Genomic DNA, 115,343 nt, shown 5'->3' with positions numbered 1-115,343 from the left:
CCGCCGAGCTCGAGCGTCACGGGGATGAGGCTCTGCGAGGCGTACTGCATGATCAGCCGCCCGGTGGTGGTCTCCCCCGTGAAGGCGATCTTCCGGATGTCCGGGTGCTGCGCGAGCGGTGCGCCGACCTCGATGCCGAAGCCGTTGACGACGTTGAGCACCCCGGCGGGCAGCAGGTCGCGGATGAGCTCGACGAGCACGTGGATGGACGCCGGGGTCTGCTCGGCGGGCTTCAGCACGACGCAGTTGCCGGCGGCGAGGGCCGGCGCGAGCTTCCACACCGCCATCAGGATCGGGAAGTTCCACGGGATGATCTGCCCGACGACACCGAGCGGTTCGTGGAAGTGGTAGGCCACCGTGTCGTGGTCGATCTCGCCGGCGGAGCCCTCCTGCGCACGGATCGCGCCGGCGAAGTACCGGAAGTGGTCGATCGCGAGCGGGATGTCCGCCCCGAGGGTCTCGCGGATCGGCTTGCCGTTCTCCCACGTCTCGGCCACGGCGAGCATCTCGAGGTGCTCCTCCATGCGGTCGGCGATCGTGTTGAGGATGACCGCTCGTTCGGCCGTGCTCGTCCGACCCCAGGTCGGGAACGCCTTCCAGGCGGCGGCGACGGCCCGATCGACGTCGGTGGAGTCACCGCGCGCGACCTCGGTGAACACCTTGCCCGTGACGGGGGTGGGGTTCTCGAAGTACTGGCCGCTCGCAGACGGCACGTACTCGCCGCCGATGAAGTGGTCGTACCGCGATCGGTACTCGACCAGGGAGCCGGGCTCGCCGGGTGCGGCGTAGCTGGTGGGCGAGGGTGCGATGGTCATGGTGGTGCCCTTTCGACGACGCTGTCGGGGCGCGCGGGTCGCGCGCCTGCTCCGCACGGTACGACCGCGGGGGTTGCAGGTGGTTGCACGGCCCGGGGCTCCGACGGGTAGCGTGCTGGGCACCAGCGCTGACGATCAGGGAGGAGCGCTCGTGGATTCTCGTGCCGTCAGGACGTTCCGGGTGTTCGTCGTCGTCACTGCCGTCGTCGCGATCGCACTGGGCATCGTGGCGATCGTCTGGCCCCGTCCGTCGCTCGTGCTCGTGGCGCTGCTGTTCGGCGTGTACCTCGTCGTGGCCGGCGCGCTGCGCGTCTTCGCCGCGGTGCGGGGGCACGGCACCCGCCCGGTGTGGCGGTGGACGTCCGGCATCGTCGGCGGCCTGGTCGCGGTCGCGGGGCTCGTGACCCTGCTCGACCCGGCGATCCCGCTCGTCGTCTACGCCGTGCTCGCCGGGGTCGGGTTCCTGATCGAGGGGGTCGCCGCGATCGTCGGCGGGTTCGTCGGCCACCCAGGGTCGTCACGCGTCCCGACGGTCGTCAGCGGTGTGCTATCGATCATCGGTGGCGTCGTCGTGCTCGTCGCGCCGGGGCTCGCGCTGACCGTCTTCATGGTCTTCGCCGGGATCGCGCTCATCGTCGTCGGGGCCGCGGCCCTGCTGCTCCTGCCGCCGCGCGCCGCCGTCCGCCGATAGTCGCCGCGTGCCGCCGTCAGCCGCTAGGCCGAACCGGTGCCGAAGAGCAGCCCGAGTGCGTAGGTGACGATCGCCGCGCCGAACCCGATGGCGAGCTGCCGGAAGGCCCGCTTGCCCGGCGAGGCCCCGCTGAGCACGCCGACGACGGCACCGGTGCCGAGCAGCGCGATGCCCACCAGCCCGCCGGCCACCGCGATCGCCGGCCACCCCTGCATGCCGAACAGGAACGGCAGCACCGGGATGATCGCGCCCGAGGCGAAGAAGCAGAAGCTCGACACCGCGGCGCTCAGCCCGGTGCCGACCGCCTCGTGGTCGTCCGCGACCGCGGTCGAACCGGTCGCCGGCCGCCGCTCACCGATGCCGGACAGCACCTGCGCGGCGTGCTCGGTCGCCTCGGCCTCGGACATCCCGCGCGCCCGGTAGACCAGGGCGAGCTCGTTCACGTCGACGTCGAGGTCCGACACCGCCCTGCCGGCCTCGGGGTGGGGCGCGGACGCCTCGAGCAGTTCGCGCTGCGACCGGACGGAGACGTACTCCCCCGCCCCCATCGACAACGCGCCGGCGAGCAGGCCGGCGATGCCGCTCAGCAGCACGAAGTGCCGGTCGGCCCCCGAGGCACTGATCCCGATGATGAGCGCCAGGTTGGACACCAGGCCGTCGTTCGCGCCGAACACCGCCGCCCGGAACGTTCCGGACAGCCGCATCCGCCCCCGGTTCGCGAGCCCGCGCACGACCTCGCCGTGGATCCGCTCGTCGGCGGCCATCCGCGCGGTCGCGTCCGAGTCGTCGGCGTACGGCGAGCGGTCCTCGGCGCGCTGCATGAGCGCGAGGACGAAGACCGACCCGAACCGCTTGGCGAGCACGGCGAGCACCCGGGTGCGCAGGCTCCCCCGCTGCGGCCGTCCGACGTCGTCGCCGAGCAGGTCGAGCCAGTGGTCGGCGTGGCGCCCCTCGGCCTCGGCCAGCGCGGCGAGGATCTCGCGCTCCTCGCCGGAACGGCGGGCAGCGAGGTTGCGGTACACGGCCGCCTCGGCACGTTCGTCGGCCAGGTAGCGACGCCAGCGGCGAACGTCGGCGCGCGGCGCCGGGGTGTCGGATCGGAGGCTCACAGCGACCATCCTGCCGCCTGCGGCCGACGTCCGGTCACCACCAGGGCCGTGGAGACGCGGCAGGGCGCGGACCGGAAGCGGTCGGCGCTGCTCGCACCGGGCCTCCAGTCCGCGCCCTGGTGGCGACGGAGCCTCGGGATCAGTCGCGGACGTACGCCGGCGCGGCCTCGGCGTGGGCGTCGCCCACCCGGTGCACGCGCAGGTCGTTCGTCGAGCCCTCGATGCCGGGAGGGGACCCGGCCGTCACGATGACGCGGTCGCCGGGGGCCGCAAGTCCGTTCTCGAGGAGGACGTCGTCCACCTGCGAGAAGAGCTCGTCGGTGTGGGTCTTCCGCTCCACCAGGAACGAACGGACACCCCACGTCAGGGCCATCCGGCGGCGCGTGGCCTCGTTCGGGGTGAAGGCGATGATCGGCAGACCGTGGCGCAGGCGCGACATGCGGCGGGCCGAGTCGCCGGACTCCGTGAAGACGCAGAGGTACGACGCCTCGGTGAACTCGGCGATCTCGACGGCGGCGAGGGTGATCGCACCGCCGAGCGTGCGCGGCTTGGTGCCGAGCGGCGCGATGCGCTCGAGACCGTGGTCCTCGGTGGACTCGACGATGCGGGCCATGGTGCGGACGGTCTGGACCGGGTACTCACCGACGCTCGTCTCACCGGACAGCATGACCGCGTCCGCACCGTCGAGGACGGCGTTCGCGACGTCGGAGGTCTCGGCGCGGGTGGGGATCGGCGACGAGATCATCGACTCGAGCATCTGCGTCGCGACGATGACCGGCTTCGCCATGCGGCGGGACAGCTCGACGGCGCGCTTCTGCACGATCGGGACCGCCTCGAGCGGGAGCTCGACGCCGAGGTCACCGCGGGCGACCATGATGCTGTCGAAGGCGTCGATGATCTCCTCGAGCGCGTCCACCGCCTGGGGCTTCTCGACCTTGGCGATGACCGGCAGACGCTTGCCCTCTTCGTCCATGATCTCGTGGGCACGCACGACGTCGCTCGCGTTGCGCACGAACGACAGCGCGATCAGGTCGGCGCCCTGGCGGATCGCCCAGCGCAGGTCGGCCTCGTCCTTCTCGCTCAGCGCGGGGACGTTGACGGCGACACCGGGCAGGTTGATGCCCTTGTTGTTGGACACCGTGCCGGGGACGACGACCTCGGTGCGGACCCGCACGCCGTCGGTGTCGAGGACACGGAGGCGGACACGGCCGTCGTCGATGAGCAGTGGGTCACCGGGCTTGACGTCCTGCGGCAGGCCCTTGAACGTCGTGCCGCAGATCTCCTTCGAGCCGGGGACGTCCTCGGTCGTGATGGTGAAGACGTCGCCGACGGCCAGGTCGTGCGGGCCGTCGGCGAACCGAGCCAGGCGGATCTTCGGACCCTGCAGGTCGACGAGGATCGCGACGGGCTTGCCGAGTTCTTCGGCGGCACGACGGACGTTGACGTAGTTGGCCTCGTGGACGCTGTAGTCACCGTGGCTGAGGTTGAGGCGGGCGACGTCGACGCCCGCTTCGATGATCTCCTTGACGGTCTCGTAGTCCGACGTTGCCGGTCCGAGCGTCGAAACGATCTTTGCGCGTCTCAATGGATTCCTTCGTGGTGGTGGATGGAGCTTGGGTTTCCGCGCTGTGGGGCCGCGCGGAACGAAGCGAGGCCACCAGCACCCTACCGAGTGCTGGTGGCCTCACGCTCACGGGAGCGTGAGCATCTGGTGGAGACGGTCCGCCGTCTGGCGGCGGTCCGACATCTGGTGCGCGTCCGACATCAGACGGAGATCGCCCGGTCGGTCGCCTTGACCGGTGCCGGCAGGATCGTGGAGCCCTCGAGGTACTCGTCGACCTGTGCGGCCGCGGCGCGGCCCTCGGCGATCGCCCACACGATGAGCGACTGCCCGCGACCCGCGTCGCCGGCGACGAACACGCCGGCCTCGTTGGTCGCGTAGTCGGCACGGCGGTCGAGCGCCCCGGAACCCGTGGTCGGCAGACCGAGCTGCGGCTCGATCGTGTCCGCCTCGGGGCCGGTGAAGCCCATCGCGATGAGGACGAGGTCGGCCGGGATCTCCCGCTCGCTGCCCGCCTTCGGGACCCGCCGGCCGTCGAGGTACTCGGTCTCGGCGACCCGCAGTGCGCGGACCTCGCCTGCGTCGTTCGACAGGAACTCGACGGTGGAGGCGAGGAAGTGCCGCTCGCCGCCCTCTTCGTGCGCGCTCGTGATCTCGAACACGGTCGGGAACATCGGCCACGGCTGGTTGGACGGACGCTCGAGCGGCGGCTGCTTGCCGATCGCCAGGTTCGTCACGCTCAGCGCACCCTGGCGGTGGGCGGTGCCGATGCAGTCCGCACCGGTGTCGCCGCCGCCGATGACGACGACGTGCTTGCCCTCGGCCGTGATCTGGTTGTCGACCGTCGTGCCCGCGTTCGCCTTGTTCTGCTGGACCAGGTAGTCCATGGCGAAGTGCACGCCCTCGAGGTCGCGCCCCGGGATCGGCAGGTCGCGCGGCACCGTTGCACCGGTGGCGACCACGACTGCGTCGTAGCGCGACTTCAGGTCGTCCCAGGTGATGTCCTTGCCGATCTCGACCCCGGCACGGAACCGGGTGCCCTCGGCCTGCATCTGGGCGAGGCGCGCGTCGATCTGGCGCTTCTCCATCTTGAAGTCCGGGATGCCGTAGCGGAGCAGCCCGCCAATGCGGTCGTCCCGCTCGTAGACGGCGACCGTGTGGCCGGCACGCGTGAGCTGCTGCGCGGCGGCGAGCCCGGCGGGGCCGGAGCCCACGACGGCGACGGTCTTGCCCGTCAGGCGCTCCGGCGGGTGCGGGGTGACCCAGCCGTTCTGGAACGCCTGGTCGATGATCGAGACCTCGACCTGCTTGATCGTCACCGGGGGCTGGTTGATGCCGAGCACGCACGACGACTCGCACGGGGCGGGGCAGAGCCGACCCGTGAACTCCGGGAAGTTGTTCGTCTCGTGCAGGCGCTCGATCGCCTGTCGGCCCTCACCGCGCCAGGTCAGGTCGTTCCACTCCGGGATCAGGTTGCCGAGCGGGCAGCCCTGGTGGCAGAACGGCACGCCGCAGTCCATGCAGCGGCCGGCCTGGCGCTTCAGGACACCGGACTCCTGCTGCTCGTAGACCTCTTTCCAGTCCATGAGCCGCACGGGCACGGGTCGCCGGGGCGGGAGTTCGCGTTCCTGGACCTTCAGGAATCCCTTGGGGTCAGCCACCGGTCACCTCCATGATCCTGTTCCAAACGATGTCACCGTCGGGGTCGAGCCCCTCGTCGACGGCCTGTCTGCGCGTCTCGAGCACCGCCGCGTAGTCGCGCGGCAGCACCTTGACGAAGTCGCTCAGGTCTCCGGACGCCAGCAGGTCGGACGCGAGCGTCGACCCCGTCTCGTCGGCGTGCCGGGTGAGCAGGTCGGTGACGATCTCGACGTCGGCGCTGTCGAGCGCCTCGAGCCGGAGTTCGCCGGACGCCAATGCGTCGGTGTTCACGTGTTCCTGGCGCAGGCCTCGGACGTACGCCGTCCCACCGGACATGCCGGCGCCGAGGTTCCGGCCGGTCTCGCCGAGGATGAGCGCGAGCCCGCCCGTCATGTACTCGAGCGCGTGGTCGCCCACGCCCTCGACGACGGCCGTGGCACCGGAGTTCCGCACCAGGAACCGCTCGCCCACGATCCCGCGGATGAACATGCTGCCCTGGGTGGCGCCGTACCCGATGACGTTGCCGGCGATGACGTTCTCGGCCGGGTCGAAGCCCGAGCCGGCGTCGGGGCGGACGACGATCTGGCCGCCGGAGAGTCCCTTGCCGACGTAGTCGTTGCTGTCGCCGATGAGCCGCAGTGTGATGCCCGCCGGCAGGAACGCGCCGAGCGACTGCCCGGCGGAACCGCGCAGCGTCACGTCGATCGAACCGTTCGGCAGGCCGTGCTCGCCGTGGCGCAGGGTCACCTGGTGGCCGAGCATGGTGCCGACGGCGCGCTCGGTGTTGCGGATGGGCAGGTCGAGCGCGATCGAACCGCCGTGGTCGAGCACGTCCGCGGTCTGCTGGATGAGCTGCACGTCGAAGTGCTGGTCCAGCTCGTGGTCCTGCTCGCGGTGGTGGCGGCGCGGTTCGGCGTCGTCGAAGTGCGGTCCCTTGAGCACCGGCGCGAGGTCGAGCCCGGAGGCCTTCCAGTGCTCGACGGCACGGTCGACGTCGAGCGCTTCGGTCTGCCCGATGGCCTCGTCGAGGCTGCGGAAGCCGAGCTCGGCGAGGAGCTCGCGGACCTCTTGCGCGATGAACTCGAAGAAGTTCACGACGAACTCGGGCTTGCCGGAGAACCGCTTGCGGAGCTCGGGGTTCTGCGTGGCGACGCCGACCGGGCAGGTGTCCAGGTGGCAGACCCGCATCAGGATGCAGCCCTCGACCACGAGCGGCGCAGTCGCGAAGCCGTACTCCTCGGCACCGAGCAACGCGGCCACGACGACGTCGCGCCCGGTCTTCATCTGCCCGTCCACCTGCACGACGACGCGGTCGCGCATGCCGTTCAGCATGAGCGTCTGCTGGGTCTCGGCCAGGCCGATCTCCCACGGGGTACCGGCGTGCTTGAGCGAGTTCAGTGGGCTCGCGCCGGTGCCGCCGTCGTGGCCGGACACGAGCACGACGTCGGCCAGGGCCTTCGTCACGCCGGCCGCGACCGCACCGATGCCGGACTGGCTCACGAGCTTCACGTGGACGCGGGCGGCCGGGTTGGCGCGCTTGACGTCGAAGATCAGCTGCTTGAGGTCCTCGATGGAGTAGATGTCGTGGTGCGGCGGCGGCGAGATGAGGCCGACGCCCGCGGTGGCGTGCCGGGTGCGGGCCACCCACGGGTAGACCTTCGCCGGCGGCAGCTGCCCGCCCTCGCCGGGCTTCGCGCCCTGCGCCATCTTGAGCTGGATGTCGGTGGCGTGTGTCAGGTACATGCTCGTCACGCCGAACCGGCCGGAGGCGACCTGCTTGATCGCGCTGCGACGCTCGGGATCGAGCAGGCGGTCGACGTCCTCGCCGCCCTCGCCCGTGTTCGATCGGCCGCCGAGTCGGTTCATCGCGATGGCGAGCGTCTCGTGGGCTTCCTTGGAGATGGACCCGTAGGACATCGCGCCCGTGTTGAAACGCTTGACGATCGACTCGATCGACTCGACCTCGTCGAGCGCGATGGGCTTGCGCGCGCCCTGCTTGAACCGGAACAGCCCGCGGAGCGTCATCAGCTGCTCGGACTGGTCGTCCACAGCGCTCGAGTACTCGCGGAAGATGTCGTACCGACGGGCACGGGTGGCGTGCTGCAGGCGGAACACCGTGTCCGGGTTGAACAGGTGCGGCGGACCCTGGCGGCGCCACTGGTACTCGCCACCGATCTGCAGACGCTCGTGCGAGAGCACCGCGCCGTCCTGCGGGTACGCCTGGGCGTGCCGCTCGGCGTTCTCCTTGGCGATGACGTCGATGTCGACGCCGCCCAGGATCGACGAGGTGCCCGTGAAGTACTTGTCGACGAACTCCTGGCTGAGCCCGACGGCCTCGAACGCCTGCGCGCCGGCGTAGCTGGACACCGTGGAGATGCCCATCTTCGACATGATCTTCAGCACGCCCTTGCCGAGCGCCTTGATGACGTTCTTGACGGCCTGCTCCGGGGTGATCCCGGGGATCATGCCGGCGCGCACCAGGTTCTCGCAGGTCTCCATCGCCAGGTACGGGTTGATCGCCGAGGCGCCGTACCCGATGAGGGTCGCCACGTGGTGGACCTCACGCACGTCGCCGGCCTCGACGATGAGCCCGACCTTCATGCGCTGTTCGGTGCGGATCAGGTGGTGGTGGACCGCGGCGAGGAGCAGGAGGCTCGGCACCGGTGCCTGCTCGGAGTTGCCGTCGCGGTCGGACAGCACGATGAACTGCTTGCCGGACTCGATCGCGGCGTCGACCTCGTCGCACACGGCAGCGATGCGCTTCTGCATCGCCTTCTTGCCGGCGTCGACGCGGTACAGGCCCTTGATCGTGACGGTCAGGTGGCGACCCGACTCGGTCTCGAAGTGCTGCACCTTGGCGAGCTGGTCGTTGTCGATCACCGGAAAGTCGAGCGTGATCTGCTTCGCGTGCTCGGGACCGGCGGAGAGCAGGTTGCGCTCCGGGCCGAGCCCCATCCCCATCGAGGTGATGACCTGCTCGCGGATCGAGTCGAGCGGCGGGTTGGTCACCTGCGCGAACTGCTGCGTGAAGTAGTCGAAGAGCAGGCGCGGACGCTCCGACAGCACGGCGATCGGGGTGTCCGAGCCCATCGCACCGAGGGGCTCGGCTCCCGCTGCCGCCATCGGGCGCAGCAGGATCCTGACCTCTTCTTCGGTGTACCCGAACGCGCGCTGACGACGGGTGACCGAGGCCGGGGTGTGCACGATGTGCTCGCGCTCCGGCAGGTCGTTGAGGTTGATCCGGCCCGCTTCGAGCCAGTCGCCCCACGGACCCGAGGCGGCGAGCTCGCGCTTGACCTCGTCGTCCTCGATGATGCGGCCGGCCTCGGTGTCCACCAGGAACATCCGGCCCGGACGCAGGCGCCCCTTGCGCACGACCTTGGCGGCCGGCACGTCGATGACGCCGGTCTCGGAGCCCATCACGATGAGGCCGTCGTCCGTGACCAGGAATCGCCCGGGGCGCAGCCCGTTGCGGTCGAGCGTGGCACCGACCAGCGAGCCGTCGGTGAAGGTGATGGCTGCGGGCCCGTCCCACGGCTCCATGAGCATCGAGTGGTACTCGTAGAACGCGCGGAGGTCCGGGTCCATCCCGACCTGGTTCTCCCACGCCTCGGGAACCATCATCGACACCGCGTGCGGCAGGGTCCGGCCGGTCAGGGTCAACAGCTCGAGGACCTCGTCGAACGAGGCCGAGTCGCTCGCCCCCGGGCTCACGATGGGCAGCAGCGGGGCCATGTCGCCGAGCAGTTCGCTCTCGAGCTGCGACTGCCGGGCCCGCATCCAGTTGCGGTTGCCGCGCACCGTGTTGATCTCCCCGTTGTGGGCGATCGTCCGGAACGGCTGGGCGAGCGGCCACGACGGGAACGTGTTGGTGGAGTAGCGCGAGTGCACGATCGCGAGCTTCGACGCGAAGCGCTCGTCGCTGAGGTCCGGGTAGAACGGCTCGAGCTGGAGCGTCGTGACCATGCCCTTGTAGACCATGGTGCGGCTCGACAGCGACATGAAGTACAGGTCGTTGTCGTGCTCGGCGCGCTTGCGGAGTCGGAAGGCCTGGCGGTCGAGGGCGATCCCGCTCCACGATGCCCCGTGCACGTCGTGCCGGATGGAGGCGACGAAGAGCTGCTCGAACGCCGGCATCGCGGCGCGGGCCAGCGTGCCGAGGACCTCCGGACGCACCGGGACCTCACGCCACCCGAGGACCTTCAGGCCCTCTTCGCGGGCGAGCCGCTCGACGGCGCCCTTCACCGCGTGGCGGGCGTCGTCGTCCAGGGGCAGGTAGGCGGTGCCGACGGCGTACTCCCCCGCTGCCGGCAGCTCGAAGGGCACGACGGCCCGCAGGAACTCGTCGGGCACCTGGCACAGGATGCCCGCGCCGTCACCGGTGCCCGCGTCGGAGCCCACGGCACCGCGGTGCTCGAGGTTCCGGAGCGCACCGAGCGCCGCGTCGACGATGTCGTGTCCGGGCGTGCCGCGCAGGGTCGCGACCATCGCGAGCCCGCATGCGTCCTTCTCGTTCGCCGGGTCGTACATGCCGGTGGCGTCCGGGATCGCGGAGAAGCGGCGGTGCGGCGGCACGAGGCTCGTCGGTGCCGAGGGCTGAGTTGGCTGGAGCGCCATGGGGAACCGTCCTCACGAGGAAGTGGAACAGGGACAGCGGTGGCCCGGTGGTGCGTTCCGCCCGAGCGGGCGGGACTGGTGCCCGTGCCCGCCGGCGGTGCGTTGTCCTGCCGGCCGGCGAGGTTGCTCGGCCCCGCTTGTGGCGGGGACCGTCTGGTGCTGCTGCTGCTGGTGGTGCTGCACGTGACCTGTGGTCGTCGGGAGCGGGTGCTCCCACCACTGGGGTCAGCGAGCGGTCGTGACCGGATCGTCGCTCGTGACGCCGTCTGCCGCGTCGTCGTCGTGCTCCGAGAAGGTGTCGTCCGAGTCTACAACGGAGCTCGGACGGGGCCCGCGACCCGGCAGGTACGGGCTCGGCTCCTTGCCCGTGTGCCGTCGGCTCTGCACCACGAAGATCAGGATGCCGATGATGACCGCCGCGAGAGCCACCCACACGTTGGTGCGCACGCCGAAGAAGGTCTCGCTCGTGTCGACGCGGATGGACTCGAGCACCGAACGTCCGGCGCCGTACCAGATCAGGTACAGGCCGAGGACCTTGCCCCACTGCAGCGTGAACCTGCGTGCCAGGAACAGGATGACGATGACGCCGAGCACGTTCCAGATGATCTCGTACAGGAACGTCGGGTGGAACAGCGTGCCCTCGGGCAGGCCCTTCGGGAACGCGGCGTTGCTCGAGTCGATCTCGAGGCCCCAGGGCAGGCTCGTCGGCATGCCGAAGAGCTCCTGGTTGAAGTAGTTGCCCAGGCGACCGAATGCCTGCGCGAGCAGGACGCCCGGCACGACGGCGTCGATGAACGACGAGAACCGGAGGCCGACCTGGCGGCACCCGATCCACGCACCGACGGAGCCCAGGATCAACGCGCCGAAGATGGCGAGCCCGCCCTCCCAGATGTAGAGGAAGGACAGCGGGTCGATGCCGGGGCCGAAGTAGTCGGACACGTGGGTGAACACGTGGAAGAGGCGACCGCCGATGATGCCGGCGGGCACGGCCCAGATCGCGATGTCGATGATGATCCAGCGCTCGACGCCGCGGGCGTTGAGTCGGCGGTTCGCCAGGACGACCGCGGCCACGATCCCGATCAGGATGCAGATCGCGTACGCGTGGATGCGGAAGTCGAGGGGCAGCGACCAGCCGAACGCGTCGCGCAGCCAGGCGGTCAGGTCGAAGTACTGCCAGGCGGTGCTCGGGCTCGGGATGCTCAGGAGGGGCATGGAGGTGCTGTCGCCTTTCGGAACTGACGGGGCGCGGTCGACGTGGCGTCGGCCTCGCTCACTGTAGCGCGGGTCGCGGGCCCGACAGGAACTGGACTAGCGGCGGCGGGCGCCGGTGGAGAGGTCGGCGGCACGGTCGGCCACACCCTGCACACCGAGGTCGGCCAGCGCGCGGACGAACGCGGACCCGACGATGGCACCGTCCGCGTACTCGAGCACCTCGCCGACCTGCTCGGCCGTCGAGATCCCGAGGCCGACGCAGGTGCGCTCGACCCCGGCGTCGCGCAGGCGCGACACCACCGTGCGAGCGGCGACGTCGACCCCGGCCCGTGCACCGGTCACACCCATCGTCGACACCGCGTAGACGAACCCACGGCTGGCCTGGACCGCCTGGCGCATGCGCTCGTCGGACGAGGACGGTGCGGCGAGGAAGACCCGGTCAAGCCCGGTCCGCTCGGAGGCCTCGGTCCACGCGGAGGCCTCGTCGGGGATGAGGTCGGGCGTGATCAGGCCGGCGGCACCGGCGGCGACGAGGTCGTCTGCGAAACGGTCCACGCCGTAGCGCAGCACCGGGTTCCAGTAGGTCATGACGAGCACCGGCACGTCGGCCCGCTCGGTGATCTGCTGCACGGCGTCGAAGACCTGTGCGACCCGGAAGCCGTTCGCCAGGCTCTCCTCAGCCGCCCGCTGGATCACGGGGCCGTCCATCACCGGGTCGGAGTACGGCAGGCCGAACTCGATGACGTCCACGCCGTTCTCGGCGAGGGCGACGGCGGCGTCGACGCTCGTCTGCAGGTCCGGGTACCCGGCGGGCAGGTAGCCGACGACGGCTCCGGCGCGCTCGGCGTTGGCGGTGTCGATCGTCGTGGCGACGGTCCGGTTCGTGGTCACAGCTGCACCGCGTTCTCGTCGAGGATGCCGAAGTAGCGACTGGCGGACGCGACGTCCTTGTCACCCCGGCCGGACAGGTTCACGAGCACGACGCCCTCGGGGCCGAGCTCCTTGCCGAGCTTCATGGCACCGGCGAGGGCGTGCGACGACTCGATCGCCGGGATGATGCCCTCGGTCTGGCTCAGCAGACGGAACGCCTCCATCGCCTCGGTGTCGGTGATCGGCTGGTACTTCGCGCGGCCGATCGACGCCAGGTACGCGTGCTCCGGTCCGACGCTCGGGTAGTCGAGTCCGGCGGAGATGCTGTGGCTCTCGATCGTCTGGCCGTCCTCGTCCTGCATCAGGTACGACTTCGCACCCTGCAGCACGCCCTCGCGACCGAGCGTGATGCTCGCCGCGTGCCGACCGGTCTCGACGCCGTCTCCGCCGGCCTCGAAGCCGTGCAGGGCGACGGACTCGTCGTCGAGGAACGCCTCGAAGATGCCCATCGCGTTCGAACCGCCGCCGACGCAGGCCGCGACGGCGTCCGGCAGGCGCCCGACGCGGTCGAGGACCTGCTGGCGCGCTTCTTCGCCGATGACCTTGTGGAACTCGCGCACCATCTCGGGGAACGGGTGCGGACCGGCGACCGTGCCGAGCAGGTAGTGCGTCGACTCGACGTTGGCGACCCAATCGCGCAGGGCGTCGTTGATGGCGTCCTTCAGGGTGCGCGAACCGGTCTCGACGGGGATCACCTCGGCGCCCAGCAGGCGCATCCGGGCGACGTTGAGGGCCTGTCGCTCGGTGTCGACGGCGCCCATGTAGACGACGCACTCCATGCCGAACAGTGCGGCAGCGGTCGCGGTGGCGACGCCGTGCTGGCCGGCTCCGGTCTCGGCGATCAGGCGGGTCTTGCCGAGCCGACGGGCGACGAGGGCCTGGCCGAGGACGTTGTTGATCTTGTGGGACCCGGTGTGGTTCAGGTCCTCGCGCTTCAGGATGACCCGGGCACCACCGGCGTGCTTCGCGAACCGCGGCACCTCGGTGATGATCGAGGGGCGCCCGGTGTATTCGCGCTGCAGCTCGTCGAGCTCCGCACGGAACGCCGGGTCCGCCCAGGCCTGGCGGAAGGCGGCCTCGAGCTCGTCGAGCGCGAGGACGAGGGACTCGGGAACGAAGCGCCCGCCGAAGTCGCCGAAGTAGGGGCCGTGCAGGTCGCGGAGTGAGGTCACGATGTGTCTCCCGGGACGAGTCCGACGCGGCCGGTCGGCCGCGTCGGACGGGTGGAACGTGCGGCCGCGGTCGGCGGCCTCGATGCGTGTGCGGGGTCAGGCCGAGATTCGGCGGCCCCGTGGGCGGATCAGGCCGCGATTCGACGGTCTGATCGCCCGGTCAGGCCTGGTCGGCGGCGTCGACGAACGACGCCAGGGTCGCGGCGGAGTCGTCACCCGTCACGAGCGCTTCACCGACCAGCACGACGTCGGCGCCCGCTGCACGGTAGTGGGCGACGTCGGCCGGACCGGAGACCGCGGACTCGGCGACCCGCACGACCCCGGTGGGGATGCGGTCGGCGAGCGACCCGAACAGGTCGCGGTCGAGCGAGAAGTCGGTGAGGTCACGGGCGTTGACGCCGAGGATGCGGGCACCGGCGTCGAGGCCACGCGTGACCTCGTCGCCGGAGTGCGCCTCGACCAGCACGCGCATCCCGAGTTCTTCGGCCAGGGTGTGCAGTTCGACCAGGCGGGCCTGCTCGAGCGCCGCCACGATGAGCAGCACGACGTCGGCGCCGGACGCCCGGGCCTCGATCACCTGGTACGGGTCGGCGATGAAGTCCTTGCGGAGCACGGGGACCCCGACACGGGCCTTCACGGCTTCGAGGTCGGCCAGGCTGCCGAGGAACTTGCGGCCCTCGGTCAGGACGCTGATCGTCGAGGCCCCGCCACGCTCGTAGTCGGCGGCGAGGGCGGCCGGGTCGGCGATCGCGGCCATCGACCCGCGGGACGGGCTGGCGCGCTTGACCTCGGCGATGATCTTGACCCGGTCGCCCGGGCTGAGGAACTCGAGGGCGTCGAGCGGCGACGCCACCCGGTCGAGGTCGCGTTCGACGTCCGAGTACGGACGGTCGACACGACGGGCGGCGGCGTCCTCGAGCGCGCCCGCGACGAGGGTCTCGAGCACGTTCGGCATCGGGAGACCCCTACTCGCCGTGGTGCTTGGGGACGAACTTCGGACCGTCGACGCCGTAGCCGGCCTTCTTCATCACGCCACCGACGATGAGTCCGATGAGGACGACGCCAGCGGAGGCCCAGACGCCCCACGGCTGGTCGAACCAGAAGAACAGCGTGCCTGCCGCGAATCCGATCAGCATGATCACGACGGCGGTCCAGGCGGCCGGCGAGTGGCCTTCGCCGAGTTCTGCGGGCTCAGTGTTGCTCACGGTGCTCCTCGTTCTGCTCCGGCGTCGTCGGTCGAGCGACGCCCTGTCGATCCTACCGTGTCGTCAGTCGGCGCCCCCGCGCCCGCGCCGTCGGCGGTGGTCGGGTCCACGCCCGCGCTCAGGTCGTCCCAGTCGACGACCGCGTCGCGCTGGACAGGTGCTGCTGCGCGTGCCGCCGCGGCGGCTCCGGCGGTCGCGGCACCGTACTTCCGGCTCGGGCCGGGCCAGGCGCGCTGGACCACGATGACGACCACGCCGAGCAGCACGGCCAGCACGCCGCCCGCGATCCCGACGGCGGGCCACGGGCTCACGGAGACGCTCGACACGACACCGCGGACGGCGCCGAGGTCGCTGACCCCGGCGACCTCGCCGACGGCACCGCGTGCAGCGGCGATCGGGTCACCGAGTGCGGTGATCCCGCTGACGACCACGCCGAGGCCGAGCAGGATCTCGACGGCGGCGAGCACGATGCGCAACACCCGTCCGGCGATGGTCATCGCCAGGAAGAGTGCGAGGCTGGCGATCGCCAGCGCGGTGTACTGCGGCACGACCGCCGCCCCGTCGGCCGAGACAGTCGAGGTGACGGCGGCACCCGCGTGCAGGCGCACGGTGAACCAGGTCTGGGTCCAGGCGAGCATGATGACGCCGGCGACCAGGAGCCCGGCGACCACGACGATCGGACGCGAGCGCCTCACGAGCGGACCTCGCGCATCCGGTTGGCCGTGGCGACGGCACGTAGCGGCGCGGCGGCCTTGTTGACCGCCTCGACGTGCTCGGTCTCCGGGTCCGAGTCCGCCACGAGTCCGGCGCCGGCCTGCACGCGGGCGACGCCGTCCTTGATCAGGGCGGTCCGGATCGCGATCGCCAGGTCGGCGTCCCCGGCGAAGTCGAAGTACCCGACGACGCCGGCGTACGCACCGCGCTTCGCCGGCTCGAGCTCGTCGATGATCTCGAGCGCACGCGGCTTCGGCGCGCCCGAGAGCGTGCCTGCCGGGAACGTCGCCCGGAACACGTCGATCGCCGAAGCGTCGGGACGCACCCGCCCCTCGACGCTCGACACCAGGTGCATGATGTGGCTGAACCGCTCGACGGTCATGAACTCGGTGACGCTGACGGTGCCCGGCTCGCACACCTTCTGCAGGTCGTTGCGGGCGAGGTCGACGAGCATCAGGTGCTCGGCGCGCTCCTTCGGGTCGCCGAGCAGGTCCTCGCCGAGGCGGACGTCCTCTTCCGGGGTCGCACCGCGCGGGCGGGACCCGGCGATCGGGTGTGTGATCGCGCGGTCGCCCTGCACCTTGACCAGGGCCTCCGGTGAGGCGCCGACGATCCAGAACCGCTCGTCGGCGGTGTCCGCGAGGGCGAGGAAGTACATGTACGGACTCGGGTTCAGCGTCCGGAGGACCCGGTAGACGTCGAGCGGGTCGGCCGTGACCTCGTGGTCGAACCGCTGCGAGATGACGACCTGGAACACGTCGCCGTCGCGGATGAAGCCCTTCGAGCGCTCGACGGCCGCCATGTAGTCGGCCGGGCTCGTGCGGTGGGTCGGGGTCGGCTCGGCGATCTCGAACGCTTCGGCGACGGTCGCGACGCTCGGTTGCACCAGGTCGCCCTGCATGCGGTCGAGGCGCTGCTGCGCGTCCGCCCAGAGGGTGTCCGCGTCGTCGGTGCCGTCGTTCAGCACGCTCGCGACGAGCAGCACGAGACCGGTGCGGTGGTCGAGCGCGGCGAGTTCGGACACGAAGGACAGGGCCTGTCCGGGGACGTCGAAGTCGGCCGGGGGCACGTTCGGCAGGTACTCGAGCTGCCGCACGGCCTCCCACCCGATGAAGCCGACGGTGCCGCCGACGAGCGGCGGCGAGCCGGGCACCCGCGGCGTGGCCCAGCGCGCGTGCAACCGTGCGAGGACCTCGAGGGGGGCGCCCTTGAGCGACCCGACGGCGCGCTCGGCGTCGATGCCGGTGTCGATCCAGGCCGCGCGGTCGCCGTCCTGCGTCAGGACGCCGAAGCTCCGCACGCCGACGAACGACCAGCGGGACCACAGGCCGCCCTGGCCGGCGGACTCGAGCAGGAAGGACCCGGGGCGGCCGTCGGCGAGCTTGCGGTAGACGCCGACCGGCGTCTCGCTGTCGCCGTACAGCGCGCGGACGACCGGCAGGACCCGGTGGTCGCCGAGCAGGCCGTCGAACTCCGGTCGGGAGGTCGTGTGCGGGGTGTCGGAGATCGTCGCGGTGGTCATCGCGTCGGCTCCCCGGCCGTGTCCGCCGGGGCGGACGCGGTCACGGGCGCGAGCGGGTCGACGTCGAAGCACCGGTGCGCCCCGGTGTGGCACGCCGCCCCGACCTGCTGCACCGTGACGAGGAGCGTGTCGTCGTCGCAGTCCAGCGCAGCGCCCCGGACGTACTGGGCGTGTCCCGACGTGTCGCCCTTCCGCCAGTACTCGTTCCGCGACCGCGACCAGAAGGTCACACGGCCTTCGGTGAGGGTGCGGCGGAGGGCTTCCCGGTCCATGTAGCCGAGCATGAGGACGTCCTTCGACGATTCCTCCTGCACGATGGCGGGGAGCAGGCCGTCCGCACCGAAGCGTGTGCGGTCGAGGACCGCCTCGGTGTCGGTGCTGGTGCTGTCGGTCATGAGACTCCTAGCCTACGGCGGCGGATCAGCGGACGGCGTGGCCGGTCGCGCGGAGCGCGGCCTTGACGTCCCCCACGGTCATCTCGCCACGGTGGAAGACGCTGGCGGCGAGGACTGCATCCGCACCCACGTCGACGGCCGGGGCGAAGTGCTCGACCCGACCCGCGCCTCCCGAGGCGATCACCGGGACGGACGAGACCGCGCGCACCGCGGCCACGAGTTCGAGGTCGAACCCGTTCTTCGTGCCGTCGGCGTCGATGGAGTTGACCAGCAGTTCCCCCGCGCCGCGCTCGACGGCCTCGCGTGCCCACGCGATGGCGTCGAGGTCGGACTCGGTTCGCCCGCCGTGGGTGGTGACCACGAAGCCCGAGGGCATCCGGTCGGAGCGCTTGACGTCGAGCGACAGCACGACGGCCTGGGCACCGAACCGGTCGGCGATCTCGCCGATGAGCGCATGCCGAGCGATGGCGGCGCTGTTCACGCCGATCTTGTCCGCGCCGCACTGCTGCAGCCGCGAGACGTCGTCGACGCCGCGCACCCCGCCGCCGACGGTGAGCGGGATGAAGACCTGCTCAGCCGTCCGGGTCACGGTGTCGTACATCGTCGCGCGATTCTCGACCGTGGCACCGACGTCCAGGAAGGTCAGCTCGTCGGCACCCTGCTCGTAGTACCGCGCCGCCAGCTCGACCGGGTCACCGGCGTCCTGGAGGTCCAGGAAGTTGACGCCCTTGACGACGCGGCCGCCCTTGACGTCGAGGCACGGGATGACCCGCACCGACACGCCGCCGGCGGTCACAGGCGTGCGGCGTGGATCGGGCTGACGAGGATCGCCCGGGCGCCGAGGTCGTAGAGCGCGTCCATGATGAGGTTGGCGTCGTCGCGCGGGATCATCACGCGGACGGCAGCCCAGTCGCGGTCGTGCAGCGGCGACACCGTGGGCGACTCGATGCCGGAGGCCACCGCGGTCGCCTGCTCGAGCAGGGCCGTGGGGACGTCGTAGTCGAGCATCACGTAGCCACGGGCGACGAGCACGCCCTGCAGCCGCCGGCGCAGCACGTCGATGCCGGGGATGGTCTCGTCGGTGGAGACGAGCACCGCGGTCGACTCGAGGATCACCGGACCGAAGATCTCGAGCCCCGCCTGCCGGAGCGTGCTGCCGGTCGACACGACGTCGGCCACGGCGTCGGCGACCCCGAGCCGCACGGCGCTCTCGACCGCGCCGTCGAGCTTCACGAGCGTCGACGTGACCCCGTGCTCGGCGAGGAACGCTCCGACCAGGCCGGGGTAGCTCGTGGCCACGCGGACGCCGTCGAGGTCCTGCAGCGAGGCGAACCGACCGGGCGTCCCGGCGAACCGGAACGTGGAGTCGGCGAAGCCGAGCGCGTCGACCTCGTGCGCCTCGGACCCGGAGTCGAGCAGCAGGTCACGTCCGGTGATGCCTACGTCGAGCGCGCCGGACCCCACGTACGTGGCGATGTCCCGCGGGCGGAGGAAGAAGAACTCGACGCCGTTGCGCTCGTCGAGCAGGTGCAGCGCCTTCGGGTCGCGGCGGCCGGCGTACCCGGCCTCCCGCAGCATGTCGGACGCGGTCTCGGACAGTGAGCCCTTGTTGGGCACGGCGACGCGGAGCATCAGGGGTCTGCTTTCTGGTGGATGGGTCTCGGCGGCTGATCAGCGGATCAGAGATGTCGCCAGACGTCCGCCGGGGTGAGCCCCTTGGCGACCATGAGGACCTGGAGGTGGTAGATCAGCTGCGAGATCTCCTCCGAGGTGCGCTCGTCGCCCTCGTACTCGGCCGCCATCCAGACCTCGGCGGCTTCTTCCACGATCTTCTTGCCGATCTGGTGCACGCCGGCGTCCAGTTCGGCGACGGTGCCGGAGCCCTCGGGGCGCGTACGCGCCTTCTCGGTGAGCTCCTGGAACAGGTCGTCGAACGTCTTCACGGGGTCCAGGCTACCGGTCTCCGCTGACGCTGCCGACGCACCGTCCGGACGGGAGGCAGTGGTCGCCTCGGTGACGCCGGTGCGCTCCGGCGCTCCCCCGGTCACGAGCGCGCCCGAGCGGCGGCCTCGCGCAGGTCCGCGATGCGCGCGGCGGGTTCGCCGCCGTACACCGCGGAGCCCGCCACCAGGGTGTCGGCACCGCTCCGGACGGCCTCGGGCACGGTGTCGACCGCGATCCCGCCGTCCACCTCGAGCCAGACGTCGAGCCCGGACGCGTCGACGGCGGCCCGGGCGTCGGCGAGCTTCGGCATCACGGACGGCATGAAGGACTGGCCGCCGAACCCGGGCTCGACCGTCATCAGCAGGATCATGTCGTAGGCGTCGAGGTGGTGCAGCACCTGCGTGATCGGGGTGCCGGGCTTCACGGCGATCGCCGCGCGGGCACCGTTCGACCGGATCGCCGCGGCGGTCGCCACCGGGTCGTCGGCTGCCTCGAAGTGGAACGTGACGCTCGACGCGCCCGTCTCCGCGTACTTCGGCGCGTTGCAGTCGGCGTCGGTGACCATCAGGTGGACGTCGAGCGGCACCGGCGACACCTGCTGCAGGCGCTGCACGATCGGCAGCCCGAGCGTCAGGTTCGGGACGAAGTGGTTGTCCATCACGTCGACGTGCACCAGGTCGGCGGTCTCGATGCGCTGGAGTTCGCGCTCGAGGTTCGCGAAGTCGGCGGACAGGATGCTCGGCGAGATGCGGATCGTCACCGGGCAAGCCTACCGGCGTGCCGTGGGCCGGGGCCTCAGTCGACGCGACGGAACAGCGCGATGAACATCGCGTCCGTCCCGATGCGGTGCGGCCACAGCTGCACCGTGGCACCGTCCGCGATCTCGGGGTCGCGTGCGGCGACTCCCCGGACGATCGTGGCGGTGTCGAGTTGCTCGAGCCGGTCACCGTGCCGCCCCATCAGGGCGTCGACCTGCCCGAGGGTCTCGGCCAGGTGCGGCGAGCACGTCACGTACGCCAGGGTCCCGCCCGGTGCGAGCACCCGGACGGCGGCGTCGAGCAGTTCGGTCTGCAGGGCAGCGAGTTCCTCGACGTCCTCGGGGAGCTTCCGCCAGCGTGCCTCCGGCCGGCGACGCAGCGCGCCGAGCCCGGTGCACGGGGCGTCGAGCAGGATGCGGTCGAAGGTCATCCCGGTGCCGTCCCGGCCGTACCGACGGGCGTCGCCCTCGACGACCCGCACGTGGTCCCCGAACACGCCGAGGGCGTTCCGCACGAGTCCGGCCCGGGCGGGCACGAGTTCGTTGGCGACCAGGGTCGCCCCGCCCTGCTGCGCCTCGGCGGCGAGGAGCGCGGCCTTGCCGCCGGGTCCGGCGCACATGTCGAGCCACCGCTCCCCCGAACGCACGGCCGACGAGCGGCTCAGCGACAGCGCGGCGAGCTGCGACCCCTCGTCCTGCACGCGCAGGCGTCCGGCGGCGACGCCGGGCACGCGCGCGGGGTCGCCGCTGATGCCGCGGATGCCGACGGGCGACACCGGCGCGGCATCCGCCTGCAGGACGGGCTCGCCGGACCGGACGGGAGGCACGGTGCCGGTCGCGCCGTCGGCCTCCGGTTCGTCGTCGGCCGGCACCAGGGCAGCGGGCACGTCGTCCGCACCGGTCGCGTCGGCGAATGCGGCGTCGGTGTCGTCGTCCGGCGCGGTGCGGGCGGTCGCGGTGGCGATGTCCTCGTCGGTGGCGAGTCCGGGCAGGGCCGCGAGCTGCACCCGGGGCGCAGCGTTGTCGGCGGCGAGCAGGGCAGCGAGCTCGTCGCGCGAGCGTTCGGCGGCCAGGGCGTCGCGGAGCGCCGAGACGACCCAGACCGGGTGCGACCACCGTGTGGCGAGCAGGGCGTCTCCGGCGCGGCCCTCGGTGATCAGGGCGTCCCATTCCGCATCGGTGCGGGCGGCGATCTTGCGCATCACCGCGTTCACGAACCCGGTGGCGCGGCGGGCACCGACCTCACGGGCGAGCTCGACCGTGGCGTCGACGGCGGCGTGCGTCGGCGTACGCATGGCGAGCAGCTGGTGCGCGCCCAGGCGCATCACGTCGAGGACGTCCGCCTCGATGTTCTCAGCCCGGCGACCGGACGCGAGCGCGATGATCACGTCGTACCGGCCCAGCATCCGGATCGACCCGTAGGTGAGCTCGGTCGCGAACCCGGCGTCGCGGGCGGTGAGACCGGCGCGGCGGATGCGCGTCGGCAGCAGCAGGTTCGCGTAGGCGTCGTCGACCTGCACGGCGCGGAGCACGTCGAACGCCACGCGGCGGGCACTGGCCGGACGCGGGCCGCGGCGGGCACCCTGGGGCTTCGTCTGGGGGCTCATGCGAGGACCTTCCCGTCCAGTTCGCCGAGGCCGCGGGCCCAGGCGGCGGCGTCCATCGCCTTCTTGCCCGCCGGCTGCACCTCGAGCAGCACGAGCGGGGTGTCGGCGGTCCCGACCAGCAGCCGACCGCCGTGGAGTGCGAGCGCACCGGGCGCGAGCGACGGGGCGGGGCCCTGCGTGCCTCCTGGCTGGAGCGTGCTGCGGAGCAGCTTCACGCGGGTCTCGCCCAGGTGCGCGTAGGCGCCGGGCTCGGGCGTGACCCCGCGCAGCCGCGCGTGCACGGAGACGGCGGGCGCGGCGAAGTCGGTGCGGCCGTCGTCGATCGTGAGCTTCGGGGCGAGGGTGGGCTCGCCCGACTGCTCGGTCGCGACGGCGGTGCCGGTGGCGATGCCGTCCACGACGTCCACCACCGCGTCGGCGCCGACCTCGGCCATCGCGGCGAGGACCTCGCCCGAGGTCGCCTCGGGGTCGATCTCGAAGGGCCGCGCGGCGTAGACCGGGCCGGCGTCGAGCGCCTCGACCAGCTGGAAGACCGTCGCGGCGGTCCGGGTGTCGCCGGCCATCACCGCACGCTGCACGGGAGCCGCGCCGCGGTACGCCGGCAGGTCGGAGAAGTGCAGGTTGATCCACCCGTGCCGCGGGGCGTCGAGGGCCGGGCGGCGGAGCAGTGCGCCGTAGGCGACGATCACGCCGAGGTCGACGTCGAGGTCGGCGATCTGCGCCGTGACGGCGTCGTCGACGCGCGAGGCCTCGATGACCGGCAGTCCGAGCTCCGCGGCGACGACGGCCACCGGGGTCGGGGTGAGGACACGCTTGCGGCCCTGCGGGGTGGCCGGCCGCGTGAGCACCGCGACGATCTCGTGGTCGGACGCCGCCAGAGCGCGGAGGGTGGGGACGGCCGCAGCGGGGCTGCCGGCGACGACGAGACGCATGGGTTCGATCCTCCCACGCCGACGGCCCACTCGACCCCGACCGCCTGTCCGGAGCACGCGGTGCTCAGCACTGCCTGTGCGCCAGCAGAGCGTGGGCTGCGTACGTTCTTGCTGCATCGACGGAAGGAGCACCATGACCGACCGAGACCTGCCCATCCCGGACTTCGACCACGTCCCGCTCGGCAACCTTGCGGAGCACCTGACGGCCCTCGACCGCGAGCAGCTCCAGGTGCTGCTCGACCACGAGGACGCCCACGGCGCACGCTTGCCGGTGCTGGAACGGATCCGCCACCGGATCGAGGCCCTGGACGGCGGTGCAGAGCCGACCGGTTCCGTGCCGGAACACCTCCCCGAGACGTCTGCGGGGGCCTCCGCGCCCGCGGACGTCACGCCGGCGACCGCCGGTCCGACGATCAACCCGCCCTCCCACGGCGTGCCCACCAACCCCGCGCAACCGCGCTGAGTGCAACGGCGTGCCCACCAACCCGGCGCAACCGCGCTGAGATCAGGAGACACCATGAGCGACGTCACCACCGCCACCAACCGCTACGCCGGTTCGTCCGTCCAGAAGGCCGCCCTCGTTGTCGGCATCGTGTTCCTGCTCGTCGGGATCGCCGGGTTCATCCCCGGCATCACGACCGGTGACCTGGCCGGGGCCGGACACGAGTCGATGGGCATGCTGCTCGGCATCTTCCAGGTGTCGGTGCTGCACAACATCGTGCACCTGCTGTTCGGCGTCGTCGGCCTGCTCGCCGCCAACCGCGCCTCCGGCTCGCGGATGTACCTGGTGATCGGCGGGATCGTCTACTTCGTGCTGTGGATCTACGGCCTGTTCACCGCCGGCCACAGTTCGGGTGCGAACTTCGTCCCGCTGAACAACGCGGACAACTGGCTGCACCTCGTGCTCGCCATCGGCATGGTCGCCCTCGGCGTCGTGCTGCCGCGCGAGCGTCGCCGGCCCGCCAACGCCTGACCGAACCGCACCAGCCTGTCGCCAACGGCGGCAGACGGCGAACGACACCGCCGACGTCCGACGACGTCGACGGTGTCGTTCTGCGTCGGGCCCACACGGTCGGGCCCACGCACCCCGGCCGGGTCAGACCTCGGAGAACGGTTCGGCGTCGTCCAACCGCACCCGCAGCGTCGGGGCGGCCCGTCGGCGGTTGCCGCCCTTGAGCACCCGCCGGGTCGACGAACGCCGGATGACCTCGGCCTTGAGCGTCGCCGCGACCTCGGCCCCGTGCGCGTACGGGAACCGCACGATCGCCCGGACCGTGCCGGGCAGGGCGTCGTCCTCGACGGGAACCGGGCCGAGCACCGGACCGACGACCGCGTCGCCGAGGGCCTCGACCGCCGCGGTGACGGCCTCGTCGGTGCCGGTCATCGTCGCCACCCGCACCGCCGGCGGGAAGTGCAGTTCGCGGCGGTCGGTGAGCTCGTCGTGCGCGGGGCCGTCGAGTCGCCAGAGGGCCATCGCCGAGGCCAGCCGCCCGCCGATCCCGACCAGGTACACCTCGGCGCCGGGGGCCGACTTCGCCGCCGCGTTCGTCCAGAAGCGCAGGACGTCCTCCTGCACGCGGAGCCCCTCGCGGGCGAGCATCTTCTCGCCGTCGAGCAGCAACACGCAGGCGTAGCCCCCGGCCACCGACGGCTCGGCCCCACGGGTGGCGACGACGACCGACGGCTTGGCGGGGACCTCGTCGAGCGGGCGGGACCCGTCGGCGACGACGATCCGGGTGCCGGGGAACGCCCGCCCGAGCTCGTCTGCGGTGCGCTGTGCCCCCTGACCGACCGGCTTGACGGTGCCGTTGCCGCACGTCGGGCAGCGGAACCCCACGGCCAGCGCGCCGCAGAACCGGCACTGGGGCGTGGCGCCACGGTGGGGGCTGCCGAGCGGCCCGCCGCAGACCCGGCAGTGCGCCCGCTCGCCGCACTCGGCACAGACCAGGCCGGTGCCGAAGCCAGGGCTGGCGACCTGCACCAGGACGGCGCCGTGCTGACTGGCCTCGCGCGCTGCACGCCAGGCGGAACTCGGGATGCGCGCCTGTGCGGCGAACCCCTCGGCCCCGGTCTGCTGCACGGTGGGGATGACCTTCGGGGTCTTCACGCGGTGGGGCACGACGTCCTGCAGCCAGTGCAGCTCGACCAGGCGCTGCACGTCGGTGCTGCGCGCGTGCGACACGAACAGCAGCGCGGCGCCGGACTGCGCGGCCCGCACCAGGGCGACGTCGCGGGTGTGCACGTAGGGCGCCCGCTGCTCGATGAACGAGGCGTCGCCGTCGTCCCACATCGCGATCAGCCCGAGCTCCGTCGCCGGTGCGTACATCGCCGTGCGGTTGCCGATCGCCACCACCGCGTGCGTGCGCGCCTGCAGCAGGGCCTTCGCACGCTGCCCGTTCGTCTGCTTGGCGTCGAACCGCACCACCCGTTCCGGCGGCAGCACGGCGAGCAGGGCACGCTCGAGGTCGACGACGTCGCGGAAGTCCGGCACGGCGATCACCGCGGACCGCTCGGCCGCCAGCGTGTGCGCGGCGGCCTGGGCGAGCGTGGCGGCCCACCCGGGGACCCAGACCGGCTCGTCCGCGTCACCCACCACCACGGGCTGGGGCACGGCGGCGACCGCGGCGCGACCGTGCTCCGTCACCACGGCCTCCAGGGCGCCCTCGGCGTAGCCGGTGACGGGCGGGGCGCTCACCGGCGGGGGCGACCAGGTGGTGTCGCGGACGAGCCAGGCCTTCTCGGCCCGCACCTGCCGCGGTGGCACGGCGAGGCGCAGGACGTCGGAGGCGACGCCCGCCGCCCGGTCGGCGACGGCGCGCGCGAGGGTCCAGATCTCCGGGGCCAGCACGGGCACCGGGGACAGGACCGCCTCGATCTGACTGAGCTCACCGGGGTACTCCCCCTCGGTGACGATCTCGACCACGTACCCGTCGGACATCCGGGCACCGGTGCGCAGCGGCACCTTGACGCGCACCCCCGCGACGCAGTCGTCCTCGAGCTCGGGCGGCACCCGGTAGTCGAACAGACGGTCCAACTGCGGGAGCGGCGAGTCGAGGACGACGCGCGCGACGGTGGTCACGCGGTGCTTCAGACGGTCGCGGCGACGAGTCCTGCGGCGGCGCGGAGTTCCTCGACACGGTCGAGCTGCTCCCACGTGAACCCGGGGAGCTCGCGGCCGAAGTGGCCGTAGGTCGCGGTCTGCGCGTAGATCGGTCGGAGCAGGTCGAGGTCGCGGATGATCGCAGCCGGACGCAGGTCGAACACCTGGCGGATGGCCGCCTCGATCGTGGCGTCGTCGACGTGGCCGGTGCCGAAGGTCTCGACGTACAGCCCGACGGGCTTCGCACGGCCGATGGCGTACGCGACCTGCACCTCGAGCCGGTCGGCCAGCCCCGCGGCGACCGCGTTCTTGGCGACCCAGCGCAGCGCGTACGCCGCCGAGCGGTCGACCTTCGACGGGTCCTTGCCGCTGAACGCGCCACCACCGTGACGGGAGGCCCCGCCGTACGTGTCGACGATCACCTTGCGGCCGGTGAGTCCGGCGTCGCCCTGGGGACCACCGATCTCGAAGCGACCGGTCGGGTTCACGATGACGTCGACGTGCGACGAGTCGAGGTCCACCAGGTCGAGGACCGGACGGATCACGTGCTCGGTGATCGCGGCGGTGAGCTCGTCGAGCGTGACGCTCGGCGAGTGCTGCGTGGAGAGCACGACGGTCTCGACGGTCTTCGGCACGACGCCGTCGTACCCGATGGTGACCTGGGTCTTGCCGTCCGGGCGCAGGAACGACAGCTCGCCCGACTTCCGGACCGCGGCCAGGCGCTCGGCCAGGCGGTGCGCCAGCCAGATCGCCACCGGCATGTACTCGGGGGTCTCATTCGTGGCGAAGCCGAACATGATGCCCTGGTCGCCGGCACCCTGACGGTCGAGCGGGTCGACCGCACCGGTGCGGGAGTCGAGCGACTCGTCCACACCCTGCGCGATGTCCGGCGACTGTGCACCGATCGAGACCTCGACACCGCACGTGGCGCCGTCGAACGAGACGTCCGACGAGTTGTAGCCGATGCCGGTGATGACGTCACGGACGAGCTTCGGGATCTCGACGTAGCCGGAGGTCGTGACCTCGCCTGCGACGTGCACGAGCCCGGTGGTGACCATGGTCTCGACGGCGACGCGCGCGTTCGGGTCGACCGTCAGCAGTGCGTCGAGGATGCTGTCCGAGATCTGGTCGCAGATCTTGTCGGGGTGCCCCTCGGTCACCGACTCGGACGTGAAGAGGCGGAGAGCAGCTGCAGTCACCGGGATCAGTCGGTGGGCTGCTGCTGCTTGGTGACGGTGAGCTTGTCCTCGTTGATCTCGTGGAGCGCGACGGACAGCGGCTTGTCGTCGATCGTCGAGTCGACGAGCGGCCCGACGTTGTCGAAGAGCGAGCCCTCGTGCAGGTCGGCGTAGTAGTCGTTGATCTGGCGGGCGCGCTTGGACGCGAAGATGACGAGCGCGTACTTCGACTCGACCTTGCTGAGCAGGTCGTCGATGGGCGGGTCGATGATGCCCTGGGGGTTGGCCATGGTGTCTCCTCGAAGTCAGTGCACCCGTCAGGGCGCAGAGAACAAGTCTACGACCTCACGTGCCGCGGTGCCGACATCGGAGTTCACGATCCGCACGTCGAACTCGTCCTGGGCGGCCAGCTCGACCTTGGCGGTCTCGAGACGACGGGCCTGTTCCTCCGCGGATTCGGTCCCGCGGCCGATGAGCCGGCGCACCAGTTCCTCCCACGTCGGGGGCAGCAGGAACACGAGCACCGCCTCGGGCATGGCGTCGCGGACCTGACGGGCGCCCTGCAGGTCGATCTCGAGCATGACCTTCTCGCCGGCGTCGAGCGCGCGGTCGATCGGCGGGCGCGGGGTGCCGTAGCGGTACGAGTTGTGGACGGTCGCCCACTCGAGCAGCTCGCGGTCGCGGATCATGCGGTCGAACTCGTCGTCGTCCACGAAGTAGTAGTGCACGCCGTCGACCTCGCCGGGGCGCGGCTTCCGGGTGGTGGCGGAGACGCTGAGGTTGACGTCCGGGTACTGCTCGCGGATGTGCGCGCTGACCGTGCCCTTGCCGACCGCGGTGGGTCCGGCGAGCACGACGAGCTTCGAGGCACCACGCTTGCGATCACGTGCGGCGAGCCAGTCGGCCAGGGCTGCGCGCTGCCGGGTCCCCAGGCCACCGAGGCGCTTCGACTGTGCGATCCGCAGGGACCCCATGATCGCTTCCGCACGCGCGGGGCCGATGCCCGGCAGGCTCACCAGCAGGTCACGGACCCGCAGCGAGCGTTCCGCCGAGGTCGTCTCGACCAGCGAGTCGTCCCACGCGGCACGGGCGACGTCGAGCGCGGAGCGCTCCCCCGACGCGATCGCGGCCTTCACCGCGGCCCGGGCGCGTCGCGCGGCGACGGCGGCCTTCGCCGCGGCGACGCGGTCGACCTCCGGCGGGGTCCGGTGGGCGGGCAGGCCCTCGTGGTCGTCGGTCACGCTGCCGCCGCCAGTGCGGTGCGGATGCGGTCCGCGCGGTCGGCGACGAGCGCCGCGACGCCGTCCGGACCGTCGGTCAGCAGGCCGCGCGACTCGCTCACGAGCACCTGCTCGGCACGGGCGCCGTACAGCGCACGGAGGTCCTCGATGCGGGCGCCCTGGGCACCGAAGCCCGGTGCGAGGACCGGTGCCGTATCGATCGCGTCCGCGTCGATGCCGAAGTCGTCGAGGTCAAGGGTCGCGCCGAGCACGAGCCCGACGTCGCCGAGGGCTTGATCGCCCACGGACCGGTTGTCGTCTGCCACGTCCAAGACGATACCGGCCGCGACCGTCCGGCCGGTACGTGGTCCCTCTGCCAGCACCGCGGTCTGCAGCACCCGGGCCTCGGGGTTGCTCGTCGCCGCGAGCACGAAGACCCCGGCACCGTTCCGGCGCGCGACGTCGATCGTGCCCCGGAGCGAGCCGTACCCGAGGTACGGCGACACCGTCATCGCGTCGGCCGCGAACGGCCCGTCGCGGTCGAGCCACGCGAGCGCGTAGTCGTCACCGGTGGTCCCGATGTCGCCCCGCTTCACGTCGGCGACGACCAGGAGGCCCGCATCGCGTGCCCGGCGGATCGTCGCGTCGAGCGCACGGTAGCCCGCGACCCCCGCCGCCTCGAAGAAGGCGACCTGCGGCTTCACGATCGCCGCGCGGCCGGCGGCCGCGTCGACCAGGGTCGCGCCGAACGCCGTCAGGCCCTGCTCGTCGCGGGCGAGCCCCCACGCCGCCAGGGTGGCGGCGTGGGGGTCGATCCCGACGCAGAGCGGTGAACGCTTGCCCATGGCGGACGCGAGGCGGTCGCCGAAGGAGGCCGGGCCTCCCGACCGGGTCGTGCCCACGCTGGCAGCCGTCACCAGGTCGCGCGCTCGAGCGCGTAGTCCTGCAGGCTGCGGACGTTGAGCGGCGAACCGATCGTCTCGATCGCCGCGACGGCCGCCCCGATCTGCGCGATCGTCGTGAACAGCGGCTTGTCCGCCGCGACCGTGGCCGCACGGATCTCGTACCCGTCCGCACGACCGGCGGCACCCGACGGCGTGTTGATGACGATGTCGACCTCGCCCGTGGCGAGCAGGTCGACGACGCTCTCGCCGCCCTGGCTGTACTTGCCGACGATCCCGACCTCGATGCCGTTGCGGCGGAGGATCTCCGCCGTGCCCTCGGTCGCGATGATCGTGAAGCCGAGCTGCTGCAGGCGGTGCACCGGCAGCACGATCGCGCGCTTGTCGGTGTCGGCGACGCTCACGAAGACCGTGCCGCTGGTCTGCAGGCCGCCGTACGCGGCGTCCTGCGACTTCAGGAACGCCCGCGGGAAGTCGCGGTCGATGCCCATGACCTCGCCGGTGGAGCGCATCTCGGGGCTGAGCACCGAGTCGACGACCTGGCCCTCCCGGGTGCGGAAGCGACGGAAGGGCAGCACGGCCTCCTTCACGGCGACCGGCGACTGCGCGGGCACGAACGCGCCGTCACGCTCGGGCAGCATGCCCTCGGCGACGAGCTCGGCGACCGTGGTGCCCGTCATGATGCGGGACGCGGCCTTGGCCAGCGGGATGCCGAGCGCCTTCGAGACGAAGGGCACCGTGCGGCTGGCGCGCGGGTTCGCCTCGAGGACGTAGAGCACGCCGGCACCGATGGCGAACTGGACGTTGAGCAGGCCCTGCACGCCGATGCCACGGGCGATCTTCTCGGTCGCGTCGACGACGCCCTGGATCTCGGCGCGGCCGAGGCCGACCGGAGGCAGGGTGCAGGCCGAGTCGCCGGAGTGGATGCCGGCCTCTTCGAGGTGCTCCATGATGCCGCCGATGTACAGCCGCTCGCCGTCGAAGAGCGCGTCGACGTCGATCTCCACGGCGTCGTCGAGGAACCGGTCGACCAGCAGCGGGAGCTCCGGGCCGATGATCGCCTGGTCGGCCATCCGGTCGAAGTAGTCCGCCAGCGACGGGGAGTCGTAGAGGATCTCCATGCCGCGGCCGCCGAGCACGAACGACGGGCGGACGAGGACGGGGTACCCGATCTCCTCGGCGACCGTGGTCGCGCTCGCCAGGTCGTGGGCCGTGCCGTTCCGCGGTGCGAGCAGGCCGGCGGCGTCGAGGATGGCGGAGAACTGCCCGCGCTCCTCGGCCGAGTCGATCGCGGTGGGGCTGGTGCCGAGGATCGGGATGCCCGCGGCCTCGAGCGGCTTCGCCAGGCCGAGGGCGGTCTGGCCACCGAGCTGCACGACGACGCCGACGAGTTCGCCGGACGCCGCCTCGGCCTCGATGACCTCGAGGACGTCCTCGGCGGTCAGCGGTTCGAAGTACAGGCGGTCCGAGGTGTCGTAGTCGGTCGACACGGTCTCGGGGTTGCAGTTGATCATGATCGTCTCGAACCCGGCGGCGCTCAGCGCGAAGGACGCGTGCACGCAGGAGTAGTCGAACTCGACGCCCTGCCCGATGCGGTTCGGGCCGGAGCCGAGGATGACGACCTTCTTGCGGTCGCTCGGGACGACCTCGGTCTCGGCGTCGTACGACGAGTAGTGGTACGGCGTCAGGGCCGGGAACTCGCCGGCGCAGGTGTCGACCGTCTTGAAGACGGGCCGGATGCCCTGGGCGTGCCGCTCGTCACGGACCTGCTGCTCGGAGACCGGTGCCGCGTCCGTGCTGCGCAGGCTCGCGATCTGGGCGTCGCTGAAGCCGTGCTCCTTCGCCCAGCGCAGGGTGTGGGCGTCGAGGGACTCGGCGTCCCGGACCTCGTCCGCGACCTCGTTGATGAGCACGATCTGGTCGATGAACCAGGGGTCGATCTTCGTGGCCTCGAAGACCTCGTCCGCGGTGGCACCCGCGACCAGGGCCTGCTGCACCGTGACGATGCGGCCGTCGGTCGGGATCGACGACTTCGCCAGCAGGGCGTCCTTGTCGAGCTCGGCCGCCGGGGTGTCCCAGTGGAAGCTCGACCCGCGCTTCTCGAGCGAGCGCAGCGACTTCTGCAGTGCCGTGGCGTAGTTCCGGCCGATGGCCATCGCCTCGCCGACGCTCTTCATCGTCGTGGTGAGGGTGGCGTCGGCGGCCGGGAACTTCTCGAACGCGAACCGCGGGGTCTTCACGACCACGTAGTCGAGCGTCGGTTCGAAGCTCGCCGGGGTGACCTTCGTGATGTCGTTCTCGATCTCGTCGAGCCGGTAGCCGATGGCGAGCTTCGCCGCGATCTTGGCGATCGGGAAGCCCGTGGCCTTCGACGCGAGGGCCGACGAGCGGGACACGCGGGGGTTCATCTCGATGACGATGACGCGGCCGTTGGACGGGTCGACGGCGAACTGGATGTTGCAGCCACCGGTGTCGACACCGACGCGACGGATGATGTCGATGCCGATGTTCCGCATGTTCTGGTACTCGCGGTCGGTCAGGGTCAGCGCGGGGGCGACCGTGATCGAGTCACCGGTGTGGACGCCGACCGGGTCGACGTTCTCGATGGAGCAGATGACGACGGTGTTGTCGTAGTTGTCGCGCATCAGCTCGAGCTCGTACTCCTTCCAGCCGAGGATGGACTCCTCGAGCAGGACCTCGGTCGTCGGGCTGGACTGCAGCCCGTCGCCGACGAAGCGGACGAGTTCCTGCTCGTTGTAGGCGAAGCCCGAGCCGAGGCCGCCCATCGTGAAGGACGGGCGGACGACCAGCGGGTACCCGAGGTCCTTCGCGAACTCCTTCGCTTCTTCGAGCGTGTGCGCGATGTGGCTGCGGGCGACGTCGGCACCGGACTCGAGCACGAGCTCCTTGAAGAGCTGGCGATCCTCGCCGCGCTGGATCGCCTCGACCTTGGCACCGATGAGCTCGACGCCGTGCTTGGTGAGGATGCCGGCCTCGTCGAGCGCGATGGCGGCGTTCAGGGCCGTCTGGCCGCCGAGGGTCGGCAGGACGGCGTCCGGCTTCTCGATGCGGATGATCTCCTCGAGCGAGGCGTTCGTGATCGGCTCGATGTACGTCGCGTCCGCGAAGTCGGGGTCGGTCATGATCGTCGCCGGGTTCGGGTTGACCAGGATGACCCGGACGCCCTCGGCCCGGAGGACGCGGCACGCCTGGGTGCCGGAGTAGTCGAACTCGGCGGCCTGGCCGATGACGATCGGGCCGGAACCGATGACGAGGACGGAGTTGATGTCTGCGCGCTTGGGCATCAGTTCGCTTCCTTGGTGATGTCTGCTGCGGGGGTCGTGGCGTCGGCGGTTGCCGCGTCGAGCGGCTCCCCGTCGCGACGCTCGCGCACCATGTCCGCGAACCGGTCGAAGAGGTACATGCTGTCGTGCGGTCCGGCGGCGGCCTCGGGGTGGTACTGCACGCTGAACGCCGGCACGTCGAGCGCGCGGAGGCCCTCGACCACGTTGTCGTTCAGCGAGTAGTGCGAGACCTCGACCCGACCGAAGCCGGCCGGGGACTCGAGGACCTCGCCGAGGGGCGCGTCGACCGCGAAGCCGTGGTTCTGGCTCGTGATCTCGACCTTGCCCGTGGTCGTGTCGAGCACCGGCTGGTTGATCCCGCGGTGACCGAAGGGCAGCTTGTAGGTGCCGAAGCCGAGAGCACGGCCGAGCAGCTGGTTGCCGAAGCAGATGCCGAAGAACGGCCGGCCGGTGCGCAGGCTGTCCTGCAGCAGTTCCACCTGCGCATCCGACGCGGCGGGGTCGCCGGGGCCGTTCGAGTAGAACAGGGCGTCCGGTGCGAGGGCTTCCAGCTCCGGGGCGGAGATGTCCTGCGGCACCACGTGCACCTCGAACCCGCGCTGCGCGAGGTAGCGCGTGGTCGAGGCCTTCACGCCGAGGTCGAGCACGGCCAGGGTGCCGATCTGCTCGCCGACGGCCGGCACGACGTAGGTCTCCGGGGTGGACACGACCGCCGAGAAGCTCGCGCCGGCCATCGTCGCCTGCGACACGACCGCGTCCAGCTGCGACTCGGCCGGCAGTGCGGCGTCCGCACCGCTGAAGACGCCGCCCTTCATGGCACCGGCGTCGCGGATGCGGCGGGTGAGCGCCCGGGTGTCGATGCCGGCGATGCCGACGATGCCGTCGCGCACCAGGTGGTCGTCGAGCGTGGCGTTCGCGCGGTGGTTCGACACCACGCGGCTGGGGTCGCGCACCACGTACCCGGCGACCCAGATGCGACGGGACTCGGGGTCCTCGTCGTTCACGCCCGTGTTGCCGATGTGCGGCGCGGTCTGCACCACGATCTGTCCGGCGTAGGAGGGGTCGGTCAGCGTCTCCTGGTAGCCGGTCATGCCGGTCGCGAAGACCACCTCACCGAGCGTGCGCCCACGGGCGCCGTAGGCCCAGCCGTCGTACCGGGTGCCGTCTTCGAGGACCAGGACGGCCCGTTCGCGTGTCATGCTTTCTTCCCTTCGCCCGCGGTTCGCGGAGCATCGGCCGCAGTCGCCTGCGGCCCGGTCTCGGTCAGTCCCTGCAGGGCGTGCAGTGCGGCTGCATCGCCCTCCGGGAACCGGAAGTAGGTGTCCAGGTCCGTCGCTCCTGCGGCGCCGGTCGCCGTCCATCGCAGACGGACCAGTCCCCCGGGTTCGACCACACGGTCGATCGCCCACGTGGAGCGGTCGGCGCCGCGGACCGCGTTGCGCGCGATCCAGCGGTCGTCGGTGCCGGCGAGGCGCATCACCACGCCGGTCGCGTGGACCGTCACCCCGCCGCGCCCGCGGAACCCGAGGCCGCCTGCGGTGATGCGTTCCAACGGCTGGTCGGCACGGGTCGTCGCGACGGTGAACCCGTCCCACGACCCGACCGCCGGTGCCAGGTCGGCCGGCACGCGGACCGGAGGCACGGCTTCCGCCTGCTGCTTGGTCCGCGTCCGCCAGGTGCGCGCCATCGCGACGAACAGGGCGGCGACCGCGAGCAGGATCACCGCGCCGAGGAGCCAGCGCTGGGCGTCGCCGCTCATGCACGCGCCCCCGTCCGGAGCGCCGCGGCGTGCGCCGCGATCGTGTCCGCGTCGACGACCCGGCCGTCGAGCACGGTCGGGTACCCCTGGTGGAAGGTGGCGACGACCCGGCCCGGCAGCGTCATGCCGAGGTACGGCGAGTTCTGCGACTGGCCGGCGAGGTCGGTGACCGCGAACTCGCGGCTGGCCGATGGGTCGTAGAGCGTGATCTCGGCGGATGCTCCCTCGGCGATGCGCTGCCCGTGCCCCTCGACCTGGCCGATCCGCGCCGGCGCCTCGGACAGCACCCGGGCGACGTCGGCCCAGTCGAGCCGGCCGTCGTCGACCACGGCGGACTGCACCACGCTCAGCGCCGATTCGAGGCCGACCATGCCGTTCGCCGCGGCGGGCCACTCGCAGCACTTCGCCTCGGCGGTGTGCGGGGCGTGGTCGGTGGCGACGATGTCGATGGTGCCGTCGGCCAGGGCCGCGCGGAGTGCCTCGACGTCCTCGCGGGCGCGGAGCGGCGGGTTCACCTTGTAGCGGGCGTCGTACCCGGGGGCACCGTCGCGGCCGGCGATGAGGTCCTCGGTGAGCACCAGGTGGTGCGGCGTGACCTCGGCCGTGACGTCGATGCCGCGGGACTTCGCCCACCGGATCACCTCGACGCTGCCGGCCGTCGAGACGTGGCAGACGTGCAGGCGTGCTCCGACGTGGTCGGCGAGCAGGACGTCGCGGGCGATGATCGCCTCTTCCGCGACGGCGGGCCAGCCGGCGAGGCCGAGCTCCGAGGACAGTCGGCCCTCGTTCATCTGCGCGCCGATGGTCAGCCGGGGCTCCTGGGCGTGCTGCGCGAGCACCCCTCCGAAGCCCTTGATGTACTCGAGTGCGCGGCGCATGAGCAGCGGGTCGGCCACGCACGAGCCGTCGTCCGAGAACACCCGGACCTTCGCACGGGAGGTCGCCATCGCACCGATCTCGGACAGGTGCGTGCCCTGCAGCCCCTGCGACACGGCGCCGATCGGGCGGACCGTCACGTAGCCGGCGTCGTCACCGAGGGCCTGGACCTGCTCGACGACCCCGGCGGTGTCGGCGACCGGGCTCGAGTTCGCCATGGCGTTCACGGCGGTGAAGCCACCGGCGGCCGCGGCCCGCGAGCCGGTGAGGACGGTCTCGGACTCCTCGTGACCGGGCTCGCGCAGGTGCGTGTGGAGGTCCACGAGACCGGGTAGGGCGATGAGGCCGTCCGCGTCCACGGTGGTGGCGCCGGCCGCGTCGAGACCGAACCCGACCGCGGTGATGCGCCCACCCTCCGTTCGGATGTCGGCACGCGAGCCGTCGACCAGCTGCGCGCCACGGATCAGGTGTGCAGTCATGCGGCGGACTCCTTCGCGTCGGTGCCGGTGCCGGCACTGCCCGTCAGGGCGAGGTAGAGGACGGCCATCCGGACCGAGACGCCGTTCTCGACCTGCTCGACGACGGTCGAACGGGGGTCGTCGGCAGCAACGCCGGCGATCTCGAGCCCACGGTTCATCGGACCGGGGTGCATGATCAGCGTGCGCTCGGACAGCCGACCGAAGCGCGCCGCCGTCAGGCCCCAGTGCCGCGTGTACTCGCGCGGGTTCGGGAAGAAGGCGTCGTTCATGCGTTCCTGCTGGATGCGGAGCGTCATGACGACGTCCGGGTCCTCGGCCAGGGCGGTGTCGAGGTCGTGGTGCACCGCGGCGCCGAACGGCGTCGTCGTGGCGGGCAGCAGCGTCGGCGGCGCGGCGAAGGTCACGCTCGCGCCGAGGGTGCGGAGCAGCCAGGCGTTCGAGCGGGCCACCCGGCTGTGCAGCACGTCGCCGATGATCAGGACGCGCACGCCGTCGAGGCCCTGGCCGCGCGAACCGGCACCGTGCAGGCGGCGGCGCATGGTGAAGGCGTCGAGCAGCGCCTGCGTCGGGTGTTCGTGGGTCCCGTCACCGGCGTTGACCACCGGCACGTCGATCCAGTCGGCGTCGGCGAGCACCCGCGGGGCACCCGATGCACCGTGGCGCATCACGATGCCGTCGATGCCCATCGCGCCGAGGGTCTGCACGGTGTCCTTCAGGGATTCGCCCTTCGAGACGCTCGAGCCCTTCGCGGCGAAGTTCAGGACGTCGGCGGACAGGCGCTTCGCGGCGGCCTCGAACGAGATGCGCGTGCGCGTGGAGTCCTCGAAGAACAGGTTCACCACGGTCTTGCCGCGCAGGGCCGGGAGCTTCCGGACCTCGCGCGTGTTCACCTCGGCCATCTCCTCGGCGACGTCGAGGATGTGGACGGCCTGGTCGCGGGACAGGTCGGCGGTGGAGAGCAGGTGCCGCATCACGCCACCCCCTGCTCGATGAACACGGTGTCGTCGCCGTCGGTCTCGGCCAGGTGCAGCGTGACCCGCTCGTCGGACGCCGTCGGCAGGTTCTTGCCCACGTGGTCCGCGCGGATCGGCAGCTCGCGGTGGCCGCGGTCGACGAGCACGGCGAGCCGGACGGCACGCGGCCGGCCGATGCCCTGCAGCGCGTCGAGCGCGGCGCGGACGGTACGGCCGGAGTAGAGCACGTCGTCGACGAGCACGACGACCTTGCCGTCGATGCCGCCGGCCGGGATGACCGTCCGGTGTGGCGTGCGACCGATGCCGTGGCCGAGGTCGTCCCGGTGCATGGTGACGTCGAGCGTGCCGACACGCTCCGTCCCGATGCCGCCGGCGGCCGAGGACCACTCCGGCTCGATGCCGGCCAGGATCCGGCCGAGGCGTTCCGCCAGGACGGCGCCCCGGGTCGGGATGCCGAGGAGCACGAGGTCCGAGCCCCCGTGGTTGGCTTCGAGTATCTCGTGCGCGATGCGTGTCAGGGCACGCGTGATGTCGGGCTGTTGCAGGACCGTTCTGGTTCCCACGTCGACCCCCTTCCCCGCCTCACTGGACGGCATTAAAGGATGCTGACGTGGTCAACCCTACCGGGACTCCTGGTCTCCTGCGACCGTCCGACCGGACGGTGCGCGACCGCCGGCGACGGCCCCGAGCACGCCGTTGACGAAGCCCGCCGAGTCCTCGGTGGACAGCGACTGCGCGAGCTCGACCGCCTCGGCGATGGCGACGGCATCGGGGACCTCCGGGTTGAACCGGAGCTCCCACACGGCCATCCGCAGGATGCAGCGGTCGAGGACCGGCATCCTGGCGATCGACCAGCCCTGGGCGTGGTCGACGATGACGGAGTCGATCTCGTGACGAGCGTCGTCGACACCGGTGACGATCTGGCGGGCGTAGTCCCAGCTGGAGGCACGCTCCGGCTGGTCCAGGTGCCGGACCGTCTCGGTGGCGAGCACGTCCGCGATCGGCAGCTCGCGCACCTCGGCCACGTACAGCATGTCGAGGGCGCGCTTGCGGGCCTTCGAACGAGCACTCATACGGTCAGCGCCTAGGAGTTGACGCGGCCGAGGAAGCTGCCGTCGCGCGTGTCGATCTTCACCAGGGTGCCGCTCTCCAGGTACAGCGGGACCTGGATGCGGTGGCCGGTCGCGATGATGGTCGCGTCCTTGGTGCCGCCGGAGGAACGGTCGCCCTGCAGGCCGGGCTCGGTCTCGACCTCGGTGACGATCGACGTCGGGAGCTCAACGTACAGCGGGTTGCCCTCGTTCATCGCGATGGTGACCATCGCGGACTCGAGCAGGTAGTTCTTGGCGTCGCCGACCACGGTCGCGGAGACCGGGATCTGGTCGTACGTGTCGGTGTCCATGAACACGTAGGAGTCGCCGTCCTCGTAGAGGAACTGGTAGTCACGACGGTCGACGGTCGCGGTGTCGATCTTCGCGCCGGCGTTGAAGGTGCGGTCGACGACCTTGCCGGAGACGACGTTCTTGAGCTTCGTGCGGACGAACGCGCCGCCCTTGCCCGGCTTGACGTGCTGGAACTCGACGACCGACCACAGCTGGCCGTCGATGATGAGAACGGCGCCGTTCTTGATGTCTGTGGTACTGGCCATGAGTCGTCGGTGTCCCGTTCGTCGTGTTGTGAAGTGTCCTCGGGCCGCGGACGGCCCCGGACGAGTGTAGCGGACGCCCGCCCGGCGGCCGGAGCGGTGCGCGCCGCGGTCAGCGTCGCCGTCGGGCGAGCCAGGCGTCGATCGCCGCCCAGCCGAGCAGCACCACCGCCGCTCCCCCGAGCAACCCGCCCGCGACACCGGTGGACAGGGCCGCCGTCGGTCGCGCCGGCAACGCCAGGTAGACGATCGCCAGGATCCCCGCCCCCGCACCGAGCAGCACGAGCAGGATGCGTCGGATCATGCCGGACACGAGCTGCCGGTCGCGGCTGTCCGCGAAGAGCCGGATGTTCACCGTGAAGCGGCCGGTCTCGATCGCCTCGCCGATGCGGTCCACCCGGCGGGGCAGGCGACGGGCAGCCGACACGACGCCGAGCAGCTCCTTCGCCGCGAGGTCCCGGAGCTTGCCGGGCCGGAGCTGGTCGGTGATCTGCTCCCGGGCGAGTCCGCGGGACTCCTCGAGCAGGTCGAACGACGGTGCGAGCGTGCGGAGCGTGCCCTCGAAGATGGCCAGGGCGCGAGCCGCGGCGACGAAGTCCGGCGGCGGCTTCAACCGGTACCGCCCGAAGACCTCGACCGCGTCGTCCACGGTGTCGACACCGATGCGCGCACCCGGGCCGAGCTCGTCCGCGACGAAGCGGGCGATGTCCCGACGGAAGTCGGGCTCGTCGTGCGCATCGCGCACGGGTGCCATCCGCAGGACCGCATCGGCGATCCGCGACGTGTCGTCCTGCAGGTAGGCGGCCAACAGGTCCTGGACCGTGTCCCGGAGACCCGGGTCGAGCCTCCCGACCGATCCGAAGTCGATCAACGCGGGCCGCCCGTCGGGCAGCACCAGGACGTTCCCCGGGTGGAGGTCCGCGTGGTACAGGCCGTCGAAGACGACCTGGCGCAGGAAGGCGCGGAGGATCGCGCGCATCGGCGCGTCGAGGTCGCGCTCGGAACGCTCGGCGCGGATCGCGCTGAGCGTGTCGCCCTCCAGGAACTCCATCACGAGCACACGCCGTCCGGACAGGTCCGGGTAGGGGTCCGGGAACCGGACCTCGTCCGGACGCGCGCTGCGGGCCTGGGCAGCACGCAGCGCGGTGAGGTTCCGGAGCTCCGAGACGAAGTCGACCTGCCGGATCAGGTCGTCCGCGTACTGGCCCGCGATGTCCTGCACGCCGACCTGTCGCGCCTCGGTCGACCACCGGGCCATGAACCGGACGACCCGCAGCGCGATGTCGACGTCGCGGCGCACCGCGGCGTCGATCCCCGGCCGCTGCACCTTGACGGCGACCGCGGTGCCGTCGGGCAGCCGGGCGCGGTGCACCTGCGCGATGGACGCCGCTGCGACGGGCACCTGGTCGAAGGTCGCGAAGACCTGGTCGACCGGGGCACCGAGCTCCTGCTCGAGGAGCGCACGGACCTCGTCCGCCGGCGCCGCCGTGACGTTCCGCTGCAGGTGGGCGAGTCCCTCGGTCCACTCCTCGGGCAGCAGGTCGTCGCGGGTGGAGAGCAGCTGGCCCATCTTCACGAACCCGCCACCGGCTTCCTCGAGCGCACGGCGCAGGTGCTCGGCCTGGTCGCGACGCAGCTCCGAGGTGGCCGGGTCGTGCGAGAAGTCGAGGCGACGGAACGGCACCAGGTGGTGGCGGCGGGCGATCGAGAGGAGTTCGGTGAATCGTCGACCACGGGAGCGCAGGGTGCCGGTCTCGGCATCGCGCGGGCCGGAGAGGTCGCTCAGTCGGGGTGGGGTGGGCACGCCCGCCAGTCTGCTCCCCGGTGCTGGGTCCGCAGCGTGCGGGTGGTCCGGTCCGTCGCGTCGTCTGTCCTCCTCCACGGCCTGGAGGCCCGGCGCGGCTTCCACAGGTCGGCGCGGGCCCGGCGCGGGGCTCGGTCCACGAGCGGACCCGACGGGTGCTGCGCTGACCGAGGTGGCTAGACGCCGACCTCCTGGTAGGCGGTGAAGAGCAGGTGGTCCTCGGGGCCCTCGAGCACGACGGGCTTACCGACGCCGTCCAGGATGATGAACCGCAGCATGCCGGCACGGGCCTTCTTGTCGCGCCGCATGGTGGCGAGGAGCCCCTGCCACCGCCCGACGCCGTACGAGGTCGGCAGGTCGAGCGACTCGAGGATCGCCCGGTGCCGGTCGACCGTGGCGTCGTCCAGGTGCCCGGTGAGTCGGGCGAGCTCGGCGGCGAACACCATGCCGACCGACACCGCTGCCCCGTGGCGCCACTGGTACCGCTCGGCGTGTTCGATCGCGTGCCCGAGGGTGTGCCCGTAGTTCAGGATCTCGCGTCGGCCCTGCTCGGTGAAGTCGTCCGAGACGACCTCGGCCTTGAGCGCGATGGCGAGCTCGACGACCCGGCGGAACTCCGGCGTCGTCGGATCGGTCACCCGGTCGACATCGGCCTCGACGATGTCCAGGATCTCCGGCACGGCGATGAACCCGGCCTTCACGATCTCGGCGAATCCGGTCAGGATCTCGTTGCGCGGCAGCGTGCGGGCGAGGTCGAGGTCGACGACGACGGCGCGGGGGGCGGAGAACGCGCCGACCAGGTTCTTGCCCTCGTTCGTGTTGATGCCCGTCTTGCCGCCGACGCTGGCGTCCACCATGCCGAGCACGCTCGTCGGGACCGCCACGTACGGCACACCACGCAGCCAGGTCGCGGCGACGAAGCCCGCCAGGTCGGTGACGGCACCGCCACCGAGGCCGATGACCGCGTCGGTGCGGGTGAAGTCGGCCTGCCCCATGATCTGCCAGCAGAACGCCGCGACCTCGACGCGCTTGGCGCCCTCGGCGTCGGGGACCTCGGCGATCAGGGCTTCGAGCCCGGCCTCGACCAGGAGCGCGCGGAGCTCGTTCGCCCGGGCACCGAGCGTCGGCGAGTGCACGATGAGGACCTTGGCGACACGCGGGCCCAGGATCGCGGGCAGGGCGCCGAGCAGGTCCGTGCCGACGGCCACCGTGTAGCCGTCGTCACCGCCGACCCGGATCTCGGTGGTCCCGGCGGGCAGGGTCGACTCGGTCACGGTGCTCCTTCGGTGCTGGTGGTGCTGCTGGTCGTGCTGCCGGGCGCGGCGGTGGTGCTGCTGGTCGTGCTGCCGGGCGCGGCGGTGGTGCCGCTGCGCTCGGTGGTGCCGGCGTTGCCGCGCTCGCTGGTGCCGGCGTCGCTGCGCAGCCACGTGACGACCTCGTCGACCACGCGGGACATCGGGCGGCGGGAGGTGTCGACCACGACGTGCGCGAGCTCGGCGTAGGTGGCGGCCCGCTCGTCCATGATCGTCTGCCAGGCGTCCATCCCGCCGTTCGCCAGCAGGGGGCGGTCGGACCCGGCGATGCGGTCGGCGACGGCCTCGGGCGAGACGGTGAGCAGGACGATGCGCGCCCCGCTCAGGGCCTGCCGGGTGTCCGCGTGGGTGACGGCTCCTCCGCCCACGGCGATCACGCCGCCGGTGGCCAGCGCTGCTCGGACCGCCTGGGCCTCGAGCGCGCGGAACGCCGGCTCGCCGCGATCGGCGAAGATCCCGGGGATCGGCCCGTGCTCGCGCACGATGACCCGGTCGGTGTCCGTGAACGGGACGCCGAGGGTCTTCGCCACCCGCTTGCCGACGCTCGACTTGCCGGCACCCATCGGGCCGATGACGACCACGGGCGCGTCGGCGCGTCGGACGTCGGTGCTCACAGGTCGGTCGAGGTCGCCGACGGTTCGGTCCGGCGCGTCCGCAGGGTCTCCGGGATCGCGGCGAGGTAGGCGTCGAGGTTGCGCTTCGTCTCGACGACGTTGTCGCCGCCGAACTTCTCGAGCACCGCGTCGGCGAGCACCAGGGCCACCATCGCCTCGGCGACGACACCCGCCGCGGGCACGGCGCAGACGTCCGAGCGCTGGTGGTGCGCGGAGGCGTCCTCTCCGGAGACGACGTCCACCGTGTGCAGGGCGTGCGGGATGGTCGCGATCGGCTTCATCCCGGCGCGGACGCGCAGCACCGTGCCCGTGGACATCCCGCCCTCGGTCCCACCGGCACGGTCGCTCGTGCGGTAGATCTCGCCGTCCTCGCGGTACAGCTCGTCGTGGGCGGCGGAGCCCCGGCGCCCGGCGGTCGCGAAGCCGTCACCGACCTCGACCCCCTTGATGGCCTGGATCCCCATGATCGCGGCGGCCAGGCGGGCATCGAGCCGGCGGTCCCAGTGCACGTGCGAGCCGAGGCCCGGCGGAACGCCGTAGAACAGCACCTCGACGACGCCCCCCAGGGTGTCTCCGTCCTTCTTCGCAGCCTCGACCTCGGTGACCATGCGTGCGGAGGTCTCGGCGTCGAAGCACCGCAGCTGGTCCTCGTCGAGGCGGTCCACGTCGTCGGGCAGCGGCAGGTCCGTGCCGTCGGGGACCCGGACGGTGCCGACCTGCAGCGTGTGCGCCACCGAGCGGATGCCGAGTTCGGCCAGGAACGACTTCGCGACGGCACCGAGCGCCACGCGTGCGGCGGTCTCGCGGGCGCTCGCACGCTCCAGGATCGGGCGCGCTTCGTCGAAGCCGTACTTCTGCATGCCGACCAGGTCGGCGTGACCCGGACGCGGCCGGGTGAGCGGCGCGCTCCGCCCGCGGGACATCTCGGTGGACTCGATTGGCTCGGGGCTCATGACCTCGACCCACTTCGGCCACTCGGTGTTGCCGATGCGGATCGCGATGGGGCTGCCGAGCGAGTACCCGTGCCGGACACCGCCGGACACGTGCAGCTCGTCCTGCTCGAACTTCATCCGCGAGCCTCGCCCGTAGCCGAGCTTACGGCGCGCGAGATCGGCACGGATGGACTCGAACGACACCGGGACACCCGCGGGCAGGCCCTCGAGCATGGCGATCAGTTCGGGTCCGTGGGACTCACCAGCAGTCAACCAACGAAGCATGCCGCAATCCTCCCACAGCGTTCATCCGTGCGACGTCGCCGACTACTGGTAGTCGGGATGTGCCCGCAGCCAGGCCTGGAACTGCTCGACCGCCACCAGGTGCTGGTCGTAGGTGTCCGAGAAGACCGTCTCGCCCGACTCGAGGTCGACCGTCACGAAGTACAGCCACTTGCCCGGGGCCTCGTTCGTCACGGCATTGATCGCGATGTCCCCGGGGTTCGAGATCGGTGCCGGCGGCAGTCCCTCGTGCACGTACGTGTTGTACGCGTTCGACTCGTCGGCCCGTTCGGCGTCGGTCGTCGTCACGGTGTGCGTGTTGCCCGTGCCGTACGCGACGGTGGCGTCGGACTGCAGGCGCATGCCCTGATCGAGGCGGTTCTGGAACACCCGCGCGACCTTGGGGTAGTCGGCCGCGAGGCCGGCTTCCTTCTGCACCAGCGACGCGAAGACGATGGTGCGCTCCTGATCGGCCTCCTTGACGCCGGCGGCGGCCAGGTGCTCCTTCATGGTGTCGACCATCGACCCGAAGTACTGCTCGGCGGTCCAGCCCGGGTTGATCGGGTAGGTCGCGGGGAAGAGCCAGCCCTCGAGCGTCGTGACGCCGGACGGCAGGTCGTAGGCCGACAGGTCCTTCGCGGCCGCGTCGACCTGCTTCTCGGTCAGGCCGGCCTTCGAGACCATCCCGGCCTTGATGTCGGCGAGTGCCGTGCCCTCCGGGATGATGATCGAGGCCTGGACGCGGTTGTCCTTGTCCTGCAGGGCCGCCAGCGCCGACTTCGAGCTCATCTGCTTCTTCAGCGCGTACGAACCGGGCTGGAACTGCACGTCCGGCGAGGCCAGCAGGAGCTTGTAGAACACCTTCGAGTCCTTGACGACGCCGCTGCGCTGCAGCGTCGCGGCGACGTTCTCGCCGATGTCGCCCTGCTTGATCGTGATGGTCACCTTCGAGGTGCCGTTGCCCGTGTAGTCGTCGGGCTCCTGCGCGCCGCTGATTGCCGCGATGAGCTGCTGGATCTTGGGTGCGGCGAACGTGTACGCCCCGACGCCGGCGGCGAGCACCACCGCGACGATGACGAGTCCAGCGACGAGCGGTCCGCGTCGGCGCTTCGGCCGTGGCTCCCGGGGCGGCCTGGAGGCGCGTCCTCCGCCGCCTCGTCCCCCGCGGCCGCCGCCTCCCGCGGCGCCACCGCCGCCGGTCACGTCACCGTCGTCCGTCCCGTCGGCCCCGGATCCGCCGCCCGCGGCGGTCCCCGCGGGCTCGGTCGGCAGCTCGCCGGTCAGCAGTGCGGCGACCTCGGGGTGCAGGTCTTCGGGACGGGTGGCGATCGGCGCGTCGGCGGGGGACGCCGGGCGTTCGTCGCGTGCGGCTGCCGGGGCGTCGGTGGCCCGTTCGGGGACCGGCGGCTCGTCGGTCGCTGCGACGCGGGCTCGTTCGGCCTCGAGGGCGCGGGCTGCGCGTCGGGACATCGGAGGCGCCGGCGGTGGGGTCACCTGACCAGCGTCGTCGCGGTCATCGGTACCTGTCGTGCGGTCGGAAGTCGCCTTCCGCCGCTCGGCGTCGTTGCCGGGCGCGATGATCGCGTTCCAGTCCAGATCGTCTGCCAACGTCCTCGGTCTCTCGGTCGGGAACTCCACCTGGGCACCGTCGTCCTCGCAGCTGACGACGAGAGCACCCATGCGCGGTACCGGGCAGCCCTGTCAGGGAAGCGTGGTGCCCGGAGGGGCACCGGCACTGCGCTCGTGGTCGAGCGCGTGTTGCAGAATGATAACAGCGGCTGCTTGGTCGATCACGGCCCGGGACTTCTTCGTGTTCTTGCCGGCCTGGTGCAGCCCCCGCTGGGCGGTCACGGTCGACAGTCGTTCGTCGACCAGGCGCACCGGCCGACGCGCCGCGATCCGGGCCGCGAACACGCGGGCGTCCTCGGTCGAAGCGGTGTCCCCACCGGACATCGACAGGGGCAGCCCGACGACGACCTCGAGCACGTCGTACTCGTCCGCGAGCTCGAGGATGCGCCGGAGGTCCTTCGAGTCGTCGCGACGGACAGTCTCGACCGGCGTCGCCAGCAGGCCGTCGCGGTCGCACACGGCGACCCCGATCCGAGCGCGTCCGACGTCCACGCCGAGGCGACGCCCGGACCGGATGCCCACGGTCAGCCCGCGAGCCGTGCGGTCACGGCACGCAGCGCCGCCGGGAGCGCGGCCGCGTCGGTCCCGCCGCCCTGCGCCAGGTCCGGCTTGCCGCCGCCACCGCCACCGAGCACGCCGGCGGCCTCCTTCGCGAGGGGGCCCGCCTGCACGCCCGCAGCACGAGCGGCGTCGTTGGTCGCGACGATCACGATCGGCTTGCCACCGACGACCGCCCCGAGCACGACGACGGCCGCGCCGTCACCGAGCTGGCCCCGCACGCCGGTGGCGAGCGAGCGCAGGTCGTCGCCGGACTGCAGCCCGTCGACCGTCTCGGCGACCACGGTGGTGGCACCGACGGTCGTGGCGTTCCGGGCGATGGCCGGCACGCGCTGCTGCAGGTTGGCCGACTCGTACTCGGCGAGCTTCTTCTGGGCGGACCGGAGGTCCTCCATCAGGTTCTGGACGCGGGCCGGCAGGTCGGCACGGGGTGCCTTGAGCGCGCTGGAGAGCTGCGAAACGATCGTGCGCTCGACGGCGAGGTCGCGGAACCCCTCGAGCCCGACCAGTGCCTCGACGCGGCGGTTCGTCGAACCGACGCTCGACTCCCCCACCAGGTTGACGAGCCCGATCTGCGCGCTCGACGCGACGTGCGTGCCACCGCAGAGCTCGCGGGACCACGGGCCGCCGATGTCGACCATGCGGACCTCGGCGCCGTACTTCTCACCGAACAGGGCCTGCGCCCCGAGGGCCTTCGCCTCGTCGATGGGCAGGATGCGCGTGGAGACCTCGAGGTCGGTGCGGATCGCGGTGTTCACGACCTCTTCGATCTCGGAACGCGTCTCGAGCGAGACCGGCTGCGACCACGAGAAGTCGAGGCGCATGTAGCCGGACTTGTTGTACGAACCGGCCTGCAGCGCCTCCGGCCCGAGGATGTCGCGGAGCGCCGCGTTCACCAGGTGCGTGGCGGAGTGCGCCTGGGTCGCGCCGCGGCGGTACTCCGCGTCGACGACGGTGCTCGCGGCGTCACCGACGCCGACCTCGCCGGAGCGGACCTGGACGGTGTGGCTCCACAGCCCGGAGACCGGTCGCTGGACGTCGAGGACCTCGAGGTCGAACCCGTTGCCGACGATCGATCCCTGGTCGGCGTCCTGGCCGCCCGACTCGGCGTACAGCGAGGTCTCGCCGAGGATCACCTCCGCGATGTCACCAGCGACCGCGCGGTCGACGCTCACACCGCCGACGATGATGCCGAGCACGCGCGTCTCGGCCTCGAGCGCGTCGTAGCCGAGGAACGTCGTCTCGCCCTTGGCCCGGAACGCGCTGTACACGCTCAGGTCGGCGATCGCGGTCTTCTTGCTCTTCGCGTCGGCCTTCGCCCGGGCACGCTGCTCGGACATGAGGGTCTCGAACGCCGTGCGGTCGACGTGGACGCCGGCTTCCTCGGCCATCTCCATCGTCAGGTCGATGGGGAACCCGAAGGTGTCGTGCAGCAGGAAGGCCGTGTCGCCGCCGATCGACGGGGCGCCGTCCTGCTTCGCACGCTCGACGGCGACGTCGAGGATGGTCGTGCCCTGCGCCAGGGTGCGGAGGAAGGTCTCCTCTTCCGCGTAGGCGATGCGGGAGATCCGGTCGTAGTCGGACGCCACCTCGGGGTAGGCGTCGCGCATGGCGTCGCGGGACGCCGGGAAGAGCTCGGGGAACGTGGGGGCCTCGACACCGAGCAGGCGCATCGCGCGGACGGTGCGACGGAGCAGCCGACGGAGGATGTACCCGCGGCCCTCGTTCGACGGGCTCACGCCGTCGGCGATGAGCATCAGCGAGGAACGGACGTGGTCGGCGATGACGCGCATCCGCACGTCGTCCTCGTGCACGGCGCCGTAGGGCCGGCCGGAGATCTCGGCCGCACGGTCGAGCACCGGGCGCACCTGGTCGATCTCGTACATGTTGTCGACGCCCTGCTTGATGAAGGCGACGCGCTCGAGCCCCATGCCGGTGTCGATGTTCTTGTTCGGCAGCTCGCCCGTGATCTCGAAGTCGTACTTCGACCGCACGTCGGCGATCTGGTACTGCATGAAGACGAGGTTCCAGATCTCGACGTACCGGTCGTCGTCCGTCGCCGGGCCGCCGTCGATGCCGTACTCGGGGCCACGGTCGAAGAAGATCTCCGAGCAGGGACCCGCCGGTCCGGGCTGTCCGGTCGACCAGTAGTTGGTGTCCTTGCCGAGACGCTGGATCCGCTCGTCGGGCAGCGAGGAGTGCTGCTTCCAGAAGCCGATCGCCTCGTCGTCCTCTTCGTAGACGGTGACCCAGAGGTCGTCGGGCGAGAAGCCGAGCCCACCGTCGGTCTCCGGCTTGGTCAGGAACTCCCAGGCGAACTGGATCGCCTGCTCCTTGAAGTAGTCGCCGAACGAGAAGTTCCCGTTCATCTGGAAGAACGTGCCGTGGCGAGGGGTCTTGCCGACCTCTTCGATGTCGTTCGTGCGGATGCACTTCTGCACGCTCGTCGCCCGCGGGAACGGTGCCGGGATGAGACCGGTCAGGTACGGGATGAACGGCACCATGCCGGCGACCGTGAAGAGGAGCGACGGGTCGTCGGAGACGAGGGACGCGGACGGGACGACGGTGTGGCCGCGGTCACCGAAGTACTGGAGCCAACGGCGGCGGATCTCTGCGGTCTGCATGGTGCTTCCTGGGTTCAGGTCGTGGGTGGAGGAGGGTCGTGGCTGCTCGGTCGGAGCGCTCAGACGTCGGTACGGAGCTCGGCCTCGCGCGACCGGTAGCCGTCCGCGACGGCACCCGTGAAGGCCTTCGTCCTGGCGTTCACCTCGGCGAAGAGCCGGGCGCCACCGGAGGTCTGGGCGACCCGGTGGGCGACGGCGAACCCGATGACGATGCCGACGGCGACGAAGAACAGCTGCTTCACGGTGCCTCTCCCTCTGTGCACCCGGGCGGTGCATGCCCGGACAAGCTTAGTCGCCGGGCACTTCCGCGCGTCCCCGTCTGCAACACGCCGTCGTGTCGGCAGGACGCCGCCGAAATCGGCGGCGTTTCGCGCAACCGGAGGCGCCTCGCCGAGACGACGGCGTCTCGCGGACCGAGCAGGGCAGGCCTGGAGGCGCACGAACGGCGCACCCCGCGCCTCCCCTCCGTCCCCGCTCGCGTCCACTGCCCCTCTCGAGACGCCGTCGTGTCGGCAGGACGCCGCCGAAATCGGCGGCGTCTCGCGCAACCGGAGGCGCCTCGCCGAGACGGCGGCGTGTTCCGGTGCCGGAACGCCGAACGGCGGGTCGCCCTCGAGAGGACGACCCGCCGTTCGGGTGTGATCAGTGGATCAGCGAGCTGCGTAGTACTCGACGACGAGCTGCACTTCACAGGTCACGGGGACCTCGGCGCGCTTCGGGCGACGCACGAGGCGGGCCTGGAGCTTCTCGATCTCGACCTCGAGGTAGCCCGGGACCTTCGGGAGGACTTCCAGGTGGCCACCGGCAGCGGCGACCTGGAAGGGCTCCATCGACTCGGACTTCGCCTTGACGTGGATCAGCTGACCCTCCTTGACGCGGAAGGAGGGGCGGTCGACGAGCTTGCCGTCGACCAGGATGTGGCGGTGCACGATCAGCTGACGGGCCTGCGCGGTGGTGCGGGCGAAGCCGGCACGGACCACGAGGGCGTCGAGGCGCTGCTCGAGGAGCTCGACCAGGTTCTCACCGGTCAGGCCCTTCGTCTTGCGGGCCTCTTCGAAGACGATGCGGAGCTGCTTCTCGCGGATGCCGTACTGGGCGCGCAGACGCTGCTTCTCACGGAGGCGGACGGCGTAGTCGCTGTCCGCACGACGGCGCGTACGGCCGTGCTCACCGGGCCCGTAGGGGCGCTTCTCGAGGTAACGGGCAGCCTTCGGCGTCAGCGGGATGCCGAGTGCGCGCGACAGGCGGGTCTTGCTGCGGGTACGTGACTTGGTAGACACAGGGTCCTTTTCTCTGTTCGAACTGAATACTCACCGGAGGCCGGGCACGCGAGTGCCGGTGGCCCCGACGACGGGATCCAGAGGGATGAGCCTGTGGGATCGGACGGCTACAGTCCGAACCTCTGCCCCCGTACCACCGGAGTGGCACTCTGTCCTCGACGCAGCCGTGCTCGAGGACCAGGACGTAGGCCCGGCAATGCTAGCAGCATCGGGGCGAGCGCAGAAGCACCGACACTAGTGCCCGCGTGTGATCTTCCGGAGTCGCTCGAGCCGCGGCCCGACCTCGCGCTCGTACCCGTTGGCGGTCGGCGTGTAGTACTCGGTGCCCTCGAGGGCGTCCGGCAGGTACTGCTGCTCGGCGACCCCGTGCTCGGCGTCGTGCGAGTAGACGTACCCCTTGCCGTGCCCGAGGCGCTTCGCCCCGGCGTAATGCGCGTCGCGCAGGTGCATCGGGACCGTGCCCATGCGCCCGGCCTTGACGTCGGCCATCGCCTGGTTGACCCCGTTGTAGGCGGCGTTCGACTTCGGCGCCGTCGCCAGGTAGACGACGGCCTCGGCCAACGGGATCCGCCCCTCGGGCATCCCGATGAGCTGCACGGCCTGGGCCGCGGCGACCGCGATGGGCAGCGCCTGCGGGTCGGCCATGCCGATGTCCTCGGACGCGGAGATGATGATCCGCCGCGCGATGAACCGGGAGTCCTCGCCGGCCTCGATCATCCGGGCGAGGTAGTGCAGGGCGGCGTCGACGTCGCTCCCCCGCACGGACTTGATGAAGGCGCTGATGACGTCGTAGTGCTCGTCGCCCTGTCGGTCGTAACGCAGCAGGGCGCGGTCGACCGCTGCCGCCACGGTGTCGGCATCGACGACGGGCACGGTCTCGTCGTCCTCGTCCTGCGCGGCGGTGGCCGACGCCGCCGCGGCCTCGAGCGCGGTGAGGGCACGTCGGGCGTCACCGGAGGCGAGCCGGATGATCGCGCTGCGGGCTTCGTCACCGAGGACGACGGCACCGCCGAGCCCGCGGGGGTCCTCCACCGCGCGGTCGACGAGCATGCCGAGGTCGGGATCGGTGAGCGGTTTGAGCGTCAGGAGCAGCGAGCGGGACAGGAGCGGCGAGATGACCGAGAACGACGGGTTCTCGGTGGTGGCGGCGATCAGGATGACCCACCCGTTCTCGACGCCGGGCAGCAGGGCGTCCTGCTGGGCCTTGCTGAACCGGTGGATCTCGTCCAGGAACAGCACCGTGGTCGACCCGTACAGGTCACGGTGGGTCAGCGCCTTCTCCATGACCTCGCGCACGTCCTTCACGCCGGCGGTCACGGCCGAGAGCTCGACGAACTCGCGACCGGACTGCCGTGCGATGGCCTGCGCCAGCGTGGTCTTGCCGGTGCCGGGCGGCCCCCACAGGATCACGGAGACCCCGCCGGGGTTCTCACGCGTGCCGGTGGCGAGCTGCACCAGGGGCGACCCCCGGCCGAGCAGGTGCTGCTGACCGGCGACCTCGTCGAGGCTGGTGGGGCGCATCCGGACGGCGAGCGGGACGGAACCCTGCGCGAGACCGGCGCGACCACCCGTGGTGGGCGCGTGCATTCCCGAACGATCCGCTGCCATCCTGCAATCGTAGGCCGGTCCACCGACGCAGGCCGCGCCTCCCTGCTGGTGACGGCGACCGTTCGGCTACGCTCGTTGCACACTGCGACGAGAGGGCAGACCAGCACCGTGGCACCGAAGAACCCAGCGCGTGACAACCGTGAGGCGCGCGAGCGCCTCCGCCTCTACCAAGCCCGCCAGGGCCTCCACGAGCGGCAGCGACGCCGCCGCGTGCGGGACAACCTGATCGGCGCCGGTGCCCTCGTCCTCGTCGCGGCCCTCGCCACCGGGTCGCAGCTCGCCTTCGCAGGATCGCGGGGGTCGGACACCGCGGCCCCGAGCGCCTCCGCGTCGTCGACGGCCACGCCGTCGGCCAGCGCCACGGCCGGCAACACCGGCGACGTGCCGAGCAAGTCGATCGCGAAGGGCGCGACCTGGACCGGCAGCCTCACGCTCAACAAGAGCATCGACCTCGGCATCGAGCTGGACGGCGCGAAGGCACCGCAGGCCGCAAGTGCCGAGATCTCGTTGATCCGTGAGCAGTTCTACAACGGCACCACCTGCCACCGGCTCGCCGACAGCGACGGGCTGAAGTTCCTGCAGTGCGGCTCCGCGAACGGCGACGGCACCGGCGACGCCGGCTTCGAGTACGGCCCGCTCGAGAACGTCCCGGAGGACGGCGTCTACGAGAAGGGCACCATCGCGATCGCGCGGTCGGACTCCCCGTACTCGCAGTCGACGCAGTTCTTCATCGTCTACGGGGACACCACGCTCGACGGCTCCACGGGCGGCTACACGGTCGTCGGCAAGGTCACGAGCGGGCTGTCCGAGCTCGAGTCGAAGATCGCCGCGAAGGGCATCGCGTCGCCCGGCAGCGACGGCACCGGCGAGCCGAAGGTGGCGACGAAGATCACCGACGCGACCATCGCGGAGCAGAAGTAGTCCACAACCCGTCGCACCGGTCGGGCGGCGGAGCCCGTCCGTGCAATAGGCTGACGACCTGACCGTGCCGACGGTGACGTCGGCGATGCACGACCACGATCGAGGCGAGACCTGTGGGATCTGACGAAGCAACGACCTGGGGGCGGGTCGACGAGAACGGGACCGTGTACGTCCGGTACGAAGAGACCGAACGTGCTGTCGGTGAGTACCCGGACGCCACCCCCGAAGAAGCCCTCGCCTACTTCGCGCGGAAGTACGCCGACCTCGAGGGGCAGGTGAAGATCGCCGAGCAGCGCGTCCAGCGCGGTGCGTCGGCGAACGACGTCGCCCGGACGGTCGAGCACCTGACGGCCCTGGTCGCCGACGCGCGGGTGGTGGGTGACATCAAGTCGCTCGAGACCCGTGTGGGCGTCCTCGCCGAGCATCTCGGCTCGCTCACCAAGGAGCAGGCGGAGCAGGCGCAGCAGGCCCTGCAGGACGCCCTGGCGCACCGCACCGCCCTGGTGGAGGAAGCCGAGGCACTCGCCGCGGTGGACCCCGCACGCGCGCAGTGGAAGCAGATCACGGCGCAGCTCGACGACGTGTTCGCGCGCTGGCAGCAGCACCAGCACGACGGGCCGCGGATCCCCAAGAACGAGGCGAACGACCTGTGGAAGCGGTTCCGCGCAGCGCGGTCCACCGTCGACCAGCACCGTCGTGCCTTCTACTCCGAGCTCGACGCACAGCACCGTGACGCCCGGACCCGCAAGCAGGAGCTCGTGGCGCAGGCCGAGGCCCTCGCGCCCCGCGGTTCCGACGCGATCCCGGACTACCGCCAGCTGCTCGACGACTGGAAGAACGCCGGGCGCGCCGGCAAGCGCCACGACGACGCACTCTGGGCGCGCTTCAAGGCCGCCGGAGACGTGCTGTTCGAGCAGCGCCACGCCGAGAGCGCAGCCGAGAACGAAGAGTTCTCCGCCAACCTCGAGGCGAAGCAGGCCCTGCTGACCGAGGCCGAGCCGCTCCTGCAGGCGACCGACCGGGTCGCAGCGCGCAAGACCCTCACCGGCATCCAGCGCCGGTGGGACGAGATCGGCAAGGTCCCCCGCGGTGACGTCCGTCGGGTCGAGGACCGCCTGCGTGCCGTCGAGGACCACGTCCGTGGGCTCGAGGACGCGCACTGGAAGGAATCGAACCCGGAGCGCAAGGCCCGTCAGAACGGTCTCGCGAGCCAGCTGGAAGACGCGATCGGCAAGCTCCAGTCCGAGCTCGCCGCGGCGCAGGCCACCGGCGACGCCCGGAAGATCAAGGACGCGCAGGAAGCCCTCGACGCCCGCAAGATCTGGCTCGACGCCCTGGGCGGCTGAGCCTCGCACCACGAACGACGCCCCCGTGACCGATCGGTCACGGGGGCGTCGTCGTACGGGGAACCAGCAGGCGAGCCGGACCAGCGTGCTGGCCGAGTCAGCGTGCTCGGCAGGTCAGACCGGCGCGGGCAGTCCGAGCAGCAGCCGGATGTCGAGGTCGTCCTGTCGCATCTGCGTGGCGAGCTCGTCCATCGACGAGAACTTCACCATGCCGCGCACGTACGACACGAAGAGCACCGAGATCCGATCGCCGTACAGGTCGATGTCGACGTCGAGCAGGTGCGCCTCGATCTGCTTCGCCGGCACGCCCTCGAACGTCGGGTTGTTGCCGACCGACACGGCCGCGGGGTAGACGGTGCCCTCGTGCAGCACCCGGGCGGCGTAGACGCCGTCGGCGGGGACGAAGCCCTCGCACGCCGGGTCGAGGTTCGCGGTGGGGTACCCCATCGCCCGGCCGCGTTGGTTGCCGTGCACCACGACGCTCCGCACGGCGTGCTCCCGCCCGAGGAGTCGTGCGGCCTCGGCCACCCGGCCCTGGCCCAGGAGCTCCCGGATCCAGGTGGAGGAGACCCGGCGCTCACCGTCGGGTCGGACGTCGTCGATCAGGTCGACGTCGTCGATGAGTTCGACCGTGAAACCGTGCTGCTCCCCCAGGGCACGCAGCAGTGCGACGTCCCCGGCGCCCTTCGCTCCGAAGCGGAAGTCGCTGCCGACGAAGACGAGCCGGGCGTGCAGGGTGTCGACGAGGATCTCGGACACGAACGCCTCGGGCGACTTCGACTGCAGTTCCTGGTCGAAGCGGAGCAGCAGGGTGGCGTCGACGCCGGCGTCCTCGAGCAGTTCGCGGCGCTGCGCGGTGCTGGTCAGGGCCGGCGGAACGTGCGGCGGGTCGATGACGTTGAGCGGGTGGCGGTCGAACGTGACCACGGTGGCCACGAGGTCGTGCTCGCGGGCGGCACGCTCGAGGTGTGCGATGACGGCTCGGTGCCCGACGTGCACGCCGTCGAACTTGCCGATGGTGACGGCGCTCGGGCCGAACCCGTCCGCCACGTCGGCGGTGTCCTCGTAGAACTGCACGGTGGCTCCTACTCGCTCGCCGGGGCGGTGGACGAGGACGCAGCCGGTGCCGACGGCTCGGTGACCGCGGTGCGGTGGTGCTTGCGGAGCCACCAGAGCCCGGCGATCGGCAGCACGAGCGGCGCGAAGGCGTAGCCCAAGCCGTAGTACGACCAGATGGTGTCGTCGGGGAACAGCTGGCGGTCGAACAGCGACAGGGTGCCGATGACGAGCACGCCGGTCATCTCGAACACGATCGTGACGCAGGCGACCCGGTACCAGAACCGGCCGGGCACGATGAGGGCGATCATCGCGACGATGTAGACGACGGCAGCGACGGCGCTGAGTGTGTACGCGAACGGTGCGAACGAGAACTTCTCGATGATCTGCACGACGCTGCGTCCGGTCGCCGCCAGCGCGAGGATGCCGTACACGGCGATGAGGACGCGGCCGATGCCGGTCGCGAGTGAGGATCTGGTCGCCATTGCACCGATTCTACCGACGCACGGCTGCGCGCATGACCTCCGGCGTCAGTTCAGCGCGAACCAGATCTGGTACATCCGGTAGACCATCACCGCGACGGTGAAGGCCCCGGCGCCGAGCACCACGGTGCTCCACTTCGTGCGGTCGATCAGTGCCCACACGACCGCGGCCGGTGGGACGAGCAGCACCGACACGGCGTACACCCCGAACTCGAGCGCGTTGCCGTCGGGCGGACTCCCCGTCGCCGGCAGCACGATCGAGATGACGCCCTGCACCAGGAGCAGCAGTTCGATGAGCACGAGGGCGCCGACGGTGTAGTCGTTCGGCTTCCAGCCGATGAACCCCACGACGACCGCGAAGAGCCCCACCACCACCGCGAGCACCAGCTGCACCCACATGTACCACTCGATCACGCGCGCGTACCCGTCTGCGAGGAGGACGACGCACCGGGCGTCGGGAAGTTCGTGATGACCCGGAGCAGTCCACGGCGGACGGAGACGAGGCCGACCAGCCGGTCGTCGGACGCGGTGACCGCTGCCACCGGACCGTCCGAGTCGGGGTGCTCGGCCGCCACGCGCTTGCCGTCGGTGAGGTCCTTCGCCGATGCAGCGTCGAGGGTGACGGACGAGAAGAGTCGCCGGGCGATGTCCGCCGGACGCGCGAGCGCGGCGCGGACGTCGACGGTGTCGTCCTCGAGGTCGATCGCGTCCTGCACGTCGAACGGTCCGACGCGGGTCCGCCGGAGCGCGACGAGATGCGCCCCGGTGCCGAGGGCTGCGCCGACGTCACGGGCGAGCGCACGGACGTAGGTGCCCGACGAGCAGGTCACGACGACGTCGAGGTCCACCACGGCGACGTCGCTGCCGTCGACGGCGACGGTCCGCTCGTTCCGGGCCGTGACGTCGAACTGCGAGACGGTCACGGTGCGGGACTTGAGCTCCACCGCCTCGCCCTTGCGCGCCAGGTCGTAGGCACGGCGCCCGTCGACCTTGATCGCGCTGACCGTGGACGGGACCTGGTCGATCACGCCCCGCTGTGCTGCGACGGCGGTCTCGACGGCGTCGTCCGAGACGTCGGCAGCGGCCACACCGACAGCAGCGGTCGGCGTGCCGTCGGCGTCGTCGGAGTCCGTCGACACGCCGAGCCGGATGGTGGCCGTGTAGGTCTTGTCGAGGCCCACCAGGTGCGTCAGCAACCGGGTGGACGGCCCGATGCCGAGCAGCAGCAGCCCGGTGGCCATGGGGTCGAGGGTGCCGGCGTGGCCGACCTTCTTCAGGCCGAGGCGCCGACGGGCGATGGAGACCACCCGGTGGCTGGAGATCCCCTGCGGTTTGTCGACGAGGAGGATGCCGTCCGGCGCGGTTTCGAGCACCAGGCGAGATTACCAGCGCCGGTCAGCAGGCGTCGTTCCACTCGCGACGGGGGTGCTCGGGATCGGTGACGTCGAGCACGGCGGAGGCCGCGGTCTTCACGTCGGCACGGCGCTCGAGCCGGCCGGACTCCTGCTCCACCCACAGCGACCAGCGCCACAGGGTGCGCACCCCGGGGGCCAGGACGCCCCGTCCGTGCACGATCAGGACACCGTCACCGGCTCCGGTCGTGCGGAAGGGCGTCACCAGGTCGGACCGGAGCGTGTCCTGGTCGGCGGACGGCGCGGCCGCCGCCATCGCGGAGACCCCGTGCTGCTCGAAACCGGTGACGAGCGCGGCCGCGACCCGTTCGAGGTCGGTGCCGTCCTGCCCGTCGACGCCGATGACGGTGCGGTTCGTGCCGACCTGCGCGATCGCCTCCGCAGCGATCGCAGCCATCGTGTCGGTCTCTTCGGGTGCCCAGCGTGCCATGTGTCCACCGTAGGCTGTCGAGGTGAACGCGAGTCGGGCCTCCAGGCAGGATGTGGACAACCCGACCACGCGACGCGGTGTGCAGGAGCCGGCCACGCCGGGAGGGCCCGACATCGCGACCCCGCTGATCGCGTGGTTCCGGCAGCAGGCGCGGGACCTGCCGTGGCGGCGCCCCGGCTTCCCCGCCTGGGGGACGCTCGTCAGTGAGATCATGCTGCAGCAGACGCAGGTCGCGCGCGTGGTCCCCCGTCTGGAGGCGTGGCTCACCCGGTGGCCGACGCCTCGCGACCTCGCGGACTCGCCCCCGTCCGAGGCGGTGCGCGCCTGGGACCGGCTCGGCTACCCGCGACGCGCGCTCGCGCTGCACGCGGCGGCGACCGCCATCGCGACCGACCACGGCAACGTCGTGCCGCGCGACGTCGACGCGCTGCTCGCGCTGCCGGGCATCGGCGACTACACCGCCCGCGCCGTCGCGGTCTTCGCGTACGGCGACCGGCACCCGGTCGTGGACGTCAACGTGCGCCGCGTGCTCGCCCGTGCGGTCCTCGGCCAGGGCGAACCCGGGCCGGCGAAGGCGAAGCAGGACCTCCCGCTGATGGAGTCCGTGCTGCCGGCGGACCGCGACGACGCAGCCGCCACGAACGCCGCGGTGATGGAGCTCGGCGCGCTCGTGTGTGTGTCCCGCTCCCCCGCGTGCGATGCGTGCCCGATCGCGGACCGCTGCGCGTGGCGTGCGGCCGGGTACCCGGAACACGACGGGCCGCGGGCTCCGCGGCAGGCGAAGTTCGCCGGCAGTGACCGCCAGGTGCGCGGCCTGATCATGGCCGAGCTGCGCGCCAGCGACGTGCCGGTCACCCGGTCCGAGATCGAACCGGTGTGGCCGGACGCCGACCAGCGCGACCGGGCGCTCGCGTCGCTCCTGCGTGACGGACTGGCCGTCGGTGACGACGCGAGCGGGTACCAGCTGCCCGGGGTCTAGGAACGCGCCGCGGCGGTGCCGTCGTCCTCGGCGTCGTCGTCGGTCTCGTCCTCGTCCTCGTCCTCGTCCCGCTTGTACGGGTCGGCGTCGCCGGCGTACGTCGCACCGACCGAGGCCGCACGGACCTGCTCGTCACGCACCTGGGCCTGTACGAGCAGGTCCTCCATGTGCGCCGAGGTCTCGGGCAGGGCGTCGGCGATGAACTCGAGCGACGGCGTGAGCCGAGCGGTGATGTTCTTGCCGACCTCGGACCGCAGCATGCCGGTCGCGGCCTTGAGCGCCGCGGCGGAGTCCGCGCGTTCCTCGTCGGTGCCGTAGACGGTGTAGAAGATCGACGCGTGCTGCAGGTCACCGGTCACACGGACGTCGGTGATCGTGACGAACCCGAGTCGCGGGTCCCGCAGACCCTTGTCGAGTCGACGTGCGACGACTTCCTTGATGCGGTCCGCCATCTTGCGTGCGCGCTGCGGATCGGCCATTGGGTGCCTCCTGAGGCAGTGGCGGGACGCTTCCCGCCGGTGGTCCTGCGTGGGAAAGGGGTCGGGCCCCGGCCTCCCGCGTGGGGAGGCCGGGGCCCAGAGGAGTCACGCGATCAGTCGCGCGGCTTCTCGACGAGTTCGGTCGTCTCGACCTCGTCGCCGATCTGGATGTCGTTGAACTTGCCCAGACCGATACCGGCTTCGAAGTCCGTGCGGACCTCGGTGACGTCGTCCTTGAAGCGACGCAGCGACTCGATGGCCAGGCCATCGGCGATCACCACACCCTCGCGGATGACGCGCGCCTTGGCGTTGCGCGTGATCGTGCCGGAGCGGACGATGACACCCGCGATGTTGCCGAACTTCGAGGAACGGAACACCTCGCGGATCTCCGCGACGCCCGACTGGACCTCTTCGTACTCGGGCTTGAGCATGCCCTTGAGGGACTGCTCGATGTCGTCGAGTGCGTTGTAGATGACCGAGTAGAAGCGCACGTCGATGCCTTCGCGCGCCGCACGCTCACGGGCCTTGACGTCCGGACGGACGTTGAAGCCGATGACGATGGCGTTGTCGATCGTGGCGAGGTCGATGTCCGACTCGGTGATCGCACCGACACCGCGGTGCAGGATGCGGAGCTGGACGCTGTCGTCGACCTCGATGTCCAGGAGCGACTGCTCGAGTGCCTCGACGGCACCGGAGACGTCACCCTTGATGATGAGGTTGAGCGACTCGACCTTGCCCTCTTCGAGAGCACGGGTGAAGTCCTCGAGCGAGATGCGCTTGCGCGACTTCGCCAGCAGGGCGTTGCGCTCGGCCGCTTCACGCTTCTCAGCGATCTGACGGGCCGTGCGGTCTTCTTCCGTGACGAGGAAGGTGTCACCGGCGCGGGGCACCGAGGACAGACCCTGCACCTGGACCGGGCGGCTCGGCGTCGCGGCCTTGACCGCGGTGCCGTTCTCGTCCGTCATCGCACGGACACGGCCGTACGCCGTCCCCGCCACGATGGCGTCACCGACGTGGAGCGTGCCGGACTGGATGAGGACCGTGGCGACTGCACCGCGACCCTTGTCGAGCCGGGCTTCGATCGCCACACCACGTGCGTCCTTGTCGGGGTTCGCACGCAGGTCGAGACCGGCGTCCGCGGTGAGCAGCACGGCGTCCAGGAGCTCCTGGATGCCGATGTTCTGCCGCGCCGACACGTCGACGAACATGACGTCGCCGCCGTACTCCTCGGCCACCAGGTTGTACTCGGTGAGCTGCTGGCGGACCTTGGCGGGGTTCGCGCCTTCCTTGTCGATCTTGTTGACCGCGACGACGATCGGCACACCGGCCGACTGCGCGTGGTTCAACGCCTCGATGGTCTGGGGCATGATGCCGTCGTCCGCCGCGACCACGAGGATCGCGATGTCCGTCACCTGGGCACCGCGGGCACGCATGGCCGTGAAGGCTTCGTGACCCGGGGTGTCGATGAAGGTGATCGGGCGGTCGATGCCCTCGTGCTGCGCGACGATCTGGTAGGCACCGATGTGCTGGGTGATGCCACCGGCCTCGCCCTCGACGACCTTCGAGTTGCGGATCGCGTCGAGGAGGCGGGTCTTGCCGTGGTCGACGTGACCCATGACGGTGACCACCGGCGGCCGCTGCTGCAGCACGTCGTCGTCTTCGTCCTCGAGTTCTGCGTCGAGGTCGATGTCGAAGCCCTCGAGGAGCTCCTTGTCCTCGTCCTCGGGCGAGACGATCTGGATCTTGTAGCCCAGCTCGTCACCGAGGACCTCGAACGTGGCCTCGTCCAGCGACTCGGTCGCGGTCGCCATCTCACCGAGGTGGAACAGCACCGTCACGAGGTTGCCGGGCATGGCGTCGATCTTGTCCGCGAAGTCCGAGATGCTCGCACCACGACGGAGTCGGACGACCGTGTTGCCGTCGCCGCGAGGGACCTGCACACCGCCGAGCGACGGTGCCTGACGCATCTCGTACTCGGCGCGCTTCGTCCGCTTCGACTTGCGGGCACGGCTCTTGCCGCCACCGCGACCGAACGCACCGGCGGTACCACCACCGGGGCCACGACCACGGCCACCGCCACCGGCGGGACGCGGGCCGCTGAAGGCCGGACGCGGGAAGCCGCCACCGGCACCGCCGCCGGCACCCGGACGGGCACCGGGGCCGCCACGGCCACCACCCTGGCCTGGGCGCTGCCCGAAGCCGTTGGGACGGTTGCCCTGACCGGGGCCACCCGGACGCGGAGCACCCGGACGGGGCGTGCCCGGACGCGGGGGCTGCGGACGCGGGATGCCACCGCCACCGGCTGCGCCGGCGGCCGGGCGCTGGCCCATGCCCTGGTTGGACGAGTACGGGTTGTTGCCGGGGCGCGGCGGGCGCGAGCCCATGCCCTGGTTCGACGAGTACGGGTTGTTGCCCGGACGTGCGCCGGGCTTGGGGCCGCCCGGCTTCGGACCGGCCGCCGCGGGAGCCTTCGGGCTGGTGCCCGGCTTCACGGCGTCGGACTTCGGAGCAGCGTCGGTCGACCCGCCTGCCTGCTCGGCGGCCTGCTTCTCAGCGGCCTGCTTCTCGGCGCGGGCCTTCTGCGCGGCCTCGGCCTCGGCCTGTCGCTGGGCGACGGACTTCGGTGCGGCCGGCGCGGGCACGTCGGCAGCGGGTGCTGCCGGGGCCTCGGGCTCGGGAGCCGGTGCCGGACGAACCGGACCCGGACGGGGGCCGCCGGGCTTGGGTGCACTCGACTTCGGCGCGCTGGCCTTGGCAGGTGCGCTCGGCGCGGAGGCCGAGGCGGCGGGCTTCGCCGCGGGGGCGCCGTCTGCCTGGAGGGCGGCACGGAGCTTCCGTGCCACGGGGGGCTCGATGCTCGAGCTGGCACCCCGGACGAACTCGCCGAGCTCCTTGAGCTTCTCGAGTGCGGTCTTGCTGTCGACGCCGAGTTCGCTTGCGATCTCGTGTACGCGTGGTTTAGCCACTGTTCTCCTTCACGGGTCCCACCCCGTGAAGGGGCAGGACTCAATGGATGACGGGTCTCATTTCGAGCCGCTCATCAGTTGTCCATAAGCCGTTCAGCCTGTTCTGTCATGTCCGGGCGCTCGGCCGGTTCCTGTGGGAGACCGACGATGTGGTCGAGCACCGCGGACGTGTCGGGATCGCGATCCAACCGGAGCGCACGGCGGAAAGCCCTGCGCTTGACGGCCAGATCGTAGGCATCGACGGTCGGTGTGAGCCACGCTCCCCGGCCCGGCATGACTGCCTTCGGATCCGCCACGACACGGCCATCGCTCAGGGCGACGATTCGGAGGAGGGAGGATCGGGAAGCGCGACGACGACTGCCGATGCACGTTCTGACGGGAACCACTCTACTCCTTGCCTCGGACGTGCGCGATCCGGCGCGCCCTCGCAGGGCGCGCCGGGAGCGAAATCGTCCTAGTCCTCGCCGTCCAGGATGGAGTCCGGCTGGATGTCGATGCGGGCACCGGTGAGCTTCGCGGCGAGGCGGGCGTTCTGCCCTTCCTTACCGATCGCGAGCGACAGCTGGTAGTCCGGCACGAGCGCGCGGACGGCCTTCGTCGAGGCGTCGAGCACGAACGCACTCGTCACCTTGGCCGGCGACAGCGCGCTCGCGACGAACGACGCCAGGTCGGACGAGTAGTCGACGATGTCGATCTTCTCGGCACCGAGCTCGTTCGTGACCGCACGGACACGTGCGCCCAGCTCGCCGATGCAGGCACCCTTCGCGTTCACGCCGGGCTCGTTCGCCTTGACGGCGATCTTCGTGCGGTGGCCGGCCTCGCGGGCGAGCGAGGTGATCTCGACGACACCGGACGCGATCTCCGGGACCTCGAGCGCGAAGAGCTTCCGGACCAGGCCCGGGTGGGTGCGCGACACGGTGATCTGCGGGCCCTTGTTGCCGCGGGCGACGCTCGTCACGTAGACGCGGATGCGGGAACCGTGCGTGTAGGACTCCCCCGGCACCTGCTCTTCGGGCGGCAGGATCGCCTCGATCGTGCCGAGGTCGACGTGCACCATCTTCGGGTTCGGGCCCTGCTGGACCACACCCGCGACGATGTCGCCTTCCTTGCCACGGAACTCGCCGAGGATCTTGTCGTCGCCGATGTCACGCAGGCGCTGGTTGATGACCTGCTTCGCCGCGAAGGCCGCGATGCGTCCGAAGTCGCTCGGCTGGTCGACGGCTTCGCCGATGACCGTGCCCTCGTCGTCGAGCTCGGGGACGTAGACGCTGACCTCGCCGGACTTGCGGTCGAGCTCCACACGCGACTGCGCGTGGGCCGGCTCGCCGTTCTCGTCGGCGTGCTTCTGGTAGGCGGTCAGGATGGCAGATTCGATGATCTGGACGAGCTCGTCGAACGGGATCTCCCGCTCGCGCTCCATGAGTCGCAGGACTGCGAGATCGATCTTCACCGAGGTGCCTCCGTATTCAGATGAGTCGCTCCTGCGGGGTGGAACTGCGCAGAAGTCGGCCACAAGCCTACCCCAGAACCAGGAGACGGACAGGAGGCCCGTGGCGGCGTCGCCACGGGCCTGCTGTCCGTCAGGGGTCGCGTCTAGATCGCGCGGACCGCGTCGAGCAGGTCGGCCACCGGCACGTCGCGGCGGTCGCCGGTCGCACGGTCCCACAGCTCGACGACGCCGTCGGCGGCGCCGCGGCCGGCGACGACGACGATCGGCATGCCGAGCAGTTCGGCGTCGCGGAGCTTCACGCCGGGCGAGACCTTCGGGCGGTCGTCGTACAGCACGTCGAACCGCTCGCCCTCGAGCTCGGCGACGACGGAGGCCGCCAGGTCGTAGGCGACCTGGTCACGGCCGGTGGCGACGATGTGCACGTCGAACGGTGCGACGTTCTTCGGCCAGACCAGGCCCTTCTCGTCGTTGTGCGACTCGGCCAGGATCGCGAGGATGCGGGTCACGCCGATGCCGTACGAGCCCATCGTGACCGTCGCGAGCTTGCCGTTCTCGTCCTGCACCTTGAGACCGAGCGCCTCGGCGTACTTGCGACCGAGCTGGAAGACGTGCCCGATCTCCATGCCGCGCGCGGTCTCGAGCGGACCGGAACCGTCCGGGGACGGGTCACCGGCGCGGACGTCGGAGACCTCCACGACACCGTCGGCCACGAAGTCACGGCCGGCGACGAGGCCGGAGACGTGCACGCCGCGCTCGTTGGCGCCGGTGATCCAGCTCGTGCCGTCGACCACACGGGGGTCGACGAAGTAGCGGATGCCGGTGGCGCTGTCGGCGCCGAGGACCTGCGGGCCGATGTAGCCCTTCACCAGGCCCCGGTGCTTCTTGAAGTCGTCGTCGCCGGCGGCCTCGACCTCGGCCGGGGCGAACGACACCTCGGCGCGCTTCAGGTCGACGTCGCGGTCACCGGGCAGGCCGACGACCACGACCTCGCGCGTGCCGTCGAGGTGGGTGAGCGCCAGGACCACGTTCTTCAGCGTGTCGGCCGCGGTCCACGGGGCACCCTCGCGCGGCGCGACCTGGTTCGCGTGGGCGACCAGCGTGTCGATCGTCGGGGTGTCCGACGCCGGCAGCAGCACGGGCTCGGGCTGGCCCTCGATCGGCAGCGACTCCGGGACGGGGGTGACGTACGCCTCGACGTTGGCCGCGTAGCCGCCGGCGCTGCGGACGAAGGTGTCCTCGCCGACGCCGATCGGGTGCAGGAACTCCTCGGACTTGGAGCCGCCCATGGCACCGGCGTCGGCCTTGACGATCACGTAGTCGAGGCCGAGGCGGGCGAAGATCTTCTCGTACGCGTCGCGCATGACCTGGTAGCTGCGCTCGAGGCCCTCGTCGGTGAGGTCGAACGAGTACGCGTCCTTCATGGTGAACTCGCGGCCGCGCAGGAGTCCGGCGCGGGGCCGGGCCTCGTCGCGGTACTTGTCCTGGATCTGGAACAGCGTCACCGGCAGGTCCTTGTACGACGAGTACAGGTCCTTCACCAGGAGCGCGAACATCTCCTCGTGCGTGGGCGCGAGCAGGTAGTCGGAACCCTTGCGGTCCTGCAGGCGGAACATGCCGTCGCCGTACTCGGTCCAGCGGTTCGTCGCCTCGTACGGCTCACGCGGCAGGAGTGCCGGCAGCAGGACCTCCTGCGCACCGGCCGCGACCATCTCGTCGCGGATGATCGCCTCGATCTTGGCGCGCACCCGGAGTCCGAGCGGCAGCCAGGCGAAGATCCCCGGGGACTGGCGACGGACGTACCCGGCGCGGACGAGCAGCTTGTGGCTCGTCACCTCGGCGTCGGAGGGGTCGTCGCGGAGCGTACGGAGGAACAGATGCGAAAGCCGTGTGACCACGGGGCAAGCCTAGTGGCGGGGCAGCGAGCACGCGCCCCCGGCGCCAGAGCGCCCACGACGACGGACAGGAGGCCCGGCGCCAGCTGGCACCGGGCCTCCGGTCCGGAGGGTGGTCGCGCTCACGGCGCCATGATCACCTGGGGCGTGCCCGTGGCGGCGGCCGGACCCATCTCGTCCGCGATGCGGTTGGCCTCGTTGATGAGGGTCTGGACGATCTCGGCCTCGGGCACGGTCTTGACGACCTGGCCCTTGACGAAGATCTGCCCCTTGCCGTTGCCCGAGGCGACGCCCAGGTCGGCCTCGCGTGCCTCGCCCGGACCGTTCACGACGCAGCCCATGACGGCGACTCGGAGCGGGACGGTCATGCCCTCGAGCCCCTTGGTGACGTCGTTCGCGAGCTGGTAGACATCGACCTGCGCGCGACCGCAGCTCGGGCAGGAGACGATCTCGAGCTTGCGCTCACGCAGGTTCAGCGACTGCAGGATCTGCAGGCCGACCTTGACCTCTTGCGCGGGCGGGGCGGAGAGCGACACGCGGATGGTGTCGCCGATGCCCTCGGCCAGCAGGATGCCGAACGCGGTGGCGCTCTTGATGGTGCCCTGGAACTCCGGCCCGGCCTCGGTCACGCCGAGGTGCAGCGGCCAGTCGCCGGCCGCAGCGAGCTGGCGGTAGGCCTTCACCATGACGATCGGGTCGTTGTGCTTGACCGAGATCTTGAAGTCGTGGAAGTCGTGCTCCTCGAACAGGGAGGCTTCCCACACGGCGGACTCGACGAGCGCCTCGGGGGTGGCCTTCCCGTACTTCTGCAGCAGGCTCGGCTCGAGCGACCCGGCGTTGACGCCGATGCGGAGCGAGACGCCGGCGTCCTTGGCGGCCTTGGCGATCGCACCGACCTGGTCGTCGAACTTGCGGATGTTGCCCGGGTTGACGCGGACGGCGGCACAGCCGGCGTCGATCGCCTGGAAGACGTACTTCGGCTGGAAGTGGATGTCGGCGATCACGGGGATCTGCGACTTCTTCGCGATGATCGCCAGCGCGTCGGCGTCGTCCTGCGTGGGCACGGCGACCCGGACGATGTCGCAGCCCGAGGCCGTGAGCTCGGCGATCTGCTGCAGCGTCGCGTTGATGTTCGTCGTCTGCGTCGTGGTCATCGACTGCACGGACACCGGGGCGTCGCCGCCCACGAGCACCTTGCCGACCCGGATCTGCCGCGACTTGCGACGCGGAGCGAGGGTTTCGGGGGACTTGGGCATACCGAGGTTGACTGCGGGCACGTGAGCACTCTACGCGCTCGGTCTGACCGTGCCGGGTCCGGTCCCCGTGGGTCCGTTCAGAGGTCCCCGACCGAGTCCACGACCGTGATGATCGGGGCGTAGAGCCGCATCACCGCGAGCGCGCGGTCGTGGTCCTCGTCGGTCCCACCGGCGCAGGCGTCGGCCACGACCGTCACCGTCGCACCGGCGTCGGCCGCCGCCAGCGCGGTCGACAGCACGCAGCAGTCGGTCGAGACCCCCGCCAGGACCAGGTGCGGGTGGTCGCCGACGACGGCCTGGAGGCTCGTCCCCCACTTGCCGAAGGTCGGCTCCGTCACGACGGGGTCGTTCCGGTCCGCGGCGGCCGACGCGAACGGCTCGGTGAGCGCGTACAGCGGGTCGGCGTCCGGGACCAGTGCGAAGGGCCAGTCGCGGTAGTACGGCACCCACGCGCCCTCGGGCTGCGCCGGTGCCACGAAGCGGGTGAACACCGTGCGGCCCGTGAACCGCGGCAGGAGCCGCTCGACGCCGGCGCCGGCGTGGTCGTACCGCGGTGCGGCCCACGGGTTCTCGCCGGTGAAGACCTGCTGCATGTCGATGACGACGAGCCAGGCGTCGTCGGGGATCGCAGCGCTCATCGCAGGTCGCCCGGGTTACCGAGTGCTTCCTGACGGCGGATCGACCCGCGCGCGAACAGCAGCGTGCCGAGGAACCCGACGACCAGGGCGACGAGGACGCCGAGGTTCGCGTACGCCCAGGGCCCCTCGCGGCCGCCGAGGCCGAACGGGCCGAGCAGGTAGCCCTGCCAGTTGAGCCAGGCGGGGACGCCGTAGGTGTTCGTCACGAGGCCCCACCCGAGCACGGTACCGAGCACGACGAGCGCGATCGGAAGCCATCGGACATCGCCGTAGCGCCCGCGGCGGTCGTCCAGCTCGGCCTCGGCGTAGGCGCGTCGACGGAGCAGCACGTCGGCGACGAAGATCCCGGCCCACGCGGCGATCGGGACGCCGAGGGTCACGAGGAAGGCCTGGAACGGCGAGATGAAGTCCTGCGCGAAGAAGGCGACGTAGACGGCACCGGCGACCATGATCACGCCGTCGACGCCCGCGGCCGCCGGACGCGAGATCTTCACGCCAACGCTCAGCAGTGCGAGGCCCGACGAGTAGATGTCGAGGACGGCTCCCCCGACGAGCCCGAGGATCGCCACGATCGCGAACGGGATGAGGAACCAGACGGGGAGCACCGTCGTGAGCGCGCCGATCGGGTCGGCTCCGATCGCGTCGTTCAGGTCCGGCGACGACCCCGCCAGCATCACGCCGATCACCACGAGGACTGCCGGTGCGAGGGCACCGCCGAACGTCGTCCAGCCGACGACACCGCCCGTCGAGGCGTTCCGTGGCAGGTACCGCGAGTAGTCAGCGGCGGCGTTCACCCAGCCGAGTCCGAACCCGGTCATCACGAGGACGAGCGCCCCGATGACGTTCTGCCCGCTGCCAGACGGGAGGGCACCGAGCGCTGCGAAGTCGATCGTCGGCGCGGCGAGCACGATGTAGACGACGGTCAACACGGCGGTGACGACGGTGATCACGGTCTGCAGGCGCATGATGACGTCGAACCCGGCGATGCCGGCTCCGACGATCAGTGCGGCGACCACGACGAGCGCGACGATCTTCGTCAGCACCCCGCCGTCCCAGCCGAGCTCGGTGAACACCGTCGAGGTCGCCAGGACGGCCAGCGCGGCGAGCGAGGTCTCCCACCCGACGGTGAGGACCCAGCTGAGGAACGACGGCACCCGGTTGCCGCGGACCCCGAAGGCCGCGCGGCTCAGCACCATCGTCGGCGCGGACCCGCGTTTGCCGGCGATCGCGACGACGCCGCACAGCAGGAACGAGAACACCACCCCGATGACCGAGACGATCGTCGCCTGGGCCAGCGAGATGCCGAAGCCGAGGACGAAGGAGCCGTAGCTCAGGCCGAGGACGGAGATGTTGGCGGCGAACCACGGCCAGAACAGCCCGCGCGGGGTGCCCTTCCGGTCGGACTCGGCGATGACGTCGAGACCCTGGCGTTCGACGGCGCGAACCTCGGGCGGGTTCGTGGCGGCTGTGCTCATGCGCTGAGCGTAGTGGCTCGTCGGCCCTACCCGAAGAGGTTCACCGGACGAACTATGTCGGCGTAGATGAGCAGGGCACTCATGCCCGCCAGGAGCACCACGACGACCATGGTCAGGGGCATCGTCTTCGCCAGGTCGATGGGCCCCGGGTCCGCCTTGCCGACGAGCTTGAAGGAGCGCCGTTTGATCGCCTCCCAGAGCGCACCGGCGATGTGCCCACCGTCGAGCGGCAGCAGCGGCACCATGTTCAGCACGAACAGGCCGATGTTCAGCGAGGCCAGCAGCCCGAGGATCGTGTACGCCTTGTCGACGACCGGGACGCCGCTCATCGACGAGACCTCGCCGATCGCGCGACCGACGCCGACCACCGACACGGGACTGTCCTGCGACCGCTCCTGGGCACCGAACGCGGCGTTCCACACCGCGACCAGGCGCTGCGGCAGGTCGATGATCAGGTGCGCCGACGCCGCGATCTGGGCGCCGGTCGCGGGCAGGACCTCGGCCGGGGACTGCCGCACCAGGGACTGCCCGATGCTGACACCGACCACGCCGACGCGCTGGGTCTTCGTGGTGCCGTCGTCGTTCTGCACGACCTTGCCCTCGGCGTCGTAGACGTCACGGGTGGCGGTGGTCGGGGTGATCTCGAGGGTCTTGCGGGCGCCGTCACGCTGGACCACCACGGTGACCTGCTCACCGGCCGATTCCTGGAAGACCTGCGAGACCCGGGTGATCGTGGGGTCCTGCTCGCCGTTGACCGACAGCACGACGTCGCCGGACTCGATTCCCGCCTGCTTCGCCGGGGACACCGCGTCGCCGGGCGAGCACTCGGTCGTCTGGCTGTTCGGCAGTACGCACCGGACGCTCGACGTGAAGGTCGTGGTCGGCGCCCCGAACCCGCACAGCAGCACGCCGAACAACACGATGCCGATCACCAGGTTCATCGCCGGGCCCGCGACCATCACGATGATCCGCTTCCACGGCGTCAGGCGGTAGAACGCCCGGGAGTCGTCGCCACCGGAGTCGGCGATCTGCTCGGCACTGGCCTGACGGGCGTCCTGCACGAACGCGCTGTACATGCCCGTGTTCGTGATCGCGCGGCCAGAAGAGCGCGGCTTCAGCATGCCGACCATCGAGATGTAGCCACCCAGCAGGATCGGACGGATCCCGTACTCGGTCTCACCCCGCTTGAACGACCACATCGCCTTGCCGAAGCCCAGCGAGTACTGCGTCACCTTCACGTTGAAGAGCTTCGCGAAGGACAGGTGCCCCAGCTCGTGGAGTCCGATCGAGACCAGCAGGCCGATGATGAAGACGACCACGCCGAGGACGAAGAGCAGGACGGATTCGACGGTCACCGGGAAAGAGTACGGGACTGATTCCATGACGGGGCCGAGCGCCGTCTGAGAGGCGAGCCGGGCCTCCCGACCGTCGCCGTCCGCGGTCTGCCGCCTCCGCGTCGGACGGGAGGCGCGACTCGCGTCAGCGGGTCAGCGCTCGGTCCGCAGCGGCGCGGGCCCACTGCTCCGCCGCGAGCACGCCGTCGAGTGACGGCTCCCCCGCGGTGTGCTCCTCGACGATGCGCTCGACCGTGTCGACGACGTCGAGGAATGCGATCGCGCCGGCGTGGAACGCGGCGACGGCCTGCTCGTTGGCGGCGTTGAACACGGCCGGGAACGTCCCGCCGAGTTCGCCGACGCGTTTCGCGAGGGCGACCGCACCGAAGGCGTCCTGGTCGAGGGGCTCGAACGTCCACGTGCTCGCGGTCGTCCAGTCGAGTGGGACACCGACACCGGGTACCCGGTCGGGCCAGGCCAGGCCGAGCGCGATCGGCAGGCGCATGTCCGGCGGCGATGCCTGGGCGATCGTGGAACCGTCGACGAACTCCACCATCGAGTGCACGATCGACTGCGCGTGCACGGTGACGTCGATGCGGTCGTACGGCACGTCGAAGAGCAGGTGTGCCTCGATGACCTCGAGGCCCTTGTTGACCAGGGTCGCGGAGTTCGTCGTGACGACGAGTCCCATGTCCCAGGTGGGGTGGGCCAGTGCCTGGGCGGGGGTGACGTCGCGGAGCTGCTCGCGGGTGCGACCACGGAACGGGCCGCCGCTCGCGGTGAGGACGAGTCGCTGCACCTCGGTGCCGGCGCCGGAGCGCAGGGCCTGCGCGATCGCGGAGTGCTCGCTGTCGACCGGCACGATCTGCCCGGGTGCCGCGGCCTGCTGCACGAGGGAGCCACCGACGATCAGGCTCTCCTTGTTCGCGAGGGCGAGGGTCGCGCCGCTCTCGAGTGCCGCGAGCGTCGGACCGAGGCCGACCGAGCCGGTGATGCCGTTCAGGACGACGTCGGCCTGGACGCTCCGGACGAGCTGCTCCGAGTCGGCCGCGCCGAACGCCGTGTCGCGGACGCCGAACCGGGCGGCCTGCTCGGCGACGAGGTCGCGGTTGCTGCCGGCGGTGAGCCCGACGACCTCGAACCGGTCGGGGTTGCGGGCGACCACGTCGAGCGCCTGGGTGCCGATCGAGCCGGTGCTGCCGAGGACGACGATCCGGCGCCTGCGGCCCACGTCGGTGTCGCGGTCCGGACCGGTGCTGCCGAGGAGGTCGCCGCCGCGGTCCGTCACGGTCAGCCCTTGGCGAGGATGTCGACCACGAAGACGAGCGTGGCGTTCTTCGGGATGCCCGAGCCCTCTTGTGGGTTGGCGCCGTAGGCATCCTCCGGCGTGGCGACGATCAGGACCTGTGAGCCGACCTTCTGCCCGACGAGCCCGGTGACGAAGCCCTTGATGAGTGCGCTCTCCGAGACGGTGAAGGTCGTCGGGACGCCCTTCGACCACGAGGAGTCGAACTCCTTGCCGGTGTCGTAGACGACGCCCTTGTACTGCACGAGGGCGGTGTCGCCGTCGGCGATCTCGGTGCCGTCGCCCTGCTTGAGCACCTCGACCGTGGTCTTCATGGGCGCCTTCACGCCGTCGGGGACCGTGATCTCCGGCTCGCCCGAGGCCTTGTCCTTGACCGTGGGCAGGCCCGGGTCCTGGTCCTGCGGGGTGCCGGTCGCCTTGGTCGGGGTCTGCGCGACGACGTCGGCGACCACGACGATCTCACCGCCGGTGTTGAAGCCGAGTGCCGAGGACTGTCCGACCGCGGCGACCCGGTCGCCCACCTTCGAGCAGGCGAGGAGCGCGCCGAAGCCCGACCCACCGACGGACAACACCTGCGGGTTCCCCTCGTCGAAGCCGACGGTGCCGAGCTTCTTGGCGTCCGATGCCTCGTACACGCTGTAGGACACCTGCGCGTAGTCGCCCTCGTCGAGCGCCGCGCCCTTGCCCTTCACGAGACGGGTTGCCTGCGGCGTCTTCGCGGACAGGCCGGACGCGAACTTCACGGTCGGGGCCTTCGGTCCACCGAACGACCCGGTCGCCTTGACGGCGTCGGACGACTTGCCCGGGTCGGGGCAGGAGGTGATCGCCGAGGCCGTGGCACTGGCCGACGGGGTCGGCGAGGGCGAGGACCCGTTCGAACCGGAGCCGGAGCAGGCGGCGAGTCCCAGCACGACGGCGGGGACGATGGCGATCGGGAGCAGGCGGAGACGCTTCACGAGGACCTAGTCTGCCCCACCTGTCGAAGAGTCCCCTGCCAATGGCGCAGGTCGGACGACCAGCTGCGGCTCGTGGTGCACCGGGAACGACACGGATCGCGCGATGAAGCAGAGCTCGTTGGCGGTGACGTGTGCGGCTTCGGCGTCCGCGACCCGGTCGGCCTCGAGGATCGTCACGACCGGGTGCAGGGTCGCCTCGGTCAGTTCCCCCGAACCGTCGTGGTTCAGGCGGAGCGACGCGGTCGCGGTGTCCTGGTAGTCCACGACGGTGAAGCCCTTCGACACCGCGACGTGCAGGTAGCTGAGCATGTGGCACTGGGCCAGCGCCGCCACCACCATCTCCTCGGGGTTCCAGCGGTCTCGGTCCCCGCGGAACGTCGGGTCGGCAGAGCCGGGGACGTCGGGCTTGCCGGTCGCCGAGACGACGTGCTCGCGGCCGTAGTCGCGGTACCCGGAGGTGCCGGTCCCGCGGTCACCGGTCCAGCTGACGGAGACCTCGTAGGAGTGGTCGTGCACGGGTGCGCCCCTTCGCCTTGGCTAGCATGGCGGCATGACGGTGAGCCCCGAAGTCCGCAGTGATCGCCATCCTCTCACCGCCGACGGTTCCGTCGAGCTGGCGGTGCTCGAACGCTCTGGGTTCGACGAGAGCCGACACGTCGGTGCCGGCGTCGTCGTCGACGCGAGCGGCGCGGTGATCGACTCCGTGGGCGACGTCACCGCGAGCATCTACCCGCGCTCCACCATGAAGCCCTTCCAGGCCCTGGCGGTCCGACGAGCCGGTGCACTGTTCTCGGACGAGGAGCTCGTCCTCACCACCGCGAGCCACGCCGGCACCGCGGCGCACCAGGCGCTCGCCCTGCACATGCTCGAGTCCTTCGACCACGTCGAGTCCGACCTCGGCTGCCCGCCCGACATGCCCTTCGACCGCGGGACCGCCCGGACGATGGACGGCCCCCGCCGACTGGCGATGAACTGCTCCGGCAAGCACGCCGGCATGCTCGCGGCCTGCCGGGTGAACGGGTGGGACGAAGGCACGTACCTCGACATCGAGCACCCGCTGCAGCAGCGGGTGCGTTCCGTGGTCGAGGAGTACACGCACGAGACCGTCGACCTGGTCGGCACCGACGGCTGCGGTGCTCCCGTGTTCCCGCTCACCCTGACGGGGCTGGCACGCGGGTTCGCCGGTGTCGTGGCACGGGCAGACGACGACTCGGCCGCACTGACCGACGCGGTCCTCGCGCACCCGTGGGCGATCGACGGCGTCGGACGTGCGAACACGGTGACCATCGAGCAGCTGCAGGTGCTGGCGAAGCTCGGCGCCGAGGGCGTCATGGTCATGGGGTTGCCCGGAGGCGCCGCCGTGGCCGTGAAGGTGCTCGACGGCTCGCAGCGGGCCGGCACCCTGGCGGCCCTGGCGCTGCTGGAGCGGAACGGGCTCGTCGCGTCGGACGGGGTGGCCGAGGTGCTCGAGGCAACCGGTGAGCGGGTGCTCGGCGGTGGCGTGCCCGTCGGAGCGGTGCGGGTCGGGTCCGGCCTGCGCTGATCCGGCGTCGGCCCGGATGCTCACTCGGTGCTGGCGGGTTCGGGTGCGAGCAGCGGGAGCGCCGGTGACACGCGGACGGCACGGTGGTCGTCGGGTCGACGGACGGAACAGCCGTACCGCGAGACCTCGACGGTGACGTCCCAGTGCCGGGGCGCTGATCCGAGTCCGGCCACGAGCACCACGGAGCCCTGCGGTCGGCCGTCCGTCGCGAGCCGGACCGCGACGGCGGTGCCCGGCGGGAGCGTGCTCGGTGTCTGATCGTCGCTGACGAGTCCCGCTGCGCAGAGGAGTCCGGGCGCGACTGCCCAGCGCAGATCTCCGTGGTCCTGGGCCGTCGCGGCTCGGAGTTGCTCGGCCAGCCCGCGGAACACCGCGAGGGCGAGGGCTCCGGCACCGGCGACCACGACGTGCGACGCGGCATCGACCCGGAGCACGCGGCCGCCAGGACCGTGCCCGAGGACGAGAACCGACGTCTCGCCGCCGCCATCGGCGACCGAGCCCGTCGGCTGCTCCGGCACGCCGAGTGGATCGGGCGCCCAGGGCTGGTCCGGACCGCGCGGAGCAACGACCGCGACCGGACGGGTTCCGGGATGCGGCAACGCCGAACGGTGCAGCACCACGTCGACCAGGGCGCAGCACGCGCCCGCGCCGAGCAGGACGACCTGCCCGGCGCCGCTGACCGGCGCGAGGACCCCGGCCACGACGAGCGCGACCGCGGCCCCCACGATCAGACAGCGGGCGGAGAACCGGGACATGCTCCCATCGCACCAGGCACAGCGGACCCGAACTGGCCCGCGGCGCGATCTGTGGAGAAGTCGCCTACTGCACCAGGAAGAACTGCTCGCCGATGTCGACGCGGGCGCCCCGCTCGACGCGGTACCGCCGACCGGGCTCGCAGCGGCGGATCGACCCGTCGATGTGCCGGACCACCGTGCCGTTGCCGGAGAACCGGTCGGAGACCCACAGGTCGTCGCCGTCGCGGCCGAGCTCGAGGTGGGTCTTGGACACCGACTTGCCCGGATCGTGCACGGTCAGCAGGTCGTCGTACCGCTCCCCCGGCTGCGGTCGAGGCAGCCGGCCGAGGAGACCCGTGCCGTGCACCCCGAGCCGCTCACCCGTGCTGAAGTGCAGGACGAACGGAGCCCGGGTCGGCGTCTTCGCGACGATGCGGGTCTCGTCGACGTCGTCGTCGGGGTCGTCGAGCGCATCGGCTCCGGCGTTCGGCTCCGACCGGTCAGTGCGCGGGAGCGGCAGCGCGGGTCCGGTCGCTCCCGGGATCGGGGGCAGCGGCGCAACCAGGGGTGTGCCCGTGGTGGTGGCGGACGGCGCAGAGGACGGGACGGTCGCGGAACCCGGCACCGGCGGGATCGGCGCGGGCGCCACAGCGGACGCGTGGCTCGGCGGCTCGGGGTCGGTCACCGGGGCCGCGTGCGCCCCGCGGGGGCGTCGGCCCGGACCGGACTGCTCGCCCCCGACGCGGACGGACTCGTCGTCCACCGGGATCTCGTCGTCCGGCTCGTCCGAGCCCGCGGGCCCGACCGAACCCGCGTCGGACTCGCCCGGCTCGCCCGGCTCATCCGGCTCATCCGGCTCGTCCGGCTCGTCCGCAGCGTTGCCCGCGTCGGGGGCCTGCGTGCCGTCGGACTCCTCGGCTGCCCAATCGGGTCGGGTCATCGGCAACGGCATGACCGGGCCGGTGAAGGCCGCGGTGACCGCCGGGCGGACGGCTCCGCATTCGCCGCAGAAGATGTCGTCGGGCTCGAGCCGGTTGCCGCAGACGTGGCAGATGGTGGTCTCGTGCATGCCCGGCGTGACGAGCGGGGCCGGACGCGGTGGTCGACGGTCGATCAGCGGCTCGACCACGGCGGTGTCGCCGGGCTGCGGGGGCGACACGACGGCGGGCTGGTCGTCGGCGGCACTCGTCTCCGACGCCGCCACGATCACCTCGTCACGCTTCGGCTCGGAGCCGGGCTGGGCGTCCTGCGCGCCGTTTGCGTCCGACGCCGGAGCGGCGGTGCCCTGCTCGGCGGGTGTTCCTGGCACCGGCGGAACGACCGGCTCGGCCGGCGCCTCGGCAGCCGGGGTACCGCGCCCCACCCACCACGACGGACCGGCGGGCACCGCCGGCGGTGCGGTGGCGGCTGGCGGTGCCCAGACCGGTGCGGTGGGCTCGGCGACGGGCCGCGGCTCGACCCTCTGGTGCGCGGTCTGCTCCGGAACGACCGACCCAGCTTCACTCGCAGGGGCCGCGGGCGTCGCAGGGCGACCGGGAGCCGGAGCGATCCGGGTGCGTTCGGGGTCTTCGGTGTCGAGGGGTTCGGACGGGTAGGCGTCGGGGTCGAGGGGAGGCTCGGAGTCTGACTGCTCCGGCGCGCCCGACCAGTCGTCGAGCCCCGATCCGGCACCGTGCACGTGGGAGGGCGACTGGCGCGGAGCGAAGTCGTCGGGACGCTGCACCGGCACGGGTGCGGGCGGTTCGGTCCCGCGACGGTCTGCGCCGGTGAGCCAGGCACGGGTGGCGGGATCGAGCGTGGCCTCGGGCAACCAGGCGTCGGACGCCGGGTCGGACCGCCGGCCGTGGGCGTCGGGCTGCTGCAACGGTGGCGGCGGTGACTGTTCGACCGGCGTCGGCGCGACCGGGCGACGGCTCGCCGCGGCGGTGACCGCGCGTCCGCACTCACCGCAGAAGATCGCTCCGTCCGGGAGCATCGATCCGCAGTGTTCGCATCTGATCACGTGGTGCCTCTGTCCTCACTCGGCCGTCCACGACGCTCGTCCGGCCTCTGGACATCGTAGTCGCCGTGCCCCGACGCAGTCTGGCCGTCGGTTCCACGACGGGACCGCGACGTCGGACGACTCCCCGTCCCCCGCAGCGACCGGAGCGAGACGGCGGTGCGGAACCGCTCCCGCCGGTTCCGCCCGGTCCGGAGCGACCCGATCGCGTCGTCCGTCGCGGCCCACATGCGGTCTGCGGTGCCCTGGTCGGCGTCGCTCGGACCGAACACCGTGCGGTCGGCCAGGGCGGCGAGTCCGGTTCCGCCGTCGCCCGGTGCGCCGACCACGGCTTCGCGTCGGGTGGCGGAGCGCCGCACGTCGTGCCCGCGGTCGAGCAGCGCGTCGCGGTACTCGTCCCAGGCACCGACGATGCGGCCCCTCGGCGTGGAGGCGTTCCGCCGTCGTCGCCGTCGCAGTCGCTTCAACAGCACGATCACGGCGAAGGGCAGCAGGACGAGTACGACCACGCCGAGGGTCCCGAGGGCCCAGGGCAGCACCGCGAGCAGGATCTGGAGCCAGAGCGGCTGCACCGGCGGCGTGTTCCGGTCGCTCTCGGGAGGCGTCTGCTGGTCCTGGTCCTGTTGATCCACCGGGGGCGGCGGAACGACCGTCTCCGGTCGGGTCACCGGCTGCGGGGTCTGCTGCTGCTCGTTCGGGATCTCGCGCACTTCGGGGTTCGGGTTGAGCATCACCCACCCCCACTGCGCGGTGTCCACCTCGATGCGTGCCGTGACGTCGGACCCGCGGAACGTCGTCGTGCCGCCACGTCGTACGGAGCCGTCCCGGCCCGAGTCTCCCCCCGCCGTGAAGCCCATCATGACCCGTGCGGGGAACCCGATCTCGTCCGCCATGAGCGCGGCCGCCGCTGCGTACTGCTCCTGGTCACCGATCATCAGGGGTGCAGTGAGGAGCTCCTGGACACGGTCGGCGCCGTGGCCGGACCGACTCATCCGGTCGTCACCGACACCGTGACTGACGTACCCGTTCCGTTGCAAGGCCTGCACCGCGGCGAGGAGCTTCGCCCCGGGTGCCGACACGTCCTTCGTCGTCGACTCCACGGTGTCGCGGACGGCGTCGGGGACGTCCCGTGCGGTGGGCACGGCAGCGCTCCCCGGCCGGGCGGAAGCCAGCTGCTGTTCCGTCGGCTGATCGGGCAGCACCGCCGTCAGGTCGTAGGACGTCCCGTCCCGCACGCCGCCGACCACGGCGCCGGTGCCGGTCGATCCGTTGTAGAAGAAGGCGCCGCGCTCGTCGTCGGCGTCCTGCCCGGTGAACTCCACGCGCTCCAGGTCGCCGACCGTCGGCAGCCACACACCGCGGTACCCGTCGACCGTCACACCGACGTCGACCCTGGTACCGCGGACGCCACGCACGTCGACCGCGGTCGGCACGCGTTCGAAGGTGCCCGAGCCTGCGGAGCTGTCTGACCCGCCCACGCGGTAGACCACACCGTCGTAGGTGTCCAGCGTCGCGATGCGGACGAACCCGCCCTCGGGCAGGCCGCTCACCCGGAGTTGGGCCGCGTCCGAGGCAGTGGATTCCTCGTAGGCGCGGAACCCGCTGAGCGGACTGACGTAGTCGCGGGGGTCGAACGGCTTCACGACGTCGGTACGGGCGACGGTGCGGTCCCCAGACGGCGGTGCGACCAGGCCGAGCCCGGTCGCGACGACCGCAGCGGCCACGATCGTGCCCGTGCCCACGAGGGCGGGGCGGACGATGGACCGTGCGACCGGCACGCGTGAACCGATGGTGGTCGACACGGCGACCGCGCGACGCGCGTGCCGCACGGTCAGCGCCCAGACGAGGGCGAGGCCGACCAGGACGACCGCCGTCGCGATCGATGTGTCGAGCCGGCTCGGCCCGACCACCACACCCACCGCGAAGAGCACGAGTGCCGGGATGCTCGCGAGTTCCTGCCTGGAGGCGCGGGTCGCCACGCTCACGGCGGTCACCGTCGCCACGAGCAACGTCACGAAGTAGGGCACGAGGAGCGCCTCGTAGGAGCCCACCGGCAGGCTGATGGTCACCAGCTGCTTCCAGCCGAGGGCGATGCCGGCGAAGAGGTCGAGGAGTCCGGGTCCGGTGGGCAGCAGGCCGTTCGCCTGACTCGGGACGGCGGCGGGGACGCCGGTCAACGTGAAGGCGGCGACGGTCGCGATCGCCACGACGGCCGTCGGGAGCCGGAACAGGGTGCCGAGGAGCGCGACGACCGTACCGATGACGATCGCGGTGACCGCGGCGGTGATCATCGCACCGTCCCGGTACACCGGCCACCAGGACGTGCTCGCGACGGCCAGCAACAGCCAGACCGCCAGCGTGCCGCCGGCGAGCCGGAACGGGACGAGCCGCCGGGCGTCGCGACGGTCGGATCGTCGGGTCGAGCGCCTCGCCCGGTCCGCCGCAGGGGCCGGGGTGGTCACGGGTGCAGCGCTCATGCTGCCGACGCCGATCGGTGCAGCGCGTGCCGGAGGTCGTCCAGGTAGCCGATGGTCATCACCGTCAGACCCGCGACGCGCAGGAACCGCGGCTGGGCTTCCGGCTCGCAGATCACCGCGACGACCTCCACCCCGACGGGGAACCGCGTGGCGGCGAGTCGGAGCGCGGGCAGGCCGACGGTCGAGCCCACCACGAGGAACGCGACGGAGATGCCGTCGGTGTCGCTGCCGACGATCCGGGAGACCTCGGCGATCGGCAGGCACGCGTCGGCGAGACCGACCGAGGCGAAGTCGTCGAGCAACCGGGTCGGCGTGACGGTGGGGAGCGTCCGCACGGCGTACACGGCACGCTTCGCGAACTCGGGCGTGCGCTGGGACACCACGACCGAGACCTCCCGGCCGTCGCGGATCGCCCGTGCGCCGAGCGACGCCGCCGCGCTCACCGCGAGCTCGAACTCCTCGTCGTCGGCGAACTCGCCGCGGGCGATGCCGAGCGCGACGACGAGGTGCGAACGACGCGTGTCCTCGAACTGCCGGACCATGAGCGCACCGGACTTCGCGGTCGACTTCCAGTGGATGGTGCGCGGGTCATCGCCCGGCATGTACTCGCGGATCGCGTGGAAGGCGATGTCCGCCGGCGACAGGTCGGTCGTCGCCTGGCCCTCCAGGTCGCGCACCAGCCCGGTGCTGGTCGACGGGATCGCGATGGTGCGGGGGTGCACGATGACCTGCTCGCGGGCGGTCCACACGACCTCGCGGCGGACCAGCCCCACAGGATCGGCGCGGACGCCGGTCACGGGACCGACGTCGAGCACGCCACGGCGCAGCGTCGGGACGGGGACCTGCCGCTCGAAGGTGCCGTGTGGCCCGATGGCGGGGATCGCGACGTCGACGAGGCCGGATCCGACCGGCACCTCGACGGTGGTCGGCACCGACGGTAGGCGTGTGGGGTTCTCGGCCGTGACGATCACGCCGGCCTCGTCGCCGACCGCCACGCGGTGCTGCGGCAACCGCATCCGGATCGCCAGCCGCGACCGGCCGATCAACGCCACGGCAGCGACCACCGCGAGCACGGCGCCGGCGAACCCGACGACCACGATCTCGCGCAGGCCGAACCGGTAGCCGGCCACGAACGCGACGAGCGTCAGCGCGGCGACCGTCCACCCGAGCCCGGTGACGACGGACGAGACCTCGCCCCAGAGACGCAGGACGAGCCTCCAGGCCGTTGCCCAGATCCGGACGATCCCGATGACCGCATCGGCTGCGACGCCCTCACGGTCACCCACGATCCGCGTCCGGACGTTGGTCATGCCGGTGGCCGTCCCCGTGCGCTCGTACGCCGTCGTGCCACGACGCGACCGCGTCGAGGACGGACGGCGCGAGCGCGTGGAGACGGGCCGGCGGTCCGTCACGTCGTGACTCGGTCGGCGGGCGGCGGGGTCTCCACCAGGAGCTGCGCGATGACGCTCGGCGCACTGACGCCGTCGAACTCGGCCTCGGCGTCGAGCACCAGGCGGTGCGCGAGGACCGGGACGGCCAGTGCCTTCACGTCGTCCGGCGTGACGTAGTGGCGACCACTCAGCGCCGCGAGGACACGGGAGGCGCGGATCAGGCCCATCGCCCCACGGACGCTGACGCCGAGCCGGACCTCGCTCGCGGAGCGGGTCGCGTCCACCAGGCGGGCGACGTAGTCGGCGATCACGGCGTCGACGTGCACGGAGCGCGCCAGGGCGGCCATCTCGGTGATGGTCGCGGCAGGCACGACGCTCGCGAGCGGGACCGACGCGGACGGAGCCGACGAGGTCTCCAGGATCTTCACCGTCGCGGCGTGGTCGGGGTAGCCGATGGACGTCTTCATGAGGAAGCGGTCGAGCTGCGCCTCCGGCAGGCGGTAGGTGCCGGCCTGCTCGATCGGGTTCTGGGTCGCGATCACCATGAACGGCGCGGCGAGACGGTGGTTGACGCCGTCGACCGTGATCGCGGACTCCTCCATCGCCTCGAGCAGCGCGGACTGCGTCTTCGGACTCGCACGGTTGATCTCGTCGGCGAGCACGATGTTCGCGAAGACCGGCCCGCGGTGGAAGTCGAACTCCTGGGTGCGCTGGTCGTAGACGCTGATGCCGGTGATGTCGCCCGGCAGCAGGTCGGGAGTGAACTGGATGCGGTTCGTGGTGCCCTGCACGCTCTGCGCCATCGCACGGGCGAGGCTCGTCTTGCCCGTGCCGGGGACGTCCTCGAGGAGCAGGTGCCCCTCGCTGAGCATCGCCGTGACCGCGAGGCGGATCACGAACGTCTTCCCGAGGAGCACCTGCTCGACGTTGGTCACGATGCGGCCTGCGACGTCGGCGAACCAGGTGGCCTGCTCCGGGGTCATGCTCATGCGGGGTGGTCCTTCGGTCGTGGCGGGAGGTGCGGCGGCGGGCGGGTCGGGGCAGGTCGGGCGGGCGTCAGCCGCCGGGAGCGGGTTCCGGGGCGGGCTGCTCCGGAGCGGGTTCCGGTTCGGGTGCGTCCGCGATCACGAAGGCTTCCGTGGCGGCATCGGACTTCGACGAGCTCGATCCGTCGGTCGCCGACACCGATGCGCGGACCTTCACCGAGCTGGCGCCGAGCGGCGGCGTCGGCGCGGTCTCCCCCGCGTTCCAGCTATCGGTCCCCCGGAAGAAGTCACCGTCGTCATCGAAGTACCAGTACGCCGTGTACCGCACCGTGATCCCACTGCCGCTGGGACCCGTCACGGCGATCGGCTGGCCCTGCTGCGCAGTCGTCACCGAGAGGTTCGAGTCGAGCGCGGTGGCGGTCCCCGTCCACGAGTCGGCATCCGACGTGCAGAAGCTGCTTCCCGGGCCGCCGCAGGCGCGGAGGGTCAACGGTGCCGAGACGTTCCGGGCACCGGAACCGGGCACGCCAGCCCACGTCTGGCCCGGCTGGAGCGTGATCGGCTGTCCGCCGGTCTCGAGCTGGTAGTGGTCCGCGGGCCGCGACGAGGCAGTGACGCTGACGTTCCAGAGGTTGGTGCCGGCCGGGACGACGTCCACCGAGGGCCGGCCGGTACCGGACGGACGTTCGTAGGTCACGGCGGCGACGTACTCGACGTTGCAGAAGTAGCCGTTGGTCACCGTCACCGCATACCGGGTCGAACCGCCGCCGACACCCGAGTCGCGCGTGGGGCTCGAGCTGCCGAGCGAGTTCGAGGACGGCGCGGCACAGTTGACGTTGCCGGAACGGTACACGGCGTAGCGGAGGCCCGAGCCACCAGCGGCGTCGCCAGCGTTCCAGGTGACAGTGACGGTGGACCGACCCGACGAGTCCGCCTGGTCCCCGGCGACCGCCTGGAGGTTCGTCGGCTTGCCGGGCGTCCCGACGGCACTGCCGGTGGCGGACGCGGAGTTCCACTGCACGACGGTGCCGTTGCGGTCGGCGGCGTTGCGGGCCGACACGGTGACCTTGTACTGGGCAGCGCTCTGAGCGCCCGTGAACGAGGTGCTCGTCGCGGTGCCGGTGTGCCGCGTGGTCGACAGGCCGGGGCCCTCGATCGTGACGATGTAGTCGTCGACCGCGCTGCCGTTGTTGGGCGCGGAAACCTTGCCCCACTTGACGTCGAGCTGGTTCGGCATCGCCTTGCTGGGCGTGACCGTGATGCCCTTCGGCGGTGCCGGCACGAAGTCCGCACTCATCGGGCCCGAGCGGGCCGAGGGCTTCGAGTCACCGATCGCGTTGGTGGCCACGACCTGGAACCGGTACGACGCCTTCGGGTCGAGTCCGGTGATCGTGCACACCGTCGCGGTGCCGCAGTTCTTCGACACACCGTTGGTCCCGACGACGCGGTAGCCGGTGATGGGCGAGTTGTTGCCCTGGGGGGTCGACCAGGTGAGCGTGACCTGGCCACCGTCGTAGGAACCGGTGCGGGTGGGCGCACCCGGAGCGTCCGGGACGTCCTGCACCGAGATCGTGACGTCGCCCCAGACGTACCGGTCGGGGTCGTTCGTGGCGTCCGCCACCTGGTACTGCAGGTGCGCGTCGCCGGGCTTCGCCGTCTCGGCGACCGAGACCTGCAGGCGCGTGCGGTCACCGCTCGGTGTGACGGTGACACCGCTCGGCAATCCGCCGGACAGACCCCGGATGTTCACGACGCGCAGACGCTCACCCGGGAACGGGTTCGTCGGCTGGTCGTTCGTGAGCACGTCGATGGTGGTGGTCGCCCCGCGCTTGGTGACCGACCGGTCGGCGCCGGGCTGGACCACTGGCCGCGTGGAGGCGACGACGCCGACGGTGACCGTCCCGGCACGCCCGGCGTTGGCGTCGTCCGCGACCCCGATCCCGATGGACGCCGTGGTGTTCTTCTTCGCGGTGTCGGCGACGGAGATCGTGAGCTGCTGCTTCGCGATCGACGCGGTCGTCCCCGCGGCGGGCCGGCCGACGACCGAGTACCGGAGCTCCGGCAGGTCCTTCGGGTACGGGTAGTCGGTGAGCTTCGTGAGGTCGATCTTGCGTGTCTCGCCCGGCTGCATCTCGACCGAGGAGCCCGTGAACGCCGGCGGCTGGTTCGACCGCGGCGTGACCGTGATCGGCAGCACGAGCGTGGCGACGCGGCCCTTGCCGCCGTTCGCCGACGACCCGTCGGTGACCTCGAACGAGATGGACGCCCTGCCGTAGTAGAGCTTCGCCGACGTGAACTGCAGCGTCGACGAGTCCACCACCAGGCTCTGCCTGTTGGCGTGGGTGGCCTTGACCGTTCCGCGGTCGGTGACCGTCGCGGTCTCGCCGTTCGCCGTCACGACGAAGTCCTGCAGCGGGATGCGGACGGTCGCTTCGCTCTTCACCGTGACCGCGCCGGCGCTGCGGTTGATCTGGGGCAGGGCGTCGTCGAAGCCCGGCACGTTGATGAAGCCGTAGGAGACGATGTCCGGGTGGTCGACCCGGGCCACCGAGAACGGGATCACCTGCGAGTCGTCGGTCAACCGCACGGTGATCCGGCCGTCGTCGGTGGGGGTCGCCGTCTCGCCGTAGCCGGGGACGACCCCGACCCGGAGGTCGGCAGCAGTGCCCTCGGCGAAGAAGACGTTGTCGAGCACGTCGACCGTGACGCTCTGCCGGTGCAGGATGTCCTGCAGGTCGAGGGTCGTGTCGTCGACCTCGGGCCGGAGCGGCTGGGCGTCGGGGTCGACGGTCACCGTGAGGAAGGCCGTGCTCGATCCCCCGCTGCTGTTCGCGACGGTGTAGAGCACGGCGAAGTCACCGCGATTCGCCGACTTCGGGGGCGTGACGCGAATCTGCTGCTTCCGGAGGACCTTCGCGGTCACGTCGTCTGCCGTCGGCTCGGCCTCCGCGACGGTCAGCTGCCCGCCTTCGGGGTCGGAGTCGTTCTGCAGGACGCGCACCGTGACCGACCCGCCGGGGCGGATCGTGACGTGGTCGGCCTCGGCCACGGGGTTCGAGGCCTGCTCGGCGCGGGGTGCGATGCCGACCCGTACGGTGCCGGTGGCGCGGGCTCCGAGCGCATCGACGACGGTGTAGGTGAACTCGTCGGTACCGGCCGAGTAGTCGCCCGCCTCGTAGGTGAGGGCGTCCGAGGCTACGTCCGAGACCGACCCCTTGTCGGGGTTGGAGCCCACGCCGACCAGCTGGACGGAGTCGCCGTCCGGGTCGATCCCGTTCAACGGCACGCTGACCCGCACCGACGACCCGGCGACGACGCGCGCGGTGACGGTCTGCGGGACGGGCGGGTTGTTCGTGGCGGCGTCACGCTCGCGCACCGAGATCGACACGGCGGCGTCGGCGTACTGGCCGTCCGGGCCGGCGACCCGGTAGACGGCGGTGTAGTTGCCCGGCGTCTTCGGGGCGAGGTACCGCAGGTGGTCGCCGGAGACGAACAGCAGGCCGCCGTCACCCGGCACGTTCTGCACCAGCTCGGGCTGGAGCGTCAACGGCTCGCCCTCGGGCTGGGTGTCGTTGCCGAGCACGTCGATGTTCGCGACGTCGCCGACGCGGACGGTGGTGCTGTCCGGCTGGGCCACCGGGGGCTGGATGCGATCGGGCTTCGGGATCTCGACGACGGTGATCGTGCCGGGGGACGACGCCAGGCCGTTCGTCTCCGTGTACCCGAACGAGACCGGGCCGTCGAGCGGCGCCGTGAGCGTGACGCGGACCGTGTGCTGGTCGAGGATGCTCGCCTGCACGCCGCTGCCCCGAGCGGGCCCGTCGAGCGCCGTCACCAGCAACACACCGCCCGCAGGGTCGATGTCGGTCGCGGTGACGTCCGTGTCCTTGGTGGACAGGGTGTTGACGAACACCGTCTTGGGGGTCGTGATCGGTGCCGTCGAGGCGTCCGGTGGCGCGAGGACGGTCACGCGGACGATGCCGCTCGACGTCTTCACGCCGTCGGTCACCGTGTACTCGAGCTGGTGGTCGCCCGCCCGCTCCCCCTGCACCCGGAAGGTCCCGGCGTCGTAGCTCGGGGTGACGGTGAGCCCGGAAGCCGACGACACACTCGTCAGCGTCACCGTGCCGTTGCCGCCGCGCACGTGGTCGAGCGGCTCGACCGTGAAGGCCTTGCCGGCGTACCCGGACACGGGGAACGGGTCGGCGCGCAGCGGGACGGTGCCCTGCTTGGCGACCCGCACCGTCACAGCACCACGGCCGTCGGCCCGTCCGTCGCTCACGACCAACTGCACGGACCGCTCACCGGTCCGGCCGCTGTCGTTCCGGAAGTCGAGCAGGCCGTCGGGTGTGGTGGACACCCGGTCGCCGTTCGACGCGGTCGCCGACTCCAGGTACACCGGATCGCCGTCCGGGTCGATCCAGTCGCCGAGGACGTTCGACACGACGTGCCCGTTCTGGACGACGTCGGCCGAGGTGTCACGCACCTGCCGCGGCGCTTCGTTCTGGCTGTCGGGGCGCACGGTGATCCGGACGGTCGCGGTGTCGGACCCGCCGTTGCCGTCGGTGATCGTGTACGGGAACGTCACGTTTCCGGTGGCGCCTGACGACAGCGTGACCTGCAGGCGTTGGCCGTCACCGACGATCGCCACGCGGCCGGCGGACTTCGAGATGGTGCCGACCTCGCTCACGATGATCGGGTCACCGTTCGGGTCGTAGTCGTTGAGCAGGACCGGGAGGCTCGTGGTGCGGCCCGGACGAGCGCCCAGTTCGTCGTCGACCGCCACCGGCGGCTTCTGGTCCTTGTCGACCTCGGGGTCGTCGTCGGAGACCTGCTCCTGCTGCTGCTCGTCGTCCTGCTTGATCAGGTCGGCCCAGTTGTCGATGAGCTGACCGCTCCGGTCGATCGCCCAGGACCGGCCGCTCGTCGGGTCGTTGGCGACGACGGTGTCACCGTTGTGCAGGATCTGCAGTTCGCTCGTGCCGCCGGTGCTCGCGAGCCGCTGCAGCGCGCTGCCGTCACACGTGTCGATCGCCTGTCCTCCCGCCCACGCCGCGTACGTGCAGGAGCCGTCGACGTAGGGCCGCGCGGCTCGTCCGGACACCTGGAGCGCGGTGGCGTCCACGGTACCGGAGGCGCTGACGCGGACCAGGCCCGCCGTGCCCGCGACCGTGACCTGCGCCGTGGTGTCCGACGACCGCTGGAGCGCCGGCGACGAGCCCACCCGGTCGCCGAGCTCGACGGTGCGGCCGTCGACCGACAGGGCACCACTCGTGCGGTCGAGCACGGCGAGGTGCCCGTCGATCGTCGCGACCTGGAAGTCGTCGCCCCGGTCCGTGTCGACCTTCCACCGTTCGGCGACGGTGAGTGTCGCGCCGACGTCGACCAGCGACGCTGTCCCGGTCTTCGCGGAGTAGACCGCGACGTGACCGTCGGACGCATCGAAGACGGTGTCCGCGCCCAGGGTCAGGTCGGCCTTGGCCGACGCGTCGAACTCGGCGAGGTCGCTCGCCGGGGTGGCCCAGAGCTCACCCGTGTCGGCGTTGCCGACCACCGCGGTGTCCCCGGCGAAGAAGACCTGCGGGGTCCCCGCGGGAAGGGTGACGGCGTCGCCCACGGTGGCATCGGCGACGTCGACCCGGGCGACCGTGCCCTTCGTCTCGTCGACGCTGTAGACGGTGGAGCCGCGCTGCAGCACCGACAGGTCGTCGCTGGCGGTCTCGACCGCGGTGTTGAGCTGCAGGATGCCGGTGTTCGCCCGGCCGACGGCGCCGTACTCGGCCGAGGGCACCCAGACGGTCCCGTCCCCGAGGTCGACGCGTTGCGTGTGGTAGCCGGTGGACACGATGGCGGTGGTCGCGACGACTGCGGCGACGAGCACCGAGGCACCGGTCGTCACGGCGGCGGAGCGGTGCTTCGCGAGGAGGGCGCGGATCACCCGGCGCTCCCGATCGTCGCGCACTTCTGCGCACTCGCAGCACCCGTCTTGCCGTCACGGTTCACGGCGACGGCGATGCACTCCTCGTCGCCCCGCTCACCGGAGACGACGAAGGTGGTGCCGGTCTGCTGGCTGGAGGACCCGTTGGACGAGATGACGTACGTGTCGCCGCTGCGCAGCCCGGGGTCGGTCCAGCTGAACGACACGGACTGCGACGACGGCGCGGCACGGACCTCGGCCACGACGGGGATCGCCCCGGCGCCGAGCCGACCGACGACGACCACCGTGGCGATCGCCAGGGCGGCGACCACGACGACGGCGAGGGAGGTCGCCCAGACCAGGGTCGAGCGGGTTCGGCGGCGAGCACGGGTCACGGACCCGGTGCGGTGCACGGTGCCGACGCTGTGCGAGCCGCCGGCCACCACCCCGCCCTGCACGGCGCGGCGGGTCCGACGACGCCCGCCGACCCGCGTCGGCGGCTGCAGCTCACGGATCACGGTGCGATCGCCGTGCGGGGTCGGCGTGGAGATCGCCCAGGCCTCGACCGCGACGTCGGCGGAGGTCTGCGGGATGCCGAGCTCGGCTTCGACCTGCTGGAACCCGCGCACGAGCTCGATCACCGTCGCGGGGCGCCCCTGCGGCTTGCGGGACAGCGCGGAGGCGAGCAGGCGCTCCAGCGAGGGCGGCACATCGGTCCGGCCGGTGGGCTTCGCCCCGCCCTTGTCGATCCGGTGCATCAGGTCGCTCGCGCCGTTCTTCCCGCCGCGGACCTCGAACGGACTGCGCCCGGCGAGGAGCGAGTACACGGTCGCCGCGAGCGAGTACACCTCGGACTGGATCGTGCCGCGCGACTCGTCGATCAGGACCTCGGGCGCGGACCACGGGATCGACATGCCTATCGGCTCGTCCGGGTCGGTGCCGCCGATCGTCGCGGCGATGCCGAAGTCGGAGAGCACGGGGTTGCCGTAGGCCGTCAGCAGGATGTTCGACGGCTTGATGTCGCGGTGCAGCACGCCCTCGCGGTGTGCGGTCTCGAGCGCCGATCCGATGCGGATGCCGATCGACAGCACCTCGGACACCGGGATCGGTTCGCGACGGTAGCGCTCGCTGAGGGACGAGGAGCAGAGCTCCATGACCAGGTAGGGGCGACCGTCGGCCGCGACGCTGGCCTGGAAGACGGTGAGGATCGACGGGTGGGTGCTGAGCCGGGCCATCAGGTTGGCCTCGGCCTGGAACATCTGGCGGACGCGGTCGTCGACGACTTCGTCCAGCAAGACCTTCACCGCGACCTGTCGTCGGGGCATGTCCTGCTCGTAGAGGAAGACGTCGGCGAAGCCACCGGACCCGAGGACGTGGACGGGACTGAAACCGCCGATCACGGGCGGGTTGGACGGCAGGCGTCTCGCCATGGTCCTCTCCTCCCCCGGCCGAGCGGCCAGCTCTCTCGACGTGGCCATGTCATTGTACGAAGCGTGGGCGACCGACATTCCGCACGCCGATCCCCCACAGCTCGACGTGTTCCCCCAGTTCGGGGGCCAGCTAGTGCCGCGGAAGCGTGTCTTCGAGGTCGCCGTCGTCGGGTGCGGCATCGACCTGCAGCACCACCACGGTGACGTTGTCTCGACCGCCGGCCACGACGGCGTCGCCGACCAGGCGCTCCGCGAGGTCCTGTGCGCCCGGCTCGCGTGCCGCGATCCGCGCGATCCCGGCGTCGCCGAGCTCCTTGGTCAGCCCGTCGGAGCAGACGATGTAACGGTCACCGGCCCGCAGGGGCAGGGTCCACCAATCCGGTGCCGGCGGTTCGCCGAAGCCGACCGCACGTGTGATGACGTTGCTGTCGGGGTGCTGCTCGGCGTCCTCGGCGCGCAACAGGCCGGCGTCCACCATCTCCTGCACCACCGAGTGGTCGACGGTGACGCGGCGGAGCACGCCGTCCTCGATGCGGTAGGTGCGGGAGTCGCCGACGTTGAACACGAGCGCCGCGGGTTGCCCGAGGGACGCCACGAGTGCGATCCCGGTGACCGTGGTGCCCGCGCCGATGGCGTTGCCGCCGGCTGCACGCTCGATGTCGGCGGTCGCGAGGAGCAGTGCACGCTGGATGCCCTGGCGTGTGGTGAACGGTTCGGCCGTCACCTGCTCGAGTCGACGCACGACCGCGTCGCTGGCGCGGTCGCCCGCGAGGTGCCCGCCCATGCCGTCGGCGACGACGAAGAACGGCGCGCTCACGATGTAGCTGTCCTCGTTGTGGTCACGCCGTCGACCGACGTCGGTCGCGGCTCCCCACGAGAGCGTCAGGGTGGCGCCGTCGGCACCGGGGACGTCGATGGCGTGCGCAGTGGCTGCTCGGCCGAGTTCGGTCACGTGTCAGGATCGCTCTCTGGTGGGTCGGGGCGTGCCGTGTGCTGGCTGATCGGAGGGCCACGGGGGAGCCGGAGGCAGCCCCTCTGCCGTCGGTGCGACCCGGAGGTACGGCGAGAGGACCTCGATGGCGTTGCCGTCACCGATCTCGACTACCGTACCCGTCAGCGCGACGATCGACGCACCCGACGCCATGCGGTAGGCGGGTGCACCGGCCGGGCGGACGACGGTGCCGTTCGTCGACCGCAGGTCCTGCACGACGACGGCTTCGCCCTCGGCGTGCAGCCGGACGTGGGACGACGACACCTGCCCGTACGCCGACCGCACGGTCACGAGTTCGGGCTGCGGACCGCGGCTGACCCTCGGCAGCGACGGCCGGCGGCCGATGACCACCGGGTGGTCGAGCCGGAAGGTCCGGTCGCCGATGCGGATCGAGGGCACGCGTGTCGTGGGGGCCGGCGGTACCGACGGGACGGCCGGGAGGCCCGGGGCAGCACCGACGAACGGGCTCGCTCCGGCGCCTGGTCGCGCCGGCACCCGGACGACGGTGTCGTCCGGATCGACGTCGTCCACCGCCGCCGGTGGCAGGCCGGGTGCGCCGAGCGCGGGCCGGATGACCGTGTCCCCGAGGACACCGTCGTCAGACCCGCGGTCGGAGTCCGGACCGGCCCCGGGAACGACGAGACCTGCGCCGCGGATGACGGTGTCATCGACGGCATCCGCCGTCCGGTCGCCCCCCGACGATCGTCGGGGTCGCCGGATGACGGTGTCCTCGATGTCGTCGTCGCGCAACCGGAGCCCTCCCAGTGTGGTCTCCCCCACCGTAGACGATCCTGTCGACCCCACGTCATCGACGTTCCCACGACGGCCCGCTCCCCGCGACGACCGAGCGCAGCACGAGCCCGGCGAGCGGGTCGTCCGCGCGGGTCTCGAGGGCGTACCGCGCGCGGGTCTCCGCGCGCGCCCACGAGCCGAGCGCCCAGGCGCACCACGCCCCGAGTGACAGAGCGCCGGCAGCACCCGACGAGCCGTCGAACGGACCGTCCTGGGAACGCCACATCCGCCACGCATCGGCACACCGGTCGCCGGCGAGCCGGACCCTGGCTCGGTCGGGGGCCGGGCCGAACCCGTGCAGCGCTGGCGGTGTCGGGTCGGCGAACGGGTCGAACACCCGGATCGATCGGGGATCCGGCGTGCCCTGCGCCGCGATGAACGGCACCAGGGCCATCCGGGGCGCGAGTGCGCCGCACGCCGTCACCAGGGCGGTCGCGGCGGCCGTCGACAGGGCCGCACGGCCGGGCGCGACCAGCGCGGCCGCTGCGGCGGGGAGGGTGACCGCCGCGGCGATCTCGCGAGGGAAACGGACTGCGGAGCCGGGGCCGGACTGTGCCGTGAGGGGGATCATGCACGCCATCGAAGCGTGCTGCGGGCCTCCAGGCAGGGGCGCCCCGGCCATCTGTGGACCGGAGCGGCCCCGCCCACGCCTGTGGAGGACGAAGCGGCGGAAGCCGCTCAGGCGGCGACGGGCTCCAGGCTCTCGGCGACCAGGTCCCAGCCGCCCTCGTTGCGTTCGACGACCACGCCGTTCGCGGCCGCCCAGCCGACCAGGTCGTCCATGCTGCCGATGCTCGCACCGGTGCGGGCGAGCAACGCCACCAGGCGACCCTTCGCGGTCTTGTTCCAGTGGTTCAGTGCACGACGACGACCGGAGCCGTCGACGCTCACCACCCGTGGTGCCACCGCTCCGGACACGGGACCGAGCTGCCGGTACCCCTCGGACCGAAGGTCGAGCACCAGGCCGTCCGCACGGGTCAACAGGGAACGGGTCGACACCGCGGGCCAGTGCGCTGCCAGACGGATCGACCCGAGCCGCGAGTCGTGCGACAGCCGGTAGGCCGGGATCGGGTCACCGGCGCCGATCGGGCCGAACATCGCGGACTGCACGATCACGTGCTCCGCCCACCACGCACGGGTCGCCGCGTCCGCGTCCTGCGCGCCCAACGGGTCGTAGAGGACCCCGGTGTACCGCTCGATCGCGGGCATGGTGCCCGAGGTGTCGAGCTCGAGGTTCCGGAGCCGCTCGGCGATCGACTTCGGACCGAGCTTCAGCGCCGTCCTGGCCGAGGACTCGTCGGAACTGACGAAGCGGGCCGCGGTGATCACCGCGGCCCGCTCATCGGCCAGTTCCGGGAACGAGAGTGCACGCAGATCGAGCGTGCGGCTCGTGTCCCCGCCCTCCCGCTTCGTCTCCGAAGGCGGGAGCAGGACGGTCAGTCCGGTCAGGACGCCAGCGCGGCCTGCCGCGCGACGATCGTCACCGTGTCGTGCTCGACCGACAGGAAGCCGTCCTCGGCGTCGACCGCGACGGTCGACCCATCGGCCCGCGTGATGCGGACCTGACCCTGCGCCAGGATCGCGAGCATCGGCTCGTGTCCGGCGAGGATGCCGATCTGGCCCTCTGTCGTCCGTGCGACGACCATGGTGGTGTCGCCCGACCAGACCTCACGGTCGGCCGAGACGACGCTCACGCTGAGACCCGCCATGTCAGCGGTTCTCCTTCTGGATCTGAGCCCACTTCTCTTCCACGTCGTTGATGCCACCGACGTTGAAGAACGCCTGGGTCGCAACGTGGTCGAACTCGCCGTCGGCGATGGCGCGGAAGGACTCGATGGTGTCCTTGAGCGGCACCGTGGAGCCCTCGACGCCCGTGAACTTCTTCGCCATGTAGGTGTTCTGCGAGAGGAACTGCTGGATACGACGAGCCCGCTCGACCGTGATCTTGTCCTCTTCGGAGAGCTCGTCGACACCGAGGATGGCGATGATCTCCTGCAGTTCCTTGTTCTTCTGGAGGATCTGCTTGACGCGCGTGGCCGTCTCGTAGTGGTCGGCACCCAGGTAGCGCGGGTCCATGATGCGCGACGTCGACGCCAGCGGGTCAATCGCGGGGTACAGACCCTGCGACGCGATCTCACGGGAGAGCTCGGTCGTCGCGTCGAGGTGCGCGAACGTGGTGGCCGGAGCCGGGTCGGTGTAGTCGTCAGCCGGCACGTAGATCGCCTGCAGCGAGGTGATCGAGTGACCACGCGTCGAGGTGATGCGCTCCTGGAGCACACCCATCTCGTCGGCGAGGTTGGGCTGGTAGCCCACGGCGGACGGCATGCGGCCGAGCAGCGTCGAGACTTCGGAACCGGCCTGCGTGAAGCGGAAGATGTTGTCGATGAAGAGGAGCACGTCCTGCTTCTGGACATCGCGGAAGTACTCCGCCATCGTCAGCGCCGACAGGGCCACGCGGAGACGCGTTCCCGGCGGCTCGTCCATCTGGCCGAACACGAGGGCCGTCTTGTCGAAGACACCCGCCTCCTCCATCTCACCGATGAGGTCGTTGCCCTCACGGGTGCGCTCACCGACACCGGCGAACACCGACACACCGCCGTGGTCCTGCGCAACGCGCTGGATCATCTCCTGGATGAGGACGGTCTTGCCGACGCCCGCACCACCGAAGAGGCCGATCTTGCCACCCTGCACGTACGGGGTGAGGAGGTCGATGGACTTGATGCCGGTCTCGAACATCGAGGTCTTGGACTCGAGCTGGTCGAAGGCCGGGGCCTTGCGGTGGATCGGCCAGCGCTCGGTGATCTCGAGCTTCTCGTCCGTGTTGAGCACGTTGCCGAGGACGTCGAACACCTTGCCCTTGGTGACGTCGCCGACGGGGACCGAGATCGGAGCGCCCGAGTCACGGACCTCCTGTCCACGGACCAGGCCGTCGGTCGGCTTCAGGGAGATGGCACGGACGAGGTCGTCGCCGAGGTGCTGCGCGACCTCGAGGCCGATCTCCTGCGACGAGTCACCGATGGTGATGGTCGTGAACAGGAGGTTGTACATCTCCGGGATTGCGTCGTGGGGGAACTCGATGTCGACGACGGGGCCCGTGACACGGGCGATCCGGCCGACACCGGGCGCCGACGACGTCTCGACCGCGGTGGTTGCGGTGTCGGTCATGGCTGGTGCCTTCCTGAGGGTGGGTATCTGTCCGCGAACGACGCGGACTACTTCTTCTTCGACGAGAGGGCGTCGGCGCCGCCGACGATCTCGGAGATCTGCTGGGTGATCTCCGCCTGACGCGCGTTGTTCGCGAGTCGGGTGAAGTCACGGATCAGCGAGTCGGCGTTGTCGCTGGCCGCCTTCATCGCCTTCTGACGCGCGGCGTGCTCGGAAGCAGCCGACTGCAGCATGGCGTTGAAGATGCGGCTCTCGATGTAGACCGGGAGCAGCGAGTCGAGCACCGCATCGGCGTCCGGCTCGAACTCGTAGAGCGGCAGGGGCTCGTTGCCCTCGGGCTCGTCGATGCCCTCGACGACCTCGAGGGGCAGCAGGCGAACGACCTGCGGCTCCTGGGTCGCCAGGCTGATGAACCGGTTGAACACGATGTGGATCTCGTCCACGCCGCCGTCAGCGGTGTCCTGGAGGAACTTCGCCACGACGGCGTCGCCGATCTCCTTGGCCGTCGAGAACTCCGGCTGGTCGGTGTTGCCGACCCACTGCTGCTCCGACGGACGCTCACGGAACGCGAAGTACCCGACCGACTTGCGGCCGACCAGGTAGTAGACGACGTCCTTGCCCTCGCTGCGGAGCAGGGAGGCGAGCTCCTCGCCCTGCTTGAGGACGTTCGTGCTGAACGCGCCGTTCAGGCCGCGGTCCGAGGTGAAGAGCACGACGGCTGCACGGGTCGACGACTCCGGCTCGGTGGTCAGCACGTGTTCGACGTTCGAGAACGTCGCCACGGCCGACACCGCACGCGTGACGGCCCGCGAGTACGGACCGGACGCAGCCATGCGGGCCTGTGCCTTCTGGATCCGCGACGCCGAGATCAGCTCCATCGCGCGAGTGACCTTCTTCGTGGTCTTCGCCGACTTGATCCGCTGGCGGTAGACCCGGACCTGCGCTGCCATCTAGCGACGACCCTTGACGATCTGCTCCTGGTCGACGTCCTCGGCGTCAGCCGCGTCGAACTGCTCGGAGCCGAGGGTCTTGCCGTCGCTCGTCTGGAAGCTCTTCGTGAACTCGTCGATCTGCTTGTCCATCTCGGCGACGGTGTCGTCGCTGAGCTGGTTCGTCTCGCGCAGGGTCGTGAGGACGTCGGAGTTGCGACGCAGGTGGTCGAGCAGCTCGGACTCGAAGCGGAGCACGTCCGGCACCGGGACGGTGTCGAGCTTGCCGTTCGTGCCGGCCCAGATCGAGACGACCTGCTCCTCGACCGGGTACGGCGAGTACTGCGGCTGCTTGAGGAGCTCGGTCAGACGCGCACCACGCTCCAGCTGACGACGCGACGCCTGGTCGAGGTCGGACGCGAACATCGCGAACGCCTCGAGCGAGCGGTACTGCGCCAGCTCGAGCTTCAGCGTGCCGGAGACCTTCTTGATCGACTTCACCTGGGCGTCACCACCGACGCGGGACACCGAGATGCCCACGTCCACGGCCGGACGCTGGTTCGCGTTGAAGAGGTCCGACTGCAGGAAGATCTGGCCGTCGGTGATGGAGATGACGTTGGTCGGGATGTACGCCGAGACGTCGTTCGCCTTGGTCTCGATGATCGGGAGACCCGTCATCGAGCCAGCGCCGAGCTCGTCGGACAGCTTCGCACAACGCTCCAGCAGACGGGAGTGCAGGTAGAAGACGTCACCCGGGTAGGCCTCGCGGCCCGGCGGACGACGCAGGAGGAGCGACACCGCGCGGTAGGCCTCGGCCTGCTTCGACAGGTCATCGAAGATGATGAGGACGTGCTTGCCCTGGTACATCCAGTGCTGGCCGATGGCCGAACCGGTGTACGGGGCGAGGTACTTGAAGCCGGCCGGGTCGGAGGCCGGGGCGGCGACGATGGTGGTGTACTCCATCGCACCGGCGTCCTCGAGCGCACCCTTGACGGAGGCGATCGTGGAGCCCTTCTGGCCGATGGCGACGTAGATGCAGCGGACCTGCTTCTCCTCGTCGCCGGACTCCCAGTTGGCCTTCTGGTTGATGATCGTGTCGATCGCGATGGCCGTCTTGCCGGTCTGGCGGTCGCCGATGATCAGCTGACGCTGACCACGGCCGACGGGGATCATCGCGTCGATGGCCTTGATGCCGGTCTGCAGCGGCTGGTGGACCGACTTGCGGGCCATGACGCCGGGAGCCTGGAGCTCGAGGGCACGACGGCCCTCTGCGGCGATCTCGCCGAGACCGTCGATCGGGGCGCCGAGCGGGTCGACGACGCGACCGAGGAAGGCGTCGCCGACGGGAGCGGAGAGGACCTCACCCGTGCGGGTGACCTCCATGCCCTCCTCGATGCCGCCGAACTCGCCGAGCACGATGGCGCCGATCTCGTCTTCGTCGAGGTTCTGCGCCAGGCCGAGCGTGCCGTCCTGGAAGCGGATGAGCTCGTTCGCCATGACGCCGGGGAGACCCTCGACGTGGGCGATGCCGTCACCGGCGTCGGTGACGTGCCCGACCTCGGCCGTGGAGGCCTTCGTCGGCTCGTAGTTCGAGACGAAGTCCTTCAGGGCATCACGGATCTCATCGGGGCTGATGGTGATGTCTGCCATGGGATTTTCCTTGTGGTTTTCCGGGGCCCTTCGGCTCCGAGAGGGTGACGCTGCCGGACTCGGCAGTTCCCGTTGTGGACTTGGGGAGGAGCGGCTTCGACCGTACGCCTAGCCGGCGAGCTGGAGCCGGAGCTCCGAGAGTCGCGTGGACACGGTGCCGTCGATGACGTCGCCGCCGATCTGCACCCGGACCCCGCCGACGACCGTGGGGTCGACGACCTGGTTGATGCTGATGTCCTTGCCGTACCGCTCGGACAGACCGCGCGTGACGCGGGCCGACTGGGCGGGGGTCAGGGGCGTCGCCGTGACGACGGTCGCGACGAGCTTGCCGGCCTGCTCGGCCACGATGCGCGAGGCGTCGCGGACGATCTCACCGATGCGGCGGCCGCGGGGCTGCTGCACCAGGGCCGACACGATCGTGATCGTCTGCTCCGATGCCTTGGCACCGAGGAGCCGCTCGACGAGCGCGCCCTTCTGCTCGGGGCTGCCGAGCTTGGTGCCGAGCGCCAGCTCGAGGCCGGCGTCCGAGCGGACGGCGGTCTCGAAGGCGAACAGCTCCGACTCGATCGAGGAATCCGGACCCGCGGTCGCAGCGACGGCGCGGATGCCCGCGTCCTCGATGCCCGCGAGCAGGTCTTGCTGCGAGGACCAGCGCGAGCCGGCCACCGCGGTCAGGACCGCACGCGTCGCGTCCGACTGTCCGGCGAAGACACGGTCGATGAGGACCTTCTTGCCGGCCGGATCGGCCGTGGGGTCGGACAGCAGCCCGAGCAGCTGCGGCGCACCGGCGATCGCACGCCCGGAGGCGAGGATCTCGGCACCCGCGGCCAGGCCGGCGCTCGGACCGAGGTCCGACAACACCGCCCTGGTGGACGCGAGTGCTTCTCTGGTAGCGCTGCGCATGCTCAGTGCTCCCCCGTCTTCGTGGCCTGCGAGGCCTCGAGGTCGGCGAGGAAGCGGTCGACCACTGCGGTCGACTTGGCGTCGTCCTTGAGGGACTCACCGATCACACCGGACGCGAGGTCCAGCGCGAGGGTGCCCACTTCGGACCGGAGTGCCTGGACGGCGCTCTGGCGCTCGGCCTCGATCTGCGACTGGGCGTTGGCCGTGATGCGTGCTGCATCGGCGGCCGCCTGCTCGCGGACCTCGTTGCCGATCGCCGTGGCGTCGGCGCGGGCCTGCTCACGGATGCGTGACGCCTCGGCGCGTGCATCGGCGAGCTGCTTGTTGTACTCGTCGAGCGCAGCGGCAGCCTGCTCCTGAGCGGCTTCGGCCTTCTTGATGCCGCCCTCGATGGCCTCGGTGCGCTCATCGAGCATCTTCGTGATGCGCGGCGTGACGACACGCCACATCACCAGGAAGATGATGACGAAGGCGAGCGCCGACCACACGATGTCGTACACCGGCGGGATCAGCGGATTGTGCGCTTCCTCCGCCGCGATGATGAGTGCGTTCTGCATCGAGGAACCTTAGTTGGTGAAGATGAAGTACGTGGCGATACCGATGAAGGCCAGGGCCTCGGTGAAGGCGATACCGATGTACATGAGGGTCGTCAGGCGGCCCTGGAGCTCGGGCTGGCGAGCGACGGACTCGATCGTCTTGCCGACGACGATGCCGACGCCGATGGCCGGGCCGATCGCTGCGAGGCCGTAGCCAACCGTCGCGATGTTGCCGTTGATCTCCGCGAGAACGGTCGTTGCGTCCACGTGTTTTCCTTTCGAGGTGCGGGTCCGACGGTCGCCGGTCCCGTAGGGGGTCAGTGAGGAATCAGTGCTCGTCGGCCAGCGCCAGCTGGATGTAGACGGCGGTGAGGAGCATGAAGACGTAGGCCTGCAGCAGCGCGACGAGGACCTCGAAGAAGCTGAACGCGATGCCGAACGCGATGGTCCCGACGCCGAAGGCCTTGAAGCCGAGCGAAGCGTCGAAGAAGAAGAACTGCGTGGCCGAGAAGAACAGCACGAGGAGCAGGTGCCCCACGACCATGTTCATCAGGAGTCGCAGCGTCAGGGTGACGGGACGGAGCACGAAGGTGGAGACGAGCTCGATCGGCGTCACGATGATGTACAGCGGCCACGGAACCCCGGGCGGGAAGAGCGAGTTCTTGAGGAACGTGCCCGGGTGCTTGCGGAGACCGGCGTAGATGAAGGCGAGGTACGCGACGATCGCCAGGATCATCGGCATCGCGATGCGGCTGGTGCCGGCGAGGTTCATGCCCGGGATCAGGCCGGTCAGGTTCATGAACAGCACGCCGAAGAAGATCGTCGCCAGGAGCGGCAGGAAACGCTTGCCGTCCTTCTCTCCGAGGTTGTCGAAGGTGTTGCGACGGACGACGTCGAACGCGTACTCGATGAACGCCTGACCGCGGTTCGGCACGAGCTTCAGTGCACGGGTACCCACGAACGCGAACACCAGGAGCACGGCGACGGCGAAGAAGCGGATGAGGACGACCCGATCGATCTCGAACGGCGTCCCGGCGAAGAAGATCGCGTCCGGGAAGAACTCGTTGATCGACGGACCATGGAACTCGGCGGCCTTGCTGCTCCCCGCCGCGACGGTGTCAACCGCAGCGGAGAGGGACAGGGGAAGAGCGTGGGATAGCAGCGCTGTCTCCTGTGTCGGCGCGCGCACATCATGGCACGCGATGGTGGACGTTGTGGAGGCTCGCCCGCCCCGAGCGAAAGGCTCCGGTAGCGGACTTCGAGAAGCCTATCAGGTGCGAGAGGCTTCCCGGCTTCTCAGACGCGGGGGGTCGGGTTCCCAGCGTCCGCGGAGTCGTCGAGGCCGTCGCCCGGCAGCCGGACGCCGATCGGGATGCGGGCCTTCGCGACGGCGACGACGTCGATCACCAGGGAGCCGACGACCCCCGCGATGATCACGATCGCCAGCACCGGGAAGTCGACCCAGTCGCGGTCCTTGAGCAGGACCAGCAGCACGATGAAGACGATGAACTTGAGCAGCCAGGTGCCCATCACGATGCCGAAGAAGGCACCGGAGATCATCTGGCCCTTCGAGACGCGCAGCGCGACGAGGACACTGACCGCGGTGAGCCCGAGGAACACGACGCTCAGCACGGCGCCGAGCAGTCCCCCGACCAGCCCGGGGCCGTCCGCGACGAGGAACCCGATGAGCCCGCCGACCACCGCCAGGGCGACGGCGAGGACCGCTCCCCAGGTGATGATGCGGCGGAACACCGGCCGGACGTGGTCGAGCGCGTTCGGTGCGGTCACGTGATGTCTCCAGGGATCGTGCGGTCGTTGGCGGCGCGGTCGAGCGGGTCGAGGCTGGCATCCACCACGGCGGCTGAACGGTTGGCGGTCTGGGCGGCGATCTCGGTGCGTTTCCGTCCGAGCGGCGCGAACGTCGCGACGGCGCAGACGGTGAAGCCGACGGACACGAAGGCGACGACCCAGTACCAGTCCACGAAGAGGAACAGCAGGCACCCGAAGGCGACGGTCGCGGTCCACGCGTAGAAGATCAGCACCGCGTGGAAGTGCGAGTGCCCCATGTCGAGCAGGCGGTGGTGCAGGTGCTTCCGGTCGGCTGAGAACGGCGACTTGCCCGCGCTGAGCCGTCGGGTGACCGCGAGACCGAAGTCCAGGATCGGCACGATCAGGATCGCGAACGGCAGCAGGATCGGGATGAACGCCGGCAGCAGCGCCTGGCGTGTCTGCACCGCCGCCGGGTCGATGTTGCCCGTGACCGAGACGGCGCTCGTGGCCATCAGGAACCCGACGAGGAGCGCACCGGCGTCCCCCATGAAGAGCTTGGCGGGGTGCCAGTTCAGGATGAGGAAGCCGAAGCAGGCGCCGACGAGCACCGCGGTGAGCAGCGACGGCAGGTTGAAGAAGAACTCGGTCTGCACGACCACGCGGTTGATGAAGAACGTGTAGAGGAAGAACACCCCGCCCGCGATGATCGCGACCCCGGCGACCAGGCCGTCGAGCCCGTCGATGAAGTTCACCGCGTTCATCACGAGCACCACCGCCAGCACGGTGAAGATGAGGCTCATGTAGGACGACCCGACGCCCAGCGTGTTGCCGATGGGCAGCGAGACGATCGCCACGCCCTGCCAGGCGAGGATGCCCGCCGCGATGATCTGTCCGGCCAGCTTCGTCATCCAGTCGAGGTCCCAGATGTCGTCGGCGACCCCGAGCACCACGATGATGGTCGCTCCCCCGAGGACGGCGAGCACGCGGCCCGGTTCGGAGAACACGAGCCGGAAGTAGTCGGTCCCCGCGATCGACGGGAACAGGAACCAGGCTGCGAGCAGCGAGACGATGACGCCGATGTACATCGCGATGCCGCCGAGCCGGGGCGTCGGGGTGCGGTGCACGTCCCGCTCGCGGACCTGCGGGTACCACTTGTACCTCAGCCCGAGCTTCCAGACCACCAGGCTCATGAGGAAGCTCACGACCGCGGCGATGGCCCCTGCGAGCAGGTAGTACTTCATGTGACGAGGTCGGCTCCGACGACCCGGATGATCTCCTCGTCGGGGATCACCCCGTGCCGGACGATGCGGAGCGTGCCGCCGTCCGACAGCCCGGTGGCGTCGACGATGGTCGACCCGGTGCTGGCCTCGAAGCCGTCGTGCACCTCGACGGGTCCGCCGTCCAGGTAGATCGCGACGCTGTCACCGAGCATGCGCTCGGCGGCGTCGACGTCCATCGCTGCCGGGTCGCCCGTCGAGTTCGCGGACGAGACCGCGAGGGGCCCGACCTCCTGCAACAGCTCGAGGGCGATCCGCGAGTCCGGCATCCGCAGCGCGACCGTGCCCCGCGTCTCGCCGAGGTCCCAGTCGAGCGACGGCTGTGCGTGCAGGATGACGGTCAGCCCGCCCGGCCAGAACTCGGCCACCAGGTCGCGCACCGGCTGCGGGACCTCGCTGGCGAGGGCATCGAGCGTGGGCGGACCGGGGATGAGCACGGGCGGCGGCGACTGCCGCGTGCGGCCCTTCGCGTCGAGCAGCCGCTGCACGGCCGTCGCGCTGAAGGCGTCCGCGGCAAGGCCGTAGACGGTGTCGGTGGGGACCACGACGAGCTCTCCGCGTCCGAGGGCGGCACGTGCGAGCCGCATCCCGGTCAGGAGCCCGTCGGAGTCGGTGCAGTCGTATCGGGATGCCATGACTCGACGATGATAGTGCGACACAATGGTGGACATCGTGAACGAGACGCCCGCACCCCCGCTCCTGTTCCTCTTCGACATGGACGACGTCCTGGTCCGGTACGACTGGCACGTGCGCATGGCCGCACTCTCCGAGTTCACCGGACACGAGTTCCAGGAGCTCCGTCGCCGCTGGTGGGACTGCGGTCACGAGATGCGTGCCGAGGCCGGTGGCTTCGCCGACGGCGACGAGTACCTGGCCGCGTTCGAGCGTGCGATGGAGTGCGACGTCCCCGAGGCCGACTGGGCCCGGATCCGCGGATCCGCCATGACCGAGCTGCCGGAGCGCATCGAGGCGGTCCGGATCGCGAGCGAGCACGGGCGTGTCGGGCTGCTCACCAACAACGGTCCGCTCGCCGGCCGCTGGATCCACGAGTGGGCGCCGTCCCTGCCCGAGGTTTTCGGCGAGCACCTGGACACGTCGAGCAACTTCGGCGCCCGGAAGCCCGAGCCCGAGGTCTTCCAGCGCGCGATCGCCCACCACGGGGTCCCCGTGGAGCGCACCTTCTTCGCCGACGACATGCCCGAGAACGTCGCGGGTGCGCGGAGCGTCGGCATCCACGCGGTCCTGGTCGAGCACGACACCGACCTGCGCGAGCACGTCCGCGCCTTCGTCGCGGCACAGCAGCGCGAGGCCTCCCCCGTCGCGTAGCCCGCCACGCCCGCTCCTTCCCATCGCGGTCGCGCTGGAAAGCAAGAACGGGCATACCTGGTCATCCCGAACGACCCGGTACGCCCGATCCCACCAGGTACGCCCGGATCCACCCGGCACACGCACGCACGGCCGAGCGACGGGAGGCCCGCCCCGCGCCCGCCACGCCCGCTCCTTCCCATCGCGGTCGCGCTGGAAGGCAAGAACGGGCATACCTGGTCATCCCGAACGACCCGGTACAACCGATCCCACCAGGTACGCCCGGATCCACCCGGCACACGCACGCACGGCCGAGCGACGGGAGGCCCGCCCCGCGCCCGCCACGCCCGCTCCTTCCCATCGCGGTCGCGCTGGAAGGCAAGAACGGGCATACCTGGTCATCCCGAACGACTCGGTACTCCCGATCCCACCCGGTACGCCCGGATCCACCCGGCACACGTACGCACGGCCGAGCGACGGGAGGCCCGCTCCGCGCTCAGCGCGTCGCGGTGGTGGTGCGGTCGCGCCCCGTCAGGTCGACGTGCGTCTCCGGGGTGCGGAACCCCCGGCGCGCCAGGACCTGCCGGACGCCGGCGCCCTGCGGCTCGGCGTGCTCGATGACCAGCACTCCCCCGGGCACCAGCAGCCGCCAGGCCGTCCCGGCCAGCGCCCGCACGGCATCGAGGCCGTCCGGCCCGCCGTAGAGCGCCATCGCCGGGTCGTGGTCGCGGACCTCGGGGTCGATCGGGATCGCGTCGTCCGGCACGTACGGCGGGTTCGACACGACGACGGACACGGTGCCGTCGAGCTCCGGTATCGCGTCGGCGAGGTCGCCCTCGACGAGCCGGACCGTCCCGCCGTGGGCGTCGACGTTGCGCCGCGTCCAGGGCAGGGCCTCTGCTGAGCGCTCGACGGCGTAGACCACGGCGTTCGGCACCTCGGTGTCCATCGCGATCGCGATCGCACCGCTGCCGGACCCCAGGTCCACGGCGATCGGCTCGGGGACCGCGGTCGCCCGCAGTGCGTCGATGCCGAACTGCACGACGCCCTCGGTCTCCGGACGGGGCACGAACACGCCCGGTCCGACGGCCAGGGTGAGCGCGCGGAAGTACGCCTGCCCGGTGATGTGCTGCAGCGGCTCACGGGTCGCACGGCGGGCGACGGCGTGCCGGAAGCGCTCGACGTGCTCCGGGGCGATGCCGCCACCGATGAGCGCACGGGCCTGGACCGCGCCGCGCGAGGTGTCGGTCGCCCACGCGAGCAGCAGCTCGGCGTCGACCCGGGGCGTCGGGACGCCGACGGCGACGAGCGCCGCGGTCGCCTGCTCGAGCAGGCGATCCGCGGCGAAGGTGAGGGGCGTGTCGGCGGTGATCCGGGCCTCCAGGCTGGGTGTGCGGCTACGCGTCCTGGTCGCCGATGGCGGCCAGACGTGCCTCTTCGTCCGCCTGGATGGCGGACTGGATGACGGGCTCGAGGGCACCGTTCATCACGCGGTCCAGGTCGTACGCCTTGTAGCCGGTGCGGTGGTCCGCGATCCGGTTCTCCGGGAAGTTGTACGTGCGGATGCGCTCCGAACGGTCCATCCCGCGGATCTGCGACTTGCGCGCGTCCGAGGCGATCGCGTCGAGTTCCTCCTGCTGGCGCGCGAGGATGCGTGCACGGAGCACGCGCATGCCGGCCTCACGGTTCTGCAGCTGCGACTTCTCGTTCTGCATCGCCACCGTGATGCCCGTGGGCAGGTGGGTGATGCGGACCGCGGAGTCCGTCGTGTTGACGGACTGCCCGCCCGGGCCGGAGGACCGGTAGACGTCGATCTTGAGGTCGTTCTGGTTGATCTGGACCTCTTCGGGCTCGTCCACCTCGGGGAACACCAGCACGCCGGTGGTCGAGGTGTGGATACGCCCCTGCGACTCGGTCTGCGGCACTCGCTGGACGCGGTGCACACCGCCCTCGTACTTCAAGTGCGCCCAGACGCCCTGGGACGGATCGGTCGTGTTCGACTTGATCGCGACCTGGACGTCCTTGTAGCCACCCAGGTCCGACTCGGTGCGCTCGAGGAGCTCCACCTTCCAGCCCTTGGTCTCGGCGTAGTGCGAGTACATGCGCAGCAGATCGGCCGCGAACAGCGCCGACTCCTCGCCGCCCTCGCCGCCCTTGATCTCCATGATGACGTCACGGCCGTCGTCGGGGTCGCGCGGGATGAGCAGCCGGCGGAGACGCTCCTGGCGCTCCGACAGCTGCTCCTCGAGCCCGGGGACCTCGTCCGCGAACGCCGCGTCTTCACGCGCGAGTTCCTGGGCGGCGGCGAGGTCGTCCCCCGCCGCCTGCCAGGCCTCGTACGCGGACTTGATCTGGTTGAGCTCGGCGTACCGCCGGTTCACCTTCTTCGCCCGGGCCGCATCGGCGTGGAGCGCGGGGTCCGACAGCTGCTGCGTCAGGTCCTCGTGTTCCGCCAGCAGCCCCGCTACCGACTCGAACACGCGTTACTCCTGGTGACCGTTGTGGTGGGCGCCGGTCGAGGGGACCGACTTCTGCACCTGCACCAGGAACTCGACGTTCGACTGCGTCTCCTTGAGGTTCCGCAGCACGATCTCGAGGGCCTGCTGCGGGTCGAGCCCGGCGAGGGCCCGGCGCAGACGCCAGGTGATCTTGACCTCGTCGGCGGAGAGCAGCTGCTCCTCGCGACGGGTACCAGAGGCGTTCACGTCGACGGCGGGGAAGATCCGCTTGTCGGCGAGGTGACGGTTCAGGCGGAGCTCCATGTTGCCGGTGCCCTTGAACTCCTCGAAGATGACCTCGTCCATCTTGGAGCCGGTCTCGACGAGCGCGGTCGCGAGGATGGTCAGCGAGCCGCCGTCCTCGATGTTGCGCGCGGCACCGAAGAAGCGCTTCGGCGGGTACAGCGCCGCCGAGTCGACGCCACCGGAGAGCACGCGGCCCGACGGCGGGGTCGACAGGTTGTACGCACGGCCCAGGCGGGTGATCGAGTCGAGCAGCAGCACGACGTCGTGGCCCAGCTCCACCAGGCGCTTCGCACGCTCGATGGCGAGCTCGGCGACGGTGGTGTGGTCCTCGGCGGGACGGTCGAAGGTCGAGGCGATGACCTCGCCCTTCACCGTGCGCTGCATGTCGGTGACCTCTTCGGGCCGCTCGTCGACGAGGACGACCATCAGGTGCGCCTCGGGGTTGTTCTTGGCGACGGCGTTCGCGATGGCCTGCAGCACGACGGTCTTGCCGGCCTTCGGCGGGGACACGATGAGACCGCGCTGGCCCTTGCCGATCGGCGACACGAGGTCGATGATGCGGGTCGACAGCTTGCCCGGCTCCGTCTCGAGGCGCAGGCGCTCGTTCGGGTACAGCGGGGTGAGGTCGTTGAAGTCGACGCGGGCCGCGGCCTCGTCGGCGGACTGGCCGTTGATCGACTCGACGGCGACGAGCGCGTTGTACTTCTGGCGGCTCTGCTGCTCGCCGTCACGCGGCTGCTTGATCGAACCGACGACGGCGTCGCCCTTGCGCAGGTGGTACTTCTTCACCTGGCCGAGGGAGACGTAGACGTCGCTCGGGCCCGGCAGGTACCCGGTGGTGCGGACGAACGCGTAGTTGTCGAGGACGTCGAGGATGCCCGCGATCGGGATCAGGACGTCGTCCTCGGTGACCTCGGGCTCGAAGTCGTCGTTCTGGCCGCCACGGCCGCGCTTCCGGTCGCGCTGGCGACGGCTGCGGCCGCTCTCGGCCTCGTCGGCGTGCTGTTGCTGCTGCTGCTTCTGCTGGCCGCTGGTCTGCTGCTTCTGCTGACCGGCGTTCTGCTGCTGCTTCTGGTCCGCCTTGTCGTCCTGCTTGGCCTCGGCCTGCTTCGGCTGTTCGTTCTGCTTCTGGCCGCCGTTCTGCTGGCCGTTCTGCTGCTCGCCGCCGTTCTGCTTCTGCTGACCGGCGTTCTGCTGGTCGGCGCCGTTCTGCTTCTGCTGGCCGCCGTTCTGGCCGCCGTTCTGCTGGTCGGCGCCGTTCTGCTGCTCGCCGTTCTCGGCGTTCTGCCCACGGCCACGACCACGACCACGGCTTCGGCGGCCGCGACGCGAGCCGCCCTCGCCCTGCTCGGAGTTCTGGTCGCCCTGGTCGTTCTGGTCGCCGGACTCGTTCTGGTCCTGGTCGGCCTGCACGGCGGACGTCGGGGCCTGCTGGCCCTGCTGGGCCGCCTGGCTCGGCTGCTCGGCCTCGGCGGGCGTCGACGCCTGCTGGCCCTGCTCGGTGCCACGCTGCTCGGTGCCACGCTGCTCGGCGTTCCGCTGGCCACGGCCACGGCGCTGCGAGCCGGACTGCGCGGCTTCCTGGGCGTCCTTCTCGGCGCGGACCTGGTCGAGGCCGGCGAGGAGGTCCTCGGTGCCGGTCTGGCCGTGGTTGGTGTGCTCGGCGGCCGCGGTCGGCGCGGCGTTCACGGTGCCACCCGACGACGCGCGGCGCGAACGACGGGCACGGCTCGGGGCGGCGGACTCGGCGTCGGCGACGGGTACCTCGGCAGCGGGCTCCGCGGGGGTCTCGGCGGGCTCCGGCAGGGTCGGCTGCTCGGTGGCGGCCGGCTCGGCGGGGGTCTCGGCGACGACGGCGGCGACCGGGGCGACCGGGGCGACCGGCGTCTCGTCGACGGGACGCTTGTCCTCGATGGAGGCGATCAGGTCGCCCTTGCGGAGCTTGGAGAGCCCGGTGATGCCGAGCGAGGAGGCGATGCGCTGGAGCTCCGGGAGACGGAGGGCACGCAGGTCGCTGGGGATCTCCACCTGGGCGGAGTTGTTGTCGGTCAAGGTCGGTGTTTCCTTTCGAACCGCAGAACGCGGAGAGTTTCCACCGTCCCGGATGCAGGAGAGCATCGACCGCCGTTCAGACGACGGATCGGGATTCGGTGATCAGAAAGAGATGCACACTCGCGCACCGGACCCTGCGACGTCGCAGGAGCTGTCCTGAGGACGAGCGATCCGTACGGTTACGCGGGTTCGGCTTCGAGCGCCGAGTGCGCTGCCACTGTAGCACCACCGAGATCGACGGCCAGCATGAGCGGCCGCCAGTCGGATTCGGCGTGTCGCTGCACCAGTTCGGCGGCGGTCAGTCGCTGTGCGGGGTCGCTGCCGAGGACGAGCAGGCTCGGCCCCGCGCCGGAGACGACCGCGGCGAGGCCGTGCTGCCGGAGCAACCGGATCAGGGCGTCGGTCTCGGGCATGGCGCTGGCGCGGTACGCCTGGTGCAGACGGTCCTCGGTCGCGGCGAGCAGCAGCTCGGGGCTCTGGATGAGCGCCGCGACGAGCAGCGCCGAGCGGGAGACGTTGAACGCGGCGTCGGCGTGCGGGACCTGCTCTGGCTGCAGGGAGCGCGCGAGCTTGGTCGAGAGCGTCGAGGTCGGGACGAACACCACCGGTGCGACACCACGGTGCACCAGGAGCCGCTTGTACGCCGGGCCCTCGGCGGTCATCCACGCGATCGTCAGGCCGCCGAAGAGCGCCGGCGCGACGTTGTCCGGGTGGCCTTCCATCTCGGTGGCCAGGGTCAGGAGCGTCGAGGCGTCGAGGTCGACGATGCCCTCGAGCAGCCCGCGGGCAGCCATGAGCCCCGCGACGATCGCTGCGGCGGACGAACCGAGGCCGCGGCCGTGCGGGATCGCGTTCGTGGCGTGCAGCTCGAGACCGGGCTGGTCGACACCGGCGTGCTCCAGGCCGCGACGGACCGCACGGACGACGAGGTTCGTGTCGTCCGTGGCGACCTCACCGGCACCGACGCCCTCGACCGCGACGGTCGCGCCGGGCTCGGGACGCACGCGCACCACGACCTCGTCGTAGAGCGAGAGCGCGAGGCCGAGCGAGTCGAAGCCGGGGCCGAGGTTCGCCGACGTGGCCGGCACCCGGACGCGGACCGCCGATCCGGTCGGCAGCGCACGGACCGCCCGTCCGGCCGGTACAGCACTGCGGGCGGTGACGCCCTCCCCCGGTCCGGACGAGCGGTCGGAGATCACTGCTCGCTGACCAGACCGAGCACGTCGGCGATCGACTTCGTGTCGACCGGCACGCTCGTCGGGGTGACCTCGCCGCCGTCCGGCGTGCGGAGGGCCCACTGCGGGTCCTTCAGGCCGTGGCCCGTGACCGTGATCACGACCTTCGCGCCCTTCGGCACGACGCCGGCGTCGGCACGCTCGAGCAGCCCGGCGACACCGATGGCTGACGCGGGCTCGACGAAGACGCCGACCTCGGCCGACAGGATGCGGTGTGCCGCGAGGATGGCCTCGTCGGTGATGGCACCGAAGTAGCCGTCGGTCTCCTGCTGCGCCTCGAGCGCGAACTGCCACGAGGCCGGGTTGCCGATGCGGATCGCCGACGCGATGGTGTCGGGGTGCCGGACGACCTCGCCGTGCACGATCGGGGCGGAACCGGCGGCCTGGAACCCGAACATGCGGGGCAGCTTGGTGCTGCGGCCGGCGGCGACGTCCTCGCGGTAGCCGCGCGAGTACGCGGTGTAGTTGCCCGCGTTGCCGACGGGCAGGAAGTGGAAGTCCGGTGCGTCACCGAGGACGTCGACGACCTCGAACGCGGCGGTCTTCTGCCCCTCGATGCGGTCGTTGTTGACGGAGTTGACGAGGTGCACCGGGTAGTTCGCCGCCAGGTCGCGGGCGATGTCGAGGCAGTCGTCGAAGTTGCCCTGCACCTGCAGCAGCTGGGCGTCGTGGGCGACGGCCTGGCTGAGCTTGCCCATGGCGATCTTGCCCTCGGGCACGAGCACCGCAGCGGTGATGCCGGCGTGCGTGGCGTACGCGGCGGCCGAGGCGCTGGTGTTGCCGGTCGAGGCGCAGATGACGGCCTTCGCGCCGTGCTCGACGGCCTTCGAGATCGCCATCGTCATGCCGCGGTCCTTGAACGAACCCGTCGGGTTCATGCCCTCGAACTTCACGTAGACCTCGGCGCCGGTGCGCTCGGAGAGCCGACGAGCCGGGATCAGCGGCGTGCCGCCCTCACCGAGCGTGACGATGGGCGTCGCCTCGGTCACGTCGAGTCGGTCGGCGTACTCGCGCAGGACTCCCTGCCACTGGTGGGCCATCAGGCTTCTCTCTCTGTCCGGTGGGGTGGATCTGGTGGTGGTCGGCTCGGTGAGCCTGTTGGTCGGCCTGGAGGCCCGTGGTCGCGTCAGCGGCCGACGACGCGCAGGACGCTGGTGACGTCCAGGACGACGTCCTCGCCGCGGAGGGCGACGACGGTGTCCGCGAGGTCGGCCTCGCGGGCCAGGTGGGTACCGATGACGAGCGTCGCGGTCCCCTCGGCTGCGCCGGTGGTGGTCTGCTCGACCGTCTCGACACTGACGCCGTGCTTCGCGAGCACGCCGGCGACGGTCGACAGCACGCCGGGGGCGTCCGTGACGTGCAGGGTGATCTGGTAGCTCGTGCGGACGGTGCCGATCGGGAACACCGGCAGCTCGGACTGCGTCGACTCGGCGACCCCCGGGCCGCCGATGACGTGCCGACGGGCCGCGGAGACCAGGTCGCCGAGGACCGCCGAGGCCGTCTCGACGCCACCGGCGCCCGCGCCGTAGAACATCAGGTCGCCGGCGGCCTCGGCCTCGACGAACACGGCGTTCTTCGCACCGTGCACGCTCGCGAGCGGGTGCGACTCGGGCACGAGGGCCGGGTAGACGCGGGCACTGACGCCCTCGCGGCCGTCCTCGTCGGTCAGGCGCTCGGCGGTCGCCAGGATCTTCACGACGTAGCCGGCCTTGCGGGCGGCGCGGACCTGGTCGATCGTGACGTGGGTGATGCCCTCGCGGTGCACGGCGGCGAGCGGCACCGAGGTGTGGAACGCCAGCGAGGCCAGGATCGCGGCCTTCTGCGCGGCGTCGTAGCCCTCGACGTCGGCGGTCGGGTCGGCCTCGGCGTACCCGAGCTCCGTCGCGGTGGCAAGGGCGTCCTCGAACGTGGATCCCTTGCGGTCCATCAGGTCGAGGATGAAGTTCGTGGTGCCGTTGACGATGCCCATGATCCGGACGATGCGGTCGCCGGCGAGCGAGTCGTGCAGCGGACGGATGATCGGGATCGCCCCGGCCACGGCAGCCTCGTAGTAGAGCTGCGCGCCGACCTGCTCCGCTGCGGCGAAGAGCTCCGGGCCGTGGGTCGCGAGCAGCGCCTTGTTGCCGGTGACGACGTCAGCGCCGGACTGCAGAGCCTGGAGCACGAGGGTGCGCGCCGGCTCGATGCCGCCGATGAGCTCGACGACGATGTCCGCGCCGAGGATGAGCGATGCAGCGTCCGTGGTGAAGAGCTCCGCCGGCAGGTCGACGTCGCGCTGGGCGTCCACGTCGCGCACGGCGATCCCGACCAGCTCCAGCCCGGCACCGGCGCGCGAGGCCAGCTCGTCGCCGTGCTCGAGGAGCAGTCGGGCGACCTGGGAACCGACCGAGCCGGCCCCGAGCAGCGCGACACGGACGTTGCGGTATTCGATCATCTGGTAGCGGTTCCTGTCGGTGGGGGTAGGCCCTGCGGGGTGGGCGGACCCGGTCGGGTCGGGGGTCAGCGGCCGGTGCCGTCGGCGGGCACGGCGGTGACCCCGGTGTCACGGGCGAGGAGGTCGTCGATCGTCTCGCCCCGCACGAGGATACGGGCTGCGCCGTCCGCGACGGCGACGACCGGCGGGCGGCCCACGTGGTTGTAGTTGCTCGACAGCGCCCAGCAGTAGGCGCCGGTGGCCGCGACGGCCAGCAGGTCACCGCGCTGCACGTCGCCGGGCAGGTACTCGTCGTTCACCACGACGTCGCCGCTCTCGCAGTGCTTGCCGACGACGCGGCTCAGCACCGCCGGGGCGTCGGAGGTGCGGGCGAGCCGGGCCGTGTAGTCGGCGCCGTACAGGGCGGGACGGATGTTGTCGCTCATCCCGCCGTCGACGGAGACGTACGTGCGGGTCGCGCTGCCGCCGTCGTCGGTCTCGAGCGTGACCGGCTTGATCGTGCCGACGCGGTAGAGCGTCACCCCGGGCGGGCCGATGATGTAGCGGCCCGGCTCGACGGCGATGTCCGGCACCGGGATGCCGCGCTCGGCGCAGGCCTCACCGATGATCGTGGCCAGTGCGTCGGCGACGTCCTCGGGGGCGAAGGCCGAGTCCGCCTCGGTGTAGTCGATGCCCCAACCGCCGCCGAGGTTCAGCTCGGGCACCGGACCGGAGGCCACGAGCGTCGCGTGCACGTCCATGAGCCGGCGTGCGGCCTCGCGGAAGCCGGCGTCGTCGAAGATCTGCGATCCGATGTGCGAGTGCAGCCCGACGAAGGCGAGCGAGGGTTCGGCGCGGACGGCGGCAGCGGCCTCGACGGCCTCGGACAGCGGGATGCCGAACTTCTGGTCCTCGCGAGCGGTCGCCAGGTACTCGTGGGTGGACGCGTGCACGCCGGTGTTGATCCGGATGCGCACGCGCTGCACGACCCCGGCGTCGGCAGCCGCACGGGCGACGCGCTGCACCTCTTCGTGGCTGTCGAGCACGATCGTGCCGATGCCGACCTCGACCGCGCGGGCGATCTCGGCGTCGGACTTGTCGTTGCCGTGGAACCCGAGCCGGCCGGGGTCGATGCCGCCGGCCAGGGCGACCGCGAGCTCACCCGCGGTGCAGACGTCGACGCGGAGGTCGGCCTCGGCCATCCACGCGACGACCTGCGTCGTCAGGAAGGCCTTGCCGGCGTAGTAGACGTGCGCGTGGCTGCCGATGCGCTCGAACGCCTCGGCGAACGCGTTCCGCACGCGGACGGCGCGGGACTGGACGTCACGCTCGTCGACGACGTACAGCGGCGTGCCGAACTGCGCGACCAGGTCGGTCGCGCTGATGCCGCCGATCGCCAGCGTGCCGTCGTCGGTCCGCGTCGCGGACGCGGGCCAGATGCGGTCCACCAGTTCGGAGGCGTCCGTCGGGAACCGCAGCCGCGGCGGTGCAAGGGGGTTCTCGCTCACGGGACCCGATCCTACCGACGCGAACCGTTCCTCCAGGCCGCGTTACGCGCCCGTCCGCTCAGCCGCAGCTGCCGACGGTCCGCAGGCCGTCCTCGTTGAGCGGCAGGGCCTCCGCCGTGATGCGGACCGTCGCGTCCGTCTTCGACACGTCGAGCGAGCGCACCCGCAGCGCCTCGGGCAGGAACTGCGCGGTGCAGACCTGCACCGGGACGCCGGTGACGCCCGGGATCGAGTCGACCTTGAGGCCGAGGTCGGAGTTCGTGATCCGGACGCTCTCCGGGGTGATCGTGATGCCGCGGCCGTCGTCCTGCGCGACGACGGCGCCCTCGGCGGCGTAGGTGATGTCGTAGCCGAGCACCGACGACGACCCCGTCAGTTCGACGCCGCCGTCGACCAGGTTCAGCCGGTCGAACAGCGGGCTGTACTTCGCCAGGTCCTTGACGCTCGACGACGCCAGGGTGACCGTGCCGTCCACGTCACGCACGTCGCCCTCGCCGTCCACCGGGACGTCCTGCGCGGTGACGTCGGCGGCGAGCGGGATGCCGTCGACCGTGAGCTTCGCCGAGGAGATCTCGACGCGGTCGAGCGTGCCGCTGATGAGCTGCGGGATGACGATGCCCTCGGCGTGGGCGTCGACCTGGCCGGTGGTGCCGTCGGGCAGCGACTGCTCGACCTGCTGGGCGATGATCCGGTCGACGACGCCACGCAGCACGAACTCGGCGATCACGACGAGGGCGGCGAGCACGACGACGACCACGAGCAGGACGACGGGCCAGCGGCGGCGCGTGGTGGGGCGTTCGGTGGCTGCGGGCATGCGTCCTACCCTGCCAGCCCGGTCTGCGGCCCGGCTGCGGCCCGGCTGCGGCCCGGACGCAAAACACCGGTGTTCGCGCTCGGCACCGCGGGATGCCGGTGTTCGGTGCGCGAACACCGGTGTCTTGCGGAAAGGGCGACCGCTACATGCGGGACGGAGCCGACACGCCGAGCAGGCCGAGGCCGTTGCGGACGACCTGGCCGGTGGCGTCGTTCAGCCACAGGCGCGTGCGGTGCAGGTCGGTCACGGGCTCGTCGCCCAGGGGCGTGACACGGCAGGAGTCGTACCAGCGGTGGTACAGGCCGGCCAGCTGCTCGATGTACCGCGCGATGCGGTGCGGCTCGCGCAGCTCGGCGGCGTGCCGGACCACCCGCGGGTACTCGGCGAGGGCTCCGAGCAGCGCGCTCTCGGACTCGTGGGTCAGCAGCGACGCGTCGAACACGGAACGGTCGACCCCGGCGGCCGCGGCGTTCCGGGCCACCGACTGGGTGCGGGCGTGGGCGTACTGCACGTAGAAGACGGGGTTGTCGTTCGTGCGCTTGGTGAGCAGGTCGAGGTCGATGTCGATCGCGGTGTCGCTGGCGAAGCGGACCAGGGCGTACCGGCCGGCGTCGACACCGACGGCGTCGACGAGGTCCTCCATCGTGACGATGGTGCCGTTGCGCTTCGACATGCGCATCGGCTCACCGTCCTTGAGCAGGTTGACCATCTGCCCGATCAGGATCTCGAGGTTCTTGCCCGGCTCGTCACCGAACGCGGCACACATCGCCATCATGCGGCCGACGTAGCCGTGGTGGTCGGCGCCGAGCATGATCAGGTTCCGCTCGAACCCACGCTCGCGCTTGTCGAGGTAGTACGCCAGGTCGCCGGCGATGTAGGCGGGCTCACCGTCGGACTTGATGACGACGCGGTCGCGGTCGTCGCCGAAGTCCGTCGTGCGGAGCCACTCGGCACCCTCGGCCTCGTACATCACGCCGGCCGACCGCAGTCGGGCGATGGCGCGCTCGACCGCCTTCGACTCGTGCAGCGCGTTCTCGTGGAAGTAGACGTCGAAGTCGACGCCGAAGTCGTGCAACGAGGACTTGATGTCCGCGAACATGAAGTCGACGCCCTCGCGACGGAAGAGCTCCTGCGCCTCGTCGCGCGGCAGGTCGCGGACGTCGACGCCCGGCTCGAGGGTCGCGATGACCCGTGCCGCGATCTCGGCGATGTAGGCGCCTCCGTAGCCGTCCTCGGGCGTGGGCTCACCGAGTGCGCTGGCGACGAGGGAGCGGGCGAAGCGGTCGATCTGCGCGCCGTGGTCGTTGAAGTAGTACTCACGGGTGACGAGCCCGCCCTGCGCCTGGAACACGCGGGCCAGGCTGTCGCCGACCGCGGCCCAGCGGACGCCGCCCATGTGGATCGGGCCGGTCGGGTTGGCGGAGACGAACTCCAGGTTGATCCGGACGCCGTCGTAGAGGTCGCCGGTACCGAAGGACTCGCCGCCGTCCACGATGGTGCGCGCGATCTCACCCGCGGCGGCCGCCTCGAGCGTGATGTTGATGAAGCCCGGGCCGGCGACGTCGACCGAGTCCACACCGTCGAGCTCGGTCAGCTCGCCGGCGATCTCGGTCGCCAGCTCGCGCGGGTTGGTGCCGAGCCGCTTCGCGAGCTGCATGGCGGCGTTCGAGGCCCAGTCGCCGTGGGCGCGGTTCTTCGGACGCTCGAGCACCACGTGGGACTCCTCGATCGTCACGGTCTCGGACGCGCCTCGGCGCTCGACGATCCCGGTCAGGATCGACAGGTACGCGGCGGAGAGTTCGGCAGGAGTCACGAGGATCGATCCTACCGGGACGCCCAGGTCCGCACCGGTCGATGCACCATCATGTCGGGATGACCCCCCGCAGCCGCGCCCGGGCGCTCACCGTCGCCGTCGTCACCACCGCAGCAGCCCTCGTGCTCGCCGGGTGCTCGGGCGGCGGGGACAGCACCCCGTCGGCCAGTGCGACGCCCGCGGGCAAGCCGGTGTCGCAGAGCTGCGCGGAACTCCTGCCGTCGAGCGCACTGTCGGTGTACGGGCAGACCTTCGAGCTCGACGACTCCTTCACCCCGGCGAAGGGTTCCCCCGCTGCGGCCATCGCGAAGCAGCGGGGTCGCGTCTGCCGGTTCGTGAGCACCGACGCGGACGCCACGACCATCACGCTCGCCGTCGCCGACCTGCCTGAGAAGTCGCTCACCAACCTGAAGGACGCCCTGTACGAGCGGGGCGGGTCCGTCCCCACCTACCGGGTGGAGGGGTACTTCGCCCTGAACGGCGACGTCGGCCGCGCGGACGCCTTCGCCGACCCGTACTGGATCACCGCGCAGTCGACGCTGTTCACCGAGCCGGGTGGGGCGCAGCCCGTCGTCGACGCGGTGCGCGCCGCGCTGGCGCCGTCCGCGTCGGCGACAGCCACGCCCGCGGGCTGACGCGGCACTGCGGCCCGCGCACCGTGCGGCCTGGAGGCCCGGTGCGGGCCCGCACCGCGCCTCCCGGGCACCCGTCGTGACGTCCACGGCGCGACACGCGCTGTCCAGGAGCACCCGCCGGACCTGCTACGGTTGTTGACACCCCTTGGCCCCCATAGCTCAGGGGATAGAGCACTGCCCTCCGGAGGCAGGGGCGGAGGTTCGAATCCTCCTGGGGGCACTGGAAATCGCCGGCCAAGGTGACGTCTCCGCTCCGCGGAGTCGGCACCGGCCGATGTCGCCTTCGGCGACCTTCCCCCGTTGAGACTCCTCCGGGTGCGTCGCCGGCCTCGTGGCTGGGTGCTCCTCGACGGTGAGCAGCAGGACCTCCTCGACGGTGAGCAGCAGGACCTCCTCGACGGTGAGCAGCAGGACGAAGTGCGCGGCGCGCAGCGGGTCCGCCCGGTAGCGTTCGGGCATGACGATGACGTTCCCGGTGCCCGGAGTCCACGCACTGCGGGGCGGACCCGTGCTCCGGTGGGGTGTGATCGGCCCCGGGGAGATCGCGAACGACTTCACCACCACGCTGCACGCGAACTCCGACCAGCGCGTCGTCGCAGTGGGCTCCCGCTCCCCCGAGCGTGCCGCGGCCTTCGCCGCCCGCCACGGCGTGCCCGGTGTGCACGGCTCGTACGAGGCCCTCGTGGCGGACCCCGCCGTCGACGTGGTCTACGTCGCCTCGCCGCACCCGCAGCACCTCGGGCACGCGCTGCTCGCGATCGCCGCTGGCAAGCACGTGCTCGTCGAGAAGCCGATGACGACCTCGGCGGCGGACACGCGCACCCTCGCCGACGCCGCACGGGCCGCGGGCGTCCTCGCGATGGAGGCGATGTGGACCCGGTACCTGCCGGGCACGAACGTCGTCGCCCGTCTGCTCGCGGACGGGGTCCTCGGCGACGTCCGGCTCGCGACGGTCGACGTCGGGTGGCCGCACGACCCGGACCCGGCGGACCGGATGTTCGACCCCGCCGCCGGTGGGGGTGCGCTCCTCGACGCCGGTGTGTACGGGCA

Annotated in this window: 100 protein-coding genes and 1 tRNA gene (1 of these 101 running past the window's edge); 11 read left to right on the top strand and 90 right to left on the bottom strand. The window is 71.2% G+C overall.

Annotated elements, in window-relative coordinates:
* Nucleotides 1-815, bottom strand: partial view of an aldehyde dehydrogenase family protein gene (locus tag DEJ17_RS00505; protein WP_110891589.1) — the 5' portion only. 727 nt of this gene lie to the left of the window's left edge; the window shows 815 of its 1,542 coding nt (coding positions 1-815); its start codon is at nucleotides 813-815; the stop codon falls past the left edge of the window.
* A gap of 151 nt (nucleotides 816-966) precedes the next feature.
* Between DEJ17_RS00505 and DEJ17_RS00500 the strand changes: the two genes are divergently transcribed.
* On the top strand, nucleotides 967-1,506 hold the full coding sequence (locus DEJ17_RS00500; RefSeq protein WP_163343589.1) for an HdeD family acid-resistance protein: 540 nt from the start codon (nucleotides 967-969) through the stop codon (nucleotides 1,504-1,506).
* Nucleotides 1,507-1,529: 23 nt separating this feature from the next.
* On the opposite strand, the gene DEJ17_RS00495 is transcribed toward DEJ17_RS00500, so the two are convergent.
* The 18 genes from DEJ17_RS00495 to fmt all read right to left on the bottom strand — a co-directional run bounded on the left by DEJ17_RS00495 (nucleotide 1,530) and on the right by fmt (nucleotide 22,824).
* Complete coding sequence (locus DEJ17_RS00495; protein WP_110891588.1) at nucleotides 1,530-2,624, bottom strand: VIT1/CCC1 transporter family protein; 1,095 nt, start codon at nucleotides 2,622-2,624, stop codon at nucleotides 1,530-1,532.
* Between the two features lie 130 nt (nucleotides 2,625-2,754).
* The gene (pyk, locus tag DEJ17_RS00490) at nucleotides 2,755-4,200 is read right to left on the bottom strand and encodes a pyruvate kinase (RefSeq protein WP_110891587.1); all 1,446 of its coding nucleotides are present in this window, start codon (nucleotides 4,198-4,200) and stop codon (nucleotides 2,755-2,757) included.
* Nucleotides 4,201-4,379: 179 nt separating this feature from the next.
* Nucleotides 4,380-5,837 (bottom strand): glutamate synthase subunit beta, encoded by a 1,458-nt coding sequence (locus DEJ17_RS00485; protein WP_110891586.1) that lies wholly within the window; start codon nucleotides 5,835-5,837, stop codon nucleotides 4,380-4,382.
* Complete coding sequence (gene gltB, locus DEJ17_RS00480) at nucleotides 5,830-10,434, bottom strand: glutamate synthase large subunit (RefSeq protein ID WP_375342549.1); 4,605 nt, start codon at nucleotides 10,432-10,434, stop codon at nucleotides 5,830-5,832. Before gltB ends, DEJ17_RS00485 begins: the two co-directional genes overlap by 8 nt.
* Before the next feature lie 225 nt (nucleotides 10,435-10,659).
* Nucleotides 10,660-11,646: a prolipoprotein diacylglyceryl transferase gene (lgt, locus tag DEJ17_RS00475; RefSeq protein WP_181420966.1), complete on the bottom strand. Its 987-nt coding sequence runs from the start codon at nucleotides 11,644-11,646 to the stop codon at nucleotides 10,660-10,662.
* Between the two features lie 96 nt (nucleotides 11,647-11,742).
* A complete protein-coding gene (gene trpA / locus DEJ17_RS00470) occupies nucleotides 11,743-12,537 on the bottom strand; it encodes a tryptophan synthase subunit alpha (protein WP_110891585.1) in 795 nt (264 codons plus the stop codon).
* Nucleotides 12,534-13,748 carry a tryptophan synthase subunit beta gene (trpB, locus tag DEJ17_RS00465; RefSeq protein ID WP_110891584.1) on the bottom strand — a complete coding sequence of 405 codons (1,215 nt, stop codon included), beginning with the start codon at nucleotides 13,746-13,748 and terminating at the stop codon, nucleotides 12,534-12,536. The genes trpA and trpB overlap by 4 nt, the downstream gene beginning before the upstream one ends.
* A 160-nt stretch (nucleotides 13,749-13,908) precedes the next feature.
* Nucleotides 13,909-14,694: an indole-3-glycerol phosphate synthase TrpC gene (gene trpC, locus DEJ17_RS00460; protein ID WP_110891730.1), complete on the bottom strand. Its 786-nt coding sequence runs from the start codon at nucleotides 14,692-14,694 to the stop codon at nucleotides 13,909-13,911.
* Nucleotides 14,695-14,713: 19 nt separating this feature from the next.
* Nucleotides 14,714-14,953 carry an HGxxPAAW family protein gene (locus tag DEJ17_RS00455; protein WP_017887200.1) on the bottom strand — a complete coding sequence of 80 codons (240 nt, stop codon included), beginning with the start codon at nucleotides 14,951-14,953 and terminating at the stop codon, nucleotides 14,714-14,716.
* Entirely contained in the window at nucleotides 14,950-15,648 is a 699-nt protein-coding gene (locus DEJ17_RS00450; protein WP_110891583.1) for a Trp biosynthesis-associated membrane protein, read from the bottom strand. The genes DEJ17_RS00455 and DEJ17_RS00450 overlap by 4 nt, the downstream gene beginning before the upstream one ends.
* Entirely contained in the window at nucleotides 15,645-17,189 is a 1,545-nt protein-coding gene (locus DEJ17_RS00445; protein ID WP_110891582.1) for an anthranilate synthase component I, read from the bottom strand. Before DEJ17_RS00445 ends, DEJ17_RS00450 begins: the two co-directional genes overlap by 4 nt.
* Nucleotides 17,186-17,584, bottom strand: coding sequence for a phosphoribosyl-AMP cyclohydrolase (hisI, locus tag DEJ17_RS00440; RefSeq protein ID WP_110891581.1), 399 nt, complete (start codon nucleotides 17,582-17,584; stop codon nucleotides 17,186-17,188). Before hisI ends, DEJ17_RS00445 begins: the two co-directional genes overlap by 4 nt.
* Nucleotides 17,585-17,609: 25 nt before the next feature.
* Nucleotides 17,610-18,380, bottom strand: coding sequence for an imidazole glycerol phosphate synthase subunit HisF (gene hisF / locus DEJ17_RS00435; RefSeq protein WP_110891580.1), 771 nt, complete (start codon nucleotides 18,378-18,380; stop codon nucleotides 17,610-17,612).
* Nucleotides 18,377-19,216 (bottom strand): ATP phosphoribosyltransferase, encoded by an 840-nt coding sequence (hisG, locus tag DEJ17_RS00430; RefSeq protein WP_110891579.1) that lies wholly within the window; start codon nucleotides 19,214-19,216, stop codon nucleotides 18,377-18,379. Before hisG ends, hisF begins: the two co-directional genes overlap by 4 nt.
* 47 nt (nucleotides 19,217-19,263) lie before the next feature.
* Complete coding sequence (locus DEJ17_RS00425) at nucleotides 19,264-19,527, bottom strand: phosphoribosyl-ATP diphosphatase (protein ID WP_027465728.1); 264 nt, start codon at nucleotides 19,525-19,527, stop codon at nucleotides 19,264-19,266.
* Between the two features lie 101 nt (nucleotides 19,528-19,628).
* The gene (rpe, locus tag DEJ17_RS00420) at nucleotides 19,629-20,288 is read right to left on the bottom strand and encodes a ribulose-phosphate 3-epimerase (protein WP_110891578.1); all 660 of its coding nucleotides are present in this window, start codon (nucleotides 20,286-20,288) and stop codon (nucleotides 19,629-19,631) included.
* Nucleotides 20,289-20,323: 35 nt separating this feature from the next.
* Nucleotides 20,324-21,892 (bottom strand): RsmB/NOP family class I SAM-dependent RNA methyltransferase, encoded by a 1,569-nt coding sequence (locus DEJ17_RS00415; protein ID WP_258366575.1) that lies wholly within the window; start codon nucleotides 21,890-21,892, stop codon nucleotides 20,324-20,326.
* The gene (gene fmt, locus DEJ17_RS00410) at nucleotides 21,889-22,824 is read right to left on the bottom strand and encodes a methionyl-tRNA formyltransferase (RefSeq protein WP_110891577.1); all 936 of its coding nucleotides are present in this window, start codon (nucleotides 22,822-22,824) and stop codon (nucleotides 21,889-21,891) included. Before fmt ends, DEJ17_RS00415 begins: the two co-directional genes overlap by 4 nt.
* Nucleotides 22,825-22,957: 133 nt before the next feature.
* Here fmt and DEJ17_RS00405 point away from each other — a divergent pair, with 133 nt between their 5' ends.
* On the top strand, nucleotides 22,958-23,287 hold the full coding sequence (locus tag DEJ17_RS00405; protein WP_110891576.1) for a hypothetical protein: 330 nt from the start codon (nucleotides 22,958-22,960) through the stop codon (nucleotides 23,285-23,287).
* Between the two features lie 54 nt (nucleotides 23,288-23,341).
* Nucleotides 23,342-23,797 (top strand): DUF4383 domain-containing protein, encoded by a 456-nt coding sequence (locus DEJ17_RS00400; RefSeq protein WP_027465734.1) that lies wholly within the window; start codon nucleotides 23,342-23,344, stop codon nucleotides 23,795-23,797.
* A gap of 123 nt (nucleotides 23,798-23,920) precedes the next feature.
* Here DEJ17_RS00400 and DEJ17_RS00395 read toward each other — a convergent pair whose 3' ends face one another.
* The 23 genes from DEJ17_RS00395 to DEJ17_RS00285 form a co-directional block, all read right to left on the bottom strand.
* Nucleotides 23,921-25,903: a primosomal protein N' gene (locus tag DEJ17_RS00395; protein WP_110891575.1), complete on the bottom strand. Its 1,983-nt coding sequence runs from the start codon at nucleotides 25,901-25,903 to the stop codon at nucleotides 23,921-23,923.
* Nucleotides 25,904-25,911: 8 nt separating this feature from the next.
* A complete protein-coding gene (gene metK, locus DEJ17_RS00390) occupies nucleotides 25,912-27,123 on the bottom strand; it encodes a methionine adenosyltransferase (protein WP_110858970.1) in 1,212 nt (403 codons plus the stop codon).
* A gap of 5 nt (nucleotides 27,124-27,128) precedes the next feature.
* Nucleotides 27,129-27,392 carry a DNA-directed RNA polymerase subunit omega gene (rpoZ, locus tag DEJ17_RS00385; RefSeq protein ID WP_017887186.1) on the bottom strand — a complete coding sequence of 88 codons (264 nt, stop codon included), beginning with the start codon at nucleotides 27,390-27,392 and terminating at the stop codon, nucleotides 27,129-27,131.
* A gap of 27 nt (nucleotides 27,393-27,419) precedes the next feature.
* Nucleotides 27,420-28,343 carry a guanylate kinase gene (gene gmk, locus DEJ17_RS00380; protein ID WP_258366573.1) on the bottom strand — a complete coding sequence of 308 codons (924 nt, stop codon included), beginning with the start codon at nucleotides 28,341-28,343 and terminating at the stop codon, nucleotides 27,420-27,422.
* Nucleotides 28,340-29,224 carry an orotidine-5'-phosphate decarboxylase gene (gene pyrF / locus DEJ17_RS00375; RefSeq protein ID WP_258366572.1) on the bottom strand — a complete coding sequence of 295 codons (885 nt, stop codon included), beginning with the start codon at nucleotides 29,222-29,224 and terminating at the stop codon, nucleotides 28,340-28,342. The genes gmk and pyrF overlap by 4 nt, the downstream gene beginning before the upstream one ends.
* Nucleotides 29,225-29,235: 11 nt before the next feature.
* Nucleotides 29,236-32,529: a carbamoyl-phosphate synthase large subunit gene (gene carB, locus DEJ17_RS00370; RefSeq protein ID WP_110891573.1), complete on the bottom strand. Its 3,294-nt coding sequence runs from the start codon at nucleotides 32,527-32,529 to the stop codon at nucleotides 29,236-29,238.
* A complete protein-coding gene (gene carA, locus DEJ17_RS00365; RefSeq protein WP_110891572.1) occupies nucleotides 32,529-33,728 on the bottom strand; it encodes a glutamine-hydrolyzing carbamoyl-phosphate synthase small subunit in 1,200 nt (399 codons plus the stop codon). Before carA ends, carB begins: the two co-directional genes overlap by 1 nt.
* Entirely contained in the window at nucleotides 33,725-34,288 is a 564-nt protein-coding gene (locus tag DEJ17_RS00360; RefSeq protein WP_110891571.1) for a hypothetical protein, read from the bottom strand. The genes carA and DEJ17_RS00360 overlap by 4 nt, the downstream gene beginning before the upstream one ends.
* Complete coding sequence (locus DEJ17_RS00355; RefSeq protein WP_110891570.1) at nucleotides 34,285-35,643, bottom strand: dihydroorotase; 1,359 nt, start codon at nucleotides 35,641-35,643, stop codon at nucleotides 34,285-34,287. Before DEJ17_RS00355 ends, DEJ17_RS00360 begins: the two co-directional genes overlap by 4 nt.
* A complete protein-coding gene (locus DEJ17_RS00350; RefSeq protein ID WP_110891569.1) occupies nucleotides 35,640-36,614 on the bottom strand; it encodes an aspartate carbamoyltransferase catalytic subunit in 975 nt (324 codons plus the stop codon). Before DEJ17_RS00350 ends, DEJ17_RS00355 begins: the two co-directional genes overlap by 4 nt.
* Nucleotides 36,614-37,213, bottom strand: a complete 600-nt coding sequence (gene pyrR, locus DEJ17_RS00345; protein WP_110891568.1) for a bifunctional pyr operon transcriptional regulator/uracil phosphoribosyltransferase PyrR — start codon at nucleotides 37,211-37,213, stop codon at nucleotides 36,614-36,616. The genes DEJ17_RS00350 and pyrR overlap by 1 nt, the downstream gene beginning before the upstream one ends.
* A gap of 24 nt (nucleotides 37,214-37,237) precedes the next feature.
* On the bottom strand, nucleotides 37,238-37,690 hold the full coding sequence (nusB, locus tag DEJ17_RS00340) for a transcription antitermination factor NusB (RefSeq protein ID WP_027465744.1): 453 nt from the start codon (nucleotides 37,688-37,690) through the stop codon (nucleotides 37,238-37,240).
* Between the two features lie 11 nt (nucleotides 37,691-37,701).
* Nucleotides 37,702-38,265, bottom strand: a complete 564-nt coding sequence (gene efp, locus DEJ17_RS00335; protein WP_027465745.1) for an elongation factor P — start codon at nucleotides 38,263-38,265, stop codon at nucleotides 37,702-37,704.
* Nucleotides 38,266-38,374: 109 nt separating this feature from the next.
* Nucleotides 38,375-40,066, bottom strand: coding sequence for an AarF/ABC1/UbiB kinase family protein (locus DEJ17_RS00330; protein ID WP_110891567.1), 1,692 nt, complete (start codon nucleotides 40,064-40,066; stop codon nucleotides 38,375-38,377).
* Between the two features lie 176 nt (nucleotides 40,067-40,242).
* Entirely contained in the window at nucleotides 40,243-41,340 is a 1,098-nt protein-coding gene (gene aroB / locus DEJ17_RS00325) for a 3-dehydroquinate synthase (protein ID WP_110864578.1), read from the bottom strand.
* Nucleotides 41,337-41,993 carry a shikimate kinase gene (locus tag DEJ17_RS00320; RefSeq protein WP_181420965.1) on the bottom strand — a complete coding sequence of 219 codons (657 nt, stop codon included), beginning with the start codon at nucleotides 41,991-41,993 and terminating at the stop codon, nucleotides 41,337-41,339. The genes aroB and DEJ17_RS00320 overlap by 4 nt, the downstream gene beginning before the upstream one ends.
* Nucleotides 41,990-43,210 carry a chorismate synthase gene (gene aroC / locus DEJ17_RS00315; protein ID WP_110891566.1) on the bottom strand — a complete coding sequence of 407 codons (1,221 nt, stop codon included), beginning with the start codon at nucleotides 43,208-43,210 and terminating at the stop codon, nucleotides 41,990-41,992. Before aroC ends, DEJ17_RS00320 begins: the two co-directional genes overlap by 4 nt.
* Before the next feature lie 42 nt (nucleotides 43,211-43,252).
* Nucleotides 43,253-44,677 (bottom strand): endolytic transglycosylase MltG, encoded by a 1,425-nt coding sequence (gene mltG / locus DEJ17_RS00310; protein ID WP_146239568.1) that lies wholly within the window; start codon nucleotides 44,675-44,677, stop codon nucleotides 43,253-43,255.
* Between the two features lie 231 nt (nucleotides 44,678-44,908).
* Nucleotides 44,909-45,352: a Holliday junction resolvase RuvX gene (gene ruvX / locus DEJ17_RS00305; protein WP_171907752.1), complete on the bottom strand. Its 444-nt coding sequence runs from the start codon at nucleotides 45,350-45,352 to the stop codon at nucleotides 44,909-44,911.
* A gap of 8 nt (nucleotides 45,353-45,360) precedes the next feature.
* Nucleotides 45,361-48,018, bottom strand: a complete 2,658-nt coding sequence (gene alaS, locus DEJ17_RS00300) for an alanine--tRNA ligase (protein WP_110858981.1) — start codon at nucleotides 48,016-48,018, stop codon at nucleotides 45,361-45,363.
* Nucleotides 48,019-48,077: 59 nt separating this feature from the next.
* Complete coding sequence (locus tag DEJ17_RS00295) at nucleotides 48,078-48,260, bottom strand: hypothetical protein (RefSeq protein ID WP_110891564.1); 183 nt, start codon at nucleotides 48,258-48,260, stop codon at nucleotides 48,078-48,080.
* A 408-nt stretch (nucleotides 48,261-48,668) separates the two neighbouring features.
* Nucleotides 48,669-49,298, bottom strand: a complete 630-nt coding sequence (rpsD, locus tag DEJ17_RS00290; RefSeq protein ID WP_110891563.1) for a 30S ribosomal protein S4 — start codon at nucleotides 49,296-49,298, stop codon at nucleotides 48,669-48,671.
* Nucleotides 49,299-49,532: 234 nt separating this feature from the next.
* Entirely contained in the window at nucleotides 49,533-50,885 is a 1,353-nt protein-coding gene (locus tag DEJ17_RS00285; protein WP_110891562.1) for a replication-associated recombination protein A, read from the bottom strand.
* Between the two features lie 129 nt (nucleotides 50,886-51,014).
* Between DEJ17_RS00285 and DEJ17_RS00280 the strand changes: the two genes are divergently transcribed.
* Both DEJ17_RS00280 and DEJ17_RS00275 read left to right on the top strand, forming a co-directional pair.
* Nucleotides 51,015-51,827, top strand: coding sequence for a peptidylprolyl isomerase (locus DEJ17_RS00280; RefSeq protein WP_110891561.1), 813 nt, complete (start codon nucleotides 51,015-51,017; stop codon nucleotides 51,825-51,827).
* 113 nt (nucleotides 51,828-51,940) lie between these two features.
* Nucleotides 51,941-53,173, top strand: coding sequence for a DUF349 domain-containing protein (locus DEJ17_RS00275; RefSeq protein ID WP_110891560.1), 1,233 nt, complete (start codon nucleotides 51,941-51,943; stop codon nucleotides 53,171-53,173).
* A 114-nt stretch (nucleotides 53,174-53,287) separates the two neighbouring features.
* Here DEJ17_RS00275 and DEJ17_RS00270 read toward each other — a convergent pair whose 3' ends face one another.
* From DEJ17_RS00270 to DEJ17_RS00250, 5 genes are read right to left on the bottom strand one after another with little or no spacing between them, the layout of a single operon-like run.
* Nucleotides 53,288-54,250: a bifunctional riboflavin kinase/FAD synthetase gene (locus DEJ17_RS00270; RefSeq protein WP_110891559.1), complete on the bottom strand. Its 963-nt coding sequence runs from the start codon at nucleotides 54,248-54,250 to the stop codon at nucleotides 53,288-53,290.
* Nucleotides 54,251-54,258: 8 nt separating this feature from the next.
* Nucleotides 54,259-54,714, bottom strand: a complete 456-nt coding sequence (locus DEJ17_RS00265) for a hypothetical protein (RefSeq protein ID WP_110891558.1) — start codon at nucleotides 54,712-54,714, stop codon at nucleotides 54,259-54,261.
* Nucleotides 54,715-54,759: 45 nt separating this feature from the next.
* Nucleotides 54,760-55,125: a hypothetical protein gene (locus DEJ17_RS00260; RefSeq protein WP_071244774.1), complete on the bottom strand. Its 366-nt coding sequence runs from the start codon at nucleotides 55,123-55,125 to the stop codon at nucleotides 54,760-54,762.
* Nucleotides 55,122-56,084, bottom strand: coding sequence for a tRNA pseudouridine(55) synthase TruB (truB, locus tag DEJ17_RS00255; RefSeq protein WP_110891557.1), 963 nt, complete (start codon nucleotides 56,082-56,084; stop codon nucleotides 55,122-55,124). Before truB ends, DEJ17_RS00260 begins: the two co-directional genes overlap by 4 nt.
* Nucleotides 56,085-56,106: 22 nt before the next feature.
* On the bottom strand, nucleotides 56,107-56,553 hold the full coding sequence (locus DEJ17_RS00250; RefSeq protein WP_110891556.1) for a hypothetical protein: 447 nt from the start codon (nucleotides 56,551-56,553) through the stop codon (nucleotides 56,107-56,109).
* Nucleotides 56,554-56,632: 79 nt separating this feature from the next.
* On the opposite strand from DEJ17_RS00250, the gene DEJ17_RS00245 reads away from it, so the two are divergent.
* A complete protein-coding gene (locus DEJ17_RS00245) occupies nucleotides 56,633-57,532 on the top strand; it encodes an A/G-specific adenine glycosylase (protein WP_375342550.1) in 900 nt (299 codons plus the stop codon).
* On the opposite strand, the gene rbfA is transcribed toward DEJ17_RS00245, so the two are convergent.
* The 12 genes from rbfA to DEJ17_RS00185 all read right to left on the bottom strand — a co-directional run bounded on the left by rbfA (nucleotide 57,529) and on the right by DEJ17_RS00185 (nucleotide 71,800).
* Complete coding sequence (gene rbfA, locus DEJ17_RS00240) at nucleotides 57,529-58,011, bottom strand: 30S ribosome-binding factor RbfA (RefSeq protein WP_110891555.1); 483 nt, start codon at nucleotides 58,009-58,011, stop codon at nucleotides 57,529-57,531. The two genes, DEJ17_RS00245 and rbfA, sit on opposite strands and share 4 nt — an antisense overlap.
* Before the next feature lie 113 nt (nucleotides 58,012-58,124).
* Nucleotides 58,125-60,977 carry a translation initiation factor IF-2 gene (infB, locus tag DEJ17_RS00235; RefSeq protein ID WP_110891554.1) on the bottom strand — a complete coding sequence of 951 codons (2,853 nt, stop codon included), beginning with the start codon at nucleotides 60,975-60,977 and terminating at the stop codon, nucleotides 58,125-58,127.
* Between the two features lie 74 nt (nucleotides 60,978-61,051).
* Entirely contained in the window at nucleotides 61,052-61,363 is a 312-nt protein-coding gene (locus DEJ17_RS00230) for a YlxR family protein (RefSeq protein ID WP_110891553.1), read from the bottom strand.
* A 68-nt stretch (nucleotides 61,364-61,431) separates the two neighbouring features.
* On the bottom strand, nucleotides 61,432-62,427 hold the full coding sequence (gene nusA / locus DEJ17_RS00225; RefSeq protein ID WP_110891552.1) for a transcription termination factor NusA: 996 nt from the start codon (nucleotides 62,425-62,427) through the stop codon (nucleotides 61,432-61,434).
* Nucleotides 62,428-62,570: 143 nt separating this feature from the next.
* On the bottom strand, nucleotides 62,571-64,322 hold the full coding sequence (locus tag DEJ17_RS00220; RefSeq protein ID WP_110891551.1) for a proline--tRNA ligase: 1,752 nt from the start codon (nucleotides 64,320-64,322) through the stop codon (nucleotides 62,571-62,573).
* A gap of 119 nt (nucleotides 64,323-64,441) precedes the next feature.
* The gene (gene ispG / locus DEJ17_RS00215) at nucleotides 64,442-65,596 is read right to left on the bottom strand and encodes a flavodoxin-dependent (E)-4-hydroxy-3-methylbut-2-enyl-diphosphate synthase (RefSeq protein WP_171907786.1); all 1,155 of its coding nucleotides are present in this window, start codon (nucleotides 65,594-65,596) and stop codon (nucleotides 64,442-64,444) included.
* A gap of 56 nt (nucleotides 65,597-65,652) precedes the next feature.
* A complete protein-coding gene (locus DEJ17_RS00210; protein WP_110891550.1) occupies nucleotides 65,653-66,213 on the bottom strand; it encodes a cysteine hydrolase family protein in 561 nt (186 codons plus the stop codon).
* A complete protein-coding gene (locus DEJ17_RS00205) occupies nucleotides 66,210-67,688 on the bottom strand; it encodes a cytosine permease (protein WP_110891549.1) in 1,479 nt (492 codons plus the stop codon). Before DEJ17_RS00205 ends, DEJ17_RS00210 begins: the two co-directional genes overlap by 4 nt.
* Nucleotides 67,689-67,714: 26 nt before the next feature.
* Nucleotides 67,715-69,043 (bottom strand): RIP metalloprotease, encoded by a 1,329-nt coding sequence (locus tag DEJ17_RS00200; protein ID WP_181420964.1) that lies wholly within the window; start codon nucleotides 69,041-69,043, stop codon nucleotides 67,715-67,717.
* A gap of 124 nt (nucleotides 69,044-69,167) precedes the next feature.
* Nucleotides 69,168-70,253: a 1-deoxy-D-xylulose-5-phosphate reductoisomerase gene (gene dxr / locus DEJ17_RS00195; RefSeq protein WP_110891725.1), complete on the bottom strand. Its 1,086-nt coding sequence runs from the start codon at nucleotides 70,251-70,253 to the stop codon at nucleotides 69,168-69,170.
* Between the two features lie 59 nt (nucleotides 70,254-70,312).
* Entirely contained in the window at nucleotides 70,313-71,284 is a 972-nt protein-coding gene (locus tag DEJ17_RS00190; RefSeq protein WP_110891547.1) for an FKBP-type peptidyl-prolyl cis-trans isomerase, read from the bottom strand.
* 6 nt (nucleotides 71,285-71,290) lie between these two features.
* A complete protein-coding gene (locus tag DEJ17_RS00185; protein ID WP_110891546.1) occupies nucleotides 71,291-71,800 on the bottom strand; it encodes an OsmC family protein in 510 nt (169 codons plus the stop codon).
* Between the two features lie 34 nt (nucleotides 71,801-71,834).
* Here DEJ17_RS00185 and DEJ17_RS00180 point away from each other — a divergent pair, with 34 nt between their 5' ends.
* A complete protein-coding gene (locus DEJ17_RS00180) occupies nucleotides 71,835-72,827 on the top strand; it encodes an asparaginase (protein WP_110891545.1) in 993 nt (330 codons plus the stop codon).
* Between the two features lie 20 nt (nucleotides 72,828-72,847).
* Here DEJ17_RS00180 and DEJ17_RS00175 read toward each other — a convergent pair whose 3' ends face one another.
* From DEJ17_RS00175 to DEJ17_RS00070, 22 genes are all read right to left on the bottom strand, one after another.
* Entirely contained in the window at nucleotides 72,848-73,582 is a 735-nt protein-coding gene (locus tag DEJ17_RS00175) for a hypothetical protein (RefSeq protein ID WP_110891544.1), read from the bottom strand.
* Nucleotides 73,583-73,646: 64 nt separating this feature from the next.
* Nucleotides 73,647-75,563, bottom strand: coding sequence for a zinc-ribbon domain-containing protein (locus tag DEJ17_RS00170; protein WP_110891543.1), 1,917 nt, complete (start codon nucleotides 75,561-75,563; stop codon nucleotides 73,647-73,649).
* A complete protein-coding gene (locus DEJ17_RS00165; protein ID WP_110891542.1) occupies nucleotides 75,560-78,037 on the bottom strand; it encodes a DUF3488 domain-containing protein in 2,478 nt (825 codons plus the stop codon). Before DEJ17_RS00165 ends, DEJ17_RS00170 begins: the two co-directional genes overlap by 4 nt.
* Complete coding sequence (locus tag DEJ17_RS00160) at nucleotides 78,034-79,347, bottom strand: DUF58 domain-containing protein (RefSeq protein WP_258366571.1); 1,314 nt, start codon at nucleotides 79,345-79,347, stop codon at nucleotides 78,034-78,036. Before DEJ17_RS00160 ends, DEJ17_RS00165 begins: the two co-directional genes overlap by 4 nt.
* Nucleotides 79,348-79,445: 98 nt before the next feature.
* The gene (locus DEJ17_RS00155) at nucleotides 79,446-80,417 is read right to left on the bottom strand and encodes a MoxR family ATPase (protein WP_110891540.1); all 972 of its coding nucleotides are present in this window, start codon (nucleotides 80,415-80,417) and stop codon (nucleotides 79,446-79,448) included.
* A gap of 67 nt (nucleotides 80,418-80,484) precedes the next feature.
* Nucleotides 80,485-86,352 (bottom strand): Ig-like domain-containing protein, encoded by a 5,868-nt coding sequence (locus tag DEJ17_RS00150; protein WP_146239567.1) that lies wholly within the window; start codon nucleotides 86,350-86,352, stop codon nucleotides 80,485-80,487.
* Nucleotides 86,349-87,761 (bottom strand): serine/threonine-protein kinase, encoded by a 1,413-nt coding sequence (locus DEJ17_RS00145; protein WP_110891538.1) that lies wholly within the window; start codon nucleotides 87,759-87,761, stop codon nucleotides 86,349-86,351. The genes DEJ17_RS00150 and DEJ17_RS00145 overlap by 4 nt, the downstream gene beginning before the upstream one ends.
* 130 nt (nucleotides 87,762-87,891) lie before the next feature.
* Nucleotides 87,892-88,713, bottom strand: a complete 822-nt coding sequence (locus DEJ17_RS00140; protein WP_110891537.1) for a PP2C family serine/threonine-protein phosphatase — start codon at nucleotides 88,711-88,713, stop codon at nucleotides 87,892-87,894.
* 3 nt (nucleotides 88,714-88,716) lie between these two features.
* On the bottom strand, nucleotides 88,717-89,532 hold the full coding sequence (locus DEJ17_RS17945; RefSeq protein WP_258366570.1) for an FHA domain-containing protein: 816 nt from the start codon (nucleotides 89,530-89,532) through the stop codon (nucleotides 88,717-88,719).
* 25 nt (nucleotides 89,533-89,557) lie between these two features.
* Nucleotides 89,558-90,115 carry a hypothetical protein gene (locus DEJ17_RS18000; RefSeq protein ID WP_110891536.1) on the bottom strand — a complete coding sequence of 186 codons (558 nt, stop codon included), beginning with the start codon at nucleotides 90,113-90,115 and terminating at the stop codon, nucleotides 89,558-89,560.
* Between the two features lie 107 nt (nucleotides 90,116-90,222).
* Nucleotides 90,223-90,975, bottom strand: coding sequence for a YaaA family protein (locus tag DEJ17_RS00125; RefSeq protein ID WP_258366598.1), 753 nt, complete (start codon nucleotides 90,973-90,975; stop codon nucleotides 90,223-90,225).
* Between the two features lie 14 nt (nucleotides 90,976-90,989).
* Nucleotides 90,990-91,253, bottom strand: coding sequence for a F0F1 ATP synthase subunit epsilon (locus tag DEJ17_RS00120; protein ID WP_027465776.1), 264 nt, complete (start codon nucleotides 91,251-91,253; stop codon nucleotides 90,990-90,992).
* Between the two features lies 1 nt (nucleotide 91,254).
* Nucleotides 91,255-92,709, bottom strand: a complete 1,455-nt coding sequence (atpD, locus tag DEJ17_RS00115) for a F0F1 ATP synthase subunit beta (protein ID WP_017885744.1) — start codon at nucleotides 92,707-92,709, stop codon at nucleotides 91,255-91,257.
* 47 nt (nucleotides 92,710-92,756) lie between these two features.
* Complete coding sequence (locus DEJ17_RS00110) at nucleotides 92,757-93,659, bottom strand: F0F1 ATP synthase subunit gamma (protein ID WP_110891534.1); 903 nt, start codon at nucleotides 93,657-93,659, stop codon at nucleotides 92,757-92,759.
* Nucleotides 93,660-95,288, bottom strand: coding sequence for a F0F1 ATP synthase subunit alpha (gene atpA, locus DEJ17_RS00105; RefSeq protein WP_110891533.1), 1,629 nt, complete (start codon nucleotides 95,286-95,288; stop codon nucleotides 93,660-93,662).
* A 108-nt stretch (nucleotides 95,289-95,396) separates the two neighbouring features.
* Complete coding sequence (locus tag DEJ17_RS00100) at nucleotides 95,397-96,191, bottom strand: F0F1 ATP synthase subunit delta (RefSeq protein ID WP_110891532.1); 795 nt, start codon at nucleotides 96,189-96,191, stop codon at nucleotides 95,397-95,399.
* 2 nt (nucleotides 96,192-96,193) lie between these two features.
* On the bottom strand, nucleotides 96,194-96,748 hold the full coding sequence (locus tag DEJ17_RS00095) for a F0F1 ATP synthase subunit B (protein ID WP_110891531.1): 555 nt from the start codon (nucleotides 96,746-96,748) through the stop codon (nucleotides 96,194-96,196).
* 9 nt (nucleotides 96,749-96,757) lie between these two features.
* The gene (gene atpE / locus DEJ17_RS00090; protein ID WP_027465781.1) at nucleotides 96,758-96,994 is read right to left on the bottom strand and encodes an ATP synthase F0 subunit C; all 237 of its coding nucleotides are present in this window, start codon (nucleotides 96,992-96,994) and stop codon (nucleotides 96,758-96,760) included.
* A 61-nt stretch (nucleotides 96,995-97,055) separates the two neighbouring features.
* The gene (atpB, locus tag DEJ17_RS00085) at nucleotides 97,056-97,916 is read right to left on the bottom strand and encodes a F0F1 ATP synthase subunit A (RefSeq protein ID WP_027465782.1); all 861 of its coding nucleotides are present in this window, start codon (nucleotides 97,914-97,916) and stop codon (nucleotides 97,056-97,058) included.
* Between the two features lie 107 nt (nucleotides 97,917-98,023).
* The gene (locus DEJ17_RS00080) at nucleotides 98,024-98,515 is read right to left on the bottom strand and encodes a hypothetical protein (protein ID WP_035808335.1); all 492 of its coding nucleotides are present in this window, start codon (nucleotides 98,513-98,515) and stop codon (nucleotides 98,024-98,026) included.
* Nucleotides 98,512-99,738 (bottom strand): MraY family glycosyltransferase, encoded by a 1,227-nt coding sequence (locus tag DEJ17_RS00075; RefSeq protein ID WP_110891530.1) that lies wholly within the window; start codon nucleotides 99,736-99,738, stop codon nucleotides 98,512-98,514. Before DEJ17_RS00075 ends, DEJ17_RS00080 begins: the two co-directional genes overlap by 4 nt.
* The gene (locus tag DEJ17_RS00070; protein WP_110891529.1) at nucleotides 99,735-100,409 is read right to left on the bottom strand and encodes an L-threonylcarbamoyladenylate synthase; all 675 of its coding nucleotides are present in this window, start codon (nucleotides 100,407-100,409) and stop codon (nucleotides 99,735-99,737) included. Before DEJ17_RS00070 ends, DEJ17_RS00075 begins: the two co-directional genes overlap by 4 nt.
* 37 nt (nucleotides 100,410-100,446) lie before the next feature.
* On the opposite strand from DEJ17_RS00070, the gene DEJ17_RS00065 reads away from it, so the two are divergent.
* Nucleotides 100,447-101,100, top strand: a complete 654-nt coding sequence (locus DEJ17_RS00065; protein WP_146239566.1) for an HAD family phosphatase — start codon at nucleotides 100,447-100,449, stop codon at nucleotides 101,098-101,100.
* 475 nt (nucleotides 101,101-101,575) lie between these two features.
* On the opposite strand, the gene prmC is transcribed toward DEJ17_RS00065, so the two are convergent.
* From prmC to argS, 9 genes are all read right to left on the bottom strand, one after another.
* The gene (prmC, locus tag DEJ17_RS00060; protein WP_110891723.1) at nucleotides 101,576-102,451 is read right to left on the bottom strand and encodes a peptide chain release factor N(5)-glutamine methyltransferase; all 876 of its coding nucleotides are present in this window, start codon (nucleotides 102,449-102,451) and stop codon (nucleotides 101,576-101,578) included.
* A 25-nt stretch (nucleotides 102,452-102,476) separates the two neighbouring features.
* Complete coding sequence (gene prfA, locus DEJ17_RS00055; protein ID WP_017885756.1) at nucleotides 102,477-103,559, bottom strand: peptide chain release factor 1; 1,083 nt, start codon at nucleotides 103,557-103,559, stop codon at nucleotides 102,477-102,479.
* A 3-nt stretch (nucleotides 103,560-103,562) separates the two neighbouring features.
* On the bottom strand, nucleotides 103,563-105,875 hold the full coding sequence (rho, locus tag DEJ17_RS00050; RefSeq protein WP_110891527.1) for a transcription termination factor Rho: 2,313 nt from the start codon (nucleotides 105,873-105,875) through the stop codon (nucleotides 103,563-103,565).
* Between the two features lie 179 nt (nucleotides 105,876-106,054).
* Nucleotides 106,055-106,993, bottom strand: a complete 939-nt coding sequence (gene thrB, locus DEJ17_RS00045; RefSeq protein ID WP_110891722.1) for a homoserine kinase — start codon at nucleotides 106,991-106,993, stop codon at nucleotides 106,055-106,057.
* A 77-nt stretch (nucleotides 106,994-107,070) separates the two neighbouring features.
* Nucleotides 107,071-108,150 carry a threonine synthase gene (thrC, locus tag DEJ17_RS00040; RefSeq protein WP_027465789.1) on the bottom strand — a complete coding sequence of 360 codons (1,080 nt, stop codon included), beginning with the start codon at nucleotides 108,148-108,150 and terminating at the stop codon, nucleotides 107,071-107,073.
* A gap of 86 nt (nucleotides 108,151-108,236) precedes the next feature.
* Complete coding sequence (locus DEJ17_RS00035) at nucleotides 108,237-109,544, bottom strand: homoserine dehydrogenase (protein WP_027465790.1); 1,308 nt, start codon at nucleotides 109,542-109,544, stop codon at nucleotides 108,237-108,239.
* A gap of 65 nt (nucleotides 109,545-109,609) precedes the next feature.
* A complete protein-coding gene (lysA, locus tag DEJ17_RS00030) occupies nucleotides 109,610-111,031 on the bottom strand; it encodes a diaminopimelate decarboxylase (RefSeq protein WP_110891526.1) in 1,422 nt (473 codons plus the stop codon).
* 58 nt (nucleotides 111,032-111,089) lie between these two features.
* Entirely contained in the window at nucleotides 111,090-111,845 is a 756-nt protein-coding gene (locus DEJ17_RS00025) for a DUF2993 domain-containing protein (RefSeq protein ID WP_110891525.1), read from the bottom strand.
* A 142-nt stretch (nucleotides 111,846-111,987) separates the two neighbouring features.
* Nucleotides 111,988-113,658: an arginine--tRNA ligase gene (gene argS / locus DEJ17_RS00020; protein WP_110859019.1), complete on the bottom strand. Its 1,671-nt coding sequence runs from the start codon at nucleotides 113,656-113,658 to the stop codon at nucleotides 111,988-111,990.
* A 59-nt stretch (nucleotides 113,659-113,717) separates the two neighbouring features.
* Here argS and DEJ17_RS00015 point away from each other — a divergent pair, with 59 nt between their 5' ends.
* The 3 genes from DEJ17_RS00015 to DEJ17_RS00005 all read left to right on the top strand — a co-directional run.
* On the top strand, nucleotides 113,718-114,293 hold the full coding sequence (locus DEJ17_RS00015) for a hypothetical protein (RefSeq protein ID WP_110891524.1): 576 nt from the start codon (nucleotides 113,718-113,720) through the stop codon (nucleotides 114,291-114,293).
* 148 nt (nucleotides 114,294-114,441) lie between these two features.
* Nucleotides 114,442-114,513: transfer RNA gene (locus DEJ17_RS00010), tRNA-Arg, on the top strand.
* 237 nt (nucleotides 114,514-114,750) lie between these two features.
* Nucleotides 114,751-115,343: Gfo/Idh/MocA family protein (locus DEJ17_RS00005; RefSeq protein ID WP_146239565.1), on the top strand; the 593-nt coding region annotated here is incomplete at its 3' end.

Origin of the sequence: Curtobacterium sp. MCSS17_011 (assembly GCF_003224275.1) — a bacterium.
Taxonomy (GTDB): Bacteria; Actinomycetota; Actinomycetes; order Actinomycetales; family Microbacteriaceae; genus Curtobacterium.
The sequence above is the reverse complement of the archived record's forward strand: the minus strand, read 5'-3'. Positions and strand labels throughout refer to the sequence as shown.

What these genes read in the sequence shown, in the direction of transcription:
- DEJ17_RS00495 (WP_110891588.1), bottom strand. Translation starts at nt 2,624, where the DNA reads ATGGTCGCTGTGAGCCTCCGATCCGACACCCCGGCGCCGCGCGCCGAC.
- gltB (WP_375342549.1), bottom strand. Translation starts at nt 10,434, where the DNA reads ATGGCGCTCCAGCCAACTCAGCCCTCGGCACCGACGAGCCTCGTGCCG.
- lgt (WP_181420966.1), bottom strand. Translation starts at nt 11,646, where the DNA reads ATGCCCCTCCTGAGCATCCCGAGCCCGAGCACCGCCTGGCAGTACTTC.
- DEJ17_RS00445 (WP_110891582.1), bottom strand. Translation starts at nt 17,189, where the DNA reads ATGACCACCGCGACGATCTCCGACACCCCGCACACGACCTCCCGACCG.
- hisI (WP_110891581.1), bottom strand. Translation starts at nt 17,584, where the DNA reads ATGACCGACAGCACCAGCACCGACACCGAGGCGGTCCTCGACCGCACA.
- hisG (WP_110891579.1), bottom strand. Translation starts at nt 19,216, where the DNA reads ATGCTCCGCGTCGCCGTGCCCAACAAGGGCTCACTGTCCGAGACCGCG.
- DEJ17_RS00415 (WP_258366575.1), bottom strand. Translation starts at nt 21,892, where the DNA reads ATGAGCCCCCAGACGAAGCCCCAGGGTGCCCGCCGCGGCCCGCGTCCG.
- fmt (WP_110891577.1), bottom strand. Translation starts at nt 22,824, where the DNA reads ATGCGTCTCGTCGTCGCCGGCAGCCCCGCTGCGGCCGTCCCCACCCTC.
- DEJ17_RS00405 (WP_110891576.1), top strand. Translation starts at nt 22,958, where the DNA reads ATGACCGACCGAGACCTGCCCATCCCGGACTTCGACCACGTCCCGCTC.
- DEJ17_RS00400 (WP_027465734.1), top strand. Translation starts at nt 23,342, where the DNA reads ATGAGCGACGTCACCACCGCCACCAACCGCTACGCCGGTTCGTCCGTC.
- rpoZ (WP_017887186.1), bottom strand. Translation starts at nt 27,392, where the DNA reads ATGGCCAACCCCCAGGGCATCATCGACCCGCCCATCGACGACCTGCTC.
- carB (WP_110891573.1), bottom strand. Translation starts at nt 32,529, where the DNA reads ATGCCCAAGCGCGCAGACATCAACTCCGTCCTCGTCATCGGTTCCGGC.
- carA (WP_110891572.1), bottom strand. Translation starts at nt 33,728, where the DNA reads ATGACACGCGAACGGGCCGTCCTGGTCCTCGAAGACGGCACCCGGTAC.
- DEJ17_RS00360 (WP_110891571.1), bottom strand. Translation starts at nt 34,288, where the DNA reads ATGAGCGGCGACGCCCAGCGCTGGCTCCTCGGCGCGGTGATCCTGCTC.
- DEJ17_RS00355 (WP_110891570.1), bottom strand. Translation starts at nt 35,643, where the DNA reads ATGACTGCACACCTGATCCGTGGCGCGCAGCTGGTCGACGGCTCGCGT.
- DEJ17_RS00350 (WP_110891569.1), bottom strand. Translation starts at nt 36,614, where the DNA reads ATGCGGCACCTGCTCTCCACCGCCGACCTGTCCCGCGACCAGGCCGTC.
- pyrR (WP_110891568.1), bottom strand. Translation starts at nt 37,213, where the DNA reads ATGCCGTCCAGTGAGGCGGGGAAGGGGGTCGACGTGGGAACCAGAACG.
- nusB (WP_027465744.1), bottom strand. Translation starts at nt 37,690, where the DNA reads ATGAGTGCTCGTTCGAAGGCCCGCAAGCGCGCCCTCGACATGCTGTAC.
- efp (WP_027465745.1), bottom strand. Translation starts at nt 38,265, where the DNA reads ATGGCCAGTACCACAGACATCAAGAACGGCGCCGTTCTCATCATCGAC.
- aroC (WP_110891566.1), bottom strand. Translation starts at nt 43,210, where the DNA reads ATGCTTCGTTGGTTGACTGCTGGTGAGTCCCACGGACCCGAACTGATC.
- mltG (WP_146239568.1), bottom strand. Translation starts at nt 44,677, where the DNA reads ATGTCCCGACGCGCAGCCCGCGCCCTCGAGGCCGAACGAGCCCGCGTC.
- alaS (WP_110858981.1), bottom strand. Translation starts at nt 48,018, where the DNA reads ATGCAGACCGCAGAGATCCGCCGCCGTTGGCTCCAGTACTTCGGTGAC.
- DEJ17_RS00285 (WP_110891562.1), bottom strand. Translation starts at nt 50,885, where the DNA reads ATGCACGCGCCCACCACGGGTGGTCGCGCCGGTCTCGCGCAGGGTTCC.
- DEJ17_RS00265 (WP_110891558.1), bottom strand. Translation starts at nt 54,714, where the DNA reads ATGGCGACCAGATCCTCACTCGCGACCGGCATCGGCCGCGTCCTCATC.
- DEJ17_RS00250 (WP_110891556.1), bottom strand. Translation starts at nt 56,553, where the DNA reads ATGGCACGCTGGGCACCCGAAGAGACCGACACGATGGCTGCGATCGCT.
- rbfA (WP_110891555.1), bottom strand. Translation starts at nt 58,011, where the DNA reads ATGGCCGATCCGCAGCGCGCACGCAAGATGGCGGACCGCATCAAGGAA.
- DEJ17_RS00210 (WP_110891550.1), bottom strand. Translation starts at nt 66,213, where the DNA reads ATGAGCGCTGCGATCCCCGACGACGCCTGGCTCGTCGTCATCGACATG.
- DEJ17_RS00205 (WP_110891549.1), bottom strand. Translation starts at nt 67,688, where the DNA reads ATGAGCACAGCCGCCACGAACCCGCCCGAGGTTCGCGCCGTCGAACGC.
- DEJ17_RS00180 (WP_110891545.1), top strand. Translation starts at nt 71,835, where the DNA reads ATGACGGTGAGCCCCGAAGTCCGCAGTGATCGCCATCCTCTCACCGCC.
- DEJ17_RS00175 (WP_110891544.1), bottom strand. Translation starts at nt 73,582, where the DNA reads ATGTCCCGGTTCTCCGCCCGCTGTCTGATCGTGGGGGCCGCGGTCGCG.
- DEJ17_RS00165 (WP_110891542.1), bottom strand. Translation starts at nt 78,037, where the DNA reads ATGAGCGCTGCACCCGTGACCACCCCGGCCCCTGCGGCGGACCGGGCG.
- DEJ17_RS00160 (WP_258366571.1), bottom strand. Translation starts at nt 79,347, where the DNA reads ATGACCAACGTCCGGACGCGGATCGTGGGTGACCGTGAGGGCGTCGCA.
- DEJ17_RS00155 (WP_110891540.1), bottom strand. Translation starts at nt 80,417, where the DNA reads ATGAGCATGACCCCGGAGCAGGCCACCTGGTTCGCCGACGTCGCAGGC.
- DEJ17_RS00145 (WP_110891538.1), bottom strand. Translation starts at nt 87,761, where the DNA reads ATGGCGAGACGCCTGCCGTCCAACCCGCCCGTGATCGGCGGTTTCAGT.
- DEJ17_RS18000 (WP_110891536.1), bottom strand. Translation starts at nt 90,115, where the DNA reads ATGATCCCCCTCACGGCACAGTCCGGCCCCGGCTCCGCAGTCCGTTTC.
- DEJ17_RS00120 (WP_027465776.1), bottom strand. Translation starts at nt 91,253, where the DNA reads ATGGCGGGTCTCAGCGTGAGCGTCGTCTCGGCCGACCGTGAGGTCTGG.
- atpD (WP_017885744.1), bottom strand. Translation starts at nt 92,709, where the DNA reads ATGACCGACACCGCAACCACCGCGGTCGAGACGTCGTCGGCGCCCGGT.
- DEJ17_RS00110 (WP_110891534.1), bottom strand. Translation starts at nt 93,659, where the DNA reads ATGGCAGCGCAGGTCCGGGTCTACCGCCAGCGGATCAAGTCGGCGAAG.
- atpA (WP_110891533.1), bottom strand. Translation starts at nt 95,288, where the DNA reads ATGGCAGACATCACCATCAGCCCCGATGAGATCCGTGATGCCCTGAAG.
- DEJ17_RS00100 (WP_110891532.1), bottom strand. Translation starts at nt 96,191, where the DNA reads ATGCGCAGCGCTACCAGAGAAGCACTCGCGTCCACCAGGGCGGTGTTG.
- DEJ17_RS00095 (WP_110891531.1), bottom strand. Translation starts at nt 96,748, where the DNA reads ATGCAGAACGCACTCATCATCGCGGCGGAGGAAGCGCACAATCCGCTG.
- DEJ17_RS00075 (WP_110891530.1), bottom strand. Translation starts at nt 99,738, where the DNA reads ATGAAGTACTACCTGCTCGCAGGGGCCATCGCCGCGGTCGTGAGCTTC.
- DEJ17_RS00070 (WP_110891529.1), bottom strand. Translation starts at nt 100,409, where the DNA reads ATGGCATCCCGATACGACTGCACCGACTCCGACGGGCTCCTGACCGGG.
- thrC (WP_027465789.1), bottom strand. Translation starts at nt 108,150, where the DNA reads ATGGCCCACCAGTGGCAGGGAGTCCTGCGCGAGTACGCCGACCGACTC.
- DEJ17_RS00035 (WP_027465790.1), bottom strand. Translation starts at nt 109,544, where the DNA reads ATGATCGAATACCGCAACGTCCGTGTCGCGCTGCTCGGGGCCGGCTCG.
- DEJ17_RS00025 (WP_110891525.1), bottom strand. Translation starts at nt 111,845, where the DNA reads ATGCCCGCAGCCACCGAACGCCCCACCACGCGCCGCCGCTGGCCCGTC.
- DEJ17_RS00015 (WP_110891524.1), top strand. Translation starts at nt 113,718, where the DNA reads ATGACCCCCCGCAGCCGCGCCCGGGCGCTCACCGTCGCCGTCGTCACC.